The organism is Flavobacterium psychrophilum DSM 3660 = ATCC 49418 (assembly GCF_002217405.1).
GTDB lineage: Bacteria > Bacteroidota > Bacteroidia > Flavobacteriales > Flavobacteriaceae > Flavobacterium > Flavobacterium psychrophilum.
In genome coordinates this window covers 57,672-172,209 of sequence record NZ_MUHE01000030.1, presented here as the reverse complement: position 1 = coordinate 172,209, position 114,538 = coordinate 57,672, and the positions used below count along the sequence as shown (strand labels likewise).

Sequence of the window (114,538 nt, the reverse complement as noted above, 5' to 3'; positions counted from 1 at the left end):
TAATTACACCCAACGGGTTATACAAACTAATTTTTAGCTCAAAAGTTTGTGTTTTTTTATTATACTAAAACGAAACATCCTACTTAAAATTTATAAAACGATATCGCTATGTGGTTAAAGAATAAAAAATAGGAATTATAGAGAACGATTATTTTAAACTGTTTTTATTTCTAAAGTTGTAAATTTACAATCGAAAATAATCGAAAAACTACCATGAAAATAAAAGAAATTCTTTCCCTCCTTGAAGAAATCGCACCCCTCGCCTACGCAGAAGATTTTGACAATGTAGGCTTGCTTGTTGGAGATTCGAACAACCAAGCAACAGGCGTTTTAGTTTGCCACGACGCACTAGAAATAGTCATCGATGAGGCTATTGCTAAAAAATGCAATCTTATAGTTTGCTTTCATCCTATTTTATTTTCAGGATTAAAAAAAATTACAGGCAAAAATTATGTAGAGCGAGCTGTTATAAAAGCCATAAAAAACGACATCGCCATTTATGCAGTTCACACCGCTTTAGACAACCATCAGCAAGGTGTAAACAAAATTATTTGTAACACTTTAGGAATAAAAGACACCCAGGTTTTAATACCAAAACAAAATTTTATACAAAAATTAGTTACTTATACCATTCCAGAAAACGCAGATACAATACGCACCGCCATGCAACAAGCAGGCGCAGGCGCAATAGGAAATTATAACAATTGTAGTTTCAATTCCGAAGGCTTTAGCACCTATCAAGGCAACGAAAACAGCAATCCATTAGTAGGAAATAAAGGAGAACTAACAAAAACCAACGAAATAAAAATAGAAGTAATTTTCGAAAAACATTTGCAAAACAAAATCCTAACCGCCTTATTTGCGACTCATATATATGAAGAAGTAGCTTACGAAATTTACAATTTACAAAATTCGCATCAAAACATAGGCTTAGGAATGGTTGGCGAATTAGAAACCGAAATGACTGAGAAAGACTTTCTAGGATTCGTAAAAACTAAAATGCAGTGCGGTGGCATTCGTCACAGCACATTTCTCAATAAAAAAATAAAAAAAGTAGCCGTTTTAGGCGGAGCAGGAAGTTTTGCAATTAAAAACGCAATTATGGCTGGAGCCGATGCTTTTTTGACCGCCGATTTAAAATACCACCAGTTTTACGAAGCTGAAAACCAGTTACTTTTAGCCGACATTGGCCATTTTGAAAGCGAACGATACACAAAAAACTATATATTTGATTATCTTACGAAAAAAAACATTAATTTTGCACCCGATTCGGCTTTTGGTGGAATCATTTTATCAGAAGAAAATACAAATCCAGTTAAGTACTTATAAATATGGCAGCTACAAAAGAATTGAACGTTGAAGAGAAGTTAAGAGCGTTATACGATTTACAGTTAATCGACACTCGTATTGACGAAATTAGAAATGTAAGAGGCGAATTACCACTAGAAGTGGAAGATTTAGAAGATGAAGTAGCAGGATTAAGCACTCGTTTAGAAAAACTAAAAGTTGATTTAGAGTCTATGGACGAAAAAATCAAAGAAAAGAAAAATGCTATTGATGAGCACAAAGAATCGATAAAAAAATACACAAAACAACAAGATAGCGTTCGCAACAACAGAGAATTTAACTCTTTAACAAAAGAAGTAGAATACCAAGAATTAGAAATTCAACTCTCTGAGAAGCACATCAAAGAAATGAAAGCTTCTATCGAGCACAAAAAAGAAGTGTACAATCAATCTAAAGAAAGATTAGAAGCAAAATCTAATCACCTGAAACACAAAAAATCAGAACTAGAGGCAATCATGTCCGAAACTGAAAAAGAAGAAACATTCCTATCGCAACAATCATTAGAATACGAAGCAAAAATTGAAGAACGTTTGCTAATCGCTTACAAAAGAATTCGATCTAGCGTAAGAAACGGTCTAGCAGTAGTTTCTATAGAAAGAGGCGCATCAGCAGGATCATTCTTTACCATTCCACCACAAATTCAAATGGAAATCGCTTCACGCAAAAAAGTAATCACAGACGAACACAGTGGAAGAATTTTAGTAGACAGCACACTAGCCGAAGAAGAAAGAGAAAAAATGGAGCGATTATTCGCCAAAATGTAATACATTAAGCCTTCTAAACGAAGGCTTTTTTTATGAAAAAAAAACTAACACTTATACTCACAAAATCTATCGGATTTTACATCAACCTACTAAGCTACACCATGCCAAACAAGGCATTAGCAATAGCTTACAAACATTTTAGCCAACCCCGAAAAGGCAAATTATCGCCAGACAACCTACCACAAATCCTACAAGAAGCCACAAAAAAAACCATTAGCCACGACCAACATCATTTTCAAACCTACACCTGGCAAGGCAACGAAAATAAAATACTATTAATTCACGGTTGGCAAAGCAATGCCGCACGCTGGGAAAAACTAATCCGGCTACTCCTAAAATCAGGAAGCACCATCATAGCCATAGATGCACCAGCACACGGACTAAGTAGCGGCAAAGAATTCAACATTCCCACATACGCACAATTCATCAACACAATCTCTAAAACAACCCAACCCAAATTCATCATCGGACACTCAATGGGGGCATTCGCCTGCGCCTACTATCAGTACAATTACCCACAAAACCATCTCGAAAAAATGATACTATTAGGCTCCCCATCAGATTTCAATGTTTTAATACAAAACTACACCAACCTATTAGGACTAAACACCACAATGAGCCAACTCATAAAAACCTACATCCAACAACGATTTAACATAAACACTAACCAATTTACAAGCCAAAAATTCTTAAAAAACACCACCATTCCAGGCATCATCGCCCATGACATTCACGATGAAGTCATCGCTTTTACCGAAGCAAAAAAAATTGCCACCGCTTGGAAAAACGCACAATTCATAACAACCCAAAAACTAGGCCACAGCATGCACGACAACAAATTAAACCAAACCATTTATCAATTTCTATTTGAAGCGTAATCATTCAGGTATTTCTAGCAATCTAATTTCCTGCTCTCGCTACAATCTTGCCAAGAAAAATGGCAAGGATTTTCACTCCATCAGGGCTATATTAGCAAACCAATCGCATATTTGCAATACAAGATTCGGTATTCGCAGTACAAACTTTATTTTAAAAACCAACCCTAAATAAAGAACAAGAAATCTTGAAAGAAAAAAGAAAAAAACTCACCCAAGAAATCCTTATCTTTGCAAAATGGAAGAAAACTTAACCCGCATTAACAAATTTCTATCAGAAACAGGCCATTGTTCCCGCCGTGAAGCCGACAAATTGCTAGACGAAGGCCGTATTACAATAAACGGTATTGTTCCAGAAATGGGAACAAAAGTCTCACATCACGACGAAGTACGAGTTGACGGAAAATTAGTTCGAGAAAAAACCGAAAAACCAGTATATCTAGCCTTCAACAAACCAGTAGGAATAGAATGCACGACAAACTTAGACGTACGCTACAATATTGTCGATTTTATCAATTATCCCAAACGAATTTTCCCAATAGGACGATTAGACAAAGCCAGCGAAGGACTAATTTTTATGACTAACGATGGTGATATTGTAAACAAAATCCTGCGAGCCAGAAACAACCACGAAAAAGAATATACCGTAACAGTAAACAAGCTAATTACCGACAGATTCATTCAAAAAATGAGCAACGGCATCCCCATTTTAGATACCGTTACTAAAAAATGCAAAGTCGAACAAATAAGCAAAACCACTTTCAAAATCGTATTAACACAAGGCTTAAACCGACAAATTCGTCGCATGTGCGAATATTTAGGTTACGAAGTAACATCGCTAAAAAGAATTCGAATCATCAATATCTCGTTAGATATTCCCGTGGGTCGTTACCGAGATTTGACCGATGCCGAAATCACAGAACTAAACAACCTTATCGAACCGTCTAGCAAAACCGAAGAAGCCAGTTTCCCTAAAGTAGAAGCACCAAAAAGAAGAATCGAGTTTATAAAACGGGATGATTTGAGGTTTAAAAAATAAATGTAATTATCAGACAAATTCACAAGTTGGCAGTAATTTTAGCGGAAACGTAGCAATTAATATTAAATTTTAAATCTTGGATCTTTTAAACTCAATATTTCATTTTTTCACCGATAAGACAAAAAAACTACCGCACAAAGTAATTTTATTCTTAATTGCTGTTATTCTAGTTATTCTACTAGATAACTTACTAAGCTTCAGCTTCTCTTATAACAATGGAAACAAAATTGAACAAATAGAGGGTATAAATAAAATTATAAAGGATACCACGCTATCCGATGCAGAAAAAAAGAAATTATTTATTTTAAGAGAAAATATTGTTAATCATTTAACATGGAAGGATAAAGCTTTTGATTTTCTTACAAGCATTGAATTCAAAAATGACATAGAATCTGAAAAACCTATCATAAAACCAATTGGAAAACCAGCAACAAAACCAATTATTGCTTCAATTAAACTAAAAACGAGAGATTATTTTTGGCATTTTATTTCCTCTAGTTGGCTTTTTATAGTACTTATGGTGATTCTTCCATTTATTGGACTTTTGGATAAGAAAACAAAATTTTGGGAATCGATTGGAATCATTATTATAGTTGAACCTTTTCTGTATGGAATTTGTTGGGTATACGCGAAAATGTTTTCTTTTATCCCAATAATTCTTGATAATCCAATTTATAATTATATTCTAAATGCTGCACTATGTTTGACTAGCATCCTAGTATTTTCTTTATTGAAAAAAAAGACTAAATAAAAAAACTCCCGCCAACACTTGCTAAAACTTATGGCTAATTTTTCGGTAAATTGTTCGTTTACTTTTCATAACTTCGCTTGGGCGGTTATGGAAAAAAAGCTTTCCATAAGCCGCCACAAGCTCTAGCAAGGAAACGTTAGCGGCAAGTGTAACAGAACTTTATATTAAAACAATGACTTCAAGATATATTTATTTTATTAGTAAGAGCTCAACTGTTATCTACAAACTATGTATCGGGAAAGGTACAGCTAAAGAAAGATTAAGAGAATGTGAAGTTGAAATTAATATCATGTTGCATGCGTCAGTTCCTGAAAAACTTTTACCATTAAAAGAAAAAATTAAAAATAATTTATTTTATTCAGGATTTAGAAATTCTAGTGAAATAGGTACGGCTTCGTTGGCTAAATCTTTATATGGGAAACGAAACTCAACAGCTTCAAAATTTATTAAAGACATATATGATTTACATGAAGAAGTAAAATCATTTATTAAATATCCCGAACAATAGCTCCAAACACCAGCCGCTAACAGCGGTGCTTGTTGCACAACTAAAAATAAGATCCAAAATCAACTTTTTTGTGCGTTTTAATTTTAATTACTACTGTAAATCAATTAGTTAAAAACAACTAATAATGATAATTTTGTAATCAAATTCGAAACTACAAGTTGTGCAACAGCCACAGCGGTTTGGCGCAGTGGCGAAAAAAGTGCTAAATTCACGTTTATCTTTCGCAAGAAATCTTATCTTTAACAGAAAATATGCAGTTACGAAGTTCACAACCTCGCCAAGCGGTAAAACATTCCTAATTTTTAAAACCAATCCCCACATTATACAATTCGGTTTTACAACTTTCTAAAGTTTCTGAGCAAACTGACGAAAAATTCTCATTATCTGCCCAAGGACGAATCGCTAGTTTTACCGAAACATCAGTAAGCGCAATCACATCGATTGATGGTTTTGAGTCTTTTAGTATCTTATCATTGGCATCTAAAACACGTTAAATAATTTCCCGTTTTGGGAACTTTTTATTATCTTTGTTTAAAATTATATCACTTGAGGGTAATTGCAAAAAAAATATTACGAGATTTTTGGGAATCCCATGCCGATTGTGAGCAACAATTGAAGGCTTGGTTTCAAGAGGCAAATAAGGCGGAATGGAAAAATCCAAATGAAATAAAGCAAGAATATCCAAGTGCAAGTATTTTGAATGGCAATCGAATTGTTTTCAATATAAAAGGAAACAATTATAGATTGATAGTCAAAATAAATTATGATTATCAAATGATTTGGATTCGATTCATTGGAACGCATTCAGAATATGACAAAATTAACGCAACCGAAATTTAACAGCTATGGAAATTAAACCTATAAAAACAGAGAAAGATTACAATCAAGCTCTTGAAAGACTTGATATGATTTTTGATGCAAAAAATGGTACGCCAGAAGGAGATGAACTTGAAGTGCTTGGGATTTTGATAGACCAATACGAAAACGAACACTTCCCTATTGATTTACCAGACCCAATAGAAGCAATAAAATTCAGAATGGAACAAATGGGTTATAATCAGAATGATTTGGCAAATATTGTAGGTCTAAAAAGTCGTGCGAGCGAAATTCTAAATCGCAAAAGAAAATTATCTCTTGAAATGATTAGAAAATTACACGAATTCTTACATATTCCGACTGATGTTCTAATTCAAACGTATAAATAATCAGGACTGCCTTACTAAGCATTTACTAATTTTTAAAAAAAATCCCCGCAAGATGCAATTCGGTTTTACAACTTTCTAAAGTTTCTGAGCAAACAGAAGAAAAATTCTCATTATCTGCCCAAGGACGAATCGATAATTTTACCGAAACATCAGTAAGCGCAATCACATCGATTGATGGTTTTGGGTCTTTTAGTATTTTATCATTGGCATCTAAAACACCTTGAATAATTTCTTTTACTTTTTTTAAATCGGCATCATACGACACTGAAATTTGTAAATCGGCACGACGTGTTCCTTCCAGTGAATGATTGATAATGTTTCCGTTAGACAAACTCCCATTGGGCACAAATATCGTTTGGTTATTTCCTGTAATTAATTTGGTTACAAAGATCTGAATTTCTAGAACCGTTCCCGAAACACCTTGCGCTTCTATAGAATCTCCAACTTCAAATGGTTTAAACAATATAATAAGAATTCCGCCGGCAAAATTAGACAACGAACCTTGCAATGATAATCCAATTGCCAAACCCGCAGCACCTATAATAGCCACAAAAGAAGCCGTTTCTATCCCTAATTTAGAGATAAAAGTGACAAAAAGTAAAACCCGTAAAACCCAAACCAGAAGATCTATTAAGAATTTAGAAAGTGTAGGCTCGAATGCTTTTTTTCGTGCTTCATTACTAACAACTCTCTTAAAAAAACCAATTAGATAATGACCTACAAAAAGTATAAAAAAAGCAATAATTAGCTTGGGTGAATACTCAATTAGTATATTCCCGTTTTTTTCTATGTAGGCTACGATACTATTTATTGTAATTAACATTTGCTGTTTTTAAATTTAAAAAGAGATCATAAAAACTATTTTATCCCAACAAACACGCCCCTATTTTCAGAGCGCATTTCTCACCATCTATAGCTGCCGAAATAATTCCGCCAGCATAACCTGCTCCTTCACCACAAGGATACAACCCTTTTATTTGCAAATGTTCTAAAGTTATTTCGTCTCTAGGAATTCGAACTGGCGATGATGTTCTAGATTCTGGCGCATGCAAAATGGCTTCATTAGTCAAATAACCCTTCATCGATTTTCCGAATTCCGAAAAGCCTTCACGCAATATTTGCGATAAAAAACCTGGAAAAACCTGACCCATTTCTACCGAAGTGGTTCCTGGCACATAAGAGGTTTTCGGGATTTCTTTAGATACTTTGTTTTGTGTAAAATCGATCATTCGTTGTGCTGGAACTTTTTGAGTTTCTCCAGCCAAATGCCATGCTTTTTGCTCGATACTTTTTTGAAATTCCATTCCAGCCAAAGCGCCAAATTTATCAAAAGGTTTAAAATCTTCTAACTTCAATTCGATAACAATTCCAGAATTTGCTGTCACTTGATCTCGTTTTGACGGCGACCAACCATTGGTTACAACCTCACCCGGACTGGTAGCACAAGGCGCAATTACCCCACCGGGACACATACAAAAAGAATACATACCCCGACCATTTACCTGTTTTACAATAGAATATGGTGCTGGCGGCAAATGTTCGCCTCGATAATCACAAGAATACTGAATCTGATCTATCAAACTTTGTGGATGTTCGGCACGAACACCCAATGCAAAAGGTTTTGCCTCGATAAAGATTTTCTTCTTATCTAATAATTCGAAAATATCACGAGCCGAATGTCCTGTGGCTAATATAATTTTATTAGAAACAATTGTATCTCCGTTTTGAATGACAACGCCTTGTACTTCATTATTTTTAACTAAAATATCCGTGACACGGGTTTCGAAAAGGACTTTTCCGCCCATTTCGATAATTTTTTCTCGAATATCCTGAATAATTTGTGGTAATTTATTGGTTCCTATGTGCGGATGTGCTTCTACCAAAATATCTGGTGTGGCACCAAATGCGACTAACAACTTCAAAATCCTATCTATATCGCCACGTTTTTTAGAACGAGTGTATAGTTTTCCGTCAGAATAAGTTCCTGCGCCACCTTCTCCAAAACAATAATTAGAGTCTTCATTTACAAGATGATCTACATTGATGGCTTTTAGGTCTCGGCGTCGACCACGAACATCTTTTCCTCGTTCTATAAGAATGGGTTTTAAACCCAATTCTATCAATTGTAATGCAGCAAAAAGACCTGCTGGCCCCGCTCCTACTACAATTACTTCTTGCGAGTTTGAAACCTCTTTATATTCTGGAAGCACAATTTTTTGTTCGACAAAATTTTCTCCCTGAAGGAAAATATTTACTTTCAAATTTATTTTTATGGCTTTCTGACGTGCATCGATAGAACGTTTTAAAATTGAAACATGCTGAACATCTTTTGCAGAAACTTTTATTTGTTTCGATAAATAGTCTTTTAGCAAATTTTCATTTGCAGCAATTTCGGGAGTAACTTGAAGTAAAAGTTCTTTTGGCATTTTTTATTCTAAAAATTTTACGGAAATAGTTTGTAAATATCGTTTATCTTGGCAAACCTTCCTAATTTAATAGTTGCTCCATCAAAATAAAATCCAAGTCTGTATTTGTCTATTTTCATTCTGTATGCTTCTGTCTGACCTTTCATTTTTATTATGTTTGAAATACCTTCAATATTTTCGGAATTTTCGAACAATACAATGACTTGAATCAGATCGTTTTTTAGAATCGAATCTTTAATTTTACATAAATCTTTAAAAAAAGGGTTACTAAATTTAACTATCACGATTGCAAGGTTTTGACAATTTCTTCTCTTGAAACAAATTCTGTTCTATCTACTTCTTGCATTAACATTAACAATCCCAAATCTTCTTTTTCTTCATTGGTAAGTTTATCGAAGCGTTCTTTTTCTTTGTTTTTAACATAAGTACACACCGCATTTTCTATTAATGCTTTGACGCTCAAATGCTCAAAAACAGAAAGCATTTTCAATTTAGTTAATGTAGTTTGATCTAAATCAATTAATTTTTTCATCAGATATATATTTTATACAAACATATATAATATATACTTTATATACAATTTCTAATACCGGAAAACTTTGTAACTTTGCGTTTTATAAACTTTATAATATGTCTAGACAAATAAAACTAATTTGGGATTTTCGTGGCCCAGCGGCAACAAAAACTGCCGAACACCACGAAATTCACCTTAAAGAATATATTGTTATCGAAAAATTTCCTTTAAATATTACAGGTTTTGAAGTAATAAACGATATGCATGCCATTGCTTTTATGGTTGTTACCGATGAGAATATGATTGCCATTCGAGATGCTTTGAAACCGCATCGCGGAGAGGTTTATTTAGTCTAATCTCATAAAGCTGTGCATCGGCAATAAAATAGATAAAAAATTAAATTTATATTTTATGGTAAAGAAATTTTTAATGTTATTTTAAACATAAAATGTACCAAAAACAATGATGTAAAACAAAATTTATATATTAATGTAACTAGAAAAGCTACAAACCAAAATGATATTGGAATTGCGGGAGTTAATATTTATCTTGAACGTGGGAAATCTGGAAATTTTATTAGCCCTAATTATAGTGTTTAGGAAACTTTAACAACAAATGCAAACAAAATTATAGTTGTTTGACAAAAATGACACTTATACATACAAGATATGTTGCGCAATTGCTTCGGGTGATACTATTTCTGGTGATAATTGTAAAGCATTATTAATAGCCAAACAGTACCAAATAATATTAATTTCAAATTATCACAGTAAAAAATAGATCCTAAAAAAACGAAAAAATTATAATAAATATTTTCTAGAACGCACAACGGCGGTTTTTAAGAAATTAGGATTTTAGGGTTTAATTTAAAGTTAGTTTTGCTTTTTTAATTTGGGTGTTTAATTAGAAGTTTTGGTCTTACAAACCATTCAAGATCAAATCGGTAAAAGCTTGAAAGCCATAAGCTCTAAAAGAACAATTGTTTTACTTTATGACTTTCAATATTTAACTTTTCAACTTTATGGTTAATTCGCTACTTCGCTAATAAACTTAATTCGCATTAATCGCAGCTCATTAATATCGTAATCGCCATCAAATTCTTTGAGTGCATCTTCGATATCATCGGATTCTGATTCCATAAAATAATCGTGAATTTCTTCTTGCTGATCGTCGTCTAGCATTTCATCTATCCAATATTTTATGTTTAGTTTGGTACCCGAATTTACAATTTGCTCCATTTCTTTAAGCAAAGTATTCATATCTAAACCTTTTGCTTTGGCAATATCTTTGAGCGATAATTTTCTGTCTATATTCTGAATAATATAGAGTTTGTTCACTGAATTTGCACCAGTAGATTTGACAACCAAGTCGTCTGGACGCATAACTTCATTATCTTCTACGTAAGAAGAAATAAGTTCTATAAAATCTTTTCCGTATTTTTTAGCTTTTCCTTCTCCTACTCCGTGTACATTACTTAATTCGTCTAAAGTAATAGGATATTTAAGTGCCATATCCTCGAGCGATGGGTCTTGAAAAACTACAAATGGTGGAACTCCTAGTTTTTTAGCTACTTTTTTACGCAAATCACGCAGCATAGACATTAGAACTTCGTCTGCCGTTCCTGATACTTTTGATGCCGAAACAATGGCTTCGTCTTCGGTTTCGCTATACTCGTGATCTTCGGACATCATAAAGGATTGTGGGTTTTTTATAAAATCTAACCCCTTTTCTGTTACTTTAATAATACCGTAAGTTTCTATATCTTTTGACAATAACCCGCCGACCAAAGCCAATCTTAGAACAGCCATCCAGTAACGTTCGTCGAATGCTTTTCCGCAGCCAAAAAGTTTTTGAGCATCTGTTTTATGCGCCTTAATCATGGCATTCATTCGTCCCATAAGCGTATATACAATTTCTTTCGATTTGTATATGTGCTTGGTATCTCGTATAACTTCTATGAGTTTTACGACTTGATCTTTGGCTTCAACTTGTGCTTTTGGATTGCGCATATTGTCATCCATATCGCAACCGTCGCCTGTTTCTGAGTCAAATTCTTCTCCAAAATAATGCAATAAGAATTTACGTCTTGACATCGAAGTTTCTGCATAAGCGACCACTTCTTGCAACAATGCAAAACCAACTTCTTGTTCAGCAACTGGTTTACCAGACATGAATTTTTCTAGCTTTTCGACATCTTTATAGGAATAATAAGCCAAACAATGTCCTTCGCCTCCATCACGACCGGCACGACCTGTTTCTTGATAATAACTTTCTAGGGATTTTGGAATATCATGGTGTATTACAAAACGAACATCTGGTTTGTCTATTCCCATACCAAAAGCGATTGTTGCCACAACCACATCTACATCTTCCATAAGAAACATATCTTGGTGTTTGGCTCTGGTTTTTGCATCTAAACCTGCATGATAAGGCACTGCCGAGATTCCGTTTACTTGCAAAACTTGGGCAATGGCTTCTACTTTTTTACGGCTTAGACAATATATAATTCCAGATTTCCCTTTGTGTTGCTTGATAAAACGAATAATATCAGATTCGACATTCTTCGTTTTTGTGCGTACTTCGTAATATAAATTTGGTCGATTAAATGATGCTTTAAATGTATTGGCATTAGCCATATCTAAATTTTTCAGAATATCTTCCTGTACTTTTGGCGTTGCGGTGGCTGTTAGTCCTATAATTGGAACATCGCCAAGTAATTTTATAATGTTTTTTAAATTCCTGTATTCTGGCCTAAAATCATGTCCCCATTCTGAGATACAATGGGCTTCGTCTATGGCTACAAATGATATTTTTTCTTTTTGAAGAAAAGTGACATATTCTTCTTTTGTAAGAGATTCTGGCGCAACATACAACAGTTTAGTTAGCCCAGAGGATATGTCTTTTTTTACTTGAGCAATTTCGGTTTTTGTTAGAGAAGAGTTAAGAACATGTGCAATTCCTGCCTCAGAAGACAAACTTCTTATGGCATCTACTTGGTTTTTCATCAAAGCAATAAGTGGCGAAACAACGATTGCTGTTCCTCCCTGCATTAATGCGGGCAATTGGTAACATAACGATTTACCGCCACCAGTAGGCATAATTACAAACGAATTATGCTTGGCCACAATGCTTTTTATTACCTGCTCTTGTAAACCCTTAAATTGGTTAAAACCAAAATATTTTTTTAATTCCTTGTGAATATCAATTTCGTGTGAATTCATCCTTTAGTAATAGTATTTTATATAAATTTGCGGGAACATAAAGATACAAATTTCTTTTACATACACAAATTTAAAATATTCTGTTTTGATATCAAAAGAAAACATACTGGCTTCGGCAAAAAAAACGATGCTTTCCGAAAGCCTATCAATCACTAAACTAGTAGATTACCTTACAGATGATTTTGCAAAAGCTGTAGAAATCATATACCAATCTAAAGGAAGATTAGTCGTTACTGGAATAGGAAAAAGCGCTATTATTGCTCAAAAAATGGTAGCAACATACAATTCGACCGGAACACCAAGCGTATTTTTGCATGCTGCCGAAGCAATTCATGGCGATTTAGGCATGGTTCAACCAGGGGATATAGTTATTTGTATTTCAAAAAGTGGTAATAGTCCTGAAATAAAAGCTTTAATTCCTATTTTGAAGCGTTTTGGCAACATCCTAATTGCAATTACTGGAAACATGACTTCGTTTTTAGCAAAAGAATCTAATTTTGTTTTAAATACTACGGTCGATGCCGAATCTTGTCCTATAAACCTTGCTCCTACAAATAGTACTACTGCACAGCTTGTTATGGGCGATGCGCTTGGCGTTTGCTTAATGGAGATGAAAAACTTCAAAAGTGAAGATTTTGCAAAATACCATCCAGGTGGCGCTTTGGGTAAAAAATTATTACTCCGTGTGAGCGATATGCTAGATATGAGCCATAAGCCAACGGTTTCTCCAGATTCATCTATTAAAAATGTGATTTTCGAAATTTCAGAAAAACGTTTGGGCGTTACTGCCGTGGTAGAAAACAAGAAAATTATTGGAATTATTACCGATGGGGATATAAGAAGAATGCTAAATAATAATGATACTTTTTCGCATCTTACTGCCAAAGATATTATGACTAAAAACCCAAAAACCATACAATATTCTGCAATGGTTGTTGATGCTTTTAATATTTTAGAAGATTTTGCCATCACACAATTAGTCGTAGAAAACCAAGGAGAATATACTGGGGTTTTACATTTACACGACATTTTAAAAGAAGGGATAGTATAATGACAAAGAAAAACCTGAGCGAAATGTCTTTTCTAGACCATCTTGAAGAACTAAGATGGCTATTAGTGCGCAGTACAATTGCTATAATAATTATGGCTTTTATTACTTACTTTATAAGTGATTACTTATTCGACACCATTATATTTGGACCAACAAGGGCTACTTTTTTTACTTATCGCTTTTTTTGTGATTTATCTCACTATCTAGGCTTTGCAGACAGTATTTGCATTACCGAATTGCCGTTTATCATACAAAATACAGAAATGGAAGGACAAGTAAATATATTTGTCTGGATGTGCCTTTTGGCTGGATTTATTTTAAGTTTTCCTTATATATTATGGGAAATATGGAAGTTTATTAGTCCTGCATTGTATGAAAAAGAAAGAAAAAACGCCAAATTATTTATATTTGTTTCTTCTTTATTATTCTTTATAGGGGTACTTTTTGGATATTTTGTAGTTATCCCAATGTCTGTTAATTTCGTAGCCACATTTACCGTGAGTGATATTGTAAAAAATCAATTTACTTTAGATTCTTATATAGGAATGGTAAAAACATCTGTTTTAGCCAGCGGCTTATTTTTTGAACTACCAATCATTATTTATTTCTTAACAAAATTAGGTTTAGTTTCTCCAACTTTTTTAAGAACATACAGAAAATATGCCATCATAATTGTACTCATCGTAGCGGCTATCGTTACACCACCAGATGTAGTAAGCCAAACAATTGTAGCCATACCGATGCTACTAATTTTTGAAATAAGTGTCATCATATCATCAATAGTATACAAACGAAAACAAAAACATGAGCAACTTAGTAACTGAATTTAACGATTATCGTTCTAAAATGAACGAAAAATTATTAGCTGACAACAATAAAGTCATCAAAAGAATTTTTAATCTCGATACCAATACTTATGCTGAAGGCGCACTCGATGTTCGCACAAAAGAGCTTTTGGGATTAGTAGCATCGGCAGTTTTGCGATGCGATGACTGCATTAAATACCATCTCGAAACAGCCTACAAATTAGGGGTTACCAAAGAAGAAATGATGGAAACCATGAGTGTTGCCACTTTAGTAGGCGGAACCATCGTAATTCCTCATTTGCGCCGTGCCTACGAATTTTGGGAAGCATTAGAAGAAACTAAATAATTGTTAATGTGTTGATTTGGTTATTTGTTTATTCGTTAATTTACCGAATAAACAAATAACCAAATCAACAAATAACCATAAAGAATGATATTAAGAGCAGAAAATTTAGTAAAAACCTATAAAGGAAGAAGTGTTGTAAAAGGTATTTCGGTAGAAGTTAACCAAGGAGAAATCGTAGGTTTATTAGGACCCAATGGAGCTGGAAAAACCACTTCTTTTTATATGGTTGTAGGCTTAGTAAAACCAAATTCTGGAAATATTTATCTAGACGACATGAATATTACTAGCTTCCCTATGTACAAACGTGCACAAAATGGTATTGGATATTTAGCACAAGAAGCTTCTGTTTTCAGAAAATTAAGTATTGAAGATAACATTTTAAGTGTTTTGCAACTCACCAAACTATCTAAAGCAGCGCAAGAAGCTAAGATGGAATCGCTAATTGATGAATTTAGCCTACAACACATTCGCACCAATCGTGGCGATTTGCTATCTGGTGGCGAACGCCGTCGTACTGAAATTGCACGTTGTTTAGCAACCGACCCTAAATTTATCCTCTTAGACGAGCCTTTTGCAGGAGTAGATCCTGTTGCAGTAGAAGACATTCAGAGAATTGTAGCCAAACTTAAAAATAAAAATATCGGAATTCTAATTACCGACCACAACGTACAAGAAACACTTGCCATTACCGATAAAACGTATTTGATGTTTGAAGGTAGAATACTAAAAGCCGGAGTTCCCGAAGAATTAGTAGAAGACGAAATGGTAAGAAGAGTATATTTAGGCCAAAACTTTGAGTTAAGAAGAAAGAAATTAGAGTTTTAACAAAACGGCAAATGCAATTAATTTTTCAATCAGTGAAAACCTGTAAAAACATATTAAATTCGTGGCTAATTTCTCTTCTTGGCATTGTAACAAAAACACATATAAGACAAAATTTGTCTTAGCAACAATTCCTTCAAACCTAACAAAATTAGGTTATAAATACTTATTATATACTTTTTAAACAAAAAACATTTAGCCTTTGTGCGAAACATATCCTCTAGAAAATTATCTGTTTGAAACAAACCTAGTAGAAGAACAAACCCTAAAAAATTCTTATTTGATTTGTTCAATAAAATAATTAATTTATAGATAAACGAATTCTAAAATAGATTTTTTGATGAAAAAGTTTCAACAGATAAAATTGAAAGTTATTTTAATGATGAAAAAATAGTTTTTTTTTTGAATACCGAAAAAATTTCATAAGAAAAAGAGTTCTCGAAAGAAATCTTAAAATTATAGAAGAAGCATCAAATAGAATTATAAAATATGATAGTCTATTTGAAACAAAAACAAGTCATGCAAAAGCAACTATTGAATTACGAAATTAGCAACTCTAGCTTATGATAATGCTTATAACGAAACTAAAAACCGAAATAAACAATTTGCTTTACCATAATTAATGTATCAATAATTCCTTTAAATTTACCGAATTTCCGTTGTAAATATTCACATCGACACAACCTTTTATTCCTTTTACTTTTCCGTTTTCGGTTACTTGCCACATAGACCAGTCAGAACTAATTTCTTTATAAAAAGCAGTGTAATTGGCTATCCAAAAAGGATAATCTGAAAAATCTTCTTTTAGAAAATCGTTATAATAACTCTCACTACTGTAAATAATTGGTTTTACACCATAATGTTCTTCAACCACATCGAGCCAACGTTGCAAACCAACTTTTAGCCGTTCGATAGATTGTGCTCTAGGTAGCTTCTCTATATCTAAAACTGGAGGAAAATCTCCTTTGCGAAGTCTTACATTTTTAATAAAATTATTAGCTTGCTCGATCGAATTTTCGTTGGGACGATAATAATGGTAAGCACCACAAATAAATTTGTTCTCTTTAGCCTTTTCCCAGTATTTTTTAAATTTATAATCTCGCCTATCATTACCCACAGTGGCTCGAACAAAAACAAATTCGATAGGAAAACCACCATTTATCTCTTTTAGATGATCCCAATTTATTTTGTCTTGGTACTCGGAAATATCGATACCAAAAGATTTTTCGATATGGGCATCTAATACTTTATCGAGAGATGCTGTCCTGGTTTCTAAAATAATTTTATCCGTTTTAAAACCTAAATAATACGCCAAAATATTTCGCTGACTGTATAAAAAAAGCAATAAAAAGGCAATAAAAAAGCATCCGTAAAACGTATTGCTGCTAGAGAATGATTTTTGTTTTTTAGACTTTACTGATTTCCGTACAGCCATTAATCTCTTATTTTTTATTAATCAAATTATTCACAACCGAAAGCAAGACATAAAAAACAATAACCATAGCAATTCCTAAATACCTAAAAACCAGCAATAATAACACAGAAGAAGCCAAGAATAAAATTTGCAAGGCGTTTTTCTTAAAAGTAAAATCTTTAATTTTTAATGAGAATAAGGGAATTTCTGCGTTCATAATATAAGCACTTGCCACAGAAATGGCAATGAGAACCCAATGATTTTGAAGCGCATTAGTAATAAATTCGTTGTTTGAATCTAACAAAACCAAAGGCAGGCTTAAAATAAACAAAGCATTGGCGGGGGTTGGCAATCCTATAAATGAATCTGTTTGGCGGGTATCTATATTAAAATTTGCCAAACGATAACAAGAACCCAAAGTAATTATAAACCCTAAATAAGGCAAAATCGTATATCCGTAAATTTGGTTCTGAGAACTAGCGAGTAAACAAAACATTACAAAACCAGGTACAACCCCACTAGTTACCATATCTGCAAGAGAATCTAATTGCAATCCTAAAGGGCTAGAAACTTTAAATAATCGGGCAAAAAAGCCGTCAAAAAAATCTAAGAAGATACCCAACGAAACAAAAAAGAATGCCATTTCAAAATTCATATCAACGGCAAATACCAAAGCGATACAGCCACAAAAAAGATTTAATAAAGTAATAATATTAGGAATGTGTTTTTTTATATTCATCATTGAAAAAATTTAATTATCTATGCCGCAAATTTAGCACAATAAGTTTATACATCGATGCGTTTATTATATCAGATTTTTATTTAATCTTTGTACAAATTAATTTTCCTTTGAAAAAATTTATACTTTTTATATTTTTAATCATATTTAGCTTTACAAAAGCGCAAACGATTCGCAAATATTCGAACGAATTCATGAATATTGGTGTAGATGCTCGTGCTTTTGGTATGGCAAATTCTATGGTGGCACATACCAGCGATGTAAACTCTGGCTACTGGAACCCCACAGGTTTGCTAAAAATTAAAGACAGCGAAGCTGCTTTGATGCACGCAAATTACTTTGCCAATATTGCACAATATGATTATGCCGCTTACGCAAAAAAAATAGATGACCGTAGTGCTTGGGGTGCATCTATATTACGTTTTGGGGTTGATAACATTTTAAACACAACCGAACTAATTGATGCTAGTGGAAACATAGATTACAACAGAATTAGCTTATTTTCGGCAGCAGATTATGGTTTTACCTTTTCTTATGCCCGAAAATTGCCTGTACAAGGTTTTCAATATGGTGCAAATGCAAAAGTAATTCGCAGAATTATTGGAAATTTTGCCAGCTCATGGGGATTTGGTTTCGATTTAGGACTGCAATTCGAGAAAAACAATTGGCAAATAGGACTTATGGTTCGAGACATTACCACTACTTACAATATTTGGAATATTAATGAAAAGGAGTTTAAAAAAATAAAAAACGCACAAACAATAAACCCACTTCAAAATCAGGATTTGCCAGAAAGCACAGAAATTACTATACCTAAAGTACAGTTTGGTGTAGCTAAAAAATACGAATTTCATAACGAAACAAGTTTATTAGCATCGGCAAATTTGAATATGCAATTTCAACAAACAAACGATATAATTGCTACCCGTTTTGCGAGTATCGATCCTGCTTTGGGGTTCGAATATGGGTACAACAACTTGGCTTTCCTGAGGGCTGGATTTGGTAATTTTCAGAAAATACAACAAATAGACGGAAGCAAAAAAATAGGATTTCAGCCCAATTTTGGGGTCGGATTTCAGTATAAAGGGATTGCTATCGATTATGCACTGACTGATTTAGCAAACCAAAGTGCCGCCTTGTATTCGAATGTGTTTTCGCTGAAAGTTGATTTAAGTATTTTTAGATAAATTTATTTCGATGACAAAAAAAATACTACTCCTATTATCTCTTATACAATTTTCGATAAGTTATTGTCAGCAATTGACTATTTCTGAAAGCACTAAAGTTAGTATTATCACCGTAGGAGTTGCAGACGAAGTGCATTCTTTATATGGTCATACTGCCTTGAGAATTCAAGATTACAAATCAAATTTCGATTTGGTTTACAATTACGGAATGTTCGATTTTGCTACCGAAAATTTCGTAGCAAAATTTGCAAAAGGAAATTTACAATATTATGCCGCAGCTTACCCTTATGCAGATTTCGAATACAATTACAGAGAAGACAATCGTTCTATTTACGAGCAAGTTTTAAACTTCTCTTTTTTAGAAAAACAAAGTCTATTTAACAAATTAAACGCTTCTCTTTTACCCGAAAACACCTTTTATACCTACAAATTTATCGATAGAAATTGTACGACAAAAGTAATAGATATTGTAAATGAAGTTTTAGAAAACAAACCAATTGCTAAAAAAAATAGAAATCATACTACTTATAGAGAAGTATTATTTCCTTATGCCAAGAATCATTTTTATGAGCAATTGGGGATCAATATAATTTTCGGACAAAAAGCAGACAACCAAGCTACCACTATTTTTCTTCCGTTAGATTTATTTGATAATTTAAAAACCATTTCATACAAGAACGAACCGCTAGTCTCTGAAACAAATACTATTTTTGAAGCCAATAGAACCACGCCTGTTTCTTATTTAGACAGCATTTATTCATTAATAATTATTTTATTACTTTTCGTGGTTTTAAACAAAAAAGCAACGAATATTATTTATTTTTCTGTTTTAGGACTAATAGGATTATTATTTTCTTTTATGAGTATTTATTCTTTTCACAAAGAATTATTTTGGAATTACAATATTCTTTTACTTAATCCGTTATTCTTATTTCTTGTGTTTTTTATCATTAAAAACAACACAAAATGGATTAAAAAAACGAGCTTACTCTGCTTGTTATGCTTAGGAAGTTATTGTATTTATATGTTTGGTAAAATTCATTTTATAATTGTTTTACCAATCATAATTGCAACGTTTGTATTACTTTTAAGAATGAAAATTAAAAAATAAAATTATACTTTTTTAATCTAATCGTAGCAATGCTTTGCAACCGAAGTTAGTGTTTTTAATTTAATGCTATTAATTATAGCTTTTGCCCTATTGCAAATCCCGCATTGGTGGTTGCGTAGTTTTTATTTCCTATTAATTAGCCAAGGTGTTAATATTAATGAAATTAGCCCTGCAGAAAACACTGTTACTATTAGACTTCCGTATTGTTTTAGGGTAAGTCCGCTTAAAAACCTTGCTACAATAATTATCAAAGTTAGCCCTAGTAATATTGTCCAATATCTGAAATTTATGCTTTCGGATTCTACTTTGTTTGTTGGCAATTTGTAAATAGTAAAAGTAACCACAAGTCCTCCTAGTAAAGTTGAAGAATGTTGCAATATTTTCGAGATTGGAATTTGACTGCCAAGAAAGCCTACTGAGTTTTGTAGCGCTGGGATTTTCTGCACGAAATAACCGTTGTAGTGAGTAAAACTATCCCAAAAAATATGAGAAGCTGCTCCTATTAAAATAGAAATCATTACCACTAGCCCTTTTTCTTTGAAATATCTGTTCCAATTAAACTGCTTAAAAATTGAAAATCTTGATTTTAAAAATTTTGGCAAGTTGTCAAATAAGCTATCACGAACTACATTGTGAAATATAAATGCGAGTAACAGACCAAGCAACAAGTCGAAGCAAAAAAGTCCGCCTATGGTATGGCTGTAATTACTTTTAATTCTCATTCTCAAAAAATATTCGAAGTCAGGTGTTAAACTACCTATTATAAGTCCTGTTAATGAGAACCATTGTCTTGGCAAATACCGTAATGGTAATATGATTGCTGGATGTGAAAATGTAAATGGCATTTTTTTGTCTGTGTTTTTTTTTTGTGTCGTCTTTGCAATCACCGCCTACTGTTTTGAGGCTTGCAGAAGCGGCTGATTAATGATTTTGGCTTCAATCCCAAACGCAAAATACGGCAAGGAATAAAATGTGTACAAAACCCTTTTTAAATTTAACCTTAAACCCGCCATGTTACCAAACGCTTGTTAGTCGCTATTTTTTAGTTTATCGTTAAACCATTTAATTACAACTTCATTTAATTCATTTTCTTTTCCTGTAAATGAATGGTCTGTTTCAAATTTTCTTAATTCAAAATTATATTTTATTTTGGTTAACTTTTCTGCTATTTCATCTGCTTGTTTTGGATTAACTCTTTCATCGTTTTTCCCACACAAGATTAGTAAACTACTTTTTTTATTCAATTTATCTGCCCAAAATACGACGGAACGATTCTTTAATGCTATCTCTTTGTTGTTAAAATAATTTGGTACACATTGTGCAATTACTTGAGTTTCCATTTCTGGTCTGTCTTTTATTAACTCAAATAAATTTGTTGGACTATTTCCAATAATTGCACTTTTTATTTTGTCTGATTTTCCCAATGCAAGATAAGTCATTATTCCGCCTCTTGACCAGCCAAACATTCCAATATTGTTAGAATTGGCTTTTTCAACTTCTTTGATAGTTTCTGTTAAATTCAAAACGTCGTTAATTTCAGAACCACCAAATTCATCTTTTTCTCTAAAATCACTTCCAATTATTACATAACCTTCTGCTGCTAATTTTGATGTAAATAGTATCATTGTACCTACATTTAATCTTCCAAACGCTCTATTTCCACCTCGATTAAAAATTACAACTGGGTATTTACCCTGTTTTTTTGGTTCTAACAATATTCCGTTAACTTCTAATTCATCACTTTGATATTTAATGAAATAAAAATTTAATTTGTTTAAGTATTTATATTCCTCTCTTAAAGAGTCATTTATAGCTATTTTTCCCCAAATAGGCGTTTTAGACAAGTCTACAATTGTTCTTGAAATTATTTTGCCATTCTGCGAATAAATATTACCTAGATATAAAAAGAAGAAGATTAAATATGTTTTTTTCATTAAATTGTTTGCCTTTTATGTTTCTTCTTACTTGTCCTTTTTTTTTAAGTTCTTTTATACTATTGCCCTTTATAAAAGAGTACGGTACTTATTGTTTTTACCATAATATTCAGATCAAGGTAAATGCTTCGGTGCTTAATATAATACAAATCATATTGTAGTTTTATCAAACTATCAGCAATAGTTTCTCCGTACGAATAATTTACTTGTGCCCAGCCTGTAACTCCTGGTTTCAGGACATGACGGGTTTCATAAAAGGGCATAATTTGAGCAATTTCTTTCACAAAAAAAGGTCTTTCTGGTCTTGGCCCAATGACCGACATATCGCCTTTAATCACGTTTATAAACTGAGGCACCTCATCTATCCTAGTCTTTCTTAAAAATTTACCAAAGGGGGTTATCCTAGAATCGTTTGCCGTAGCGAAAACAGCTCCAGAAGATTCGGCATTAATAATCATAGAACGAAATTTGTAAATTTTAAATATTTTTCCGTTTTTACCTACTCTGTCTTGTGTATAAAACAATGGTCCCCGATTGCCTAAGAGATTGCCTAATAAGACAAAAGGCAACATTGAAAGACCTATTAAAAGCCCAAAAACTGAAGTTAAAACACTTAAAACCCTTACTATAATTAGGTATAACTTGTTATGATTACTTCTTGAAAAGGGAAAGTATTTATAAAAATCTCGAGCTAAATATTGCACAGGAATTCGTTGGGTTATGCTTTCGTAAACTTGGGTATATTCTCGTATTACAAAACCATTTTCGAGCAATTTCATAAGTTTACTATACAATTCGACTGTAATACCTTCTGTTTTTTGTGATGCAATAACAATTTCTGAAATTCCTTTTTTTATAATAAAATCTTCAATAGTATCTAGATTAATAAGGGTTAGATAATTACTATCAAATTCTTTTAAATCTTTTGTGTCAGAATTTATATAACCTTCTATTTTATAATGAGGATCTACGCTTTGCAAGCCCTTAACTAGTTCTTCTAATTCTGATTTATTACAAATTAAAATTGCTTTTTTACCAAATCTTGTTGAGGCAAAAAATCGCACATAAATTATTCGCCAAAGAAATAATGAGACTAAAATAGAACTAAAAAAAAGTAGTATTTGAAAACGATTCTCTGGGAGTGCTGGAGTAATAATTGGTGTTAGTAAATACAATAATACTGTCGAAAAGGTTACTAACAAAATACTTTTTGTAATTTGAAACTGGTTGCTTGCCACTTGCAGATTATACATCTCAAAAACAGAACCAAAAAACAAAAGATATACCGATAAAATAATAGTCCAATAGAAATTGGTTTCTGAGATTTTAAAATAATAAAAATCGAAAACAATTCCTAGCAAATCTAATAAACCCAAAACTGAAACTACATCAAAGAACCGAAGAAGAATTTTTCTTTCAGACATTTCGAAATGTATTTTAGTTTTAACATTCATCATAGCAGGTTTTTACAAATATCTAAAAATATATCTATTTTTATTCGATATTTTCATTTAGTTTTTTTTGGTCTTCAATACTGTAAATATGCAATAATGACAAGGCATATACAAATGCTGGAGCTGCTAAACGCATCGCGGCATGGTTTATTGTTAATATCCAAAAAGCGAAGAACGAAAGCAAATAAATATGACGCCTATTGTTTGTGTATAAAACCAATGGCGTAACAAACAAAATTACAATACCTAAAGCACCTAAAGAGCCATGTTCTGCTAACATTCTAGAAATTTCATTGTGAGAAGCTATTGATTCTCCTGTAGATTCCAACCTGTTTTCTCGCCCTTTTCCTACGCCTATTCCAAATATTGGATTGGCCAAAAACATATCAAATTCACTTCCAATAATCTCTTCTCGACCAGAAAGTAGTGTGCTTTTTACCCTACCTGATGCGTCTTCATTAGCATAGCGTTTTGCGATCAAACCATTTGTTTGACTCGAACTATAACTCCAGATTATTAAAAAAGCAACAAACGAAAAAACGACCATCCAAAGCAACTTTATTTTTGCTGCTCTTTGGGTTACAAAAAACAAAATTAACAAAAGTAATGCGATCATTACTGCACTAGAAAGCATTCCTCCTCTCGAAAAAGTAATTATTCCTCGAAAAGCCATGATTAACAACAATGTCGTATTTAATACAATAATTTGTTTGTTTTTTGAATGAAACACTAATCGACTAAACATGATAAAAACACCCAAACCAACTATGGTAGATACTTGATTGGGACCAAACCCTCCTGAGGTTTCAAAATTAGATTGGGTACTTGTTATTATTTTTTTAACACTGGGGGTATATAAAAACATATAGGTTACGGTTGTAATAATTGGACAAAGCATACAAAATAGTATATTGTCTAATTCTTTTAAAGTAATTTTTCGCTGGTAACAATACAACGCAGAAATACCCAAACACACAGGTCCAGAGATATTAAATGCTATCGATTTTTGAATATCGGTATCTAATTTAAGTGTTACTGTTGCCAATAAAACCCCAGGAAGAAGAAGTATTAAAAAAATCCAATAGAGAAAAGAATTTTTAGAAAACCCAGAAAAATAAATCCCCATAAGCATAAATAAAATAACCGAATATTTACCTATCTCATAAGACAAAGACCCTCCTGTCATTCTCAAAATCACTTCGCTACCTACTATATAAGCACAAAAATACAAGACTTGGTTTTTAGTATTCTGGGTTTTTAAAATGGTAAGCAGTCCTACAGACAATATGGCCAATCCGTATGGAATAGATAATTTTGAAGCCATATAAATTAAAATACCCAACCCAATATGGAGCAATATAATGGTCGTATAGCTTAAGTTCTTACTTTTCATTAATACTATTGTATATAATAATTAGATTTGCAATAATTGTTTCTTTACTAAAATTTGACACTACTAAATTATTTAATTCTTCTGATAAATAACCCCTCAAGTTAAAATCATCTTTTAAGTTTCCCAATTGCAATACTAATTCTTGCAAATGCATCGGATTAAATAACAATCCTGTTTTCTTATGAAGAATCACTTCCGAACAAAATCCTACATTGGAAGAAATTACAGGAAGTTTTGCCAATCCGTATTCTAGCAATGCAACTGGAAATCCCTCGTAAGTAGAACATAAAACGCCGATAGTTGCTTGCGATAGGATGTTAGCGATGTCTGATTTTGCACCATACAAAAAAACAGATTCGGCAATACCTAACGCCTTGGCTAACTTAGTAATTTTTTGCGAATATTCGTCTTGGTAATTTTCGCCTACAAAATGCAGCGACCAATCCTCTTTTTTTAAGCTTAAGACCGCAAATGCTTTAAGCAACACCTGATGGTTTTTAGGATTTTTTAAATTAGCCAAACAAATTATCCGTTTTCCTGTTTCTCCTTCTAATTTTGTGGTTTCAAAATTAAAAGATTCTAAACTGGCGAAATTGGGAAAATAAGAGGTGTTTTTGATTCCCTTTTTATGAAACCATTTTTCAATTTGCTTGTTTACAACCAAAACCTTATTAAAGAAAAACAAACTTACAAACAGTGGTATATTCTTAAAAAACGATTGGTTAGATCGGTCTCCGTTATGCTCGTGGAAAACGATTTTTATGTGATAACATGTCATTTTCAACAAAAAAGCAGTAAAAAAAGAAGTGCCATGTGCGTGAATAATATCGATCTTATTTTCAATAACAATGTTTTTTAAGCTTCGTATGGCATCAAAATCAACTGTTTTTGTTTTATTTATAAAAAAAAACGGAACGTTATTGCCCAATTGTTTTTTCAGAATCCCATCCTTGCGAGTCACGACAATACCACTAAATTCAATTTTATCGGCTAAGGCATTAGCGTAATTTACTGCCATACGCTCTGCTCCGCCAGCATTTAATGAATCTATGATTTGTAAAACCCTCATGCGTGTAAAAGTAATTTGATTTCTTGTTCAAACTTGTCTAGAGTATATTCTCTGGACCATTCTATTGCGTTTAAAGACATTTTTTGAAACCTTTGTTCTTGTTGAATTAAATCCTGAATGTCTTTAGCATCATTTTCTAAATCGACTGCTAACAAGACACCTCTATTCCCAAAATCGAGCATAAAAGGAACGCAGGAAATAGCTGTTGCTAGCGGTACACAACCCCAAAACATCCCTTCGGCAATTACTTTAGGCCAACCTTCACTTTGGGAAGCAAGCAGTACAAAATGACTTTCTTGATAGTTTTTTTGTACGACTTCGGAATTTTGGTTTCCGTTAAGAATGACACTTTGAGATAATTTTTTGTTTAAAATATAGGCTTCTAACGTTTTTCGCTCCTCACCTTCCCCAAAAATAGATAATTGCACAGAAAATCCTTTTTTTTGTAATTCCTCTACCAGTTGAATAGCGTATAAAGGTCTTTTACCCGAAGACAATGTTCCTACAAATACCATTTTGACAATTCCTTTTAGGCTTCTAGGCAAAACAGATTGCTTGTCACTCTCCTTATAACTTGCGGTAAAAAAAGGTTTGATGTTTTTTGTACTGCCTTCCCACGTGCCATAAACCAAAACTTGCATTTTACGAGTTAAAAAGGTATTACTCAGAATGTATTTTTGCAAACGATAACTTAATGGTTGCTTTGCTTTTGGATCCCAATTGCCCGCATATTTTGCTGTTTTAATTTTGTGAGGAAAAAATATTTGAACTACTGCACCTAACAAACCTACATTTCCTGGACAGCGCAAATGAATGTGGTCTGCCCAAAACATAGCTCTAAAAATGATGTAGCAATTATATATTATTTGAAAAAAAGCTTTAAAAGTACCACCGATAGTTGTAATGTTAAAATCAGAAAGCAAAAAATTTTTACTGACTGAAAAAGGAATTTCAGAAATAAGCAATCCCTTTTCGTTTTTCCATTCTGGACAACAAAAAGCAACCTCATCAGCATACTTAGCCCAAACAGCCATTTCTTTAACATAAGGACTGTAAGCAAACCTCTGATCATGCTTTTTAATTATAGGGGCATTAGAAATAACTACTAGTTTCATATATACCCTTTAGAACTTTTATTGGAGATCTTAACCGCAGGAACACCCAGTACTACTGCGTTTTCCGTAACATGATGAGTAACTAATGAACAAGCACCAATTAGAACATTATTGCCGATAGTAATTTTTCCTGCTACAACCGAATTTACACCAATATACACATTATTACCAATAACGGGGACACCTCTTTTATCTTCTAATCCTGAAATCCCAATAGTTACCCCTTGCGAAATATTACAATTATTGCCCATAATGACATTGGCATTGATAATAATGCCTCCAAAATGTCCTATGTAAAAAGAATGCCCTATTCTTACCGAAGCAGGAATAGAAATTCCAGTAGTGATTTCGATTGTTTTCTGCCAACACAAACACAACAATAATAAGAGTTGTCTAAGTATTGGAAGGTGAAAATTAGTATAAATAACATAGGCTATTCTGTGCTGTAAAACAGCCCAAAAACCTTGTGTAAAAAAAAGAATAGTAATAAAATTTCCGCCATACTTTTTAAACTTTTTATAATCCGAAATAACAAGACGTATCGTATTCATAAACCTTATTTTTTTTCCATTTTCATTGTAATATGCATACAACGGAATAAAGCACTATTAGAAACTGCCGAATTTTCCCAATCTTGTTGGTGCCATTTTTTTCCTATTGCTTGTTTTTTAGCATCCGAAAGTGGTAGGATATTAACCAGATAAACCCATTTCGATTTTCCTAAAATCCCTCTTCTTTCAAGAATATTAAAGGCTGCTTTATATTTATATACTGTTTTTTTGGTAAAAGGCCATTCCCATGCGGCATCAGATTGAAAAGGTCTGTATAAAACCCGAACCAACTTTACTGGCCAACTGGTTTCTAGCGGGTCATAACTAATAATATTAGCCTTTTTAGCCATAATTTCGTTTAGCCTATTAATCAGAATATCGGTATTCGGAAAATGATGCAAGACACCATAAGCATATACTAAATCGAAATCTCTTTCTGTAAAATCATCCGATAAAAAATCGACAGCCAAGGCTTTTGCATTGGGAAAAGGCTTTAATCTTTCGTTTAATTTGGCAATAGCCACATCGCTTAAATCGATCCCTATATATTCTTTTGCTTGTTCAGCAAGATACAACGAAAGATAATTGCCTTCAAAACAACCTAGATCCAATACTTTTTTAGTAGCCAGATCGTCAAACCATACTTTGTGTAAATTATAAGCCTGATCATGAACTCCTATGTTTTTTCTAATCTTATTTAGAACGCCTCCTCTAAATTTAGACCAAAGTTTAGTGATATAATTTTGCTTTACATTGTTATAAAATGCGGCTTGCTTTTTGTTGGTTTCTAATATTTCTTGGGTTGTTTTCATCTTATCTTGGCTTATTAAAAAATAAACTGAACCATCCTACGGTTCGACCAAGCGCTTCGGTAAATGCTTCTTTGTGCTTAGCCGTTGTAAATGTATTACTAAATCTGATGAGAGTTAACACGATTGTGATACAATTCCATTTCCATTGGTGTATAAATTTGGGGTTAGGATTTTTTACCCGCCAAACATACCAGCCGTTTCGCACCACCATTTTTCCATAAGTATATTTATTAGGTCTTCCCGCTTCGTTATGGTAATGGTTCAATTTTGCAGCCGTATTTAAGTATAACGGTCCTGTTTTAGAAACCCTTATGGTAAAATCGGCATCTTCATACAAACCATACCCTTCAAAATAAGTAGAGAATTGTAGTTTTTCAAATACTTTTTTCTTAAAAGACGAAACACCACCCATGAGTTGCTCTACGGGATATATTTTACCTGACGGTGGCAAAAATCCTACACTGCGACCATGCGAATAATTTGAGGAATACCCCGGTGGCTGATCGCTATCTAATTTTAATAATTTTCGCAATATAAAACGGGTACCGTCTTTTATTTTCCAGCCATCGTAATAAAATTCTTTTAGATTGGGCGTGTAATTTTCCCCTACAAAGGTAAATTTGCTTTCGTTTACAATATAGCCGCCAACCCCAAGTGCTTTGGGATATAAGGCATAGGTTTGCATGATTTCTTCAAAATAATTAGCCGTTAAAACCGTATCATCATCTAAAAAACAAACCACATCGGTAGCATTATTTACCTTAGTAATTCCAAAATTTCTTTGTTTGGTAAGCCCGCGATCTTTATCATCGACCAAAAAATAGTGAAGGTTTGAAAACAAATTTTCTTGAAGCATTTTTCTGGTGTCATGATTTTTAGAACCATCAACAATCAGGATTTCATCAGGATATAAAGACTGCGCACGAACCGATTGCAACAATTGCAATAAAGGTGCGGGACGCATATAAGTACAAACTATTAATGTAAATTTCATTTTTTATTAATTAAATATTGTGCCCAAAAAATACTGGCATTCCATTTTTTTTTCATCTGTTTAACAAAACGAAAGGGATTCTTACTTTGTTGGTGTTTATAAAACTTGGCAAACAAAACTGTTTTATAACCCCGCAACTGCTCTTTAGTATTATACTGTAGCCTATACAACATTATGGTTGGCGATGGTTTAGGCAAAACCAAATCGGCATCCCAGTCAAAGACATGTTTGGTTCTAAAGCCGCCAACCGGTGCTTTTAGGTGTGTTATTTCTGGTGAATCTAGGTAAATAACATCGGTTCCTTTGTTGCGCAACTGCATGCCAAAATCGGCATCTTCGCCAAAACCAAACTCATACCGTAAATCGAAATTGATGCCTTCTAATTCGGTTTTTTTAACCACACTGCAACCCGAACCAAAAGTATTCCATTGCACTGGCATTTTAAATTCTTTTTTTTCGCCCGCTCTTAAACAAGAAATGGTATAAGCCTTTTCGCCTATACACGCTATTTTTTGAAAAACTTCCTCAAAGAAAGAATCTTGAAAACGAATATCATCGTCGGCTAGGAATATCCATTCGCTTTTTATTTCTTTCAAACCCAAGTTTCGGGCATTACAAGCCCCTGACCGATGGGTAAAAATATGCTTGATGGCAAAAGGCCAATTTTCATCTTGTAAATAATCCAATTCAGATGTGCTTCCTACTAGAGGATTTTGCTCTATGATAATAACATTTTTAGGCAAAATAGTCTGTTTGGACAAATCTTTTAGCACGTCGTATAAAAAAGGTTTCCGGCCAATGGTAGGAATTAAAACATCTATGTCTTTTAAAACCGGGCTGACGGGCTTAGGAACTGCTGTATTGTCTTCAGAAAACGAGCCTTTTATTTCTCTTTTTTTATAAAACACGGTATTTAAAAAAGGGATGATGTAAATTTTCCTTTCGTAAAGACAGTAATTAAAAAACAGCATCAATACCCAACGGAATTTATAATGTTGTTTTACAAATTGAAACACTTTTTTTATTGAAGGCATACTTTGTACGGAAGGAACAAAAGCACTATCCAACAATAACAATCGAGGTTCCGAATAACAAAAAACACCCAATGGTTGCGAAAGTTTAGCTAAAGAGGTCAGAAAATAATCGAAATCATTACTTACAAAATCCTTGGCGTTCAAACGCTTAATCAAATCAGATGGTATGACCCCTACAAAACTGCTCATCATCCAAGTGGGATAAGTAACCTGTTTGTTTACGGCAACAAATAATTTCTCATCGACATAACCAATACCATTGTGCAAATAATTATACTTTGGATGGTAGGAAATAATTTTATTTTGAAAATTAAATAGTTCTGGTATAGAAGATGCGTTTAAATATTTCTTGGCATCAATATGACACCAAACTATGATTTGATGAGCAAACAAATAAGACAAATCGCAAATACATTGCGCCATGTTTTTACTTGTAACCGCTATTTTTTGCTGCAGATCCTCGTGATATATTTCGAGAATTTCTTGCTTATTATAATAAATTATAATCATGATATTGTACTGTAAAAATCTATATTTTTAGATAGCAGAACCTCATTACTAAAATGTTTTTTTACTTTATCTCTTGCATTACTGCCTAATTTTTGTGCTAAAATAGGATCAGACAAAAGCATATTAATAGCATTAGCCCATGATTGATGCGCTGTTGGATAAATTAAAAAACCTTCAATCCCGTTTGTCATCAACTCGTTTGCCCAGCCAATATTTGAGGCTACAATGGGTTTTTCTAACGCCATGGCTTCTAACCAAGAAACAGGCAAAGCTTCAGCATAGGATGGAAAAATACAAACTTGGGCATTTTGTATTATACTTCTTATTTCATGGTAGGGTTTTCTACCCAAATAGGTAACGTTCGCTAATGCTTTGGGAGAAAACATTTCTTGCATTAATGCCCAAGTAGATTTAGACCCAGTCGAGATATCGGAAGTATCGCTTCCTACGAGTAATAATTTTGCAGATGGATTTGTTTTAACTACTTCATTAAAAATATACGGAATCTCTAAACATCCTTTTTTTCGTATTAAAGTTCCGAAGTACAAAATCGTATTTGGGGTAATTGATTCCTCTTTTTTTGTAAAATTTTCCAGGGCAATACCATTGGGAATAATGGTTATTTTTTGGGTTAAACCGAATAATTTTCGGGTATAATTTGCCGTAAATTCACTTACCGATAGTAAAGCATTGGCTTTTTGCAAGGCCCTTCTTTCTAAAAATCGATTTTTAAATTTGCTGGGTCTTTTTTCGATAGCACAAAAATAAGTGTCACTCCCATTCATTCTAATCACAATGGGGCATTTTTTGGGTTTAATAAAAGACGTTATACCGGTCCAATCTGGTGCTTCAACTACGGCTATGATACCTTTGGCATACAAATCGTCAATTAATATTCTTATTTTTCTTTGGGTTAAAAAAAGAGACAAACCTTTTACCTTAATGTTTTTAATTTTATAAACAGCCACGCCATTGTCCTCAAAAAAATCGTCTTGATCCTGACCATATACTAATACCGAAGGAGTATAACCTGCTTGGGCTAATCCAGAAGCTAAATTTTTGATACTCGTTGCAATACCTCCAAAACCTTTTGTTTTTGGGTGGGGATATTCTGAGGTTAAAAATGCTATTTTCATGTTATTTTTGAAGATTATGAATATAAAAATTGGACAAATCTTTTGCAATAATGGTCATTTTAGAACCCATTACAGTACAACCGTCGGGAATATCATCGGTAACAACCGTATTAGCGCCAATAGTAACTTTGTTTCCAATGACTATATCCCCAAAAACACAAGCCCCTGGCCCTATAAAAACATTGTCGCCAATTTTTGGAACGCCCACTTTACCGTAATTGCTAATGCCAATGGTAATACCTTGCGAAATGTTACAGTTATTACCTATAATTGTATCGCCATGAATGACTATATTACCAAAATGACCTATATAAAAACCAGATCCTATTTGGGTTCTATAAGAAATATCGAAGCCGTATTTTACTTTTAATTTACGAAGCCAAAGAAAGAAAATATAAAACAAGAGCCTGTTTTTTTTTCTAAAATATTGTGTTAATCTAAAAATGGTGATGAATTTTAATCCTGGGTTTGGCATTATAAAAAAAACTTTACAGAGTACGAAAAAAGAAACCGAATCTATTCCGTAGCGTTTGTAGTCTGATAGTAGGAGTTGTTTAATCATTTTTATTTTGAATAATTTTTGTGATGGCATTCCAGATTCTTTCCGAGGCTTCTTGAGGCGGGTGTTGGTTAATTTTTTCGAACCATTTTTGTGCCCAAGGAACTGTTGCAGCTGTTGCTAATGTTTGTTCTAATTTTGCAGCAATTTCTTGCTTAGTATTGAGCCAAACCACTGCGTTTTTATGAGGCATAGATCGGAAATGCACAAATTTATATATTTTTTTTACGGACCAATTTTTATCCTTTGGTTTTGGAATATCATAATTAATATAGGCGCAGGGTTTTTTATGGGCAACATAATCAAAAACCATCGAAGAACCCAAATTGACAACCATTTCTGTGTGATAAATGGTATTCATTTGTAAAGTTACATCGTTATTAGTAGGCAAAATGGTACTCCAGTCTGCCCCTATTTTTTTCCATTGCGGGGTAACAGGGACAATAATATCCTTGTATTTTTTGATAACCGCATCATAACGGTCTGAAAAATCGACGGGGCAACGGCGAAATAAAATCCCAATGGCATTTCCTTTGGCATTCAATGCTGCAACAGCTTGTGCCACATCATCTAAATAAGTAGCATCATCAGGACTGGTGGTTACATCGTCGCCAGAATAACAAATATATTTTTTAGCAAGATCAAGACCGTGATTTTTAAAAAAAGTGGTTCTGGGTAATAACCTACTGGCATCGAAATGGGATTCGAATTGGGGGGTTCCTGTTATAAAAATTTGTTCGTCTTTTATATCTGGATAGTACTGTAGTAATTCTAATTTCATGTGGTTACTCCACACAAAATAGTAATCTGGTTCTACAACCAGTGTGGCTTTAGGCAAATTGTCCCACGAAAAAATAAAGGTAGCGGTAGGTATTCCTAAATCCTGCGCTGCTAGTAATGGTGCAATAGAGGAAATATGCCGCTGGTTGGTGCAAAAAACCATAGCAGGTTGCTCGGCAAGGAGTGTTTGTATGGCTTGTTTATAAGCATCTGTTTTACGCTCTTCGCTTTTCATCTTTCTTCGTAAAAACCGTAATCCTTTTGAGGAACTATTGCTAAAAGCTAGGGTTCTTATGGTTACACTTTTTGCGATTGCCTTTATATTACGATACGAGAAAGGAAAACGATAAGTATTATACACAGTATCTTTTTCTTTGTGTATGTTACAATTTAGCTCTGCTTGTGTTTTTGCGTTTTTATAAATCTCGGTGAGTGGATTGTTTTTGGTTTTATTTATTTTAATTTCCTCGAAACCCAGATTTGCTAATAGAAAAGGTGTGCTGTTCCAAAAAACAACCTTCATTTGTTTTTTTCTGCCTATGTCATAAAAATTGGAATAGGCAAAATTTCGCAAGCCTATACCGTCAGGCAATAATATAAATACTTTGGGCTTAATTCTATTATTTATAGCGTTTTGCGTTAGGGATTGAAGTGGAAATCCTTTTTGAGGCTTTTTTTGCCTCAAAAAGATTGTAACGTAAAGCCCGACCCTTGTGGTAACGCCCAAATAATGAGATTTAAAAAAGCTGTTTATGGTAGTATTTAGTGATCCTTTGTTGTTGGCCATTATATATCGTTAAATTGTTTTTGGTAATTTATTTGCCAAATGTCATTTTTTTCTAGAGATGCTAAGAATAATTTTGCGCTATTTCCTTGTCCGAAATCATTTTTAGAAGGCTGTACCTTGTGAGAATCGATGCTAGACAATGCTTCTTGGATATGCAACTTGTTGTAATCTACATTGATAATATGAGTATGAGCTGCTCTGTTTTGTTGGCGGGTTCCTATATTAATAATAGGTAATCCGTAATAAGGTGCTTCTCGAATTCCGGCACTACTGTTTCCTATAATAAATTGAGCGTTTTTTAGTAGGGTTAAAAAATATTCGAAACGCAAGGAAGGGAATACTCTAAAACGCTTGTTGTTTTTTAGTTTTTCGTAGGCTTGTATAATGGCATGACTTCCTAGATCGTTGTTGGGAAAAACTACTACGTAATTGTGGGTATCTGCTAGCAAAACATGAACAAAATCGTTGGCATATTGTGCTATATATTTGGCTTCTGTTGTTACGGGATGAAACATGACCACGGCATAATCATTGAAGGTAATTTCGTAATATTTTTTGGCGGTTTGTAAATCGGGCAAACTTTTTGAAAACATGATATCTACATCGGGCGAACCAATGATAAAGATAGATTCGTGTAGTTCTCCCATTTGAAGTAATCTTTTTTTGGCTTGGTCATTAGATACGAAATGTATGTGACTCATTTTGCTGGTAGCATGACGTATTAATTCATCGATTGTTCCTGAAACTTCGCCTCCTTCTATGTGGGACACTAAAATATTGTTTAAGGAACCTACAATTGCCCCCGCTAATGCTTCTACTCTATCGCCATGTATGACAATCATGTCTGGTTGGCAATCTTTTACATAGGCGGATAATCCTGTGATGGTTTTGGCCAAAGTTAAATCCATCGTGGTTTCGTGGGTATGGTTTTGAAAAGTATGAATGTTGCGAAAACCGCAACGTTGTACTTCTAAAAAAGTATAGCCATATTCTTCTTGAAGGTGCATCCCTGTTACAAAAATATAGGGTTCGAAGTTGGGATGGGCTTCTAAGATTTGAATTAAGGATTTTATTTTACCAAAATCGGCACGAGTTCCTGTTAGAAATAGAATTTTTTTGTTCACTTTGTTATTTGTATTTTGCCTTAAATGAATCTATAATTTCCGCTACTTAACATCGCTCCAAGTTAGCTGCGTATCGTCATTTATAGCCTGAGTAGCTACTTTTCCTAAAATAGTATTGAAATGTTTGGCCAAAATTTTTCCTGTGCCTGGGCGTTTTACCCAAATGTTTTCTTTGGTAAAAACGTCGCCTTTTTTTATGGGCTTTATGGTGCAAACTGTTGCAAAAGCAAAGTCGATGGTTACTTGTTCTTCATGGGCAGGTTTTTTAGTACCGCCACGCATTAAGGCTATTTCGGCCGAATTGACGATTAGTTCGGCGCAAGCCTTTTCGTTCATGCTGCAAATAATGTCTGGGCCTGTGCGTTGCATGTGATCGGTAAAGTGTCGTTCTAAAATACTGGCACCCAAAGCCACTGCACCCAAACAAGCATTATTATTTAAGGTGTGATCTGATAATCCGAAAACTTTATCTGGAAATGCTTCGTGCATGGCTTGCATGGCTCCAAAACGAACCAAATGAATGGGGGTTGGATATAAATTAGTGGTGTGTAATAAGGCTACTGGAATATTGTGTTTGTCGAAAATAGCCACGGCTTTGGCAATACTCTCTATGGTATTCATACCCGTACTTAAAATGACGGGTTTGCCAAAAGTAGCAATATGTTCTAGTAATGGATAATTATTGCATTCGCCCGAGCCAATTTTATAGGCTGGAATATCAAATTTTTTTAGTCTTTCGGCAGCTGCACGAGAAAATGGCGTAGAGATAAAAATCATGCCTAAACTTTCTACGTAGTTTTTTAATTCTAATTCGTCAGCCTCGTTTAGGGCACAACGTTCCATGATTTCATAAATAGAAACCGTGGCATTGCCAGGAATTACTTTCTTGGCGGCCCCACACATTTCATCGGATACGATATGGGTTTGGTGCTTGACAACCTCAGCGCCTGCACGATGGGCAGCAGCAACCATTTCCTTGGCTACTTGTAAGGATCCTTCGTGATTAATACCTATTTCGGCAATTACTAAAGGGGGAAAATTGGCTCCTATTTTTCTTCCTGCAATTTCTATATATGGATTCATTTAAATTAGTGAATGGTAGTTAATAAAAAGTTTCTTTTTTGAACAGATATTCGGCATAATCAAAATCTTCCTGCGTATCGATATCTACTTTGGCAAAAATATGATTTACTTCGAGAGGAAATGCTTGATTAGAAATAATAATATCATTTCTAATTAAACTTGCTTTAGTAATATAAAGCAACCCATTTTCATAAAATAAAGGTTCTAAATCCTGACTACGTTGTCCTATTTTGTAATTAAACGGTTGGAATTTTTCTTGAACAATTTTACCCAATTTGTTCTGATTTCTGGATACGGTAAACAAACTGTCTGAATCCGAATTTAAATAGATTTGAAAAGCTTCTGCTAATAAACTTAGTGGACGCAAAGGGTTGGTTGGCTGCAATAAAATGACGTTTTCGACATCGTTAGGCAAAGATGCGATAACATGCTTAAGCGCAGAAACCGTTGGCTCGAAATCGCCTGAAATTTCGGCAGGCCTATCAATTACTTGGGCACCAAATTGTAAGGCAATATTTTTAATTTCTAAATTATCGGTAGTTACATAGATATCCTTGATAAACGAAAATTGTTGCGCATATTTTATGCTATGCGCTAGCAAAGGAATACCGCCAAGTAAGCGGGTATTTTTGCCTGGTAGCCGTTTAGAATTTCCTCTGGCCGGAATAATGACAATGGTTTTATTTTTCATGAGTAGGATTCCAATATATTTTGGCCTCTGGCAAATTACAATAGGCTGAATATTCTTTTTTGGTTAATCGGTTACTGGTTTTAAAAATGACCGCACTATGCAGGAACAAATCGAAAGTCGCTTGCACCATAGCAACAGTAGCTTTTAAATTCCCTTTAAAGGTATGATTTTTTAATTGTTGCCAAACAGAGGAAGCCATATTCCTTGGAATTTTTGAAATGGGATAAAATATAAAATAATTATACCAACCGGCTCTTAGAGAACGACGGCGGCGAATTTGATAATCGTTGTTGTTTTTTCTGGCCGCAACATCTACCCGATGGTGTACTAAAATTTGTGGTACATACTGTATAGTCCACCCTTTTTTAAGCAATTGGAAACTAGCAAAATTTTCTTCGCCATAAAACTCGAACCATTCCGGATAATTAGGAATATCTTTCCAGGCTTTGAGATTCCAAACATGACCACATCCCACAAATCCGTTAACTCTTTCTACAAGTTCTTTGGCATCAAAAGTAAAAGGTTCCTCTTTTCCCCAAAAAATACGACAAGCAATAACTGCGCAATTTTTATTGGAATTGAAATGATTTTTAATAATTTCTAAACAATTTTCAGTTAAAATATTAGAATCATCATCTAACGAAATGGCATATTTTCCCTCACAATGGTTTAGTAAATAGTTCCGATTATAAATATATCCTTTGCTGTTAATATTAGTGTGTAACTGAATATTTGGATAATTGTTTTTTAAATATACCGAAGTACCATCTGCAGAACCATCATCATAAACCACACAAGTTACATCGCTTCTTTCTAGCAAATGGGTGATTTTTTGAAGGGTAATTTTTAAATCCTCCAATCTGTTTTTTGTGGTTATTAAAATGGAAAATATAATCATTTAAGCTTTGTTTGGTTATGCAAAATAACATCTAATGCTGTCTTAAAACACTCGTCCGAAAAGAATTGTTTTGTACTAGCCTCATGCCTATCATGGGAAGTTAAGACTGCGTATAATTTTGCCTTCGTATCTTCTAAATCATTCATATCTGCTAAAAAAGGATAATTTGGAAAATGCTTTTTTAGCTCACTTCTTTCGGGCGACGAAATAAACACTTTTTTATTTAATGCAAATAAAAACGGTACTTTTCCGCCTAATATATTACTATAATAAGGGCCGTTTTCTAGAACAATAGTAATATCGCTTTCGTGTATTTGCTCGTTGGCTGAATTTGAAAAATTAAGTGTCTCTAGAACCCAAATATTATTGTAACCCGTAACGAGTTGTTTTAATTTTTCTAAACCATCACCTTTTACCCGCAATACCATTTCGACCTCATTTTTTATCCAATCATATTGGTTCATCAATTGTATAAAAGCGGCTACTAATGTGAAAATATCTCTTCCAAACATTAAAGCACCATGGTACGAAATTTGAATTTTTCTTTCTTTTTTACGCACCATATTCTTATCTGACAAATCGAAACCAGCAAAGGCAAACTGGTGTGGTAAGGTATAAAAACACTTATTGGAAGCGTATAAATATTGCAAATCTTTAGCCATATAATAAGCCGATGCGCAACAGGTTTTAGCTTGGGCTACAATTTGTATCATTTTTTGTAGCCTCACTAATTCTAGATTTGTAACTCTTAACGACAAACCTTTGTACCAAGAATACGGATAAGGATCATGAAAATTTACAACGGCATGCTTCAAAATGGGTAAGTTATGCATGGCCAGTAGCGTTTCGTGATTTAAACCCGCGCTTCTAACCATAATGTGATCATACAACGTATAATCTATTTTTTTTATCTCCTTTGCAAATTGGTTGTGTATGTAATTTTCGGCATACAAAACCTGAAACAGTCTGCTGGTTAGTCTGTTTATCCATTTTACAGCAAAAGGAATCTTAATATTTATTGTCTTTTTTAGGATCGAATTTACTGGTAAAATTTCTAAATGATCTTCTTGGTTAGAGGTACACAGATAAAGCACATCGATATGCGCTTCAGGATAAACAATTCTGAGTTTTGATAAGAAAGACCGTTCAATAATGCCTTGACTGGTACCTGTAATATGTAAATCTTGTGTAATAATTAAAAAACGCATACTATATTTTTTTTACGACAGTAATAAATATTCGGTTTATAAATGCAATATATCTGGAAATTTTGAGGTTTAAAAAACACAACTTGGTGTACAGCAGCCAATGTTTGGTGTTTTTTTTGTTGTTAAAAAAAGTGTTTTCTAAGGTGTTTAATAAAACAAAAATCTGATATTTATTGAAATGTTTTTTACCAATCGTTAGCAAATAATAATAAAACTGAAAAGTAGCCTCATTTTTTAAAACCACATCATCAGTTTTTGAAGTTATATTAATACCGCTTAGTCTAAATTTTAACAATGCCTCATTAATGGTATAAATGTTTTTAAACTCAGAAAATTCTAATACCCCCAAAAGATCAGAAAACCAAGCCAAAGGTAAATTTTTAAATCTAACTTTAAGAACCATTTCTCTCTTAAAAATGTATTCGCTCAAGGTACTTCTGGTGCCTCCTTTTAGTTTTCTGAATAAAAAATCTATAGCCGATTCTAATTTAGGATGTTGTACAATGGTAGACAATGGAATGTTGTTTTCATCTATTACTTGCGAAGCATATCTAACAACGGCCACATTCAAACTATTAACTTCCTTTATATGGTTATAAAATGCTTCAATATAATTTTCGCTTATCGTATCGTCATCGCACAATAGCATGAGCCATTGCTCCTTTTTTGCTAAATCTACGCAACGATGCCATTGGTTTACGAGCGATGTACCACCCAAATTTTCTTGAAACTCATGGTATTCGAAATCGAAATCGCCTTGGTATTTTGATAACAGTTCCCACGGATTGTCTAAACTGGCATCATTACCAATATAAACTTTAAAATTCTTATTGGTTTGACTGGCTAAAGAATCTAGGGTTTCTTTAAAAAAATTAATTTTATAATAGGGGATTACAATGGCAAGATCATTTTTCATCTTTAAAAAACTTGATTATTCCTAATAATTTTAATTTTACTGCTATCTTTTTTACAAAAAAAGCCGTTCTATAGGTTTTGCTTTTTTTTATTTCACTTAATTTGAATGCGTTTGCATTAGCTCTCACATAATATCGTTCTGCTTGATGCAGTAGTAACTTTTTATGATTATCAGAACCAATATATTTCTCAAAAATTTCTAAAGCTTTAAAATGATCTTCTTTTAATGAAAACGATTGTGTTCTACTTGAATTATGTTTTCGGTAGTAACTCAAAACCGTGTCTAAAACCAATACTTTTGGTTTTTTTTGAAACAAGCGCAACCAAACCAACCAATCTTCTTGTGCGGTAAGGTCACCATTAAATTCAATTCCTTCAAATAAGGATTTTTTAATAATAGCACTATGAATTGGAATTATTATTTTTTCTCCCCAATACAATAATAAATCATTAAAATTTAATAATTGGGTTTTAATTTTTATAGGATACAAGGTGTTTTGAATTGTGTCTTGAAAATAATTAGTCGTATTAAAAACGATACTTAAACTGGCATTTTCCTGAAAACCAGCAATAGCTTGCTGGAGTTTTTCTGGATGAATTAAATCGTCGCCATCTAAAAACAAAACGTACTCGCCTTTTGCTTGTTGGAGTCCTAAATTTCTGGCATGACTCACGCCTTTATTTTCAGAATTTATACAGGAAAAGCGATTGTCTTTTGCTAAAGTTCTTGCTAAAATAAGCACAGAACCATCGGTACTACCATCATTTACCAAAATACATTCCCAATTAGCGTACGTTTGATTAACCACAGCCTGTACTGTTTCGCTCAGGAATTGCTCCTGATTGTAAACAGGAATAATGATAGAAACTAAACTCATTTTTTCTCTATATTATAAATTAGAATAAATGCTAAACCATTTTTCTTTGATCACTTTTTGGCTGTAATTTTTAGCAACAAACTTATAACAATTATTACTCATTTCGTAAATAACTGCCCTGTTTTCATTTAAAAATAATAGTTTTTTTACTACTTTTTCAATTTCAAATTCATCAAATAAAAAGCCCGTTACGTTGTCTTTTATAGTATATTTTACACCGCCAGAGTTGTAAGCAATTACTGGAAGACCGCAAGCTTGGGCTTCAAGTGTTGCTAAACCTTGTGTTTCCCTTCTGCCGTTTGGTAAAGGAACCGCTGCAAAAAGATATAAATCGGATTTTAAATACATTTCTTTTATTTCTGATTCTGATTTTTCTCCAACAAGTTTAATACTTTCAGCCAAATTATATTTCCGAATTATTTGTTCTAAATTATTTCTCTCTGCCCCTTCTCCAACAATATCTAAATGAACATTAATACCTTTTTCAAGAATTTGATTTACTATTTGAATAAGATATTTCTGCCCTTTAACTGGATCTAATCTTCCAACATTAATTAATTTTAAAATTGATTTTGATTTTTGCACTCGATCTAATACATTAAAAAAGTTTGTATCGACCCCAACTGGAATGATTTTTAATTTTTCGGGCGGACAATTTAATTTTTTAATTTTATCAGCTAAATAAGGTGTGTTTGCTGTTATTATATTGGCACTTTCAAAAAGCAAATCATAATAACCATTATTGGGAATAAAGCCTTGCATTGGAAAAAAAGCATCATGACCATGAAAAGTAGTAATTACTTTAGCTTTAAAATTACATTTTGCTTTTAGAACATCTATTGGGAATTTATTGTTACCATATTGAATGTGGAAGATAGTGTTTGAATCATCGAATTGTTTGTAAAAAATCCAATAAAAAATCCAACTAAAACTTTTCTCTTTTTGAAATTTATAAAAATTAAGCATGTTTTTTAAATGGCTTAAATTTGAAATAAATAAATAAAAAATTTTAAAACATTTAATTATTTTATTTTTAGGAATTTTTACATCTTCTAAAACAATGAACTCATTTAATTTATATTTTAGAAGTAAGTCTTCGTGAAGGCTTTGCTCGAAATCTAAGGCTTTATTTACCAAAATAACCACCGCATAATTAAGCTGAATTGCTGTAATTATTTGTGCAATAATAAAAGTTTCGGATACGTGAGGAAACTCACTAATCTTAAAAACAATTTTCTTTTTATTATTTTGGTTTTCTTTAATTTTCATGGTATGATTTAAGCAATTAGATGACCAAATTTTATTTTTTTAATACTAAAAATTAGGAAAAAACTTAGCAAAAAACAAGTTAATGAAACGATTAAAATGCCAATTACAGGACTTATAAAACTGCCTCCTATTCCTAATAATCCAAAAATATTAAGCACCAGAGGATGAACAAGATAAATCCCAAAACTACACTCATTTAATTTAGAAATAATAGGTTTAAGGTTATCATTTATAGTTTCAATAGTGTTGAAAAGCAGAAAAACACCCATAGATACTAGTAATGTATTTATACATAAATACTCATAGAAATAATCATAAAAAACGCCATTTTTTTGGGTCATATAATAAGATCCTAAAATGGTAATTGCTAATCCCACAAATAGTAATGAGTAAGAAATTAGTTTTCTTTGCATTCCATAGTTTTTCAAATAATAACCTAAAATAAAATATCCCAAATACCCCGAGAAGTAGGCTAAATTTATTTTTGGAAAATAAATAGCTATACCAGGAATGGTTAGAAAAAGGGTTATTACCCAAATAATTAAAAAATATAAAATCTCTTTGTTTTCAGAAAATTTAAGCCATTTTTGAATAATTGGCGTAATTAGATACACGCCAATTAGTGCATATACAAACCATAAATGATATTTACTTCCATAAAAAACATCTCTTATAATTTTAGAAATACTGAATGTTTCCTGTGTAAAAACATACCTATTGGTTACACTATAAAATAAAGACCAAAATAAAAATGGTGGTAGTATTTTACCCAATCTGTTTTTTAAGAAATCTTTTATTTCAGAATCTCTACCCAATAATAGAGCGCCACTAATCATAAAAAAAACAGGAACGGCATACCTGCTCATACTATCATAAATATTGGCAACATTCCAATCGAAATTTGAAATCTTTCCAAATTTCATAACGAGCGGTGCAGCAACATGAATAATGATTACAGATAAGGTGGCTAAAATTCTTAGAAGTGAAATCCCGTAATGAGTTGGTACTGTTTTACTTATTTTCATAATCAAAAATGTTATTTAAAATTTTAATTTTTCTTTAATTTTTAATTTAAAAACGAAAAACAAATCGGGAAATGACAATTTAGTTAAAGCTGTAATTCGCCATTTTTTATCAATTTTACAAAAGTTGGAATGAAAATAAATTTTATAAATTAAACTAGTTTTATATTTTTTGATGACTTTATTAAAATCAGACTGATTGTATATTTTTAGTTTTTTATTTTGTTCTTGTACTATGCTAAACCATGCTAAAAAAAGACTAAATTCTTCGATGGTGAAATATTCTTTTTGCAAAAACATTTTTTCAAAAAAACTGTCTTGAAACTTTTCTTGATTGTAATTTAATTTTTTAAAAAAGACTAATTTAATTGGGATATCACCTTTTCTTTGAATATGATTGTATTTATTAGACACTTGATTTTCGTGCGTTCTATAATGATACAATACTTCTTGAATGTTATATAATTTTCCTTTCCAAATTACTCTAGACCAAAAATCGTAATCTTCTACATGCTTTTTTTCCTCATTAAAACATTCGTCTTTAACCCAAGCCCTATCTATCATCACAGCACCTAAAGACATAGAACAATGCGCCATCATGTGAACCAAAATTTGTTCATGATTTTCTTTATGCTTTATTATTTTGTTCTCTTTGCCAAAGGCTTGTAACCAACTACCGCAAACTTTAATTGTAGGATTGTTTTCTAAAACATGCAGTTGTTTTTCAAATCGCATGAAGTCTGAGATATCGTCGCCATCCATTCTGGCTATATATTTTCCTTTTGCGGCTTTAAAACCAATATTTAAGCTATCTATTAATCCTTTGTTTTCAGATTTTGTAAGAATTTTAATTCTTTGGTCGTTAAATGATTTAATAATTTCGATAGTTTTATCTGTAGAACAATCATCTATAACAATAATTTCAAAGTCTTGTATCGTTTGATTTAAAATACTATCTATTGCCTCATCAATATAAGGAGCTACGTTATAAACAGGTAAAACAACAGAAATTAGCATAAATTATAAATTCTAAGATATTCCTGCTCTAAAACTTGAATATACAAATCGATATTTCTGTCTTTTTTTGTCTGTTTAAATTGATTTTCAGATAAAACAATTGCTTTTTCTTTATCATTTAATATTTCTAAAGTATAATTCACAAACTCATTTAAGTTTTTAAAATGAGGATAAATGGTATTGACAATATTATTTGGTTTTGGATGAAAATCCCAACATAATAAAGGCAATCCTGTAGTACAAATATCTATACCTGCATACCCTGCTGGTCTGTCATTATTATAACCTTGAAACCACGATAAGGAAAGATTTTCTTTAAAAACGGTTTCTACAATATTATCTTGATGTCCTCTAAAAAAGACTTTTTCTTTAATATTTAGTCTTTCAATAATACCGATTATTCCTTCCGTTTTTGGATCTCCGTTTCCGTATATGTGCAATTCGCAATTTGGCATTTTATCTAATAATAAATGAAAAGCATATAGAAATGGATCTAATGGCTTATACCTGTCTAATCTGGTAAAAATACCAATTTTTTTTATGGGTTCGTGGTTAAATTTCCATTGGTTATTTAAGTTATTCATTTTTAAAACTAACGGAATAAAAGTGTGATTATAGTCTTTAAATAAATTTAACTCATACAGTAATTCTTCCTTTTTAAATGGAGAACAAAAGTTATAATGATTAGAAAAATCAAACGATTTGTATATCGTATCATCCTGAAATCTTGCAGACATGATATGTATTAGGCTTTTGTTTTGAATGTTTTTAGGAATGCTTTGAATGTAAGTGTACTCCCCCATCCAATGTATGACATCGAAAGAATTTAAAAAAGCAACTAAGTCAGAGTTCGGTTTCTTTGGTTTGGTAATTTTAAGTTTTCTGTATAAATAACCTTCTAATCGATCAATAAAAGTCTTTTTTTTATCTAAAAATTTATCCTTAAATACAATTGGAGTGCCTAATTCTAGGTGTTTTTTGTCGTAATAGCGTTCTTTCCAATTGTGTGAGATTTCGTTTTCTAATTCTAAACAAAAAATAGTTGTTTGAATCTTTTTTTTGTTTAATGCGGTATCTATTTCATAAGCAAATCGCTCGGCACCGGCACGGCATAAGCTTCCAACTACAAATAAAACTTTTACTTTACTCATGTATAATTGTATTACAAATCATAATTACCTGCTCCTCTGTGAGTTCGAAAAACAAGGGCAAACGCAGTAATCTATCGGTATAGTAATCAGACCATTTTAGTGCTGGAACTTCGTTTGTTTTCGAATAATAATCGCTAGAATGTAAGCTGATATAATGAAAAACAGCATGAATATTATTGTTCTTTAATTTGTTTATCAAATCTGTTCTTTCATCGATAGAATTACAAATTAAATAAAATAGGTGTCCATTATTTGAAGCATAATCAGGAACAATTGGCAACTTTATTTTAGCTTCCTTTTCAAATGATTTTAACGTGTTATAATAGGTGTTCCAAATTGCTTTGCGTTTCTCTTGTATGAGTTCTAAATTTTCTAATTGCGCCCATAAAAAAGCGGCAATCACCTCTGAAGGCAAAAATGAAGAACCTGTATCTACCCAGCCGTATTTATTAATTTCACCTCTAAAAAAAGAAGCACGATTGGTTCCTTTTTCCCAAATAACTTCTGCTCTAGCAATATATTTATCGTCGTTAATGGCTAACATTCCTCCTTCGCCAGAAATTACATTTTTTGTTTCGTGAAATGAAAAGGCGGCTAAATGACCAATACTCCCTAAGGGTTTGCCTTTATAAAAGGAATCGATTGCTTGAGCGGCATCTTCGATAACTACTAAATTATACTGGTGGGCTAACTGCATGATTTTATCCATATCAGCTGCAATTCCTGCATAATGTACCACTACAATTGCTTTTGTTTTAGGTGTAATTAAGTGTTCTATCTTATTTGCATCTATATTAGGATTATTATCCTGCGAATCGGCAAAAATTATCTTAGCCCCTTGACGAACAAAAGCCAATGCAGAAGACACAAAAGTATAAGATGGCACAATAATTTCGTCATCTTGGTTACAATTTATAAGCATGGCACACATTTCTAGCGCATCTGTACAGGAGGTAGTTAGCAAACACTTCTTGAATTTGTATTTGTCTTCAAAAAATTGTTGGCATTTTTGGGTAAAATTTCCATTACCTGATAATTTTCCAGATTGAACAGCTTGCTCAATATAAATAGTTTCCTTACCCGTTAAAAAAGGTTTGTTAAATGGTATCATTATCGTATAAATTTTGCTGGATTACCTACATATAATCCGTTTTTTTTTATGGATTGTATTACAACTGCTCCGCCACCTATTTGGGTTTGTTTTGCGATATTAATGTTATCAATAATGGTAGCATTAATACCTAAAAAACAAAGTTCTCCTATTGTTACAAAACCAGCTACGGCTATTCTTGGTGATAAAAAAGAATGATTTCCAATAACTGTATCGTGTGCTATAGTACAATTTAAATTTAAGATTGTATTGGCTTTTATAATTACATTTGCATCAAGAACACAGCAAGGATAAATAAAACAGCCCTCTTCTATAACTGAAGTTGGATCTACCCAACAAGAAGAGTGTATGATTTTTCCGAAAGGAATTTTGCCTAAAAAAAAATCATATAATTCTTTTTTAACCTCTAAATGTTTGTAACCAATTCCTATGATAAGTTCCTCTAGAAAACCTTGTTTGTATAATTTTTCGACCTCAGTAGTTTTTCCAATAATTGGATAACCGTTTTTTTCTTTTTCGGTGGCAAAATCATCAATAAAAACAACTTTATCATAATGTTTATCAGCAATTGCATAATGAGCCATTTGCAATCCCAAAGTACCTGAACCAATTATTGCTAGTGTTTTCATTGTGTTAGTATTTTAAAAAACTACGAGCGTTTTTTCCTTCATTAAAAATTAAATCGAGTATAGAAACCCCGTGTTCGAAAGGAAGGTTTGGTTGCTTATATTCTTTATAATCTGCGTAATTCATCCATTCTAAAATAATATTTTTTTCTTTAAAAAGGCTTTCATCTATATAATCTCTTGCCGAAGGTCCAGATAAATAATTTGTAGCGTTTGTTTGCCTACACAAATCTACCAATCGTTCTGTTTTTCCTGCTATCAAATTATAGTCTGAAGATACGCTAATTTTTGTTTTAATATCTAAAAAATCACAGATGCCTTTTATGAAAATTTGATTTATTTCGGATAATTTATCTTTGCTTTGGGCTTGTTTATACAACCCGAAAATAATATCTTTAGTTTCATTAAAACATTTTGCTTTGGCATAATTAGTTTGTAATGTTGCTTGGTGTTTTTTAAACCATTTTTTATCAAAAATTAGGGTTTCATTAATTTTTTGCGAGATACTAGTTACTTTTACGGGAATGGTTATCCATTCGATACCATTTTTAGTTTTTATTTTATTTCTATTTCTCCAATCATTCTTAGTATATTGCATTTCGTCATAAATAATAAATTCATCGACAGATGCAATTAAGTCGAAGTAACCTTTCCATGGAATATAATTGGATTGTAAAATTGCGATTTTTTTCATTTATTATTTCCAAGTTAAAGTTGGTCTTATAAATCCATTTACTTTTCCTAAATAGCCTTCTTCACGTTTGGCATCCTTAATTTCGAAGGACAAAATTTCATCTTTCATAAAAAGTAAACCCATTGCTTTTGTGTGTACATATAATAAGATTTGATAGGTATCATCATTTAGTAAATTTCCTGGAATTTGGCAGGTAACTGTTGTGTTTTTATGATTTGGGCATGAAATAACACGACCGCTTCCAAAAAGGATTTCTCCTCGGGTTGTTTTTAAATCAAAACCGATAGAAATTTCTGGATTATTAGTTAAGTTAAGCAGTTCAAAAGTAATTTCAATGTCAGATGACAAATCGATAATATCGTCTGTGTTGTTACTTGAAGCATTATTTACACTGGCACTTAAAATTTTTATAGCGTTATTACCAATGGCTTCTTCTATGTTTGAAAAACGAATTTTTCTATTAGTGTTTGAATTTTCTATTAAATAATTTTTAATCAATTTAGACGGATTTCCAGAATCAATTAAACGACCATTTTTTAATGTTATTGCGGTATTACAAAGTGCTTCAACGGCTGCCATATTATGACTTACAAACAAGACTGTTCTTCCTTCGCCTTTGCTCACCTGGTTCATTTTGCCTAGACATTTTTTTTGAAAATCGGCATCGCCAACGGCTAAGACTTCGTCGATAATTAAAATTTCAGATTCTAAATGTGCGGCTACGGCAAAAGCCAATCGAACATACATCCCAGAGGAATAGCGTTTTACAGGTGTATCGATATATCTTTCGACTCCTGAAAAAGCAATAATTTCGTCTAATTTTCTAGCTATTTCATGTTTGCGCATTCCTAAAATAGCGCCGTTCAAGAAAATATTTTCCCGCCCCGTTAGTTCTGGATGAAATCCTGTTCCTACCTCTAATAATGAAGCAATACGTCCTTTGGTATAAATTTTTCCGGTTGTAGGCTGTGTTACTTGGCTTAATATTTTTAAAAGAGTACTCTTTCCTGCGCCATTTCTTCCAATAATACCTACAGAATCTCCCTGATTAATTTCGAAATTAATATCTTGTAACGACCATACATAATCACTTTCGCCTTTGGTTGCACGATTATTTGCTTGACCAATTTTTAAAAAAGGATCTTCTTTTCCTCGTATGTTATGCCACCAACGCTTTATATCGTCTTTTAGTGTTCCAGTACCTACCAAACCTAGTCGGTACTGTTTGGATATATCTTCTGCTTTTATTATTGTTTTACTCATGTTTTTTTTTACTAAATACCTACACCGTGTCCATAAATGTTTTTTGCACTTTGTTAAATACTATAACTCCGAAGGCTAAAATAACTACAGAGAAACAAGTTGGGAAAAGTAATGCTGTAAAATCAAATTTTCCAACGCCTAAATACGCATAGCGCATATAATCGAACAAGCTACTTAATGGATTTAAATGGGTAATCCATTGATAATTTTTAGGTATAGAAGAACTCGGATAAATAACCGGTGTAGCATACATAAACAGTTGAACGCCAAAGGATATTAACTGGTTTAAATCTTTGTATTTTGTTGTCATTGCCGATAAGATTAACCCCGTTCCCATAGAAATAACAGCCATAAGAAAGACAACAAGAGGTGTACACAAGATCCAGAGATTAGGTAAAATTTGACCTTGGTAATAAAAATAAGAAACAAATACTAGAAACAAAACAAACTGAACCCCAAATTTCATTAAATTAGAGATTACAATAGTGAGTGGCATGATTAATCTAGGGAAATAAACTTTTCCAAAAATCCCTGCATTGGCATTAAAAACGCCAGCTACTGAGGTTAAACAAGTTGAAAAATAATTCCATAAGATAATTCCTGCCATATAAAAAACTACTTTTGGCGCACCATCTGTAGATAATTGGGCTACATTTCCAAAAATAATAGTAAACGTAATAGTGGTTAATATAGGTTGTATAAAAAACCAAAGCGGGCCCAAAATGGTTTGTTTATAAACTGTTACAAAATCACGACGCACAAACAAGATTAACAAATCGCGATAATGCCAGAGTTCCTTCAGTCTCAAATCAAAAAGAGCTGTCTGAGATTGTATTACCGAATCCCACGCTTCTGCTGTTTCTTTATATTCTTTCATCAATCAAAATACTAAATTCATATTCAAAAAAAGCATATTTAAAAGTAAAATACCCAGTCAAATATAACAAAGTTTAACCAACTGAAAAGAAATTGAAGCCATAATCTTTAATATTTTTACTCGATTGTAAAACCACGGTAAAATATTCCTTAACAACTCATTGAATGCAAATTAACTCTTTTATTTTTATTTTTAACTCGATAGCAACATAGTATTTGTGAATTTAATAAAAGATGAGGAAAATGTATAACATAGCTTTGTGCCAAGAATTGGGTTGTCTAACGCTTTTTTTATCTCTGTTTGGTTATATACCTATCGGTCACTAGTAACAATAATAGTTTTGCCACAGATTTAAAAGATTTTTGCAGATTTTTGCAGTAAATTTTGAATCTACATTTCATTAATCTGTGAAAATATTTTAAATCTGTGGCAAAAAAAAATGGCCTTTTGAGTTTTAATTTACTGGAATAAAAAAACACAATTTGCCACTGTTTGTAGCTTGTGCTATGTTATACTTTCGGCCACGAATTAGATAAATTAAGACAACTTTTTTAAGCTGCGCAAATAGGAACTTAGTTAATCAATATAAAACTTAGCGGTAGTTGTTTTATCACCAATTTTAATTTGAGCGACATAAAACCCTTTAGCCAAGGCATTTGATAAGACAATATCATTTTTACCCTCCTGCATAAAAAATACTTTCTCAACCAGAACTTGACCAGTCATCGCTGAAATTATTAGTGAGGCATTTGAGGCTATAAGACTATTAATTGATATATTCATGCTATTATTATTGTCAATAAACATTACAAACCCATCATTTGAATCAAATATCTTTGTAGAAAGATTATTTTTAAATGTTAATTTTAAATAAGGAACTTGATTAGAATATCTACCTGTAGTGCTAGGAACTGTATTAAAATTACTGTAAAGACTCGCTCTCTCACTAGCAGATTCGACCAAGAACAGAGGTTTAGTACCGCAACTAACCCCCCCTAAAACACCATTATTACTATTCTCGAAATAAATAAGTAAATTTTTTGTGCCAGTATAATTAAAAGGCGTGCTTAAATTTATTGTATGCCATACAGGCCCACCAGCATAGCCACCTCTAGACCAAGTAATATCGCCCTCAAAAACCTTGGTAAACGAAGACAAATCTGGCTTAGTATTGCTTGCAAAAGAGCTGTAATTTACTTCGGCTATATATATTTTTTGATTACTAGCCGTAAGAAAGTTACAGGCATAAGAAGTACAATCTACTGCAAAACTGATGCTTTTAATTAAGCCTGTCTGATTTATTGAACTCGAATTGTAAATCATACCTGCCCAACTTTTGTATCCTGCAAACCCATCATAATTAGCAGGAACAGAACTTGAAATTGAAGTGCCACAAATTGGAATACCCATAACGTTTACTTCTGTTTGAGAAAAAGCATTAAAAAAATTAAGAGATAAAATTAAAAAATAAATATTTTTCATGGTATAAGGTTTAAATAATTAATCATGCAAATATATTATTTATTTTTATTTAATCTAAATTAATATTACATTCGCAAAAAAATAGAACGATTTTGTTATTATTTATTTTTTCAATAAGATATAATTAAAAAATAAATAATAACATTTTATTGGTTTTTAGGAACCAGTTAGCGTAAAGCTTTTATTCGCTAAAGAAGCAAGTTTTTACAAATCGTGTTTACAAATAATCATTTCGCATTAAACATTTATACGCCATAAAGAGCAATAGAGATGTTTCAAAAAAGGATTTAATATATCCTGAATTTAGGTCAAAAAACATAATTTAAAGAACAAACTAGGTATTAACTAAGCCATGAAAAAAGACTATAAGTAGATAATTAGATAGCAAATAACAAGATTATTATTATTTTCTAATAAGAATACAATTAACTATTTACACATATTGCTGAGTTAAACTTTCTGTTGAAAAAAATCATAAAAAAAACAACATATTAAAAATAAAAAACTAAAAACCAGACACATAAACCACCAAAGACCAACTGGCTTACCACATATAATATTGCACTAAATGCAATATTCAATTTTAAATTTAAATATTATGATTAAAGTAAAATTTTTTATTTCTGTTTTTCTATTTGCAGGTATGTTATCCTCCTGTTCAAAAAACGAACTTGAAGTCGTTTATAATTCAAAAAAAATCCAAGCATCCGATCCGATACCGATACCTACGCCAATACCCACGCCAACACCAACACCAACACCAATACCAACACCAATACCGTCAGGAAGTATATTGGGTCTTTGGAAAGGAACTTTTTACAGCGAAAAATCATGCTATTCAAACATGAAAATGGAGCTTAATGTTTTAAGCTATACACAAACGACAAGCCAAGTAACGGCAGATTTAAAAATTATTCATGAAAATGACTCTGACAACCCTTGGTTAACAAATTATATGGAAGCCAGATATACTTGTACTGGTACATTTGCAAATAACAAATTAACAATAATTCCCGGAAATGCTTATTTGAATTTGCATGATTCACAGTGTCGATTTTGTGAAAATCAAACTTTTGAAATGACTTTAACTAGTCCTATTAAATTAACTGGAAGCTTATTATCTAGTTCATGCACAAACATATTATCGGGTCAAAACACAATAAACTTACAAAAATGAAAAAAGTACTACTATTTTTATGCCTAATTATGATTCATAGCTCTTTTTCGCAAGACAGAATCTATATAGCTGCCGAATTAGAAGGAGGATTTTTAATAACTCATTACAAATCGCAATCACCATCTTTGAGTTCGATAGTAAATGAAGAAGAAAAAAACCACAACATAAAAATTTCTGCTTCGGTTATTCTTGAATGGGATAATAAAATGTCTTTTGAGGCTGGTATTGCTCAAAATATGAGACAATGGAATATTTTAGGAAAAAAACCAAACTCAACTCTTGAAGTTAAACAAACACAATATTACCCTTCGGTCTTTGTTGGTGGCTATTATGACATTCCTTTCAATGCTAGTAACACTAATTTACGGTTTTATATTGGATCTAAATTATCTGCTGATTTTTTGAACTATAACAGTTTAAACAAAACAGATGGTACAGATTTAGACAATGTTAATTCTGTAACCGAAGAGTCTAATAAATTTGCGTTTAATGTAATACCAGAAATAGGGATTAAAGGTAGGTTTAAAAATGGCAACATTTGGTTATTTGGTATAAAATACTGCCGTCCACTAAGCAAAAACATATTAAACGGATATATAAAACACAATTTAAACAAGGTTACCCAAGAGCAAATTGACTATCACTCTACAGGACAAATTTTTGCACTTTCCTTTAAATATGGTTTTTCTATTTAGAGTCAACCAAATAATTAACCACTACATAAGTTCATTATTTATTCTGAAAAACCATTTACAACACCACACACACAATTTGCCACTGTTCGTAGCTTGTACTATGGTGCACTTTCGGCCACGAATTACAAAAATTAACACCATTTTTTAAGCCCCGTAAATAAAAATTAGTGATAATTTTTGTAATTTTTGCCACCTCCTTTTTTTAACCACTTGGTATTGTTTGCGGACAGTGAAAAACAATTTCCTTAATTACCGTGTATGATGATAGGAAACTGCAGTATAAAAAAAGAGATGCCTTTTATACATAAAACTTAGATAACAAACCGTAAAAATCGCCAAAAAAAAAACGCATCTAACATATTATTAATAATATTAACAACTTATTTTTAAACAAACAACAAATATACCCTTAAAAAACACTACTTTTGTGAGAATAGTTTTTCAAATAAATTATCATGCTTTTTTTAAAAAAAAATAAAACCATACTCAAGGATTTAATTCCTGATAATCATATCGACATCCATTCGCACTTGCTACCAGGAATCGATGATGGCGCACAAACCTTCGATGAAACCTTATTTTTAATTGATAGTTTAAAAAACATGGGGGTTTCCAGCTTTATAACAACACCCCATATTTTTAGTGGCTTTTGGGACAACACCAAGGATAAAATACAAGCCCTTGAGTTAGAAACGAATTTAAATCTGAACAATAAAGTACCCCTTAAGGCTGCTGCCGAATACTTAATGAACGATCATTTTGTCTCCTTGATTAAAAAAGGAGAAATTCTAACCCTAAAGGACAATTATGTTTTGGTCGAAATGTCTTATTTAAACCCACCGATACAGCTTTACGATATTCTTTTCGATTTGCAATTAGGGGGATACATCCCTGTTTTAGCACACCCTGAGCGATACACTTTTTACCACAATGATTTCAACCAATACCAAAAATTAAAAAATGCGGGTTGCTTATTTCAAATCAATCTATTATCTACCGTTGGGTATTATGGTGAATCTGTTGCGCAAACGGCCGAAAAATTATTAAAAAAAGGCCTAATAGATTTTGTAGGGTCTGATGTACACCACAAAAAACATATTGCCTCTTTCGACAAAATAGTTACAATAAAAGATTTGCAACCCCTTAAAGAGGCCTTTGCAAACAATCAGTTATTTAAATAAAAGAGAGGTAATTAAATTACCTCTCTTTTATTTATTATTTACTTCGAGAAAAGAATGAAAAATTAAACATTTTCTCATACCAAGACTGTTTTGGTGCATCTTTATAATATCCGTAACCATACCCTGCAACATTGTTTGTGTCATTAAGCAACACACACATATTAGGCAATTTATTTTCTACATACAAAGCTTCTGGTTTTTTCAAGAATGATTTATCCAGATAATTAGCACGCACTACATACACAAAAGCATCAGCGTTTTTAGCTATAAGCAAAGTATCTGTAACCAAAGTTACTGGAGCAGTATCTACAACGATATAATCATACTCTAATTTTAATTTTTCGAACATAGAATCGAGCTTTTTGCCCATTAATAATTCTGCCGGATTAGGCGGAATGACACCTGCTGGAAGAATATCGAAACTCTCGTAACCCTTTTGATTTACTATAAAATCTTTAATATCTGAATCTCTGGCTGACAAATAATTTGTAAGTCCTCTAGAAGGTAATTTTACGTATTCGTCTAGTTTAGGGTTTCTAATATCCATACCTATAAGCAATACCTTTTTTCCTGAGATAGCAATAGTTGCCGCAAGATTAATGGCTATAAATGTCTTTCCTTCTCCAGACAAGGTAGAGGTCAAAAATATAGTTTTTGCGTTATTATCATTTTCTATATTACTTAAAACAAATTCTAAATTAGTTCTAACAATACGTATAGCCTCCGATGAGCTTGTTCTACTACCAGCCTGCATGATTTGGTTATTCTCATCAGAATGTGGTACATCTCCTATAAAAGGAATAGAGAGATTATTATCTAAATCATGACGGGTTTTTACTTTGGTATCCAATAAATCTAATATATAGATGATTGAAAAAGGAATAAAAAATCCTAAGATTAAAGAAAATAAATAAATAAAGCTTTTTTTAGGTGATATAGGCGAATCTGAAGAATAGGCGTAATCGACAACTCTAGAAATTGGTGCAGTGGCTGCTAAGGTAATGGCTGTTTCTTCTCGCTTTTTAAACAAATACAAATACAATTCTTCCTTAATTTGTTGTTGTCTAAAAATACCTCTAAACTCTCTTTCTTGCCTAGGAATTTTAGAAATTCGCCCTTCAACTATATTCCCCTGATTAATAATGGCGTTATTTTTTACAACCAAAGAGGATTTTAATCTATTCAAACTTTCTGAGATACTAGATTTTAACAAATCTATTTTATCATTAACCCTAATAACGACAGGGTTTTCTGAAGTCGAGCTTTTAAGTACTCGATTTCTTTCTATAACTAAGTTATTATATTCTGCAATTAGTGCCGATGAATTATTATCATCGGGAACAATATTAGCAGGTATAATGTCTTCATTGTTGTTTTTTCTAATAAAATCTATCATGATTCCAACAACCTTAAGTTGTGTGGCTACAATAATTTCTTCTTTAGTCGATTCGCTAGAATTTTTAAGATTCAATTCAGCTTCGGTAGAAAGATCGGTTATTTGATTTTGATTTTTATATTTCTCTACATCCTTCTCTACACCATCTAGTTCTCCCGTAATAATAGCCAATCTCTCGTTTATAAATTTAGCCGTTTTTTCGGAAATTGAATTTTTATCAATTATCGCATCATTATTATAAATAGCAACCAATTGATTTAAAAAATCTTCAGCCTTTTCTTTAATCGGATCTGTAAACGAAATTTCTAAAACATTTGTAGATTTAGTTATTGTTCCTACATTTAATTTAGCTTTAAACTTATTCGTGGCCTTTTTTAAGGATTCTAAATGTACAACTACTTTAGAATTCAAATTTTTAAGATACTTAGGTTTTATGTTAACAACATAAGGCCCCAATTCTTTTGAATATATTAACTGACCGAAATTAAAATTCCCTACACTATTATTATCTGCGTTAAACAATTCGAATTTTTTAGGAGATAAAACCTTAACAATTAAAGTAGTATCTTTTTCAAAGAATTTTTCGGTTTTTTGTTTAAAATCAATCGCAATGAGGTTTTCTTTATATACTTCGGAAGATTTAATGCGTCCCTCTAAAACATACGAAAGGTAAAATTTACCTGCTTTGATTGTTTTTTCTATGAGAGATCTAGATTTCAAAACCTCCATTTCGTCATCAATATCTTTTTTTGCTCCAGAAAACCCTCCCAAGTCTTGAAAAGCTGAAAGTTCTGATAACATCCCGCCAGATTCATCTCCTTTAATTAATAAGGTTGTTTGCGATTTGTATTCAGGAATTGAATATCGTAAATATAACTTTGCGCCTATAAAAAACAAAGTAATACTTAATAAAAACCACTTCCAATGAGACAAATAATTAAACACTAAATCTTTAATATTTAGCGTATTCTCTTCATTATTATTTACAGTATTAAACATGTAGAAATTTATTTTTTATTAATTATAAATATTGACGTCACGATCGATGCTAATAATGAGGCAATAGCAATCCAAATTGGTCCGTTTTGAGTAAATCCTGTTGCTGTTCTCGATTTGGCTTTATTAGGCTCTACATATATTAAATCATTTTGAGATAAGTAATAATATGGGGAGTGAATAAAATCGGCTTTTGTAATATCTACTCTATTAAATGTTTTTTTATTGTTTATTTCTCTAACCAAAATAATGTTGTCTCTTTTTCCGAAAATTGTTAAATCTCCTGCCAAACTCAATGCTTCTGGCAACGTAACACGCTCACTAGCAATAGTAAAACTACCAGGTCTTGTAACTTCTCCTTGCACAGTTACTTTAAAATTAACGATCCGCACATTTACAATGGCATCATTTATATATTTTTTTAGCTTGCTTTTAATAACCGCAATGACTTCTGATTTTGTTTGCCCTCCAGTTTTTATTTCTCCTAAAACGGGAAACTGAATTAGTCCATTGGTGTCTACTAAATACAATTGCTGTTGTCTTTGGGCTAGATTTGTTTGACCAATGGCTGCGGGGGTTAAAATTGTTTCAAGATTAAATGGTACGGCAGCTTCTGGATCAGGTGTAGAAACTACTATCATAAGCAAATCGTCTGGTTGAATTTTAGATTCAAAATGATTGGTTACTTCCTGAGTAGCCACTTGATCTAGGTTCTGATAATATGCGATTTGTTTTTTATTAACACAAGAGGTTACTAGTAGTAAGTTTAGCCCTAATAAAAAAAATAGTAATAAATTTCTGTTCTTCATTGTTTTAATTTAACGTTCTAAATACGCTTTCGTTCTTAAAAGCGTATTATTTTATTTAATTATCCAGCATCTCGAAAGTAGAGTTCATACTTTTAAATTCTGGAATTAGCATTTTCATTTTTGTAACTATCAAGTTATTATCATAAGCATTAGAAGCTTTAATAATTTCTAAAATAGCGGTTTGAACCTCATGGTACACCTCTATTTGCTCTTGTGCCACCATTATTTTTTCGTGGTGCGTTGGGAGTGTTTTCGAGTTATCATTTAGCAATTCTTCGTATAATTTTTCGCCTGGTCGCAATCCTACAATTTTAATCTTTATATCCTTATCTGGTACGAAACCGGCCAAACGGATCATTTTTGTAGCTAAATCATATATTCGTACTGGTTTACCCATGTCAAAAATATAAATCTCGCCCCCTTGCCCCATAGCACCTGCTTCTAGAACTAACTGGCAGGCTTCTGGAATGGTCATAAAATAACGAATTATATCTTTGTGCGTGATTGTTATTGGACCTCCTTCGGCAATTTGTTTAGAAAAAAGTGGCACCACAGAACCATTAGACCCTAGTACATTTCCAAAGCGGGTAGTAATAAACTTTGTAGTATAAGAAGGATTATTTTTATTCTCAAAATACAAAGATTGCACATATTTCTCGGCAATTCGCTTGCTGGCTCCCATTACGTTGCTAGGATTTACAGCTTTATCGGTAGAAACCATTACAAATTTTTCTACGTTATATTTTAAGGACAAATCTGCAAGATTTTTGGTTCCCATTACATTTACAAATATGGCTTGCGAAGGGTTTTCTTCCATAAGTGGCACATGTTTGTAAGCCGCAGCATGGTACACCAAACTTGGTCTGTACTGGTCGAATATTCGTTCTAAACCGACTAAGTTTCTTACATCAGCAACAAGCGACACTAGTTTGGTTTTTAAATTTAGCTTCTGAATTTCTAAAGTTAATTCATGTAAAGGCGTTTCTGCTTGGTCTAGAACGATTAAAATATCAGGAGAAAAACAAATAATTTGCCTTACAATTTCGCTCCCAATAGAACCTGCAGCTCCAGTAATTAAAATTACTTTCCCTTTTATTTGCGAAGATATTAATTTATTATCTAAAACTATTGGTTTGCGTTCTAATAAGTCTTCTATTTGAAAACTCTTTATTTTTTTGGCTATTTCTTCCTGATTTTCCCAATCGGATATCAAAGGAACTGTATATACTTTTATATTAAATTCTAAACATTCATCTACAATTGCTATTTGCTCTTCTTTTGTAAGTGCTTTGTCGGCAATGATTAATGCTGTTGCGTGCATAGAACGCATGAGCACAGGTATGCGTTTTTTTTGATTTAAAATAGGCAAGTCTAAAATCCTTTTGGTTGAGTTCGAATTGTGCTTGTCTATAAATCCCAACAACTTAAACCGCATTGGGATTTCGGAAATTAGCGCATTAGACACAGAGATAGCATTAGCATCTGATCCGTAAACAATAGCACGAACTAACTTTGTACTACCAACCCCTTTGAGGTAGGATTCAAAAAATTGTTTAACTAATACCCTGTACAAAAATAGCAAACAAAAAGAGATAATCACATTTACAACTAGTGCCGTGTTAAGAAACAAATCATCATTAAAATAAACTGAAAAAAGAAAATTAAAAACAACTAAAACCAAAAAGGTAAAAAATTGTGAAAAAAGAATCTTGATTGCATCTATAAATGAGGAGTGCCTAATAATTCCTGAATAAGTTCTAAACCACCAAAAAAAGAAAATATTTGTTACAAAAAACAAAACAAACTTACATCCTTCATTATGAGAGGCAAAATATTGCAAGCCTATTCCTTTAAACAAATAAAAGGTTAAGAAACCCGCCATCGAAATAACACCAATATCAATAAATAATATAATCCATCTAGGCAAATAACCTAAATTTCGAATAGTAAAATTTGACTTTGAACTATACCTATAAATCTGTTGTAACGCAGATTGTATTATTTTTTTTTTTTCTATTTCCAAGCTAACTTCACTTTAAAACACATTGTCTTATGACCACCTTCAATTAATAAACTTTTGTTTTTTTGGGCGAATATTTAAAAAAAATCCCGTGCCTTATTAAAACAATTTAAATACATATTTATCAATATCTATAAAAATTCTTTCGTTTTTTTGACAAATAAACAAATTAAACCTCTTGTGCTGGTATATTTATTAAAACCACAATTTATAAAACAGAAAACAACACACTATGTATGGAGGTTTATCTTTTATAAAGTGCTGCAAATTAGTAAAAAAATATCTTAATTTCGGCAAATATTCTCTTTTTTTCTTCGTTTGTTAAATTTGAACCCGACGGCAAACACAATCCGTTTGCAAACAATTGTTCTGAAACTTGGGTGCCATAATAAGGATAAGACTCGAAAACAGGTTGCAAGTGCATAGGTTTCCACAAAGGACGACTTTCTATATTTGCTTTTTCTAGTGCCAATCGCAAATCTTCACGCGTTTTTCCGTTTGTCTTGTCTGGATTTATAACAATGGCACTTAACCAATGGTTAGAATAATAATCAGGATTGGGTTCCGTAAGCACAGTAACCCCATCGATAGTGGCAAAAAAACCTACGTACAATTGATGCATATCGCGTCTAAAACCAACATGCTGGTCTAGCACCTGCATTTGCCCACGACCTATGCCTGCACAAATATTACTCATTCTGTAATTATATCCTACTTCACTATGCTGATAATGTGGTGCATTATCACGGGCTTGTGTTGCTAAGAAAACGGCTTTGTCTTTAGTTGCTTTATTTCTAGCCAATAAAGCACCACCTCCTGAAGTGGTTATGATTTTATTTCCATTAAATGACAAAACACTAATATCGCCAAAAGTACCACATTTTTGTCCTTTGTAAGAACTTCCTAAAGCTTCGGCACTGTCTTCAAGTACTGGAATGTCATATTTTTGGGAAATAGCTTTTACATCATCTATTTTATAGGGCATTCCGTAGAGATGAACAGATATTATGGCTTTGGGTTTTTTACCTTTCGAAATGCTGTCTTTAATAGCCTCTTCGAGTGCTATTGGACACATATTCCAAGTATCTAATTCGCTATCTATAAAAATAGGGGTAGCACCCAAATACATAATAGGATTTGCCGATGCCGAGAAGGTCATGCTTTGACAAATAACTTCATCCTGAGGTTTTACCCCCAATAGAATTAGTCCCAAATGCAAGGCAGCTGTTCCTGAACTCAGTGCTGCAACGTGAGATTCTTGTGCTATATATTTTTCTAAATCTGCTTCGAAACCAGTTACATTAGGCCCTCCTGTGGTAATTTCATTATTTACAAAAGCCTGCTTTATAAATTTTTTTTCTAAACCGCATAGGTGAGATGTAGAGAGAAAAACTCTTTCCTTAATCATTTATTTACAATTAGCTTAATTAGAAAATGAATAATTCTATCCTTTTTTATTTATCAAATAAAATTTGACATTGTACAATAAAACTAATGGAATTATCAATAATAAAAACAAATAAAAATCATTAACTCTCCTAAAAAAAAAGATAACAACGGCAGACATTCCCAACTGTATTACCGCATACAAAAAAGCGACCAATCTATGATCTAAGCCATAATCATTACATAATACTTGATAAAAATGTAATCGATGAGCAAGAAATATATTTTGTCTCAAACAAAGACGATGCAAAATTGTACAAACAGAATCTACCCCATAAACTACTAAAAACAGAAGCCATACATATGATTTAGTTTCAATAATAAGTACTAAAATCAGATAAATAACCCAAAACGCAACAGCAATACTACCTACATCACCAGCAAAACACTTAGCTCTTTTCCTAAAATTAAAAATCAAGAAAACTATACAAGCGATAATTGGGTAAACAATAAAATTATTATCTACAAAATTAACTAAACATTCATTTACAAAAAGTAACGAACCTAGAACCACGACAGAATACAAGCCCGTAATTCCATTGATTCCATCCAAAAAATTATAGGCATTTATTATCCCTACTGCAAAAACATAAACCAACACAACACCATATAATGGAAAGAACTCGTAAACATGTACAAAATAAAAAATAATTGACATTGCAAGTAACTGAGCAATAATCCTAACTTTATTAGGTAAACTTTTAATATCATCCCAAAAACTAACACCACTTACTATCGTGATACCTACAAAAAAAGAGCTCTTACTATAAGAATTTTGGACTAAATACAATAAGGATGCAAACCAAAAAACAACACCGCCCCCACGAAGCGTTATTTCTTTATGAGCACTACGTTCATTAGGCTTATCTACAATATTAAAGTAATTAGCTACTTTAAAATAAGTCATTAAAATTACTAATAGCGATACAAAAACTATACTATATTCCATTATCATTTATTATTACAACACTAATACGTGCAGGTTTTAATTTTAAAATTCTTACGATATTGAGCATCATCAATCCTTGATTGAGTGAATTTCTTGATGGTTTATTATTTATATTCCTTTCACAATGGTTTCACTTTGAAACATCCTCCACACCTTGACAGTTCTTATTTAGCAATAAAACTTGCAATTGTCTTTATCAAACCTTCTTTTGCGGATGTTGGTAACTTATCTACACCAATAGCTTTTTTTATTTTATCATTGGAAACACAATAATTCTCAGTGAGTTTTTTTACATTTTCAGTATTCAAAGGTAAATGTAATAAATCTCCTATTTTACAAAAAAAGCGAATAAAATTTTCAGGTATTTTAATTAAGTGAGGTTTTCTATTTAACACCCTTGCTATAATTTCGACTACCTCATTAGTAGACAAAACCTCATCATCAGCAAAGTTATATATCCCTGAAGATATTTCCTTTTTTTCTAATATTTCACCAATCATAAAATTAAGATTATCTATACTAAGAAATGATCTTTTATTTAAAAAAGAAGCTAATGGATAAGGGAATCCTTTTCTGACTACACTATATAATAAATTAAGATTCCCTTTATTTCCTTTGCCATGAATCATACAAGGACGTACAATGATTATTTTTTTATCATCCTTAGGTAATTTAGATAATATATACTCTTCCGCCTTTAGTTTAGAAATTCCGTAAGGTGTTTTAGGATTGGGTGTAAAACTCTCATCCAAAAAACCACCGACATTATCCGCAGCAGCTTTAACACTACTGAAATAAATAAAATACTCCAAATTACTTTCCAAAAAAAAATCATATAATTCTACGGTAAGTTGGGTATTTACATTAAAATACTGCCTTTCCTCTGAAGTGTTTTTGGTGTCATGCGCTTTTCCTGCTAAATGAATTATAGCTTTTCCGTTGAAATCAATTTCATTTTTCCAAAGATTATTACGTAACGATAAAGGTTGAATTTTAAAATAATGATTCTGCAAATATTGGGATAAATTTAGCCCCACAAATCCTGAAGCTCCAGTAATGATAATTTTTTCACACATGTTTTTCTTTAATTTTTATACTGCTTTAATATTGAATAGTATTATTATTTTCATCTTAATACCAAGTATTGATATACACACATAAAGCAACAGAATTAAGAATATTAATTCAATATTTATCAATTTGATAGCTTTATTCACTCTTATATTAATCCTATTTTGTTATTTGAAGAGCGGAAATCATAGCTGAAATACAAATTAACGACATCTATATACAAATTCAGATAACTCGGAGGAACATTTTTAGCAATATACCAAGTACGAGGCATTACAAATAACTATTTAAAATTAGTAGATCCATATTCCAAACACGAAATATATAAATACCTGGAAACTTAATTTTTGTTCAAAAAGAATTGAATAGTACATTATTCACGTCTCAAAAGGATTTCCCTATAACACAATCTAAAATACATTAAGTTTTATAAAGGATTATCAAAATAATACCTTTTAATACTGGGAGATTTTAATTCAACTCATTTAAAGTCTACACCCCCTAACCGCATGAAAGAAAATTTTTAAAACCAAACAAGTTGATTTCGCCACTTACCCTATTAAGCTAATACCGAATTTCAATGAAGGCAAAACTACACAACATTTACCTATCAGCAACATATTAGCGCTACTACTTTAGAATAAATGATGTCTGTGGGTCAATAAAAATTCTATCATTTTTAAAAATATTACCTGGTCACTTTTCGTCATCTTTGTTGAACCCAAACCATTCGACTTTCATTTAAGAATCATAATTTACTTTAAAACAACACTTTAAGAATTTACAAGTAATTAAAATTCCATAAATAAAACAAGCAGTAATCACATAGATATATTTAAGAATAAACAAGAGGTTATTCTATATAACTCAGTCATAAAAAAGTAACATTTTTTTGATTAGCCACAGAAGAACCTCAAAAAACGTATTGATGTTTACAAAAAAAATTGCTGTCGCAAAATAAAATCTACGACTATCGTCTGTTATTACCACTTAGAATAATCTCATTTTTGATCTTGAAGCGATTTTAACACCTTTCGGTTTATTTTTATTCTTTCAGAATCAAAAAACCAACCCCATTTATTAAAAAACATGAACGCTGATTTCAAGTAAACTTTGAACAACCTAGCACTTCTGTTTGCTCCTGATTCGTAACCGTGATAAACACTAGTTAATGGGAAATAGATAGTTTTATATTCTTGATGTATCCGACGGGACAAATCCCAATCTTCAAAATACATAAAAAATTTATCATCGTACATACCAACTTTTTTAACTGCATCAATATTTAATAATGTAAAACAACCCGATAATATGGGAGGATTATAAATTGTATTTTTTAACACGAATCTCAATTCATAACGATCAATAAAGTTAGCATATATCTTCTTAGGAAACTTAATTTTTCTAAATAAAACACTAAATGGCGAAGGAAGCAATTTAGGGAGATTTTGTACCGTTCCGTCAAAATTGAGCACTTGAGGCATCATCATTCCAATATTTTCGTCTTTTTCTGCAAAGTTAAGCATATTAGAAATAACATCTTCAGTATAATATATATCAGGATTGACTATAACATGAAATTGAACCTGGTCTTTTATCGATTCTTTTAAAGCAATGTTATGCGCTGCTCCAAAACCTATGTTGGCATTATTGAAAACATAAACAATTCTAGAATCAATATTCTGAAGAACATTAAGTCTATTTGTTGGAGAATTATCTATCAGGTAAAGCTTGACATCTTGTTGAGTAGACAGAACACAACATATAGCTTTAGTAATTTCTTCGGTTGAATTATCATACAATACTATGCTAGAATTTACTCTCATTTTATCTTAAAAATTTAACTATTACAATTCTCCTAAAATACTTAAGCCAAGAAAAAAAATATAAGAAAAAAAAACCAAACACATTAATCACACTCAATCGATATCCTAAAATCACATTCAACCGATCTCCGATAGCCATTTGTTTCAAATTAGAAGACAATCCTATATGTCCAAAATGAGGCTTATTACCTCCTGTGACAACCAAGCTTTCATTTAGCAAAAAACAGTCATAACCCGAGGACGCAATTCTAATCCAGTAATTTGCATCTTCACAATGGTTTTGATTTTCGTCAAAATAACCCACTGTATCAATAATATTTTTTTGAAACAAAACGGTTGGAGTAGCAAAAAAATTTTTCAACAATAACATTTTAGGGGTAATCAAAGTAATTTTTGAAAAAGTATACCAAAGAAATTTAGTGAATTTTTCATTATTCCTAGTACAACCAATAAATGAAATGTGATGATTATTTTGAATGACTTTAATTTGCGAAGATAATTTCTGAGGCAACCAAATATCATCAGAATCTAAAAAAGCAATCCAATCTCCAGAAGCCATTTTCATAGCATCATTTCTTGCTTTCGAAACCCCTTCATTTACTTTACTAACGAGCTTTATATTTAAATCTGGATGAGCATTGATAAAGTCACTTACAATATCCTCTGAACCATCACTACTACCATCGTTAATCACAATGATTTCAAAAGGAAGAAAATCTTGAACTAAAATGGAACCTAAAGCCTGTAGAATTGTTTCTTGGGAATTATACATAGGTATAACAACAGATATTTTCATAATGGGTAAAATTAATTTGTAACTTCCCAGTAAAATTGATAAGGAATATATTGATAGATAGATAAATCATCAGAAACAGGGATAATATTTTTAATCATAAATAAAAATGAAATTAAACTCACTAAAACTAGTCTATTCCCAAAAACTATCGCCTTTTCGATATAATAATTTTGTTTAATATAAATTATAAACACAAAAAGAAATAAGTATTGAAAACGTAGTCCCGCCCACGTGAATTTTGCCATAACAAATGAAAGCAGCTCGAATAGTAAAAAAACGTATATAATTTTGGATATTTTACTTTTATCAACATATTTATTATACAGAAAATGAATAATAAAGTATAAAAATAATGGGGCTGATCCAGAAGCTATTGATGGTGAATAGATTTCACCATACGCATCTTCTTTTTGAACAAGATATTTCAATTCCGAATCAAATAGATGTGTTAAAACTGGAAGAAAAGCAACACCTAGAACAGATATTATAAATAATTTACGCCTTTTTATTCTGTCCAATAAAAAAACTAAAATTATCAACAATCCCGAATATTGCACAGAAATAGAACAGAAAGCCAAAGCAATAAAAAATTTAAATTTTCCTTTGTATAAATAATCAATTGCATTTACCGCTAAAGCAAAACTTAAGCCGTACCTAAGACCATTCATAGTCATATCTACATAAAAAATAGGAAAAACCAACAAGGAAAAAAAGACAATAAGCTGTTTACTTTGCGAAAATGATTTACAAAGTAAGACCGTTGTTAAAAGAATAACAAAGCCAACAGCAATTTGTTTATTTGGAGCCCAACAAGTAATATATTGTGCTAAAATTTGAAAACCTGGTTCAAAATTAAAACTCGACACATCATATTTGATCAAATCGTCAAAAAAAGCCAAATAAAAAAAAGTATCCGTACCGATATTACCTTTTAAAACTGCAATAAGCAATGCCGGTAAAATAAAAAACAGCAATAACCAAAAACCAGAAACTTTTAACCTTTGCTCATTGTTATAATTAATAGCCAAAAATGTCGTAAACAAGTATGATGTAATATAAAAAACCATTTATTTTATGTTATTTCTATAAATAGCCAACACCTCACTAAAATCCCGAACATTATCCTGAGCAAAAACGGCTTTTCTTCTTAATTTACCTTGCACAACATGTATGATTTTTTTTATAACTGTTTCAGACAACGCTTTAAAAAAATTAAATTTAAAAATTATTATAGATGTTTGAAGACTTATTCTTATTTTTTCATTCTCTTCTCTAATTAAATCAGGAATGAATTTATTATTATTAATCCATCCTTGTACTAATAATTTATAAACATTAAAATCATTTAACAATATCGTTTGTTTAAGCTCTTCTAAAGCTGTCAATCCAGATTCTGCCCAAATGGTGTTAACGCTATAATATTTGGGAACCAAATTATTCCAAACATAAACACCTCTATTTTTAAGATGTGGTATATTGGCAATAGAACCCGAATGCTTACCCGTAAAGTTATCCGCAGTAGTACTAGAAGGACAAACACCTGCCACAGTGAGAGGTTCATCAACGACATAATGATTTTTAACCAAACAAGACATTACTACACAAGAATATATATCAGGACTTAAACCACCATAATAATGACCCGTTTTAGATTTCACCTCATCCATTAATGCTTTTCGGACAATACCATGGTAAGTTTTTGGAAGTGGATAAAGCAAATAAAGCTGTAACCCATTCTTTAACAGTTTAACTAAATGTTTTTTAACGTCTATTTTGGTAATCCTACCAGTACTATAAGGCAAAATTAAATGACCATTTGGATAAATAGTCCTTGATTTAGGCCAATAATACGTAACTGTTTCTTTGGAACAGATAGAATCTATATCATTTTCTTTTGCCCACTTAGCCATTTCGATTGCTTTAGGCAAAATAATATCATCATCACCTATCAAAATTAGATATTCACCAGTAGTTAATTCGACGGCTCTATTGAAATTTTCGATTGAAGAAACTCCTCCGCTGTCATATCTATATTTAACCTGAGTAGAATTTAGTTTTTCCACAAACTCTTTTACAAGCGTAGTTTCACTATTATCCGCTATTGCTATTTCAATATTTGTAGCTTTATAGCTTAAAATAGATTGAATTGCAGCAATACAGTATTTCTCTCTATCCTTAGTAGCAATAGCTATACTTAACAAAGGTTTATTCATTTTAGAAAAGATATTTTTTATTTAATTTATTATAAATTAAAACATTAACAATTAAAGACAGCAAAGATATTAAACTTATATCAATTAAAAACCAATATTTCCCTATTAAATTTAAGGTTAGATAATATACTAGTACCGCAATAAAAATTGTCACGAAAAGAGGAATAGCGATGTCATGTTTCAGCCATTTAATCAATTCATTTGGCAAAAATCTATTTAAGACAGAAACACTAATAATAAAAAAAGAAAGAATATTAACAATCAACCAAGGAAAAGTAGCCCCAACCATTCCGTATTCCTTTATACTATAGATTATCAATGGAACAACCAGTAGCAAACTAAGAACACCCGTTATGATATTTGTCTTAGTATGACCATTTGCTAAGGCAATATAATACGGCATTAATTGCAAACAAAGAAAAAAGCTACCTACAATTAAAATTTTCACAGTAAGATTAATTGCTACAGCAATACTAGAATCCCCAGTCCATAATTTAACAATTGGTATAGAATACAGAAAGATGCAAACCATTATAGGCGCAGCTATCAATGTGATAATGAATGAAAATTTATGAAAATTATTCGTTTTTTTTTCAATATTATTAGTTGAAACCAATAAAGAGAACATAGGAAAAACAGCAACAATAATTGGCATTACAACTAAAACAGGAATTTGAGCAATCGTAGTAGCTAAAGAATAAAAACCAAAAGATTTCAAATCAAGCAATTTGCTTGTAGCCAATTTATCAATTTGAATATTGATTGCAGAAACAAAAGCAATTCCCATCATACCAAGTGCATAACTCCATGTCTTTCTAAGCATCTCTTTTGAAAATACTGCCGTCATTTCAGTTTTCAAACATTTGGAAATCAGAACTTTCAAAACAACTAAAAAAGCCAAATTACACACAATCTGCCATACGAAATAAACTTCTAAGCTAGGATATGAAGACAACGGAATAACCACAACTCCAGATCTAAAAAGACTCCATACCATTCTGACTTTATTTGTTAAAACTTGTTTCTGAAGCCCCATCAAGCCTCCTTCATAAAGCGTAGAGAATAATTGCAACCCGACACCAACCCCTATAAACTTAATAAAACGTGATATTTCATGCCTTGAAAATTCAGTTGAATTTAAGAAATTACACGAAATATAATCCGAAAGCACATAAACCAAAATCATCACGAACAAAGAAATACCGAGATAAATCCTCTCGAAAGTAAAAACCAAATCCGATTTGTTTTGCAAAGAAATATCGTTGGCTAATTCTCGATTTAAAGTTGCCGTTAGTCCAGCATCAGCGAAAGCCAGCAAGCCTAGAATAACAGCATAAAAATTAATAACAGCATAAGATTGTACACCTAGAATATCAATATAGAAGCGTATAAAAATAAATATAGAAACAAAACTCCATAATTTACCTAGATAATTCGCTATTATATTTTTATTTACTATATCCATATTAAAAATTTCTACACTCATAGTTTAAATATTCGACATTATCATTTAAATTAAACAACATGACATTAATACCGTTTAATTTCTCATTCAATATAATTTTATCAACTAACACCCAATGATATTTAGCATAAAAACCAATCAATTCATTTTTACACAATAATATCCCATACAGCTTTTTCTCTTCCATAAAAGCATTCACCTCTTGCAGTAACTCTTGCCCTAAACCCTTGCCTTTTTCTTTAGAACAAATATTTCCTATCCCTAGAAAAGCTGTCTTTTTATCATTTATAACCTCCTCTACTTGCACAAGATTCTTATAAGCCAAGAGACAGCCTTTATCAAACATCATAACATGGATATCATCTTTTTTGAGATTTTCATCAATACGAATTTTATTTAACAACCCTTGCTTTTGTAAGGCCATTAACCCAGCATCATACAGAGTAGAAAACAATTGAAAGCCGATACCAAAACCTATTAATTTTATGAAATAGGAAATTTGAATTATAGAATATCCATTAGACTGTAAGAAATTTGAAGCGATATAATTGGAACATAAAAAAACACCCACAATTACAACTACACAAATAACAAAATACATTTTCTCAAAGGTAGACAATAAGTCTGACTTGTGTTTTTTAGTACTTTCTTTGGCTAATTCTCTAGTTAAAGTAGCTGTTAATCCCGAATCGGCAAATGCTAACAGCCCTAAAATTACAGTATAAAAACTAATAATTGCATAAGCTTGAATACCGAGTGTATCAATATATAGTCGGATAAACAAAATTATGGATACAAAACCCCAAAGTTTACATGCATAGTTAGTAAGAATGTTTTTATTTACTGTATTCATAAAGGCAAAAATCTTGCTTTATTATTGTACAAAAACTTGTATATTTCTCGTTCAGAAATTATATTGGTTTTATTAAAAGTTTTATCAGATAGATAAAATACACTTTTTGATTTATCCGATTGCTTAGCTTCAAGTGTTGTAAATAAAACTTGCTCGCTATTCTTTAAATTAGACAAAATCAGTGTGTCGTTTGAGGTATTTAGTTTGTAGCTTACATTGTTTATAGTTACATATTCTTCTAACCACAATCTTAGCATCTCAAATTTTTCGTTTAAAGTTTTAGACAAATAAAAATTAGCCTTTTCCATTAACTTTGCTGGATTTCCAGCATAGACACTATCAGGAAGAGTGTCTTTTGTTAGTACCGAGTTAATAAGTGCAGTTGATCTTTTTCTTAAGTTTAATCCCGAACCTACAACACAACTTCCAACTAACCAAACATCATCTTCAATTTTGGTTTTTCTTTTAGCGAATAAAGTACAACCTTCTATTTGTTCTCCACTAGCAACGTGCGTCCAAATTTGAGAATACATACCAACACGAACACCATTTCCTATTTCTAACCCTCCTGCTCCATCTAAAATAGTATTTTGTCCGAACCAGCAGTTGTGCCCAATAAGTATGTGGTCTTCCGCCATCAAAAGCATATCGTTGTGAAAAACATTCCAGTCACCAATTTTTAATTCTCCCGAAATAAAAATTCGAGTATTATCATTTATGACATTATTATCACCAATAATTACATTAGTATTAGGTGTTTTACCTACAACTTCAATAATAACATTTTTTCCTATTCTATTATACTTTCCTAATACTACATTAGGATGTATTTTTGCCGTGCTATCTATTTGATTTGTTTCCATTTGATTAAATCCACCAACCGCAAGGTATTGCTAAAAACAAATTCATAAATTCATTAACACCTTTCAGTTTTTCGTTATTGTTAAATACTGAATATATATTGTTGTTAATATGCACACCTGTTGCATACCAACCTTCATCTCTAAATTTTTGTAAGGTCTCCATTTTGTTTTCACACAAAACACCATATACCCAATAATTTGGATTGGAATTTTTATTAATTTCTAAAGGGACTATATTCCTTTCAGTGGCAATTTTTGATTGCCATAGTTGTGCGTTTTTTTGTTGAATAGCAAGTAATCCTTCAATATCTTTCATTTGTTGCACACCTATGTAAGAATTGATTTCGCTCATTAAAGCACCATATCCTTCTAATTTTATATCACAATTTGCACTAATTTCCCCAAAGGAATTTCTGAATATGGTTCTATCAATACCATAGTCTCTAATTCTACTGGCTTTTTCAAAAAGATCTTGGTCTTTAAAGGTAATTGCTGCACCATCAATAGTATTTGGTAATCGAACGGTTTGGAAAGAAAATACGGTAATATCTGTACCAATATTCCCCATTTTATTGCCTTTAAATTCAGAACCAAAAGCTTCAATACAGTCATCAATAACTAGTAAGCCAAATTCTTTGGCAATTTCTGAAATTGCGTCAATTTCGCCAAGGTAACCACAATAATGGTTATGAAAAATGGCTTTTGTTTTTGATGTTATTTTTTTTCGAACATCTTCTGGGTCAACACTCCCTGTTTTAGGATTAACGTCTGCCCAAACTATCTTTAAATTTTTAATTACAAATGGCTGATTAGAAGCCAAACAACTTACAGGAGAAGCTATAACCTCATCGCCAGGTTGTAAATCTAATGTAGACAAAACAATTAGCATGGCATGGTTGTAAGAACTTACCGTTATTGTTTTTTCGTTTCCTGAATACTCTTTTAGACTTTGTTCAAATAATTTTCCGAATTTTCCGAATGCAAGATTCCCAGAATAGAGTATATTTTCTATTTCAGGCATAATTCCTTCGGGCATATAGGGTTTAAAAATTGGAATCATTACCAACCCGATTTAATTAATGCAATCATTTTATCACAATCTGCTTTAGTAACCCACCATCCACAAGGAATGTGGACCATTTTCTCATAAAAGGTATTTAAGTTTGGCAATTCAATATTAAAATCGTTTAAATAGGTATGCGAATCATTCCTTTTATGTAATTCAGACGCCATAATACCATTGTCTGCCATTTTTTTTATGAACGCTTCTCTGTTTTTAACTTTTAATGTATAAAGCCAGTAAGAAGGTTCTGTATTTGGATAATATTGAATTAATTCAACACCTTCTATATTTTTTAAATGTTCGTCAAGATATTTTCCGTTGGTAATGTGTTTTTGAATTAGCTCTTCAATATTCTCTAATTGAACTAATCCTACAGTTGCATTCACATTATTCATGTGGTATTTATAACCTTGCATTGAAATATTATTATCCATTCTGGAACGTTTTTTATCTAATCCAAACCAGCGAATAAGCTTTGCTTTTTCGTATAAATCTTTATCTTGAATTTGCAAAGCACCACCATCAATTGTAGTTAAATGCTTGATTGCTTGAAAGGAGAATACTGTAAAAGGAAAATGATTTCCCACCTTTTTACCATCATATTTCGACCCTAATGCGTGCGCAGCATCTTGAATAACAGGAATATTATATTTTTCTGAAATTTCTTTAATACGTTTTACGTCTACGGGTATTCCAGCATAATCAACAACTAGTATGGCTTTTGTTTTAGTGTTAATAGCTTTCTCAATAGCGTCCGCAGAAACATTTCCTGTTTCAATATCAACATCGGCATATCTAATTTTTGCACCCGCTTGTTTAATTGAAGTATTGGTTGGCTCGGCAGTTAACGCTGTACTAATCACTTCATCTCCAGACTGTACTCCTGCTAAAATTAAAGCAATATGTAAGGCTGCAGTCCCAGAATTAAGAGAAAGCGTATGACCACCTCCTATATATTTTTCAAATTCTCTTTCAAATTGCTCAACAATTTCTCCTTGAGCTACATAACCGCTGTATAGAACTTGTTCTAATCTTGGCATCAAAATTTCTTTTGCGGGTATGGAAGTTTGTACTAATGGTAACATATTGTTATATTTTATTATGAGATGCCAATTCGCCTTGAACGTAATCTAATGTTAGCAATAATTTTTTCAACTCTTCTACAGTTAATCTATCCGTATTGTCCGAATTATATTCGGCGTCGATTAATTTTGGCCCATCTTCTTGTACGTATTTGGTGTAATTCAAATCTCTAAAATCAGCAGGTACACGATAAAAACCACCTAAATCATCTGCTTTAGACATTTCTTCTTTAGAACACAATGTTTCATACATTTTTTCGGCATGACGCTCTCCAATAATGTTTATTTGATTATTGGCATTGAACAACTCTTTTAAAGCTTGGGCTAAATCAGCAATCGTAGATGCTGGTGATTTTTGCACAAAAATATCACCTGGATTACCGTTTTTAAAAGCAAACATGACCAAACCTACTGAATCATCTAATGACATCATAAAACGGGTCATCATCGGATTGGTAATAGTAAGTGGTTTTCCTTCTTTGATTTGTTTGATAAAAAGAGGAATGATTGATCCTCTGGAGCACATTACATTTCCATATCGAGTAGCTGTATAAATGGCATTGATTCCTTTAACCCTATGATCTCTTGCTTTTGAAACGAGCATTTTTTCCATCATGGCTTTAGAAATCCCCATGGTATTAATAGGATAAACCGCTTTATCAGTACTTAAAACCACGACTCTTTCTATGTTATTTCTGGCGGCTGATTCCAAAACATTTTCAGCACCCAGAATATTGGTTTGTACCGCTTGCATTGGATAAAACTCACAAGACGGCACTTGTTTCAAAGCCGCAGCATGAAACACAAAATTCACACCCATCATCGCATTATTAATACTGTCAAAATCACGAATATCGCCGATAACAAAGTTTAATTTATCATTTTTATACTCGACACGCATGTCTTCTTGCTTCTTCTCATCACGGCTAAAAATTCGAATTTCTTTCAATTCTGAATCTAAAAACCCCTTCAACATCGCGTTCCCAAATGAACCTGTTCCTCCAGTAATTAAAAGGACTTTATCTTTAAACATATTATTCTCTTTTATTAGTTTCTAATTTTTCTCAAATAATCCGCATAACTGCTTTTTCCTAAATTGGTTGCTGTAGCGGCAAATTGTTCTTTAGTTATAAAGCCTTTTCTGTAGGCAACTTCTTCTATACAGGCTATTTTAAGTCCTGTTCTTTTTTCTACCGCTTTTACAAATTCCGTAGCTTCGGTGAGTGATTCGTGTGTTCCTGTATCAAGCCAAGCAAATCCTCGTCCCATGAGTTGCAAATTGAGCTTTTTATCTTCTAAATATTCTTGATTTACGGTGGTAATCTCTAGTTCTCCTCGGTGCGATGGTTTTACCTTTTTAGCAATTTGAACTACCGAATTGGGGTAAAAATACAACCCTATTACAGCAAAATTAGATTTTGGTTCTAATGGCTTTTCTTCGATACTTAAAACCTTTCCGTTTTCGTCAAATTCAGCGACACCGTAACGTTCTGGATCATCTACATAATAACCAAAAACAGTAGCTTCTTTTTTCTCTGTTACAATTTCAACTGCATTATTTAATAAATTTTGCAATCCTGCTCCGTAAAAAATATTATCTCCCAGAACCAAACAAACATCATCGTCACCTATAAAATCTTCACCGAGAATAAATGCTTGCGCTAATCCGTCTGGAGAAGGTTGTTCTACATACGAAAGTGTTAATCCTATTTGACTGCCATCGCCAAACAAACGTCTGAAATTGGGCAAATCTTGTGGCGTAGAAATGATTAAAATTTCTTTTATCCCTGCTAACATTAGTACTGATAGCGGATAATAAATCATAGGTTTATCATAAATGGGCAACAATTGTTTAGACACTACTTGTGTTAAAGGGTGCAATCTTGTGCCTGATCCTCCTGCTAGTATTATTCCTTTCATTTGTAAAATTTAGATTTTAGATTTTGTATTTTAGATTAAAACAAATCTAAAATCATAGCTCTAAAAAATTAGTTGTATTGTTTCTTATAGTAGTTGGCGTATTCTCCAGAGGTTACATTATCTAACCAATTGGTGTTGGCTAAATACCAATCGATGGTTTGTTCTAATCCTTCTTCAAAAGTTACCGTAGGTTTCCAACCCAAGGCTTTGTTTATCTTAGAGGCATCAATCGCATAACGTAAATCGTGGCCCGGGCGGTCTTTTACGTAGGTGATTAATTTTGATGATTCTCCTTCCGAACGGCCTAACTTTTCGTCCATTACTTTGCAAAGCAACTTCACTAAATCGATATTTTTCCATTCGTTGAAACCTCCAATATTGTAGGTTTCATGGTTGTTTCCTTCGTGAAAAACCAAATCGATAGCAATAGCATGGTCTTTTACAAAAAGCCAATCACGGGTATAATTACCATCGCCATATACTGGCAAGGGTTTGTTATTGATAATGTTATTTATAAACAGAGGAATTAATTTTTCTGGAAAATGATAAGGGCCGTAATTATTAGAGCAATTGGTTAAAACATAGGGCAAACCATACGTTTCGCCATACGCTCTTACAAAATGGTCTGAACTTGCTTTTGATGCTGAATAAGGCGAATTAGGATCGTAGGCAGTCGTTTCTGTAAACAAACCTTCGGCACCTAGCGAACCATAAACCTCATCGGTAGAAATATGGTAAAAACGTTTGCCTTCCATATTCTCTTTCCAAATATTTTTGGCTGCATTTAGCAAATTCATTGTACCAATTACGTTTGTTTTTACAAAAGACAACGGATCTTCGATAGATCGATCTACGTGAGATTCGGCTGCAAGATGCAAAACGCCTTCAAAGTTATGTTTGGCAAATAATTCGTTTATAAAATGTTCATCAACAATATCGCCTTTTACAAAAGTATAATTCGATTCTTTTTCAATATCTTTTATATTCTCTAAATTTCCTGCATAAGTTAAAGCATCTAAATTATAAATATGGTAATTTGGATAATTTTGTACAAATCGTCTCACCACGTGCGAACCTATAAATCCAGCGCCTCCTGTAATTAATATATTTTTCATTTTTTTTATAAATTTGAGCTTCCTACTGCAATGTATGTAAATCCTATTGTTTCCATTTGTTTCTTATCTAGAAGATTTCTCCCATCGAAAACAAACGCTGGCTTGAGCATATTATTGTATATTTTTTTCCAATCGTAAGTAATAAATTCGTCCCATTCAGTTAAAATGGCAATAGCATGAGATTCATGACAAGCCTCGTATGGGTTTTCATTTACTTGTATTAATTTGATTTGATTTTCATCTAAATTAATTAAATCTTCTTTTACTTGTTTTTTGGAAACTTTCGGGTCATAAACAGCAATATTTGCTTGTTCTGCAATTAGGTTTTGTGCTATATTGATGGCTGCAGATTCCCTTGTATCATTAGTGTCTTTCTTGAAAGCCCAACCCAAAAGTGTGATTTTTTTTCCCGAAACGGTGTTGTACAATGTTTGTACAATATTTGCAGAAAATCTATTTTTTTGATGGTCATTCATAATAACCACTTGCTCCCAATAATTTGCAACTTCATGCAAACCGTAAGATTTTGCAATGTAAACTAGGTTAAGAATATCTTTTTGAAAACAAGAACCTCCAAAACCTACTGATGCTTTTAGGAATTTCGATCCAATTCTGGCATCCATTCCAATAGCTTTTGCAACTTCCGAAACATCGGCACCTGTTTTTTCGCACAATTCTGAAATTGCGTTTATTGATGAAACCCTTTGTGCCAAAAAGGCATTAGCGGTTAGTTTAGACAATTCTGAGGACCATACATTTGTGGTTAATATTTTTTCTGAAGCAACCCAATTCGAATAAATCTCGACCAATGATTGAATTGCCTCTGTGTCTTCTCCCCCTATAAGTACTCGGTCAGGATTGTGCAAATCTTGTATGGCAGTACCTTCGGCTAGAAATTCTGGGTTAGATAATATCTTAAACTGAACGCCATTTCCGGTATGATCTAATATATTCTTGATGGCTTCGGCGGTACGAACTGGTAAAGTCGATTTTTCGACAACGATTTTGTCTTGTGTAGAAATACGGGCAATTTGGCGAGCACACAACTCGATATATTTTAAATCGGCGGCCATTCCTTTTCCTGTACCGTAATTTTTAGTTGGCGTATTGACTGAGATGAAAATCATTTGAGCTTCATCAATTGCTTTGTCAACTTCGGTCGAAAAAAATAAATTTCTACCACGGGCTTCGGCAACCACAGCATCTAAACCTGGTTCGTAAACGGGTAAGTTTTCTAAATTAGTATCATTCCAAGCGGCTATTCTAGATTCGTTTAGATCGACAACTGTAACTTTTATATTCGGACATTTTTGTGCAATCACAGCCATTGTGGGACCTCCCACATAACCAGCTCCGATACAACAAATAGAATTTATTTTCATTTAAGGTAAATTATATTAAAGTTTTACAAAATTAAAGTTTTCCATCGACATGATTGCCTAAAATTCCTTTAACATCATATAAAATTGATTTTTCTTTTTGCAAAGATTTAAAATCTAAAGATAAAAACTCTTGGTGCGCAACGCCTAAAACTACGGCATCAAATTTAATTGATGGCAATTCTTTTGCTGTTTGCAAATTATATTCATGCAGAACATCGGCAGGATTTACCCATGGATCATATATAGTAACATGTATGCCATATTCTTTGAGTGCCGAAATTACATCGACAATTTTTGTGTTTCTTACATCAGGGCAATTTTCTTTAAATGCTATACCTAACATAAGCAACTCGGCATTATTGACACCTATTTCTCTCTTGCTCATGAGTTTTACTACTTGCGAAGCCACGTATTCTCCCATACTATCATTGAGTCGTCTTCCTGCCAAAATTATTTCTGGATGGTAACCCATTTGTTGTGCTTTTTGGGCCAAATAATACGGATCGACACCTATACAATGCCCCCCAACCAACCCTGGTTTGAATGGCAAAAAGTTCCATTTTGTGCCAGCAGCGGCTAAAACATCTTGGGTATCTATTCCTAGAACATTAAATATTTTTGCCAATTCGTTTACAAAAGCAATGTTAATATCTCTTTGTGAATTTTCAATCACTTTAGCTGCTTCGGCAACTCGAATGGTGGGCGCTAAATGTGTTCCTGCTGTGATGACAGATTTATATAATTCATTTACTTTCTCGCCTATTTCTGGTGTAGATCCTGAGGTTACTTTGAGTATTTTATCGACAGTGTGTTCTTTATCTCCGGGATTAATACGTTCTGGCGAATAACCCGCAAAGAAATCGATATTAAATTTTAATCCGCTTGTTTTTTCTAGAACTGGCACACATTCTTCTTCGGTAACTCCTGGATATACGGTAGATTCATAGATTACAATATCTCCTTTTTTTAAAACCTGACCAACTGTTTCGCTCGATTTGTAAAGTGGTGTTAAGTCTGGTTTGTTGTTTTTATCTACTGGCGTTGGTACGGTAACTATATAATGGTTGCAATCTTTTATATCGTCTATGTTAGTAGAACAAAACAAACCTTCTGTGTTTGTGTTTTCAGTTTTTAAAACAGATTGAAGCAACTCTTGACTAACTTCTAAAGTGCTATCTAAACCAGAATGTAGCTCAGAGACTCTTTTTGTATTAATATCGAAACCTACTACGTCGTATTTTGTAGCAAATAATCTTGCTAATGGTAAACCTACATATCCTAATCCTATTACTGCTATTTTCATTATAATTAATCTATTTTAAATGCTCCCAATACCACTTTACAGATTGTTTCAAACCTTCTTGCATAGAGAATTTTGGGTTGTAGCCTAGCAGTTTTTTTGCTTTATCTATACTTGCCAACGAATGCGGAATGTCTCCTGCACGATTTGGCCCGTAAATTATGTTTACATTTGCAATTTTAGGGTCAAATTGAGACAATTCGAATTGCAGTTTTTTTACCAAATCGTTTAATGTGGTGCTATCGCCAAAAGCTGTATTGTAAACTGTGTTTACAGCTTCTGGATTTTGAGTAAACATTGCCAATTCGTTCATTTGAATTACATTGTCTATATAGGTAAAATCGCGCGAATAATTTCCGTCTCCGTTTATCACTGGATTTTCATAATTTATAAACTGTTGCACAAATTTAGGAATTACTGCGGCATAAGCACCTTTGGGATCTTGTTTTCTTCCAAAAACGTTAAAATATCTTAATCCTATGGTTTCTATTGCGTAAGTTTTACTAAAAATGTCGGCATACAATTCGTTTATATACTTTGTAATAGCGTAGGGCGAAAGTGGTTTTCCTATAACGTTTTCTACTTTAGGCAACGATTCAGAATCTCCGTAAGTCGATGAACTTGCAGCGTATATAAATCGTTTTACCTTTGCCTCTTTTGCAGCAGACAACATGTTTAGAAATCCAGAAACATTAACCTCGTTAGTTGTAATTGGATCTGAAATAGATCTTGGAACAGAGCCTAACGCTGCTTGATGCAATACATAATCGACACCTATTAAAGCTTTCTGACAATCTGAAAGATTGCGAATATCTCCTTCTATTAAACTATAATTTTTATTAGCCAGCAAATGCTCGATATTATAACGATGCCCCGTTACAAAATTATCTAAACAAACGACTTCATGCCCTTTATCAAGAAAATATTCAGACAAATTAGAGCCTATAAATCCTGCTCCACCTGTTATAAGTATTTTAAATTTTGATTGTTGCATCCGTTATTTTTTTAAAGTTTTTTTTATCCAACTTACAAATACATTGTCTGGCTTTTCTTTTTCATGATAACCATCTGCATAAGTGCCGTAACCATAGCCATAACCATAGTCGTAGCCGTATTTTGCTTTGTTTTCGAAACCATTAAAAACAATGCTTATATTATTTAGTTCGCCTCGTTTGTGTTTGTTATTTACCAAGGTTAACATGTCTTTTTTAGTTACATTTTGTCTTACAATATATAATGTAGCATCACAATAAGGTGTTAATTCTAAAGCATCTGAAACCAATCCTACTGGTGGGGTATCTAAAATTATATAATCATATTTTTTCTTAAGTTCTTCTAACATTTCTTTCATACTTTCTCCCATAATTAATTCGGCAGGGTTTGGCGGAACTGGTCCTGATGGTATGAAGTCTAAAAAAGGAATTGGTGTTTTTTGGGTAATTTCTTCGAGTGTTTTTTGTCCAATTAAATAATTTACAGCACCAATCGTGTTTTCTAAATGAAAATCTTCAAAAATTTTAGGTTTTCTTAAATCTAGCCCAACAATTACTGTTTTCTTTTCGCTTAACGCAAAAACTGTTGCTATATTTATGGAACAAAAAGTTTTTCCTTCGCCACTTATAGAAGAGGTAAGCATTAATGTTTTTGATCCTGTTTGTTGTTGTTTTTTGTATAAAAATTGTAACGATGATCTTACGGCTCTGAAACTTTCGGCAAGTCCTGATTTTGGTTTTTCGAATACTGCTAAATTATTTTTGGTATTCTTCTTACCTACCACACCTAGAATAGGAATCTTAGTTAGTTTGGCTATATCGTCGGTATTTTTAATGGTATTATCTATTATGGTAACGCCAAAAACCATAATTAGTGGAATTAGCAGTCCTAAGAATAAAGCCAAAACATAATTGACATTTGTTTTTGGCCCTAACAAACCACCACCTGTGTCTTTTGCTGGATCTATAACCTGAATATCTGATAGGTTTGCGGCTCTTATAATATCGGCTTCACTTCTTTTTTCAAGAAATGAGTTATATACATTTTTATTTAAATCGTATTTTCTATTAATTTTTACAAGTGCTTGTTGTTGCTCTGGTAAGTTTTTAATTGTATTTTCTGCTGAGTTAAGTTTTTCATTGACTGTATTTAAATCATATTGGATAGCTGTTTTTGCAGAAGAAATATTTTCTAACAGCACTCTTTTTAGAGCATCCATTTGAATGTCGAAATCTTTAAATTTCTTATCATTTTTAACCGCATAAGACATTTCTGCACGCTCGGCCGAGAGGGCGGTTAGTTTGGATACATTTAACACTATATTAGGATCATCTATTCCTGCTACTGATGGGGCTGGAAGCTTAGAATAATCGACACTATTTACTAAATATGATTTTAGTGAATTATAGTAAGCATTTTTTCTGTTTATTAGGTCTTTTTCGAGGTCTAAATCGGTTATTTTGTCGGCATATTTTTCGCCTCCTTGTTCGACTTCAAATATATTTTTCCCTTTACTAAAATCTTTCAACTCGTTTTCGGTGTCTTTTAGCTGGGTTTCCATTGCAACAAGTGTGCTGTCTATAAATCGAATTGTATTGGTGGTAAACTGATTTTTGGCTTCTAATTGTCTGTTCATTAAAACAGCAATTGTGCCATTTAGGTAATCGACCATTCGGGCTTTATTTGTGCCTTGTAAATCGAGTCCTATGATTGCTCCACCTTTGGCATCGGCATTAATTTCTAAGTTTTTATACCTCTCGACAACGCCATTAAAATTGGCAAATCGGACTATATGACTAGAACTTTCATAATAACCGGGGTTATCTGTTAGCTCTAGTTTCCAATGTAAAAAGGGCAATGAAACTTGTTCTCCTATTTTGTAACGTTTCTTAAATAATCCGACCTGAACATTTGTATTGCTTGGCTTCTCTGTTGTATAATTCATCAGAGGAACGCTTGGTTCTTGAAAATTTATAGAGATTTCGTATTGGCTTGAACTTACAAATTTTATAGTAATAGGTTGTTCTGTAAGTTGCGGCAGGTTTTTATTAATATTTACATAAAAAGGAACTTCTCCGTAAGCGTCTTCTATATTGTATTTTCCTTGGCGTAAATATTCTATATAGTATTTTAATTCTTTTACAACCATTTCGTTATGAGAACGAGATTTTATGGTTGTAACTATTGTTTGCACCTGATCTGATGTTCCTCCCCAATTGAAAACCAAATTTGTATTTGCCGTAAAAAAAGGATTGTTTTCTTCCTTATAGGCGATAGTTGTAGAAACCCCGTATATTTTTTCTTTTCTTACATTTACTTGATATGCAATGGTAAAAGCTATTATTAAACTTACCAAAAACCAACTCCAATGTCCTAATATTTTTATAAAAAAGCCTTTGAAATCGAAATTATTTTGTGTTTCAAAAAACGAAAAATCTTTAGTATCAAGCATTTGTGTGATTTATTTTTTTATCAATAAAAAGGTAGTAAACAACACTGTAAACACTGAGAAAATAGCTGTAAACGACTGTAAGCCTGTAGTACCAGTTCCCCAAGACTTCTGTTTAAGTGGCTTAATATATATATAGTCATTAGGCTGTACGTAATAGTATGGTGATTTCATTGCGTCTATATTTGTTAAATCTATACTGTGTATTTCGGTTCCGTGCGGGTATTGTCTAACAACCATAACCTCTTTTCGATTGCCTGTTATTGTAATATCGCCAGAGTTTGCAATTGCTTCTAGAATGGTAACTTTATCTTGAAAAAGTGTTCTTGTTCCTGGGCTAGCAATTTCTCCATTTACGGTATAGCGCATTCCTGCTAACTTTACCGTTACAAAAATATCTGCCGCCTTATTAAAATAATCTGCTAATAATTGCTTTTCTATTTTTAGCCTAATTTCATCTAATGTTAACCCCAACACGTTTACTTCTCCTAGAACTGGCACTCGAATAGCGCCATGGTCATTTACAGAAAAACCGTCAAAATAAAGCCCATCGGCAGAGTTTGATTGAATTTCTCCAGCAGAAGTATAAAACATTTCGACCAGTTTCTGATCTAGCGCTTTTATCCTAACGCTTAAAACATCATTTACTTGCGCTCGATAAGGTTTTAGAACCACTGGCGTAATAACTGTTTCTTGGTTTGAATTGTTTTTATTTTGAAGATATAACAAATCTTTATTTGGGATACATGAAGTAAACAAAAAAAGGACTACAAATGTGCAAAAAGCATATATTTTATTCATCTCTAACAACAATTTTGGAAACAAATATAGTTTTTCATTTGGTAAAATAAAACCCTATATACTTTTTAATTCAATTAATTATTTTTAAAAGAATTCTCGAAAGGAATTCTGTTTAAAATACTTCGTCCAAGAGTTACTTCATCTGCATATTCTAACTCATCTCCCACTGATATTCCACGAGCAATAGATGAGGTAATTATCTCACAATCTTTTATTTGCTTATAAATATAAAAATTAGTTGTATCGCCTTCCATTGTTGAACTTAGTGCAAAAATTATCTCCGAAACACTTCCTGATTTTACTTTTTCTACTAAGGACGATATGTTTAACTGACTTGGACCAACACCATCTATGGGTGAAATTTTTCCACCAAGAACGTGATAAACACCTCGAAACTGACCTGTATTTTCAATTGCCATTACATCACGAACATCTTCTACAACACAAACAATTTGATGGTTTCTATTCTTATTTGAACAAATTTCGCATACTGCAACATCGGAAATATTGTGGCAATTTTCACAAAATATAATTCCCTCACGCATAGTAAGTAAAGATTGTGCCAAAAAATCTGTTCGATCTTTGGGTTGTTTTAGTAAATACAATACTAACCGTAAAGCCGTTCGTTTTCCAATTCCTGGTAATTGAGCCATTTCGTTTACCGCTTTTTCTAATAGTTTTGATGAAAATTCCATGAGACAAATTTAGTTAATTTGAGAAGAAATTGAAGACTACTTCAAATAAACGATTAAACAAATAAACGATTAAACAAAAAATTGTATTTTGCGACAAATAAATCTTACTTCATGACTCCATTTGCCATCTTATCACTTATTGTAATTTACTTCGGAATTTTATTTGTAATCTCGCATATTGTGAGCAAAAAAGACAATGGAAATGATGCTTTTTTTAAAGCCAATAAAAATTCTAAATGGTATCTTGTTGCTTTCGGAATGATAGGAACAGCACTCTCTGGGGTAACTTTTATTTCCGTTCCTGGCGAAGTTGGAAATCCTGATTTACAATTCAAATATTTTCAGTTTGTATTAGGAAACGCCATTGGTTTTATTATTATCGCAAAAGTACTACTTCCGTTATATTACAGGATGAATCTGACTTCGATTTACGGATATATCGAACAACGATTGGGTGTGGTAAGTTATAAAACCGCCGCCACTATTTTCCTAATAAGCCGTACAATTGGCTCTTCTTTTAGATTGTATCTTGTTGTTATCGTTTTGCAACGTTATGTTTTCGATTATTATGGCATTCCGTTTACATTTACCGTATTAATATCGCTATTATTAATCTTTGCTTACACGTATCGTGGCGGATTAAAAACGATTATTATTACCGATACTTTACAAACATTTTTCTTAGTTTTATCAGTATTTTTAACGATATTCTTTATTTGCAGAAGTTTAGATTTAAGCTTTTTTACCGCTTTTGAAGAGGTAAAAAACAGCCATTACTCTAAAATATTTTTCTTTGATGATTACAACAAAGGCAATTATTTCTGGAAACAAATTCTAGGCGGAATTTTTGTAACTATTGCCATGGTTGGCTTAGACCAAGATTTAATGCAAAAGAATTTGAGCTGCAAAAACATTGAAGAAGCACAAAAAAACATGTTCACTTTTACAGGAATTTTTGTTATTATTAATATATTTTTCTTGAGTGTTGGAGCCTTACTTTATATGTTTGCCGAGAAAAACGCAATACAAGTCCCTATGGTAGATGGTATTGCCCGAACCGATTTTTTGTTTCCTGAAATTGCACTAAAATCTTTGGGGCTAATTCCTGCTGTTGTTTTCTTATTAGGACTCACAGCTGCCACTTTTGCCACAACAGATTCTGCACTAACAGCACTAACCACTTCCTTTTGTGTCGATTTTTTAGGTATGGATAAAACCGAAAATCTAAACAAACCTAACATTGTAAGAACACGACATTTAGTTCATATTGGATTTTCGGGATTAATGTTTTTAGTTATTGTAATTTTCAATTCGGTAAATGATGCTTCGGTAGTAAAAATGATTTTTAAAATTGCTTCTTATACTTACGGCCCTCTTTTAGGATTGTATAGTTTCGGATTGTTTGTAAAATCGAAAACAGTACATGACAAATTGGTGCCTTTTATTTGTTTAATTTCGCCAGCTATTTGTTTTTTAATTTCTATTTACTCTAAAGAACTTCTGGGCGATTATGTTTTTGACAACGAACTAATTATCGTAAACGGATTAATCACTTTTGTTGGATTACTATTAATTAGCAAACCTGCAACTAAAGAAACTAGATTTTAAATTTAAACACTAAAAATCACCCCTAAGTCTAGCCCTAACAGCAGTAAAAATCCTTTTCCTTTTTAAAGAAAAAAGAAAAAGGATTTTTATTAATGTTTATTTTAATCAGAGTTTATCGCACCCCGCTTGCAACGGATAACAGGAAATAGCTCCCAAAAAAAATTAATACTGATTTGTAGCTAACAAAACCAAGGTACAAGCCTCTTCTACTTTAATCCCGTTTGCTTTTAGCAACTGATAAAATTCAGGATTCTCTGTACCCGGATTGAAAATAACACGTTTGGGTTTAGTTTCTAATATGTAGTTGTAATAATCACGCTGACGTGTTGGGTTTAAATATAATGTTACCGTATGAATACTAGCTAACGGAATATTTTTTGTCCTAATATTTATCCCTGCCACTTCGCCAGTATTTTGACCAATGGCAATTACCGAATGTCCTTTTTCTACTAACATGGTTACTGCCTTAAATGCGTATCTTTCTGGTTTTGTTGAAGCACCAAGTACCAATGTTTTTTTATTGCTCATTATTATGTGTGTTTTTTATACAAAAGTACTCAAAATTGTGGCTTTCCCTAAAATTATATATCTTTATACAATATTGATGTTTTGGTAATCACCGAAAAGTTATAAACATTTACTTTTATACAAAAAAAATGGAATTATTTATTTACTTATTCTTCGCCTTATTTTCTGTACTAAATCCAATAGGAACCATTCCTATTTTTGTTGGACTTACACAACATGATGACAAAAAAGAACGTTCTAGAATATCTCTCTGGACATCTATAAATGTTTGTGTTATATTAATTATTTCTTTTTTTGTAGGTCAGTACATCCTTTCCTTTTTTGGGATTACGATAAATGCGCTACGAATTACTGGCGGAATTATAATTGCGAGTTCTGGTTTTTCCTTACTTTCTGGAAAATTTAGCAAAAAAAGAGGTATTGGCAAAAAAGTTAAATCTGATGTAGAAAACAGAAATGACATTGCACTTACACCACTTGCCATGCCAATGCTTGCGGGACCTGGATCTATGTCGCTACTTATTGCTTTCTACCAAGAGCATCACACGAGCAATGAGATGATTATATCATCGGGAGCAATTATAGTTGTTTCGTTAAGTATTTATTTGGTTTTAAGAAGTGCGCATTACCTTTCTAAAATACTAGGTGCTTCTGGAATTGTAGCTATCTCTAGAATTGTAGGTTTTTTAACTATTGCTATTGGGGTACAATATATAATTAGCTCTATTTTAAGTATTGTGAGAGGCATTTAAATAATTTCAAATTACGAATTACGAGAAATTATAATTCGTAATTTGAAATTCGTAATTAATTTACTCTTTTGGCAAGAAAATTTCTGCCATCATACAACGTGCGCTTCCGCCGCCACAAGCTTCTATGGTGTCTAGGCTTGAGCTTAGTATTGTAATGTGTTCCTCTAGTTGTGCGATTTGTTTTTTTGTTAAACTTTTGTGTGCCGATGCGCTCATAATCAAGTAACGACGTTCGTCTGCCCCTTGTATTTCGAGCATATTTCCTGCAAAATTGTTCATTTGATCTTCTGTGATTAGAACAATTTCCTTTCCGTCAGATTTCAGACTATCGAGAACCATTTTTCGTTCTTTTTTATCATCGATACAATCTGCACAAATAACTGCAAAAGTATCGGCAACACACATCATAACATTGGTATGATAAATTAGTTTTCGTTCGTTCTCTACTGTTTGAAAAGCTTCGAAGATAACTGGTGTATATTCGAAATCTTCACAAAACTCTATAAATAATTCTTCGTCTGCACGAGGCGAAAGTGCGCAATAGGCTTTGTCGTTTTCTCTATCTAAAACAATACTTCCTGTTCCTTCTAGAAAAAAACCATCTTCTTCTGCCGAGGAATAATCCATAATTTCATTAACCAGAAAACCTTTGTCTTCTAGAATATCTAAAATTTCTTCACGGCGTTCTAATCTTCTGTTTTCGGCAAACATAGGATATAGAGCTACATCGCCACTTTCGTGAAAAGAAATCCAATTGTTAGGAAAAATAGAATCTGGTGTACTTGGTTCTAGCGTGTCATCGACCACAGTGACATCGACACCAACCATTCGTAATTTATTTACGAAAGTATCAAATTCTTCTTGTGCTTTGGCATTTACTGTTTCTGGCGAGAGTCCATCTATTACTTTTTGATAATAATTATTTACGGCCGTTTGTTCGTTCATACGAAACGCTACTGGGCGAATCATGAGTATGGAGTTTGTAGTTTGTTTCATTTCTTTTGTTGTATGTTATAAGTTCTGGGTTGTAAGTTTTTGAGTATGGTAAAATTTATAGTTTCTAATTCTCATCGAGATATTTAATAAAGTTATAAATTTTGGCGCTCAATTCGTGGTTCTTACTAATAAACTCGTGATTATTTTGAATAATTTCTGGATACAATTTAGATGTTTTTCGATATGAAATATTATTTCTAGACAACTAGCCTAAGAATAGGCAAGAAATTTTATAAGATCTGCTTTATATCTTTTTCTTTCATAACCTTCAACGATATTAGTTGGAACCGAATCTGAAGACCTTCTTAATTGACTTCCCAATTTGTACATTTCGTGTTTTGGTAGTTTTAAAGGATAAGAATGGCATTTATAAAACAAATCTAAACCTAAATTATAGACATCCAAATCCTTATAGGTTTTCATTTTTTTGTTGTAGGTTATAAGTTGTTTCAAGTTCAGGTTTTTATATTTCACTAAAAATACTAAAGCCGTTATATGTTTTTTTTTATAAATGTTGTATTGTATAATTATATGTTCATTTTTACTCGACACAAAACTTACAACCTACAACCCTAAGCTAATCTCTAATTAAGGGCAATGTTGAGCAACGCAACAATCCTTCTTGTTTGGCAATTTCGGCATACGGAATTTCTTCGACAGTAAATCCGTTATCACGAAGCCAAGTGTTTAATCTTGTGAAATTTTTCTCAGAAACTACAACATCTGGTGCAATAGAAAAGACGTTTGAATTCATATTATACATCTCGTCTCTAGTGATATGAAATAGGTTTTCTTTGCCAAAAAGGTTTACTAAGAACATATAATCTGCTTCTTCACGGAAGCCACTTTTGTAAATAATTCCTTTGCCGTTTCCTACTGGCTGAAAACAACAATCTAAATGCAAAGCATTATCATGGGCTTCTATTTTAGATTTTACAAGGTCGAATTCTTTGACTATTTTATTTGGGAATAATTTTTTAATATAATTTACCCCTTCCATATTGGTACGTGCCGTAATGTAATCTTTGTAGTCTGAACCTTTATAAGTTCCTATAAAAATATACTCATTATGCAACATAACATCGCCTCCTTCTATATGTACTTCTTCTGGCGGGCGAACCACTTTTGCTGGATTTATTTGATCTATTACATACTGAATAGCATCTAATTCTCTTTCTCTATCAGGCAAAATATTGGCTTTTATAAAAACATCATCTATCACAAAACCAATATCCCGAGTGAATATTTGGTTGTAATTTGATATTGTTTCTGGTCGATATACTTTGACATCATACTTCTGAAAGACTTTGTTAAAAGCTTCCATTTCGTTTGTCATATCTTCTTCAACAGGATAGGTTCCTGCCAAAATGTGTTCTAGAGATTTGGGGTCGTAGGCTTCATGAGCAGTTGGTGTTGGTCCATTATTTACTGCAGATCCTAATACGACTGCTCTTAATCTAGAAGATTCGTTTTTTACGTTTAATTGTAGCATAAATTAGCTTTTGGCTTGTAAGCAAATATAAAAATAGCTTCCCGATTATGAGAAGCTTTTTGTTTAATTTATAAAGAAATTATCGCTTTTCTACGGCAACAAAATCTCGTAAGGGATGTCCTGTATAAACTTGACGTGGACGACCAATAGGCTCTTTGTTTTCACGCATTTCTTTCCATTGTGCTATCCAGCCTGGCAAACGACCTATGGCGAATAATACGGTAAACATATCTGTAGGAATTCCTAATGCTCTGTATATAATTCCTGAGTAGAAATCGACATTTGGGTATAATTTTCTTGACACAAAATACTCATCTACTAAGGCTGATTCTTCTAGTTTTTTTGCGATTTGAAGGATTGGATCATCTACCCCTAAAGTTCTTAAAACTTCGTCGGCTGCTTTTTTGATGATTTTTGCTCTTGGATCGAAGTTTTTGTAAACTCTATGTCCGAATCCCATGAGGCGAAATTCGTCGTTTTTGTCTTTGGCTTTTGCTAAATATTTTTCGGCATCTCCTCCGTTTTTTTGAATTTCTTCGAGCATTTCTAATACTGCTTGGTTTGCACCTCCATGAAGTGGCCCCCAAAGTGCTGAAACCCCTGCTGAGATTGATGCAAACAATCCTGCATGAGATGAGCCTACCATTCTTACTGTTGATGTAGAACAGTTTTGCTCGTGGTCTGCATGAAGTATAAATAACTTATCTAAAGCAGCGACAATAACTGGGTTTGCTGCATAAGGGCTTGTAGGTAATCTAAACATTAATTGCATAAAATTTTCTACATATCCTATTGTATTGTCGTAGTAGTTTAGCGGATACCCCATGCTTTTTCTAAATGTCCAAGTGGCAAGAACTAGAAATTTACCCATAGTTTTACAAACAGCCTCATACATTTCTTTTTCGTTTTCTACATTAACCACTTTTGGGTTAAATGCTGTTAAGGCACTTGTTAGCGAAGACAAAACACCCATTGGGTGTGCTGTTTTAGGAAAACCATCGATGATGTTTTTCATTTCTTCGTTTACTAATGTGTATTTACGAATATTGTTTTCAAAACGTTCTAATTCTGCTTTTGTAGGTAATTCCCCAAAAATAACTAGGTAGGAAACTTCAAGAAAATCTGCTTTATCAGCTAGATCTTCTATTGAATATCCTCTGTAACGTAGAATTCCTTCTTCGCCGTCTAGGAATGTTATTTCTGATTTACAAACTCCTGAGTTTTTGTAACCTGGATCCATGGTTATGGCACCTGTTAAATCTCTTAGCTTGCTAATATCTATGGCGACTTCGTTTTCGCTTCCTGTTATTGTAGGAAATTCATACTTTTTGCCATCAATTTCTATTGTTGCTGTATTTGACATAATATATTATGGGAGTTTATCTAATTATAATTTAACAAAGCTATGAAATTACTTATTAATTAAAAAAGAATTCAGGTAAGGTTTTAGTTAAATAATTGATAAAAACGATTTTATTTTGAATTTAATGGTTTGAGGAAAGTGCTTATTGAAATAAATTAGTTTTTTTTTGAACTTTGCAAGTTTTATAGGTTGATTTTAGTTTTTTTGTTGAGACTAAAAACTATATCTTTTTATCCTTTTTATTATTGAATTTACCGCAATGAGAAGTTGTATCGAGTTATTGAGATTCTCGTTGCTAGCAATAATAATATACCTACCGAATATTAGAGTGTTTTTGAATAATGAATGTTGCTGTTTTAGCCCCGATTGAAGCGGAAAGCTACGAAGCGAAAAAAACTAATTTTTCTTGCAACAACAGAGCGACCAAAGGAAGCTCCTGTTGTTGTTTAGAAAAATAGTTTTTTGAGTGAGTACTTGTAGCGTAAAGCGGGATTGGCTCCTAATTACAATGTTTTTATTTTTTGAATGCTTTTGCGCCTGGAAAATAAGCTACATCGTTTAATTCTTCTTCAATACGCAGTAATTGGTTGTATTTTGACATACGGTCTGAGCGTGATGCGGAACCTGTTTTTATTTGTCCGCAGTTTAGTGCTACGGCTAAATCTGCAATGGTGTGGTCTTCTGTTTCGCCTGAACGGTGTGACATTACTGAGGTATAGCCTGCATTGTGTGCCATATTTACGGCTGCAATAGTTTCGGTTAAGGTACCTATTTGGTTTACTTTTACTAGGATTGAATTGGCTATTCCTTCTGAAATTCCGCGTGACAAACGGGTTACATTGGTTACAAATAAATCGTCTCCGACGAGTTGTGTTTTGTGTCCGATTTTTTCGGTTAGGTATTTCCAACCCGCCCAATCGTCTTCTTGCATTCCGTCTTCGATAGAAATAATTGGGTATTTTGAAGCCAATTCGGCTAGATAGTCTGCTTGTTCTTCTGAGGTTCTTATTTTTCCTGTTGTGCCTTCGAACTTTGTATAGTCGTATTTTCCGTTGACATAAAATTCTGATGCGGCACAGTCTAGTGCAATCATGATGTCATCGCCAAAAGTATATCCTGCGCTTTGAACTGCTTTTTTGATAGTCTCTAAAGCATCTTCTGTTCCCCCAGCTAAGTTAGGTGCAAAACCGCCTTCGTCTCCTACTGCTGTTGATAGGCCTCGGTCGTGTAATACTTTTTTTAGATGGTGAAAAATTTCGGTCCCCATTTGCATGGCTTGTGTAAAAGAGGCTGCTTTTACTGGTATTATCATAAATTCCTGAAATGCTATTGGTGCATCGGAATGGGAACCGCCGTTGATGATATTCATCATAGGAACGGGTAATGTGTTTGCAGAAACGCCTCCAATGTATCTGTATAATGGCAATCCTAATTCGTTTGCTGCGGCTTTTGCTGCGGCTAGTGAAACCCCTAGAATGGCATTTGCGCCTAGGTTTGATTTGTTTGGTGTTCCGTCTAGATCGATCATGATTTTGTCGATTAGATTTTGTTCGAAAACAGAGGTTCCAAGTAATTCTGATGCTATTATTGTGTTTACATTTTCTACAGCTTTTAGGACTCCTTTTCCAAGATAAGCTTTGCCTCCATCACGCAATTCCATCGCTTCGTGTTCGCCTGTTGATGCTCCTGAAGGTACTGCTGCACGTCCTAAAACTCCGTTTTCGGTTACTACATCGACTTCGATTGTTGGATTTCCTCTTGAATCGAAAATTTGTCTTGCGTGAATTTTGATAATTATGCTCATTATAGTTTTAGATTTATGATTTTAGACTTTAGATTTATTACAAATATAATTTAGTTTTTTGAAAGTTTTATATTTTCAATAAATTCATCAAATAAATAACTAGAGTCGTGTGGGCCAGGACTTGCTTCTGGGTGGTATTGCACTGAAAAACAGTTTTTGCTTTTCATTCGCATACCTGCAACGGTACCGTCGTTTATGTGTAAATGGGTGATTTCTAAGTCAGGATGATTGTCTAATGCTTCTTTATTGACAGCAAATCCGTGATTTTGCGAGGTGATTTCTCCTTTTCCTGTTATTAGATTTTTAACTGGATGATTTATTCCTCTATGTCCGTTGAACATTTTATAAGTAGACACTCCATTGGCCAAGGCAATGACTTGGTGCCCCAAACAGATTCCGAAGAGTGGATTGTTGTTTGCGATAATTTCTTTTGCAACCGAAATGGCACTTTCTAGAGGGTCTGGATCGCCAGGTCCGTTAGACAAGAAATAACCATCTGGATTGAATTCCTTTAAATCTTGATATTTCGCATTGTATGGAAAGACTTTGATATAACAATCTCTTTTGGCAAGATTACGAAGTATATTGGTTTTTATTCCTAAATCTAGAGCTGATATTTTATATTTTGCATTTTCATTTCCATAAAAATACGGTGTTTTTGTAGATACTTTTGATGCTAGCTCTAATCCTTTCATGTCTGGAATTTGAGCCAATTGCTTTTTAAGTTCTTCTATTGATGTTCCGTCGGTTGATATGACTGAGTTCATGGCTCCGTTGTCACGAATGTAACTTACGAGTGCACGAGTATCTACATCAGAAATACAAACTAAGTTTTGTTTTTTGAAATAATCAAATAGATTACTTTCTGAATCTGGACGGGAATGAAAATTGGAAAAGTTTTTGCAAACTAATCCTGAAATCATAATTTTATCTGATTCTACTTCAGCTGCATTTACGCCATAGTTTCCTATGTGTGCATTGGTGGCTACCATTATTTGTCCGAAATAAGACGGGTCGGTAAATATTTCTTGGTATCCTGTTGTTCCTGTATTAAAACATACTTCGCCGAATGTGGTGCCGCTTATTCCGATAGATTTACCGTGAAAGATTGTTCCGTCACTTAGTAATAATATTGCGGCTTGTTTTGTTGTGTGTTGCATTGTTATATTTAGTTGTGGTGCAAAAATAAAGTTTTTTTCTTAATTAAACCATAAAAGATATCTAAGGAAATACAAGTATTCGAATAATTTACTAGCTAGCCCTGATGGAAGTGGAAATCCTTTATACACTAAACAGGTTTTTAAAAACCTATTTAGTGTATAAAGATTGTAACGACAGCAGGAATATGGTTTGCTGGTAAAGTCCCGAGCCTTTCGCTCCTCTTCTTATTAGATTTAGTGCTATAAAAAAAAAGGATAAACTAGTAAAAGTTTATCCTTAATATTTATGAACTGAATGTCATATTATTCTGCACTATCAGTAGTTTCTTCAGTTGTGTTAGCTGGAGCTTCGGTAGTTGGTTCAGCTTTTTTAGCTTTTCCACCACGACGGCTTTTAGTTTTCACTTCTTCTTTTTTACCACCGTTGTATAGTTCGTTGAAATCTACTAATTCGATCATCGCCATATCTGCGTTATCTCCTAAACGATTACCTAATTTGATAATACGTGTGTATCCTCCTGGACGATCACCTACTTTAGCTGCTACGTCTCTGAACAAGTCAGTTACTGCATATTTGCTACGTAAGTAAGCGAAACATATACGACGATTGTGGGTTGTATCGTCTTTAGATTTTGTGATAAGCGGCTCAACAAATTGTTTAAGCGCTTTTGCTTTAGCGACAGTAGTGTTAATACGTTTGTGCTCGATTAGAGAACAAGCCATATTGGCAAGCATTGCTGCTCTGTGCCCTTTTTGTCTGCTTAAGTGGTTGAATTTTTTTCCGTGTCTCATGACCTGTTTTTTTTAAACCTTCATCTTGCTACAATCCTCTTTGGAGAGCAAAATATGAAGTAATTTATTCTTTATCTAATTTGTATTTTGCTAAATCCATTCCGAAGGTTAAATTTTTAATAGCGACTAGTTCGTCTAGTTCTGTTAAAGATTTTTTACCAAAATTACGAAATTTCATTAAGTCATTTTTGTTGAATGATACTAAGTCACCTAATGTATCAACTTCAGCTGCTTTTAAGCAATTTAATGCTCTTACAGAAAGATCCATATCTACAAGCTTAGTTTTAAGCAGTTGTCTCATATGTAATGACTCTTCGTCATAAGATTCTGTTTGGGCTATTTCATCAGCTTCAAGTGTAATTCTTTCGTCAGAGAACAACATGAAATGGTGAATTAATACTTTTGCAGCTTCAGTAAGGGCATCTTTTGGATTAATAGATCCGTCAGTTTTTATTTCAAAAACTAATTTTTCGTAATCTGTTTTTTGCTCTACACGGAAGTTTTCAATTGCATATTTCACATTCTTTACTGGTGTAAAGATAGAATCGGTAAAAATAGTACCAATTGCAGCATTTTGTTTTTTGTTTTCTTCAGCTGGAACATATCCTCTACCTTTTTCGATAGTCATTTCCATGTTAAAGTTCACTTTACTGTCCAAGTTACAAATCACCAATTCTGGGTTTAATACTTGAAAACCAGAAATATATTTTTGGAAATCACCAGCAGTAATTTGATTTTTTCCTGAGATTGCAATGGTAACAGATTCGTTATCTATGTCTTCTATTTGACGTTTGAAACGCACTTGTTTAAGACTAAGAATAATTTCTGTAACATCTTCAACAACTCCAGGAATAGTTGAGAATTCGTGATCTACACCTTCTATACGGATAGATGTGATTGCGTAACCTTCTAAAGCAGAAAGTAAAACTCTTCTAAGTGCGTTACCAACTGTTAATCCGTAACCAGGTTCTAAAGGTCTGAATTCAAACTTACCTTCAAAATCGGTTGAATCGATCATGATAACTTTATCGGGCTTCTGAAAATTAAATAATGCCATAAATTATAAGACTGATGTCAATTATTATTTGTTGTACAATTCGACGATTAGTTGTTCTTTAATGTTTTCTGGGATTTGCAATCTTGCAGGAACAGAAACAAAAGTTCCTTCCATTTGTGCAGTATTCCAAGTAATCCACTCATAAACATGACTTGAATTAGATAAAGAACGGTCGATAGCTTCTAATGATTTAGATTTTTCACGAACAGCAACTTTGTCACCAGGTTTTAAATGGTATGAAGGTACATTGACAAGTTCACCGTTTACGGTCACGTGTCTGTGAGAAACGATTTGCCTTGCTGCTCTTCTAGTTGGAGCAATACCCATTCTGTAAACGACGTTATCTAAACGTGCTTCACATAATTGCAAAAGGATTTCACCTGTTACACCTTTTGAAGCTGCCGCTTTTTTAAATAAACCTCTGAACTGTTTTTCTAAAATTCCGTAAGAATATTTAGCTTTTTGTTTTTCCATTAACTGGATCGCAAATTCAGATTTTTTTCCTCTTTTTTTAGCCATCCCGTGTTGTCCGGGTGGGTAATTTCTTTTTTCGAATGATTTATCATCTCCGAAAATAGCTTCGCCAAATTTACGAGCTATTCTTGTACTTGGACCAGTATATCTTGCCATTTCTAAAAATTTAATTAAGATAGAGATTATGAATTCAGGTCATATCCTTCGATAATCTAAAATTCTACCTATTATACTTACTATTATAAAATTATACTCTACGTCTTTTTGGAGGACGACACCCGTTGTGAGGAAGTGGGGTAACATCGATAATCTCTGTTACTTCAATTCCAGCATTGTGTAAAGATCTGATGGCAGACTCACGTCCGTTTCCTGGTCCTTTTACATATACTTTCACTTTTTTCATACCAGCTTCCATCGCTACTTTAGAACAATCTTCAGCAGCCATTTGAGCAGCATACGGAGTGTTCTTTTTAGAACCTCTAAAGCCCATTTTACCAGCTGACGACCAAGAAACAACTTCTCCTTTTTTGTTTGTCAAAGAAATGATGATGTTGTTAAAAGTTGCACTAATATGAGCTTCGCCTATTGACTCTACTATAACTTTACGTTTTTTTGTACTTGCCTTAGCCATACTACTTATTATTTAGTTGCTTTTTTCTTGTTCGCAACAGTTTTTCTTTTACCTTTTCTAGTTCTAGAATTGTTCTTAGTTCTTTGACCTCTTAATGGAAGCCCAGATCTATGACGAATTCCTCTGTAACACCCAATATCCATTAAACGTTTAATATTTAATGAAACTTCTGAACGCAATTCCCCTTCTATTTTATAAAAAGAGACTGCCTCACGGATACCACCGATTTCGTCATCATTCCAATCTTGTACTTTTTTGTCTTGACTAACTTGAGCTTTTTCTAAAACCTCAATAGCTCTGCTTCTACCTACTCCGAAGATATAAGTTAATGCAATAACACCTCTCTTATTTTTGGGAATATCTACCCCTGCTATTCTTGCCATAATTATCCTTGTCTTTGTTTAAATCTAGGATTCTTTTTGTTAATAACGTACAATCTCCCTTTTCTACGTACAATTTTGCACTCGGGACTTCTCTTTTTTACTGATGCTCTTACTTTCATTTTTTAGTATCTATAAGTAATTCTTGCTTTTGACAAATCGTAAGGACTCATTTCAAGTTTCACTTTATCACCAGGTAATAATTTGATGTAATGCATGCGCATTTTTCCTGAAATGTGAGCAATAACGATATGCCCATTTTCTAATTCAACACGGAACATCGCATTTGATAACGCTTCGATGATAGCTCCGTCTTGTTCTATTGCTGATTGTTTTGCCATATTAAGCTATTGCTTTTCTGTTTTTACCACTTTTCATTAAACCGTCATAATGTTTGTTTAACAAATATGAATTGATTTGCTGAACTGTGTCTATTACAACACCAACCATAATTAATAGCGATGTACCTCCGAAGAAATGTGCCCATTGTGTCTGAACACCCATTAAACTTACAACAATAGCTGGGAACACAGCAAGTAGCGCAAGACATAATGACCCTGGAAAGGTAATCAAAGACATAATATGATCTAAGAAATCTGCAGTTTCCACACCTGGCTTAACACCCGGTATAAACCCACCACTTCTTTTTAAATCATCTGCCATTTTATTAGTTGGAACTGTAATTGCGGTGTAAAAGTAGGTAAAAATAACGATTAATAATGCAAATAATAAATTATACTCCCAACCAAATACATTTTGAAATCTTGAAGCTATTGATTGTGCCGTTTCAGATTTTGATAATCCTGCAACAGCAGCTGGTATAAACATGATTGCTTGAGCAAAAATGATTGGCATAACCCCTGAAGCATTTAGCTTTAACGGAATAAATTGTCTGTCTCCACCTAGCAAATCTTGTTCTAAATCTCCTGTTACTGAACGACGAGCGTACTGAACAGGTATCTTACGAACAGCCATAACTATTAAAATACAACCAATAATTACCAACAACCAAAGAATAATTTCAAGAACAATTAACATTATTCCTCCTGTATTATTTGTTGTTACAGATGAAAATTCCTGAATAAATGCTTGAGGCATTCTAGCAAGAATCCCTGCCATAATCAACAACGATATACCGTTACCTATCCCTTTATCAGTTATTTTTTCACCTAACCACATTGCGAAAATTGTTCCTGTAGCTAATATTATTACAGAAGAAAAAATAAATGCTGGAGAATTACCTAACAAAAATGCGTCTTGCGGCAAAGTTCGGTAGAGGTTATAAATATAACCCGGCCCCTGAACTAATGTAATACCAATAGTTAACCATCTTGTTATTTGATTCATCTTTTTCCTACCACTTTCTCCTTCTTTTTGTAGTTTTTGCAGATAAGGAATTGCAATTCCCATAAGCTGCACTACAATTGAAGCAGAAATATAAGGCATTATTCCTAATGCAAAGATAGAGGCATGGGAAAAAGCACCACCAGTAAACACATCGATCAACCAACCAATACCTTTATCTGTTTGGTTTGTTAAATTTTGCAATTTAGTTATATCTATTCCTGGCAAAGGAACTTGGTTACCAAAACGATAAACCAACAGAAATCCTAATGTAATTAGGATTCTGTTTTTTAGTTCCTCAATTTTCCAAACGCTTAAAAACGATTCAATAAGTTTTTTCATCGTTTAGAAAATTACAATTCTATAGCTTCCCCACCAGCAGCTTCAATAGCGGCTTTTGCAGTAGCAGTAAATTTATGTGCGCTAACTTTTAATTTTGCTTTAAGCTCACCTCTACCTAAAATTTTAACAACTTCAGTTTTAGTAGCCAAACGGCTTGTAATAAATACCGCCATATCGACAGTATCGGTAACAATACCATTATCAACAAGTAATTGAAGATTATCAAGATTAACTCCTTGATATTCAATTCTGTTGATATTTGTGAAACCAAACTTAGGAACACGTCTTTGAAGTGGCATTTGCCCTCCTTCAAAACCAATCTTTTTAGAATACCCAGAACGAGATTTTGCTCCTTTGTGACCTCTTGCAGAAGTACCACCTTTTCCAGAACCTTCTCCTCTACCTAATCTTTTGTTTTGATTATGTGTTGAACCTTCAGCTGGTTGTAAATTACTTAAATTCATAACAGTGTTTGGTTATTTAGCTTCTTCTACAGAAACTAAGTGTTTAACTTTGTTTATCATCCCAAGGATAGTTGGATTTGAATCATGCTCTACAACTTGACCCATTTTACGTAGACCTAAAGCTTCTAATCCTCTTTTTTGATCAAGGGGACAGTTGATTTTACTTCTAACTTGTTTTACTAATAATTTAGCCATAATTTCCTTGAATTAACCTTTAAATACTTTCTCTAATGAAATCCCTCTTTGTCTAGACACCGTATAAGCACTTCTCATTTGCAATAATGCATCGAAAGTTGCTTTTACCACGTTGTGTGGATTAGAAGATCCTTGAGATTTTGATAATACATCGTGAATACCCACAGATTCAAGGACCGAACGAACGGCACCACCTGCAATTACTCCAGTACCATGGGAAGCTGGCATCAAATTTACTCTAGCTCCACCAAATTTACCTTTTTGCTCATGAGGAACTGATTTTCCACTCAAAGGAATTTTTACTAAATTTTTCTTAGCATCTTCTACTGCTTTCGCAATTGCTTCAGAAACATCTTTAGATTTTCCTAATCCATGTCCTACCACTCCGTTCTCGTCTCCCACTACTACAATTGCAGAAAAACCAAAAGCTCTTCCTCCTTTTGTAACTTTAGTCACACGATTTACACTTACCAAACGATCTTTTAATTCAAGACCGCTAGGTTTTACTAACTCTACGTTTTTGTATTTATGATACATAATTTCTTAGAATTTTAATCCGGCTGCTCTCGCACCTTCTGCTAATGATTTGACACGACCGTGGTATAAATAACCACCTCTATCGAAAGTAACTGTATCAATACCTGCTTTTAATGCTGTTTCACCTATTAGTTTCCCAACGGCAATTGCAACTTCAATTTTAGTACCTGTATTCACACCTTTTTCACGTGATGATGCAGTAGCCAGTGTTACACCGTTTACATCGTCAATCAATTGAGCGTAAATTTCTTTGTTACTTCTGAATACAGATAAACGAGGTCTTGCAGCAGTTCCGCTAACAATTTTTCTAATTCTGTACTGTATTCTCTGTCTTCTATCAGATTTTGTTAATGACATAATCTTAATTTTTAAGCTGATTTACCTGCTTTTCTTCTTAATACTTCACCTACGAATTTAACACCTTTTCCTTTGTATGGTTCTGGTTTGCGGAAACCTCTGATTTTCGCAGCCACTTGACCTAAAAGTTGTTTATCGAATGAAGTTAATTTTACAATTGGGTTTTTACCTTTTTCAGATATTGTTTCTAAAGTAACTTCAGATGCAATTTCTAAAACGATGTTGTGAGAAAATCCTAAAGCTAAATCAAGTTTTTGACCTTGATTAGACGCTCTATATCCTACTCCAACAAGCTCTAACTCTTTTGTAAAACCAGTAGATACACCAGCAACCATGTTATTGATTAAAGCTCTATACAATCCGTGTTGAGCTCTTTCTTGTTTGCTATCAGCAGCTCTTTCTACAATAACTTGACCTTCTTCAACCTTTACAGTTACATTGTTGGTATAGTTTTGCGTAAGTTGCCCTAATTTCCCTTTTACAGTAACGATAGAGTTATTTACTTCTACAGTTACTCCTGCTGGAATTGCAATTGGATTTTTACCTATTCTTGACATTTCTAGTAGTCTATTATTAGTATACGTAACAAATTACTTCTCCACCAACATTGAGTTGCTTAGCTAACTTACCAGTCATAAGACCTTTTGAAGTTGAAACGATAGCAATTCCTAATCCGTTAAGGATTCTTGGTATTGTAGAAGAACCTGAATACTTACGTAAACCTGGTTTACTAATTCTTTGGATATCTCTAATTACTGACTCTTTAGTAACTTTATCGTACTTTAGAGCGATTTTGATTGAACCCTGAACAGCGTTGTCTTCAAACTTGTAACTTAAGATATATCCTTGATCGAATAAAATCTTTGTGATCTCTTTCTTCATGTTAGATGCTGGAATCTCAACCACTTTGTGGTTTGCCTTCGCTGCATTTCTAACTCTCGTAAGATAATCTGCAATTGGATCTGTATACATTATGTATCAATTTGCGGTTATGGTTTTCAACTGACACTCATCAAATGAACCTTTAACCAGTTTATACTTGTTTAATCAAAATCTCAAATCACGAATTTGTTTAATTTAAATTCGTGATTTGAAATTATAATTGAATTTTACCAAGAAGCTTTTTTAACTCCAGGTATCAATCCGTTATTTGCCATTTCACGAAATGTAACACGTGAAATACCGAATTGACGCATATAACCTCTTGGCCTTCCTGTTAGTTTGCAACGATTGTGCATACGAACTGGTGAAGCATTCTTCGGTAATTTCTGCAAACCTACGAAATCTCCAGCTTCTTTCAAAGCTTTTCTTTTCTCAGCATATTTAGCTACCGTATTTTCTCTTTTTACCTCACGGGCTTTCATTGATTCTTTAGCCATGTCTTAGTTCTTTTTAAATGGTAATCCCAATTCAGTTAATAATGACTTTGCCTCTTTGTCTGTGGTAGCAGATGTTACGAAAGTAATATCCATACCTGAGATTTTATTTACTTTATCAATATCAATTTCCGGAAAAATTATTTGTTCTAAAACACCAAGATTATAATTTCCTCTTCCGTCGAAACCCGTAGCTTTAATACCACTAAAATCTCTTACACGTGGCAAAGATGAAGTTACTAATCTATCTAAGAATTCATACATTCTTTCTCCACGAAGTGTTACTTTTGCACCAATTGGCATTCCTTTTCTCAATTTGAAAGACGCAACGTCCTTTTTAGAGATAGTAGCTACCGCTTTTTGTCCAGTAATTTTCGTTAACTCTTCTACAGCATAATCGATCAATTTCTTGTCTGATACTGCTGCACCAACTCCTTTACTAATCACGATTTTTTCAAGTTTTGGAACTTGCATTACGTTTTTGTAACCGAATTCTTCCGTAAGAGCAGAGATAACTCTACTCTTATATTCTTCTTTTAGTCTAGGTATATAAGCCATTACTATAGTACTTGATTAGATTTTTTTGAAAATCTTACTTTCTTATCTCCTTCAACTCTAATTCCTACTCTTGTAGCTTCCTTAGTTTTAGGATCTATTAGAGAAACGTTAGATATTTGAATAGGAGCTTCTTTCTTAACGATACCACCTTGAGGGCTTTTTGCACTTGGTTTAGTATGTTTCGAAACCATGTTTACACCTTCAACTATCGCCTTATTTTTCTCACGATCTACCTTTACAACTTTACCTTCAGCACCTTTATGGTCTCCAGCAATAACTCTAACGATATCTCCTGTTTTTATTTTTAACTTTATCATCTTAATAAATAATTAAAGCACCTCTGGTGCTAATGATACAATTTTCATGAATTGTTTTTCACGAAGCTCTCTTGCTACAGGACCAAAAACGCGAGTTCCTCTCATTTCTCCAGCAGCATTTAACAACACGCAAGCGTTATCGTCGAATCTGATGTAAGAACCATCGGCTCTTCTCACTTCTTTTTTAGTACGTACAACAACTGCAGTTGAAACAGACCCTTTTTTAACGCTTCCGTTAGGGGCTGTATCTTTGATTGAAACTACAATTTTATCTCCAACAGATGCATACCTTCTTTTGGTACCACCTAATACACGGATTGTCAAAACTTCTTTTGCTCCTGTGTTATCTGCGACTCTTAGTCTTGATTCTTGTTGTACCATAATTATTTAGCTCTTTCAATGATTTCAACTAATCTCCAACATTTAGATTTTGATAAAGGTCTTGTTTCCATGATCTTTACTGTATCTCCAACGTTACAGTCATTTGTTTCGTCGTGTGCTACAAATTTCTTTGTTTTTAACACGAACTTACCATATAATGGGTGTTTTACTCTAGTTACTTGTGCAACAACAATAGATTTATCCATTTTGTCTGAAGTAACCACACCAATTCTTTCTTTTCTTAAATTTCTTTTATCTTCCATCTTTCGCAGAATACAAATTATAGTAGCTCTCTTTTGCTAATTTCAGTGGCAATTCTTGCAACTGAACGTCTTAAACTTCTTATTTGAAGTGGGTTCTCGATTGGCGAAATTGCATGAGCGATTTTTATATCGCTATACGTTTTCTTTAACTGAACTAATTTAGCTTGTAACTCAGCAGCAGATAGATTTTTAATTTCTAATTGTTTCATAATTATATTTATTATGCTTCGAAATCTCTAGCAACGACGAATTTAGTTTTACATGGAAGTTTTTGCGCTGCAAGACGTAACGCCTCTTTTGCAACTGACAAAGGCACTCCTCCAACTTCAAACATAATTCTTCCTGGTTTAACAACAGCAGCCCAGTATTCAACTGCACCTTTACCTTTACCCATACGTACTTCAAGAGGCTTCTTTGTTATTGGTTTGTCTGGGAATATTTTGATCCATAATTGACCTTCTCTTTTCATAAAACGAGTTGCAGCAATACGTGCAGCTTCGATTTGACGTGATGTTAAAAACATTCCATCTTCATGAACAGATTTAATTCCAAACATTCCATTTGAAAGTTCATGTCCTCTTTGAGAATTTCCTTTCATTTTACCTTTCTGTACCTTACGGTATTTTGTTCTTTTAGGCTGTAACATTTTTCTTTAAATTTTTAAATTTACTTTCTTTTACGAGCGTCTGGTTTTCCACCTTTGTTAAAAGGTTTTCTATCTCCCCTAGGAGAATCTCCACCTTTTCCACCACCTTGACCAGCTTGTTTTTTGTCCATGCCTGCAAGTGGAGAAAGATCTCTTTTTCCATAAACTTCACCTTTCATGATCCACACTTTGATACCCATTCTACCGTAAGTAGTATGCGCTTCAGCCAAAGCGTAATCAATATCGGCTCTGAAAGTTGATAAAGGAACTCTTCCTTCTTTGAAACCTTCCGAACGTGCCATTTCAGCACCATTCAAACGACCAGAAATCAAAACTTTAATTCCTTCTGCATTCATACGCATAGAGGCTGCGATTGCCATTTTGATTGCTCTTCTGTACGAAATACGGCTTTCAATTTGACGACAAATGCTAGTAGCAACTAAAAATGCGTCTAGTTCAGGTCTTTTTATTTCAAAGATGTTGATTTGAACCTCTTTGTCAGTAACTTTCTTAAGTTCCTCTTTCAACTTGTCTACCTCTTGGCCACCTTTTCCGATAATAATACCAGGTCTAGCAGTAGTGATAGTAACGGTTACAAGCTTCAAAGTTCTCTCGATGATTACTTTTGATACACTAGCTTTTGATAAACGAGCGTGGATATACTTTCTGATTTTGTAGTCTTCAGCGATTTTATCACCGTAGTCATTACCACCATACCAGTTAGAGTCCCATCCTCTGATGATACCAAGTCTATTTCCAATTGGATTTGTCTTTTGTCCCATCTTAATTAATTGCTTGTGTGTTATTAATAGATTCCAACACGATTGTTACGTGGTTAGAACGTTTTCTAATTCTATGTGCTCTACCTTGCGGAGCTGGACGAAGTCTTTTCAACATCATTCCACCATCAACAGTGATAGTTTTTATAAATAAGCCTGCTTCTTCCATATTAGCTTCAGGGTTTTTTGCTTGCCAGTTAGCAATTACAGATAAAACCAATTTTTCTAATTTTCTTGAAGCTTCTTTAGAGCTAAATCTTAATATATTAAGTGCTCTATCCACTTTCTGACCTCTTACCAAGTCCGCAACTAAGCGCATTTTTCTAGGTGAAGTAGGGCAGTTATTTAACTTTGCGAAAGCAATAGACTTATTAGCCTCTTTTCTCGCGTCTGCTGTTTCTCTTTTACGAACTCCCATTGCTTCTTATTTTTTACCTTTATTTTTTGCTCCAGCGTGACCTCTAAATGATCTTGTTGGTGAAAATTCTCCCAATTTGTGACCTACCATATTTTCAGTAACATAAACCGGTACGAATTGACGACCGTTGTGAACTGCAATAGTTTGACCTACAAAATCTGGAGTAATCATAGATGCTCGAGACCAAGTCTTTACAACACCTTTGTTTCCACCTGCAATATTCTCTTGAACTTTCTTGTCTAATTTATAGTGTACGAAAGGTCCTTTTTTTAATGAACGTGCCATATCTTATTATTTCTTTCTACGTTCTACAATATACTTGTTACTTGGGTTTTTCTTAGAACGAGTTCTATAACCTTTAGCTGGGATACCATTTCTAGAACGTGGGTGACCTCCTGAAGAACGTCCTTCACCACCACCCATTGGGTGATCGACAGGGTTCATTGCAACTGGTCTTGTTCTTGGTCTTCTACCTAACCATCTAGTTCTACCCGCTTTTCCAGATACAATTAATTGATGATCAGAGTTCGATACAGCTCCAATAGTTGCTGAACAAGTAAGCAAGATTAATCTTGTTTCACCTGAAGGCATTTTAATTGTTGCGTATTTCCCATCTCTTGCCATTAACTGAGCAAATGTTCCAGCTGAACGAGCAATAACAGCTCCTTGACCTGGACGTAACTCGATACAAGATATTACAGTTCCTAATGGAATTTTACTTAATGGCAATGTATTTCCAATTTCTGGCGCTGAACCTTCTCCTGAAACTACTTTTTGACCAACTTGCAATCCGTTTTGAGCAATAATATATGTTTTCTCTCCATCAGCGTAAGCTAACAAAGCGATAAATGCAGTTCTGTTTGGATCGTACTCGATAGATTTTACTGAAGCTGGAATTCCATCTTTAGTTCTCTTAAAATCGATAATACGATAACGCTGCTTGTGACCACCACCCGTATAACGCATGGTCATCTTTCCTTGACTATTTCTACCGCCTGAGTTTTTTATCGGTGCGATCAATGAACGCTCCGGCTTATCAGTTGTAATGGCGTCAAAACCATTCACAACTCTAAAACGCTGACCCGGGGTAATAGGTTTTAATTTTCTTACTGACATCTTATTCTATTAGATATTGTTGTAAAAATCGATTGTTTCTCCTTCTTGCACTTGAACAATTGCTTTTTTATAAGCATTTGTTTTTCCAGTAATCAATCCACTTTTTGTGTATTTAGTCGATCTATCCGGACGCACATTCATTGTATTTACATCAACAACTTTAACACCATAAGCAGCCTCAACAGCTTTCTTAATTTGCACTTTGTTTGCTTTTTTATCTACAACGAAGCCAAAACGGTTGAATACTTCACCTGCTTTGGTCATTTTTTCTGTTACGATAGGTTTAATTATGATACTCATGGCCTATTATTTACTTAAATTTTCTTCAATTCCTTCTAAAGATCCTTCTAAAAGAACTAAATTATTTGCGTTTAATATCGCATAAGTACTTAATTCTGAGTTAGTTAACGCGTTAGTCGCTTTTAAATTACGTGACGACAAATATACATTTTTATTTGAATCACCCAATACGAATAAAGATTTTTTATCTTCTAACCCTAACGCTTTCAAAACATTAATGAAATTTTTAGTATTTGGAGCCTCGAATACAAAATCTTCAACTACTATAATATTTGCTTCTTGTGCTTTGATTGAGAAAGCCGATCTTCTAGCCAAACGTTTTACAGTTTTATTCAATTTAAATGAATAACTTCTTGGACGCGGACCAAAAACTCTACCTCCACCTTTAAACAATGGATTCTTTGCACTACCCGCACGAGCAGTTCCAGTTCCTTTTTGTTTTTTTATCTTACGAGTACTTCCAGCAACTTCAGCTCTTTCTTTAGCTTTATGAGTTCCTTGTCTTTGATTTGCTAAGTATTGCTTAACATCAAGATATACTGCGTGCTTATTAGGCTCGATTGCGAAAACTGAATCAGATAGTTGAACTTTTCTGCCAGTTTCTTTTCCGTTGATATTTAAAACTTTTACTTCCATTACTTCTGAATGATTACGTAAGAGTTGTTACATCCAGGAATACATCCTTTAATAACAAGTAGATTCTTTTCAGCAACTACTTTTAAAACTCTTAGATTTTGTACTTTTACATTATCTCCACCCATTCTACCAGCCATTCGCATTCCTTTGAATACTCTAGATGGATAAGAAGAAGCTCCTACAGACCCTGGCGCTCTTAAACGGTTGTGTTGTCCGTGAGTTGCTTGTCCTACACCACCAAAACCGTGACGTTTAACTACACCCTGAAAACCTTTCCCTTTAGACACACCTTGTATATCTACAAACTCTCCTTCAGAGAACAAATCTACAGAGATAACATCTCCTAATTTGTGCTCACTTACAAAATCTTGAAATTCAACGACTTTTTTCTTAGCAACAGTTCCAGCTTTTTTAAAGTGACCTAAGTCAGCTTTAGTAGAATGTTTCTCGTTCTTGTCATCGAAACCAAGTTGTAAGGCCTCATACCCGTCAACACCAATGGTTCTGACTTGGGTAACTACGCATGGTCCTGCTTCAATAACAGTACAAGGAATATTCTTCCCGTTCTCGTCAAAGATGCTAGTCATGCCAATTTTTCTTCCGATTAACCCAGACATATTTAATTAATTATAATTACTACTTATTATTTTTTGAGTGTGCAAAAGTAGGGATTAAGTTTTGATTATCAAAACTTAATCCCTAAATACTTTTTTAGCTAACTAATTATACTTTTATCTCTACTTCAACCCCGCTTGGCAACTCTAATTTCATTAGAGCGTCAATTGTTTTTGATGAAGAAGAATAAATGTCGATTAATCTCTTATATGACATCACTTCAAATTGTTCTCTCGCTTTTTTGTTAACGTGTGGAGAACGTAATACAGTGAAAAGTTTTTTGTGAGTAGGTAACGGAATTGGACCAGTTACAACAGCACCTGTACTTTTTACAGTTTTTACAATCTTTTCAGCAGACTTATCTACTAACATATGATCGTAAGATTTCAATTTTATTCTGATTTTTTGACTCATTTTCTTAAGAATTAGGCGTTACCTTTTGCTTTTTTAATTACCGCTTCTGAAATATTAGAAGGTGTTTCTGCATAGTGTGAAAACTCCATAGTTGAAGTTGCTCTACCAGATGACAATGTTCTTAATGTAGTTACATAACCAAACATTTCTGATAAAGGCACATCAGCCTTAATTGTTTTAGCACCATTTCTGTCACCCATGTCATTTACTTGACCTCTACGACGGTTGATATCACCTACGATATCTCCCATGTTTTCTTCAGGAGTAATGACTTCCATTTTCATGATTGGTTCAAGAACAATTGCACCAGCAGCTTTAGCTACTTCTCTATAACCCATTCTAGCTGCAAGTTCGAAAGAAAGTGCATCTGAATCGACTGGGTGAAAAGATCCGTCTAATAAAGTTACTTTCAAACTATCTACTTGGTATCCTGCAAGAGGACCAGTTTTCATAGCTTCACGGAAACCTTTTTCTACAGATGGAATATATTCTTTAGGAACGTTTCCACCTTTTACTGCGTTAATAAATTGCAATCCAACAGCTGGCTTACCATCTACTTCGTCTGCAGGCTCTAATTTAAATACGATATCACCGAATTTACCACGACCTCCAGATTGTTTTTTGTAAGTTTCTCTGTGTTGTGCAGATTTTGTAAACGCTTCTTTGTATTCAACTTGAGGCTCACCTTGGTTTACTTCAACTTTAAATTCACGTTTCATTCTATCAACAAGGATATCTAAGTGAAGCTCACCCATACCTGATATAATAGTTTGCCCCGAAGCTTCGTCAGTTCTTACTGTAAATGTAGGATCCTCTTCAGCTAATTTAGCTAAAGCCATACCCATTTTATCTACGTCAGCTTTTGTTTTTGGTTCGATAGCGATACCAATTACTGGTGCTGGAAATTTCATTGACTCAAGAATAATTGGGTGTTTTTCATCACACAATGTATCTCCAGTTTTAATATCTTTAAATCCAACTGCTGCTCCAATATCACCTGCTTCAATATATTCGATTGGGTTTTGTTTGTTAGCGTGCATTTGGTAGATACGAGAAATTCTTTCTTTGTTTCCTGAACGAGTGTTCAAAACATAAGAACCTGCATCTAAACGTCCTGAATAAGCACGGAAGAAAGCCAAACGACCTACAAAAGGATCGGTAGCAATTTTAAATGCTAAAGCAGCGAATGGCTCTTTTACATCTGGCTTACGCAAAATTTTAGTTTGATCTTCTTCTAACAAATCAGCATCATCAGGATGAATTCCTTCAATACCTTCTTTATCCATTGGAGATGGCAAATATTTACATACTGCATCTAACATGAATTGAACTCCTTTGTTTTTGAAAGAAGATCCAGCAATCATAGGAATGATTGCCATATCCATTACAGCTGCTCTTAAAGCCACGTTGATTTCGTTTTCGGTAATTGAAGATTCATCTTCCATGAATTTTTCAAGCAAATTCTCATCATAAGAAGCTACTGCTTCGATAAGAATTCCTCTGTATTCTTTAACTTCAGCAAGCATGTCCTCAGGAATAGGCACAACCTCGTAAGTTGCTCCCATACCTGCATCATCCCAAACAATAGCTTGGTTACGCACTAAATCTACAACTCCTTTGAAATCATTTTCTTCACCAATTGGCAAAGTGATTGCAACTGCGTTAGATTTTAGCATGTCTCTTACTTGTTGACAAACCATCAAAAAGTTAGAACCTTGTCTGTCCATTTTATTAACGAATCCAATACGTGGCACACGATATTGATCTGCTAATCTCCAGTTAGTTTCTGATTGAGGCTCAACACCATCTACGGCAGAAAATAAGAAAACTAGACCATCTAGTACACGCAAAGAACGGTTTACTTCAACTGTAAAGTCAACGTGTCCTGGGGTATCGATAATATTAAAGTGGTAAGGCAATGTTTCAGGTAACATTTTTCCTTGAGTAGTTGGAAAATTCCATTCGCAAGTAGTTGCAGCAGAAGTAATTGTAATACCTCTTTCTTGCTCTTGCGCCATCCAGTCCATTGTTGCAGCACCATCGTGTACTTCACCAATTTTGTGTGATTTTCCTGTATAAAATAAGATACGCTCTGTTGTTGTTGTTTTACCAGCATCAATATGAGCAGCGATTCCTATGTTTCTTGTATATTTAAGTTCTCTAGCCATTTCTTAAGAATTAAAATCTAAAGTGAGAGAAAGCTTTGTTAGCTTCTGCCATTTTATGTGTATCCATTCTCTTTTTTACCGCAGCACCTTCTTCTTTAGCCGCAGCTAAAACTTCTGAAGCTAACTTTTGAGCCATAGATTTTTCATTTCTTCTTCTTGAATAAAGAATCATCCATTTCATCGCCATAGAAATTTTTCTATCTGGACGAATTTGCATAGGAATTTGGAAGGTTGCTCCACCTACTCTACGACTACGTACTTCTACGTGAGGCATAACGTTTGTTAGTGCATCTTTCCAGATATCTACTGACGATTTTTCTTGGTCTTGTTTCTTAGCTTCTACGATATCCATTGCATCATAAAACACTTTGAAAGCTGTTGATTTCTTACCATCCCACATTAAGTTGTTCACAAAACGCGTTACCAGTTGGTCATTGAACCTTGGATCTGGTAAAAGTGGTCTTTTCTTTGCCGCTCTTTTTCTCATTTCTTTTTCTTAAAAGTTTTTAAAAATTACTTTTTAGCCTCTTTTGGGCGTTTTGCTCCGTACTTAGATCTTCTTTGTGTTCTTCCTGCTACACCTGATGTATCAAGCGCACCACGAACAATGTGATACCTAACTCCTGGCAAATCTTTTACCCTTCCACCTCTGACTAATACTATCGAGTGCTCTTGAAGATTGTGTCCTTCTCCTGGGATGTAAGCATTTACTTCGTTTCCATTTGTTAAACGTACACGCGCTACTTTACGCATTGCAGAGTTTGGTTTTTTTGGAGTCGTAGTGTAAACACGCGTACAAACACCTCTTCTTTGAGGACAAGAATCTAGGGCAACCGATTTAGACTTCTTAGTCATCTTGGTTCTTCCTATTCTTACTAATTGTTGAATTGTTGGCATAATTAAATACTAAAAATTACTTGTTTATAAAATTCCCGCTTTTTACGGGGTTGCAAATGTATGACTTTTTTTTGAGGAAACAAATCATAATTCATTAATTTTCAATGTTATTTTATGCTATCGATGATTAGTAGGCTAAGTTTGAAAAATAGTGGTGGTTTGAAAAAGTGTGGTGCGAATTATACAAATTAAGACGGATTTGAGTTTATTGGCGATAAAAATTTCGTGTTGATTTATGTATTTCGTGATTTAAATAATTTAATTTTGAAGGCTAAAGTGTGAAGGATTTTTTATTTTAAGTTACTATTGAACTTTGAATAACTATTTTTGATTGCTGGCACATGCCCCTGCGTGAGGGATTGAAGTGAAAATCCTTTTTTGAGGCTTTTCGCCGATGAAAAAGATTGTAACGGAAAGCCCGACCCGAGGAGGAACGACGAAGGGGCACGCCCTAAAAAAACTAAACTATTATAATTTTGAAATTTATTTTTTCTTTTCTTGTTGTATTTATTTGTCAGAATGCGTTGGCACAGTTTTCTTATTTGCAAATTAAGGGGGCTGGTGATAGTGAGTGTAGCATAATCGATTCGATAGGTTATAGTAAGAAACATGCCAATACAAAATCTGTTGTTGAACAAGCGAATTTATTTGCCGATAAATTATTGAAAAATGGCTATTTGACGGCCAAACATGAGGGAGTGATTACAGTAAATGATTCTACTTTTTTGTTTAATTATACCCTTGGCGTGAGAAATAAATTTATACATATATATATAGGTAAAGATTTTGAGTTGCTGAATTTAAAAAGTGACCTGCTGAAAATACCGATTGCGGAAACGGAAAGTTTTATGAATACTGCTTTGCGCTTCTTGGAAAAAAAAGGGTATTCGCTGGCAAGATTGCAGCTTACCGACTTTAAAACGGATAGCAATGAACTTTTTGCAAATTTGAGTTTGGGTGCTGAAAAAATTAGAACGCTTGATGATATTGTAATTAATGGGTATGATAAATTTCCTGCGGGACATAAAAAACAAATAAAAAGGCTGTACCGAAATAAGGTTTTTAATCAGGAGAATTTAAAGAAAGTGTATAATGATTTTGGTAAATTTAGATTTGTGAGTCAGCCTAAATATCCCGAAATTTTGTTTACCAAAGATTCGACTAAAGTGTATGTGTATCTAGAAAAAGCGAAACCAAACACTTTTGATGGGTATATTGGTTTTACTAACAACGAACAGAAAAAACTAATTGTAAATGGTTATCTTGACTTACAATTAGAAAATATTATGAATGGTGGCGAAAAAATTTCGCTTTATTGGAAAAGTGATGGAAGAAATCAGAAAACCTTTAATGGCGCGATAGAAATTCCTTATGTTTTTAAAAGTCCTTTGGGCATAAAAGCACAATTGAATATTTTTAAACAAGATAGTTTGTTTCAGAATACACAAACAGCTATAGATTTGGGTTATTATTTTAATTATAATACAAAGGCTTTTTTGGGGTATCAGAGTGCTGAGTCTAGCGACATTCAAAACACTAATAGCGCAACATTAAGAGATTTTAAAAATGCTTTTATTACGACGCATCTAGATTTTTCTGTTTATAATCCCGACGATTATTTGTTTCCGGATAAAACGAAAATTTATTTTAAAATAGGGATAGGAAAAAGGGATTTAGAAATTAGGAGTAATAGTCAGTTTTTTAGTACTTTAAATCTGAGTCATAATTTTTATTTGAATAAGAAAAACATAGTTAATATTAGGAGTTTGAATTATTATTTAAACAGTGATTCGTATGTCATTAATGAACTGCAACGGTTTGGCGGTATTAATTCGATACGTGGTTTTAGCGAAAATAGCTTACAAGGCAACGCTCTGTCTTTGGTTTTGACAGAATACCGATATATTGCTAACTCGAACATTTATATTCATTCGATTATCGATTACGGCTATTACCAAGATAAATCTTCAAACATATCGAAGACCTTGGTAGGACTGGGTTTCGGATTGGGTTTGCTTACAAAAAACGGTCTTTTTAATTTAATATATGCAAATGGAAGTACGAAAGAGCAAGCTATCAAATTACCGAACTCTATTGTTCATGTCAGTTTTAAGGCTAAATTTTAACATTTAAAATGAAAATAATTAACTAAAAATTAGGATTAATTGTGTTTTTTGCTGAATTTTGCGCAAAATAAACTAAAACACATAAATATGAAATTAAAGTTAAACCGATTTTTAGTGCTGCTATTTGCATTAATATCTCAATTAGCATTAGCGCAAGAAAAGAATGCGACTGGTGTAGTTACTGACGCAAGCGGACTCCCACTACCAGGGGTTAATGTGGTAGTAAAAGGAACTACCAGAGGAGCATCAACAAGTTTTGATGGTACTTTCAAAATCCAGGCCCAACAAGGCGAAATACTTGTCTTTTCATTTATGGGTATGAATACCGTAGAAAGACCAGCAACTAAAGGTATGGCAGTAAAACTAAATGATGAGTCTACAAAATTAGCTGATGTAGTTGTAACAGCATTAGGTATAAAAAGAGAAAAAAAATCTCTTGGCTATGCTACGCAAGAAGTAAAAGGAGATGACCTTAACAAGGTAAACTCTGGTAACGTAGCAAACTCTATTTCTGGTAAAGTAGCCGGTATAGAAATTAGACGTTCTGGAAACATTGGCGGATCTACAAGTGTAATTATTCGCGGGTCAAAATCTATTACAGGAAATAACCAAGCGTTATGGGTAGTAGATGGAGTTCCAGTAAGTAATGACAACACAAACAGTAGAGAAGTTGCGAAAGGAAATAGCGGATACGACACAGGTAACCCTGCTGCCGACATTAGTCCAGATGACATTGAGAGCATTAACGTTCTTAAAGGAGCTGCAGCATCTGCATTATATGGTTCTAGAGCATCTGCGGGTGTTATAATCGTAACCACAAAAAAAGGGTCTAAAAATAACAAAGGACTAGGAATTACCATAAGCTCTGGAATTACTACAGGATATGTAAATAACCAAACCCTTCCAGAATACCAAACAGAATATGGTGGTGGTTACGGTGGTACTTCATTTGGAGGGGCCTCAGTTCAAATACCAGCAGGTAGTGGCGGTTTCAACAAAAGAGTTATCACAAAATGGGATGCCTCATTTGGAGCACCTTTTGACCCAAACTTAAATGTTTTCCAATGGAATTCATTCTCTCCAGAATTACCAACTTATGGTAAAGCTACTCCGTGGGTAGCTGGAAAAAATAA

General features: G+C 33.0%; 123 protein-coding genes (1 of these 123 running past the window's edge). 22 read left to right on the top strand and 101 right to left on the bottom strand.

Annotated elements, in window-relative coordinates; translation table 11 throughout:
* Positions 1 to 213 precede the first annotated feature (213 nt).
* From B0A57_RS09075 to B0A57_RS09050, 6 genes are all read left to right on the top strand, one after another.
* On the top strand, positions 214 to 1,329 hold the full coding sequence (locus tag B0A57_RS09075) for a Nif3-like dinuclear metal center hexameric protein (RefSeq protein WP_011963351.1): 1,116 nt from the start codon (positions 214 to 216) through the stop codon (positions 1,327 to 1,329).
* Between the two features lie 2 nt (positions 1,330 to 1,331).
* Positions 1,332 to 2,111, top strand: a complete 780-nt coding sequence (locus B0A57_RS09070; protein WP_011963352.1) for a zinc ribbon domain-containing protein — start codon at positions 1,332 to 1,334, stop codon at positions 2,109 to 2,111.
* Positions 2,112 to 2,143: 32 nt separating this feature from the next.
* On the top strand, positions 2,144 to 2,989 hold the full coding sequence (locus tag B0A57_RS09065; protein ID WP_034099181.1) for an alpha/beta hydrolase: 846 nt from the start codon (positions 2,144 to 2,146) through the stop codon (positions 2,987 to 2,989).
* A gap of 235 nt (positions 2,990 to 3,224) precedes the next feature.
* A complete protein-coding gene (gene rluF / locus B0A57_RS09060; protein WP_011963354.1) occupies positions 3,225 to 4,025 on the top strand; it encodes a 23S rRNA pseudouridine(2604) synthase RluF in 801 nt (266 codons plus the stop codon).
* A 76-nt stretch (positions 4,026 to 4,101) separates the two neighbouring features.
* Complete coding sequence (locus B0A57_RS09055) at positions 4,102 to 4,776, top strand: hypothetical protein (protein ID WP_038466162.1); 675 nt, start codon at positions 4,102 to 4,104, stop codon at positions 4,774 to 4,776.
* A gap of 172 nt (positions 4,777 to 4,948) precedes the next feature.
* A complete protein-coding gene (locus B0A57_RS09050) occupies positions 4,949 to 5,284 on the top strand; it encodes a hypothetical protein (RefSeq protein ID WP_038466159.1) in 336 nt (111 codons plus the stop codon).
* A 295-nt stretch (positions 5,285 to 5,579) separates the two neighbouring features.
* Here the strand turns inward: B0A57_RS09050 and B0A57_RS09045 are convergent, their stop codons facing one another.
* A complete protein-coding gene (locus B0A57_RS09045; RefSeq protein WP_162180628.1) occupies positions 5,580 to 5,720 on the bottom strand; it encodes a hypothetical protein in 141 nt (46 codons plus the stop codon).
* Positions 5,721 to 5,830: 110 nt separating this feature from the next.
* Here B0A57_RS09045 and B0A57_RS09040 point away from each other — a divergent pair, with 110 nt between their 5' ends.
* Both B0A57_RS09040 and B0A57_RS09035 read left to right on the top strand, forming a co-directional pair.
* Positions 5,831 to 6,124 carry a type II toxin-antitoxin system HigB family toxin gene (locus tag B0A57_RS09040; RefSeq protein WP_011963358.1) on the top strand — a complete coding sequence of 98 codons (294 nt, stop codon included), beginning with the start codon at positions 5,831 to 5,833 and terminating at the stop codon, positions 6,122 to 6,124.
* 5 nt (positions 6,125 to 6,129) lie between these two features.
* Positions 6,130 to 6,489, top strand: coding sequence for a helix-turn-helix domain-containing protein (locus B0A57_RS09035; protein WP_011963359.1), 360 nt, complete (start codon positions 6,130 to 6,132; stop codon positions 6,487 to 6,489).
* 25 nt (positions 6,490 to 6,514) lie between these two features.
* On the opposite strand, the gene B0A57_RS09030 is transcribed toward B0A57_RS09035, so the two are convergent.
* From B0A57_RS09030 to B0A57_RS09015, 4 genes are read right to left on the bottom strand one after another with little or no spacing between them, the layout of a single operon-like run.
* The gene (locus tag B0A57_RS09030; RefSeq protein ID WP_034099194.1) at positions 6,515 to 7,312 is read right to left on the bottom strand and encodes a mechanosensitive ion channel family protein; all 798 of its coding nucleotides are present in this window, start codon (positions 7,310 to 7,312) and stop codon (positions 6,515 to 6,517) included.
* A gap of 40 nt (positions 7,313 to 7,352) precedes the next feature.
* Positions 7,353 to 8,915, bottom strand: a complete 1,563-nt coding sequence (locus tag B0A57_RS09025) for an NAD(P)/FAD-dependent oxidoreductase (RefSeq protein WP_034099196.1) — start codon at positions 8,913 to 8,915, stop codon at positions 7,353 to 7,355.
* 17 nt (positions 8,916 to 8,932) lie between these two features.
* Complete coding sequence (locus B0A57_RS09020; protein WP_011963362.1) at positions 8,933 to 9,199, bottom strand: hypothetical protein; 267 nt, start codon at positions 9,197 to 9,199, stop codon at positions 8,933 to 8,935.
* Positions 9,196 to 9,447 carry a hypothetical protein gene (locus B0A57_RS09015; protein ID WP_011963363.1) on the bottom strand — a complete coding sequence of 84 codons (252 nt, stop codon included), beginning with the start codon at positions 9,445 to 9,447 and terminating at the stop codon, positions 9,196 to 9,198. Before B0A57_RS09015 ends, B0A57_RS09020 begins: the two co-directional genes overlap by 4 nt.
* 98 nt (positions 9,448 to 9,545) lie before the next feature.
* On the opposite strand from B0A57_RS09015, the gene B0A57_RS09010 reads away from it, so the two are divergent.
* The gene (locus B0A57_RS09010) at positions 9,546 to 9,785 is read left to right on the top strand and encodes a hypothetical protein (protein ID WP_011963364.1); all 240 of its coding nucleotides are present in this window, start codon (positions 9,546 to 9,548) and stop codon (positions 9,783 to 9,785) included.
* Between the two features lie 669 nt (positions 9,786 to 10,454).
* On the opposite strand, the gene recQ is transcribed toward B0A57_RS09010, so the two are convergent.
* Entirely contained in the window at positions 10,455 to 12,650 is a 2,196-nt protein-coding gene (recQ, locus tag B0A57_RS09005; protein WP_011963365.1) for a DNA helicase RecQ, read from the bottom strand.
* A gap of 85 nt (positions 12,651 to 12,735) precedes the next feature.
* Between recQ and B0A57_RS09000 the strand changes: the two genes are divergently transcribed.
* From B0A57_RS09000 to lptB, 4 genes are all read left to right on the top strand, one after another.
* The gene (locus B0A57_RS09000) at positions 12,736 to 13,701 is read left to right on the top strand and encodes a KpsF/GutQ family sugar-phosphate isomerase (protein WP_034099197.1); all 966 of its coding nucleotides are present in this window, start codon (positions 12,736 to 12,738) and stop codon (positions 13,699 to 13,701) included.
* Positions 13,701 to 14,525 (top strand): twin-arginine translocase subunit TatC, encoded by an 825-nt coding sequence (gene tatC / locus B0A57_RS08995; protein WP_011963367.1) that lies wholly within the window; start codon positions 13,701 to 13,703, stop codon positions 14,523 to 14,525. The genes B0A57_RS09000 and tatC overlap by 1 nt, the downstream gene beginning before the upstream one ends.
* Positions 14,506 to 14,853: a carboxymuconolactone decarboxylase family protein gene (locus tag B0A57_RS08990; RefSeq protein WP_011963368.1), complete on the top strand. Its 348-nt coding sequence runs from the start codon at positions 14,506 to 14,508 to the stop codon at positions 14,851 to 14,853. The genes tatC and B0A57_RS08990 overlap by 20 nt, the downstream gene beginning before the upstream one ends.
* Positions 14,854 to 14,937: 84 nt before the next feature.
* Positions 14,938 to 15,678: an LPS export ABC transporter ATP-binding protein gene (gene lptB / locus B0A57_RS08985; RefSeq protein WP_011963369.1), complete on the top strand. Its 741-nt coding sequence runs from the start codon at positions 14,938 to 14,940 to the stop codon at positions 15,676 to 15,678.
* A 616-nt stretch (positions 15,679 to 16,294) separates the two neighbouring features.
* Here the strand turns inward: lptB and B0A57_RS08980 are convergent.
* Both B0A57_RS08980 and B0A57_RS08975 read right to left on the bottom strand, forming a co-directional pair.
* On the bottom strand, positions 16,295 to 17,110 hold the full coding sequence (locus tag B0A57_RS08980; protein WP_011963370.1) for a glycoside hydrolase family 25 protein: 816 nt from the start codon (positions 17,108 to 17,110) through the stop codon (positions 16,295 to 16,297).
* Between the two features lie 7 nt (positions 17,111 to 17,117).
* Entirely contained in the window at positions 17,118 to 17,828 is a 711-nt protein-coding gene (locus B0A57_RS08975; RefSeq protein ID WP_034099200.1) for a CDP-alcohol phosphatidyltransferase family protein, read from the bottom strand.
* Between the two features lie 110 nt (positions 17,829 to 17,938).
* On the opposite strand from B0A57_RS08975, the gene B0A57_RS08970 reads away from it, so the two are divergent.
* Both B0A57_RS08970 and B0A57_RS08965 read left to right on the top strand, forming a co-directional pair.
* Positions 17,939 to 19,015: a putative type IX sorting system protein PorV2 gene (locus B0A57_RS08970; protein ID WP_011963372.1), complete on the top strand. Its 1,077-nt coding sequence runs from the start codon at positions 17,939 to 17,941 to the stop codon at positions 19,013 to 19,015.
* Positions 19,016 to 19,025: 10 nt separating this feature from the next.
* Positions 19,026 to 20,126 carry a lipoprotein N-acyltransferase Lnb domain-containing protein gene (locus tag B0A57_RS08965; RefSeq protein WP_034099204.1) on the top strand — a complete coding sequence of 367 codons (1,101 nt, stop codon included), beginning with the start codon at positions 19,026 to 19,028 and terminating at the stop codon, positions 20,124 to 20,126.
* Between the two features lie 122 nt (positions 20,127 to 20,248).
* Here the strand turns inward: B0A57_RS08965 and B0A57_RS08960 are convergent, their stop codons facing one another.
* From B0A57_RS08960 to B0A57_RS08815, 30 genes are all read right to left on the bottom strand, one after another.
* Positions 20,249 to 20,971 carry a DUF4184 family protein gene (locus B0A57_RS08960; protein WP_011963374.1) on the bottom strand — a complete coding sequence of 241 codons (723 nt, stop codon included), beginning with the start codon at positions 20,969 to 20,971 and terminating at the stop codon, positions 20,249 to 20,251.
* Positions 20,972 to 21,154: 183 nt separating this feature from the next.
* Complete coding sequence (locus B0A57_RS08955) at positions 21,155 to 22,060, bottom strand: alpha/beta hydrolase family protein (RefSeq protein ID WP_011963375.1); 906 nt, start codon at positions 22,058 to 22,060, stop codon at positions 21,155 to 21,157.
* Positions 22,061 to 22,119: 59 nt separating this feature from the next.
* On the bottom strand, positions 22,120 to 23,514 hold the full coding sequence (locus B0A57_RS08950) for an exopolysaccharide biosynthesis polyprenyl glycosylphosphotransferase (protein WP_011963376.1): 1,395 nt from the start codon (positions 23,512 to 23,514) through the stop codon (positions 22,120 to 22,122).
* A gap of 40 nt (positions 23,515 to 23,554) precedes the next feature.
* Positions 23,555 to 24,907, bottom strand: a complete 1,353-nt coding sequence (locus B0A57_RS08945) for an O-antigen ligase family protein (protein ID WP_034099206.1) — start codon at positions 24,905 to 24,907, stop codon at positions 23,555 to 23,557.
* Positions 24,897 to 25,976 (bottom strand): glycosyltransferase, encoded by a 1,080-nt coding sequence (locus B0A57_RS08940; protein WP_034099208.1) that lies wholly within the window; start codon positions 25,974 to 25,976, stop codon positions 24,897 to 24,899. Before B0A57_RS08940 ends, B0A57_RS08945 begins: the two co-directional genes overlap by 11 nt.
* Positions 25,973 to 27,091: a glycosyltransferase gene (locus tag B0A57_RS08935; protein WP_034099210.1), complete on the bottom strand. Its 1,119-nt coding sequence runs from the start codon at positions 27,089 to 27,091 to the stop codon at positions 25,973 to 25,975. The genes B0A57_RS08940 and B0A57_RS08935 overlap by 4 nt, the downstream gene beginning before the upstream one ends.
* Positions 27,088 to 27,642 carry a serine O-acetyltransferase gene (locus B0A57_RS08930; protein ID WP_034099252.1) on the bottom strand — a complete coding sequence of 185 codons (555 nt, stop codon included), beginning with the start codon at positions 27,640 to 27,642 and terminating at the stop codon, positions 27,088 to 27,090. Before B0A57_RS08930 ends, B0A57_RS08935 begins: the two co-directional genes overlap by 4 nt.
* A 5-nt stretch (positions 27,643 to 27,647) precedes the next feature.
* Positions 27,648 to 28,454 carry a class I SAM-dependent methyltransferase gene (locus B0A57_RS08925; protein ID WP_011963381.1) on the bottom strand — a complete coding sequence of 269 codons (807 nt, stop codon included), beginning with the start codon at positions 28,452 to 28,454 and terminating at the stop codon, positions 27,648 to 27,650.
* A gap of 1 nt (position 28,455) precedes the next feature.
* Positions 28,456 to 29,448, bottom strand: coding sequence for a glycosyltransferase family 2 protein (locus B0A57_RS08920; RefSeq protein WP_034099211.1), 993 nt, complete (start codon positions 29,446 to 29,448; stop codon positions 28,456 to 28,458).
* Positions 29,445 to 30,992: a glycosyltransferase family 2 protein gene (locus tag B0A57_RS08915; RefSeq protein WP_038466154.1), complete on the bottom strand. Its 1,548-nt coding sequence runs from the start codon at positions 30,990 to 30,992 to the stop codon at positions 29,445 to 29,447. Before B0A57_RS08915 ends, B0A57_RS08920 begins: the two co-directional genes overlap by 4 nt.
* Positions 30,989 to 32,128: a glycosyltransferase family 4 protein gene (locus B0A57_RS08910; RefSeq protein WP_038466151.1), complete on the bottom strand. Its 1,140-nt coding sequence runs from the start codon at positions 32,126 to 32,128 to the stop codon at positions 30,989 to 30,991. The genes B0A57_RS08915 and B0A57_RS08910 overlap by 4 nt, the downstream gene beginning before the upstream one ends.
* Position 32,129: 1 nt before the next feature.
* Complete coding sequence (locus B0A57_RS08905; protein WP_038467124.1) at positions 32,130 to 32,690, bottom strand: serine O-acetyltransferase; 561 nt, start codon at positions 32,688 to 32,690, stop codon at positions 32,130 to 32,132.
* The gene (locus B0A57_RS08900) at positions 32,683 to 33,990 is read right to left on the bottom strand and encodes a UDP-glycosyltransferase (RefSeq protein WP_316930243.1); all 1,308 of its coding nucleotides are present in this window, start codon (positions 33,988 to 33,990) and stop codon (positions 32,683 to 32,685) included. The genes B0A57_RS08905 and B0A57_RS08900 overlap by 8 nt, the downstream gene beginning before the upstream one ends.
* 263 nt (positions 33,991 to 34,253) lie before the next feature.
* Positions 34,254 to 35,378: a UDP-N-acetylglucosamine 2-epimerase gene (gene neuC / locus B0A57_RS08895; RefSeq protein ID WP_011963387.1), complete on the bottom strand. Its 1,125-nt coding sequence runs from the start codon at positions 35,376 to 35,378 to the stop codon at positions 34,254 to 34,256.
* A gap of 42 nt (positions 35,379 to 35,420) precedes the next feature.
* Complete coding sequence (locus tag B0A57_RS08890; protein ID WP_038466148.1) at positions 35,421 to 36,461, bottom strand: N-acetylneuraminate synthase family protein; 1,041 nt, start codon at positions 36,459 to 36,461, stop codon at positions 35,421 to 35,423.
* Positions 36,462 to 36,480: 19 nt separating this feature from the next.
* Positions 36,481 to 37,152, bottom strand: coding sequence for an acylneuraminate cytidylyltransferase family protein (locus B0A57_RS08885; protein ID WP_034099217.1), 672 nt, complete (start codon positions 37,150 to 37,152; stop codon positions 36,481 to 36,483).
* The gene (locus B0A57_RS08880; RefSeq protein ID WP_038466145.1) at positions 37,142 to 38,050 is read right to left on the bottom strand and encodes a glycosyltransferase family 2 protein; all 909 of its coding nucleotides are present in this window, start codon (positions 38,048 to 38,050) and stop codon (positions 37,142 to 37,144) included. The genes B0A57_RS08885 and B0A57_RS08880 overlap by 11 nt, the downstream gene beginning before the upstream one ends.
* Positions 38,047 to 39,258, bottom strand: a complete 1,212-nt coding sequence (locus B0A57_RS08875) for a hypothetical protein (RefSeq protein ID WP_011963391.1) — start codon at positions 39,256 to 39,258, stop codon at positions 38,047 to 38,049. Before B0A57_RS08875 ends, B0A57_RS08880 begins: the two co-directional genes overlap by 4 nt.
* 1 nt (position 39,259) lies before the next feature.
* Positions 39,260 to 40,174: a glycosyltransferase family 2 protein gene (locus B0A57_RS08870; protein ID WP_038466142.1), complete on the bottom strand. Its 915-nt coding sequence runs from the start codon at positions 40,172 to 40,174 to the stop codon at positions 39,260 to 39,262.
* Positions 40,164 to 41,051, bottom strand: a complete 888-nt coding sequence (locus tag B0A57_RS08865) for a glycosyltransferase family 2 protein (protein WP_038466139.1) — start codon at positions 41,049 to 41,051, stop codon at positions 40,164 to 40,166. Before B0A57_RS08865 ends, B0A57_RS08870 begins: the two co-directional genes overlap by 11 nt.
* A gap of 12 nt (positions 41,052 to 41,063) precedes the next feature.
* Positions 41,064 to 42,320 (bottom strand): glycosyltransferase family 4 protein, encoded by a 1,257-nt coding sequence (locus tag B0A57_RS08860; RefSeq protein WP_038466136.1) that lies wholly within the window; start codon positions 42,318 to 42,320, stop codon positions 41,064 to 41,066.
* Positions 42,321 to 42,328: 8 nt separating this feature from the next.
* Positions 42,329 to 43,345, bottom strand: a complete 1,017-nt coding sequence (locus B0A57_RS08855; protein ID WP_034099229.1) for an acyltransferase — start codon at positions 43,343 to 43,345, stop codon at positions 42,329 to 42,331.
* Positions 43,346 to 43,360: 15 nt separating this feature from the next.
* Positions 43,361 to 44,359, bottom strand: a complete 999-nt coding sequence (locus tag B0A57_RS08850) for a glycosyltransferase family 2 protein (protein ID WP_052079079.1) — start codon at positions 44,357 to 44,359, stop codon at positions 43,361 to 43,363.
* Positions 44,353 to 45,510, bottom strand: a complete 1,158-nt coding sequence (locus B0A57_RS08845; protein WP_034099231.1) for a glycosyltransferase — start codon at positions 45,508 to 45,510, stop codon at positions 44,353 to 44,355. Before B0A57_RS08845 ends, B0A57_RS08850 begins: the two co-directional genes overlap by 7 nt.
* Entirely contained in the window at positions 45,503 to 46,621 is a 1,119-nt protein-coding gene (rffA, locus tag B0A57_RS08840) for a dTDP-4-amino-4,6-dideoxygalactose transaminase (protein WP_034099233.1), read from the bottom strand. Before rffA ends, B0A57_RS08845 begins: the two co-directional genes overlap by 8 nt.
* A complete protein-coding gene (locus B0A57_RS08835) occupies positions 46,621 to 47,250 on the bottom strand; it encodes an acetyltransferase (protein ID WP_011963399.1) in 630 nt (209 codons plus the stop codon). Before B0A57_RS08835 ends, rffA begins: the two co-directional genes overlap by 1 nt.
* A gap of 4 nt (positions 47,251 to 47,254) precedes the next feature.
* Positions 47,255 to 47,941, bottom strand: a complete 687-nt coding sequence (locus B0A57_RS08830; RefSeq protein ID WP_011963400.1) for a WbqC family protein — start codon at positions 47,939 to 47,941, stop codon at positions 47,255 to 47,257.
* Positions 47,942 to 47,944: 3 nt separating this feature from the next.
* Positions 47,945 to 49,204: an ABC transporter ATP-binding protein gene (locus tag B0A57_RS08825; protein WP_034099235.1), complete on the bottom strand. Its 1,260-nt coding sequence runs from the start codon at positions 49,202 to 49,204 to the stop codon at positions 47,945 to 47,947.
* 19 nt (positions 49,205 to 49,223) lie between these two features.
* Complete coding sequence (locus B0A57_RS08820) at positions 49,224 to 50,081, bottom strand: ABC transporter permease (RefSeq protein WP_034099237.1); 858 nt, start codon at positions 50,079 to 50,081, stop codon at positions 49,224 to 49,226.
* A 576-nt stretch (positions 50,082 to 50,657) separates the two neighbouring features.
* Entirely contained in the window at positions 50,658 to 51,563 is a 906-nt protein-coding gene (locus tag B0A57_RS08815) for a T9SS type A sorting domain-containing protein (RefSeq protein ID WP_034099239.1), read from the bottom strand.
* A gap of 598 nt (positions 51,564 to 52,161) precedes the next feature.
* Here B0A57_RS08815 and B0A57_RS08810 point away from each other — a divergent pair.
* The 3 genes from B0A57_RS08810 to B0A57_RS08800 all read left to right on the top strand — a co-directional run bounded on the left by B0A57_RS08810 (position 52,162) and on the right by B0A57_RS08800 (position 54,616).
* Positions 52,162 to 52,740: a hypothetical protein gene (locus tag B0A57_RS08810; RefSeq protein ID WP_162472651.1), complete on the top strand. Its 579-nt coding sequence runs from the start codon at positions 52,162 to 52,164 to the stop codon at positions 52,738 to 52,740.
* On the top strand, positions 52,737 to 53,435 hold the full coding sequence (locus B0A57_RS08805) for a porin family protein (protein WP_038466130.1): 699 nt from the start codon (positions 52,737 to 52,739) through the stop codon (positions 53,433 to 53,435). The genes B0A57_RS08810 and B0A57_RS08805 overlap by 4 nt, the downstream gene beginning before the upstream one ends.
* Positions 53,436 to 53,890: 455 nt before the next feature.
* The gene (locus B0A57_RS08800; RefSeq protein ID WP_034099244.1) at positions 53,891 to 54,616 is read left to right on the top strand and encodes a tyrosine-protein phosphatase; all 726 of its coding nucleotides are present in this window, start codon (positions 53,891 to 53,893) and stop codon (positions 54,614 to 54,616) included.
* 34 nt (positions 54,617 to 54,650) lie between these two features.
* Here the strand turns inward: B0A57_RS08800 and B0A57_RS08795 are convergent, their stop codons facing one another.
* The 24 genes from B0A57_RS08795 to recR form a co-directional block, all read right to left on the bottom strand.
* Entirely contained in the window at positions 54,651 to 57,011 is a 2,361-nt protein-coding gene (locus B0A57_RS08795; RefSeq protein ID WP_034099246.1) for a GumC family protein, read from the bottom strand.
* 8 nt (positions 57,012 to 57,019) lie between these two features.
* A complete protein-coding gene (locus tag B0A57_RS08790; protein ID WP_011963408.1) occupies positions 57,020 to 57,817 on the bottom strand; it encodes a polysaccharide biosynthesis/export family protein in 798 nt (265 codons plus the stop codon).
* 55 nt (positions 57,818 to 57,872) lie between these two features.
* Entirely contained in the window at positions 57,873 to 59,840 is a 1,968-nt protein-coding gene (locus B0A57_RS08785) for a polysaccharide biosynthesis protein (RefSeq protein ID WP_034101283.1), read from the bottom strand.
* Positions 59,841 to 60,105: 265 nt separating this feature from the next.
* Positions 60,106 to 61,245, bottom strand: a complete 1,140-nt coding sequence (locus B0A57_RS08780) for a DegT/DnrJ/EryC1/StrS family aminotransferase (RefSeq protein WP_038466125.1) — start codon at positions 61,243 to 61,245, stop codon at positions 60,106 to 60,108.
* Between the two features lie 36 nt (positions 61,246 to 61,281).
* Positions 61,282 to 62,232, bottom strand: a complete 951-nt coding sequence (locus B0A57_RS08775; RefSeq protein WP_038466122.1) for an MraY family glycosyltransferase — start codon at positions 62,230 to 62,232, stop codon at positions 61,282 to 61,284.
* 164 nt (positions 62,233 to 62,396) lie between these two features.
* Positions 62,397 to 63,308 carry an NAD-dependent epimerase/dehydratase family protein gene (locus B0A57_RS08770; protein WP_038466119.1) on the bottom strand — a complete coding sequence of 304 codons (912 nt, stop codon included), beginning with the start codon at positions 63,306 to 63,308 and terminating at the stop codon, positions 62,397 to 62,399.
* Between the two features lie 996 nt (positions 63,309 to 64,304).
* On the bottom strand, positions 64,305 to 65,129 hold the full coding sequence (locus tag B0A57_RS08765) for a glycosyltransferase (protein ID WP_038466116.1): 825 nt from the start codon (positions 65,127 to 65,129) through the stop codon (positions 64,305 to 64,307).
* Position 65,130: 1 nt separating this feature from the next.
* A complete protein-coding gene (locus B0A57_RS08760) occupies positions 65,131 to 65,925 on the bottom strand; it encodes a glycosyltransferase family 2 protein (protein WP_038466113.1) in 795 nt (264 codons plus the stop codon).
* A gap of 11 nt (positions 65,926 to 65,936) precedes the next feature.
* Positions 65,937 to 66,992 carry an EpsG family protein gene (locus tag B0A57_RS08755; protein WP_038466110.1) on the bottom strand — a complete coding sequence of 352 codons (1,056 nt, stop codon included), beginning with the start codon at positions 66,990 to 66,992 and terminating at the stop codon, positions 65,937 to 65,939.
* On the bottom strand, positions 66,993 to 68,138 hold the full coding sequence (locus B0A57_RS08750) for a glycosyltransferase family 2 protein (protein ID WP_038466107.1): 1,146 nt from the start codon (positions 68,136 to 68,138) through the stop codon (positions 66,993 to 66,995).
* A 1-nt stretch (position 68,139) separates the two neighbouring features.
* Positions 68,140 to 69,624 (bottom strand): lipopolysaccharide biosynthesis protein, encoded by a 1,485-nt coding sequence (locus B0A57_RS08745; RefSeq protein WP_202819391.1) that lies wholly within the window; start codon positions 69,622 to 69,624, stop codon positions 68,140 to 68,142.
* A complete protein-coding gene (locus B0A57_RS08740) occupies positions 69,605 to 70,456 on the bottom strand; it encodes a lipopolysaccharide biosynthesis protein (protein WP_038466103.1) in 852 nt (283 codons plus the stop codon). The genes B0A57_RS08745 and B0A57_RS08740 overlap by 20 nt, the downstream gene beginning before the upstream one ends.
* Entirely contained in the window at positions 70,453 to 71,319 is an 867-nt protein-coding gene (locus tag B0A57_RS08735; RefSeq protein WP_038466100.1) for a hypothetical protein, read from the bottom strand. Before B0A57_RS08735 ends, B0A57_RS08740 begins: the two co-directional genes overlap by 4 nt.
* 4 nt (positions 71,320 to 71,323) lie before the next feature.
* On the bottom strand, positions 71,324 to 72,379 hold the full coding sequence (locus B0A57_RS08730; RefSeq protein WP_038466097.1) for a DegT/DnrJ/EryC1/StrS family aminotransferase: 1,056 nt from the start codon (positions 72,377 to 72,379) through the stop codon (positions 71,324 to 71,326).
* The gene (locus B0A57_RS08725) at positions 72,379 to 73,467 is read right to left on the bottom strand and encodes a DegT/DnrJ/EryC1/StrS family aminotransferase (RefSeq protein WP_038466094.1); all 1,089 of its coding nucleotides are present in this window, start codon (positions 73,465 to 73,467) and stop codon (positions 72,379 to 72,381) included. Before B0A57_RS08725 ends, B0A57_RS08730 begins: the two co-directional genes overlap by 1 nt.
* A 4-nt stretch (positions 73,468 to 73,471) precedes the next feature.
* Positions 73,472 to 74,497, bottom strand: coding sequence for a polysaccharide biosynthesis protein (locus tag B0A57_RS08720; protein WP_038466091.1), 1,026 nt, complete (start codon positions 74,495 to 74,497; stop codon positions 73,472 to 73,474).
* Between the two features lie 14 nt (positions 74,498 to 74,511).
* Positions 74,512 to 75,384 carry a glucose-1-phosphate thymidylyltransferase RfbA gene (gene rfbA / locus B0A57_RS08715; protein ID WP_038466088.1) on the bottom strand — a complete coding sequence of 291 codons (873 nt, stop codon included), beginning with the start codon at positions 75,382 to 75,384 and terminating at the stop codon, positions 74,512 to 74,514.
* Positions 75,385 to 75,452: 68 nt separating this feature from the next.
* Complete coding sequence (gene rfbB, locus B0A57_RS08710) at positions 75,453 to 76,499, bottom strand: dTDP-glucose 4,6-dehydratase (RefSeq protein ID WP_011963426.1); 1,047 nt, start codon at positions 76,497 to 76,499, stop codon at positions 75,453 to 75,455.
* Between the two features lie 5 nt (positions 76,500 to 76,504).
* Positions 76,505 to 77,881: a nucleotide sugar dehydrogenase gene (locus B0A57_RS08705; RefSeq protein ID WP_011963427.1), complete on the bottom strand. Its 1,377-nt coding sequence runs from the start codon at positions 77,879 to 77,881 to the stop codon at positions 76,505 to 76,507.
* Positions 77,882 to 77,912: 31 nt separating this feature from the next.
* A complete protein-coding gene (locus B0A57_RS08700; protein ID WP_011963428.1) occupies positions 77,913 to 79,184 on the bottom strand; it encodes a nucleotide sugar dehydrogenase in 1,272 nt (423 codons plus the stop codon).
* 10 nt (positions 79,185 to 79,194) lie between these two features.
* A complete protein-coding gene (locus tag B0A57_RS08695; RefSeq protein WP_011963429.1) occupies positions 79,195 to 80,175 on the bottom strand; it encodes an SDR family oxidoreductase in 981 nt (326 codons plus the stop codon).
* A 3-nt stretch (positions 80,176 to 80,178) separates the two neighbouring features.
* Complete coding sequence (locus B0A57_RS08690; RefSeq protein WP_034101289.1) at positions 80,179 to 82,626, bottom strand: polysaccharide biosynthesis tyrosine autokinase; 2,448 nt, start codon at positions 82,624 to 82,626, stop codon at positions 80,179 to 80,181.
* Positions 82,627 to 82,635: 9 nt separating this feature from the next.
* Complete coding sequence (locus tag B0A57_RS08685) at positions 82,636 to 83,424, bottom strand: polysaccharide biosynthesis/export family protein (protein WP_011963431.1); 789 nt, start codon at positions 83,422 to 83,424, stop codon at positions 82,636 to 82,638.
* Between the two features lie 74 nt (positions 83,425 to 83,498).
* Positions 83,499 to 84,119, bottom strand: a complete 621-nt coding sequence (gene recR, locus B0A57_RS08680) for a recombination mediator RecR (protein ID WP_011963432.1) — start codon at positions 84,117 to 84,119, stop codon at positions 83,499 to 83,501.
* A gap of 111 nt (positions 84,120 to 84,230) precedes the next feature.
* Between recR and B0A57_RS08675 the strand changes: the two genes are divergently transcribed.
* Complete coding sequence (locus tag B0A57_RS08675) at positions 84,231 to 85,727, top strand: sodium:solute symporter (protein WP_034099262.1); 1,497 nt, start codon at positions 84,231 to 84,233, stop codon at positions 85,725 to 85,727.
* A gap of 162 nt (positions 85,728 to 85,889) precedes the next feature.
* Here the strand turns inward: B0A57_RS08675 and B0A57_RS08670 are convergent, their stop codons facing one another.
* Positions 85,890 to 86,255: a CoA-binding protein gene (locus B0A57_RS08670; protein ID WP_011963434.1), complete on the bottom strand. Its 366-nt coding sequence runs from the start codon at positions 86,253 to 86,255 to the stop codon at positions 85,890 to 85,892.
* A 128-nt stretch (positions 86,256 to 86,383) separates the two neighbouring features.
* On the opposite strand from B0A57_RS08670, the gene B0A57_RS08665 reads away from it, so the two are divergent.
* Positions 86,384 to 87,007, top strand: coding sequence for a MarC family NAAT transporter (locus B0A57_RS08665; RefSeq protein ID WP_011963435.1), 624 nt, complete (start codon positions 86,384 to 86,386; stop codon positions 87,005 to 87,007).
* A 60-nt stretch (positions 87,008 to 87,067) separates the two neighbouring features.
* On the opposite strand, the gene ctlX is transcribed toward B0A57_RS08665, so the two are convergent.
* The 38 genes from ctlX to rpsL form a co-directional block, all read right to left on the bottom strand.
* On the bottom strand, positions 87,068 to 88,003 hold the full coding sequence (gene ctlX, locus B0A57_RS08660; protein WP_011963436.1) for a citrulline utilization hydrolase CtlX: 936 nt from the start codon (positions 88,001 to 88,003) through the stop codon (positions 87,068 to 87,070).
* A 210-nt stretch (positions 88,004 to 88,213) separates the two neighbouring features.
* A complete protein-coding gene (locus B0A57_RS12320; RefSeq protein WP_227032596.1) occupies positions 88,214 to 88,456 on the bottom strand; it encodes a four helix bundle protein in 243 nt (80 codons plus the stop codon).
* A gap of 124 nt (positions 88,457 to 88,580) precedes the next feature.
* Entirely contained in the window at positions 88,581 to 89,495 is a 915-nt protein-coding gene (locus tag B0A57_RS08650) for a dimethylarginine dimethylaminohydrolase family protein (protein ID WP_034099267.1), read from the bottom strand.
* 79 nt (positions 89,496 to 89,574) lie between these two features.
* Complete coding sequence (locus B0A57_RS08645; protein WP_011963440.1) at positions 89,575 to 90,858, bottom strand: citrate synthase; 1,284 nt, start codon at positions 90,856 to 90,858, stop codon at positions 89,575 to 89,577.
* Between the two features lie 514 nt (positions 90,859 to 91,372).
* Positions 91,373 to 92,662, bottom strand: coding sequence for a phosphopyruvate hydratase (gene eno / locus B0A57_RS08640; RefSeq protein ID WP_011963441.1), 1,290 nt, complete (start codon positions 92,660 to 92,662; stop codon positions 91,373 to 91,375).
* 50 nt (positions 92,663 to 92,712) lie between these two features.
* On the bottom strand, positions 92,713 to 93,822 hold the full coding sequence (carA, locus tag B0A57_RS08635) for a glutamine-hydrolyzing carbamoyl-phosphate synthase small subunit (RefSeq protein ID WP_038466081.1): 1,110 nt from the start codon (positions 93,820 to 93,822) through the stop codon (positions 92,713 to 92,715).
* A gap of 303 nt (positions 93,823 to 94,125) precedes the next feature.
* On the bottom strand, positions 94,126 to 94,614 hold the full coding sequence (gene rplQ / locus B0A57_RS08630) for a 50S ribosomal protein L17 (RefSeq protein ID WP_011963444.1): 489 nt from the start codon (positions 94,612 to 94,614) through the stop codon (positions 94,126 to 94,128).
* Between the two features lie 64 nt (positions 94,615 to 94,678).
* A complete protein-coding gene (locus tag B0A57_RS08625) occupies positions 94,679 to 95,671 on the bottom strand; it encodes a DNA-directed RNA polymerase subunit alpha (RefSeq protein ID WP_011963445.1) in 993 nt (330 codons plus the stop codon).
* Between the two features lie 24 nt (positions 95,672 to 95,695).
* Positions 95,696 to 96,301 (bottom strand): 30S ribosomal protein S4, encoded by a 606-nt coding sequence (gene rpsD / locus B0A57_RS08620; RefSeq protein WP_011963446.1) that lies wholly within the window; start codon positions 96,299 to 96,301, stop codon positions 95,696 to 95,698.
* A 91-nt stretch (positions 96,302 to 96,392) separates the two neighbouring features.
* A complete protein-coding gene (gene rpsK, locus B0A57_RS08615) occupies positions 96,393 to 96,776 on the bottom strand; it encodes a 30S ribosomal protein S11 (RefSeq protein WP_011963447.1) in 384 nt (127 codons plus the stop codon).
* An 8-nt stretch (positions 96,777 to 96,784) separates the two neighbouring features.
* Complete coding sequence (rpsM, locus tag B0A57_RS08610; protein WP_011963448.1) at positions 96,785 to 97,159, bottom strand: 30S ribosomal protein S13; 375 nt, start codon at positions 97,157 to 97,159, stop codon at positions 96,785 to 96,787.
* A gap of 2 nt (positions 97,160 to 97,161) precedes the next feature.
* Positions 97,162 to 97,278 carry a type B 50S ribosomal protein L36 gene (ykgO, locus tag B0A57_RS08605; RefSeq protein ID WP_008992256.1) on the bottom strand — a complete coding sequence of 39 codons (117 nt, stop codon included), beginning with the start codon at positions 97,276 to 97,278 and terminating at the stop codon, positions 97,162 to 97,164.
* 3 nt (positions 97,279 to 97,281) lie between these two features.
* Positions 97,282 to 97,497: a translation initiation factor IF-1 gene (infA, locus tag B0A57_RS08600; protein WP_011963449.1), complete on the bottom strand. Its 216-nt coding sequence runs from the start codon at positions 97,495 to 97,497 to the stop codon at positions 97,282 to 97,284.
* Between the two features lies 1 nt (position 97,498).
* A complete protein-coding gene (gene secY, locus B0A57_RS08595; protein ID WP_011963450.1) occupies positions 97,499 to 98,842 on the bottom strand; it encodes a preprotein translocase subunit SecY in 1,344 nt (447 codons plus the stop codon).
* Positions 98,843 to 98,853: 11 nt separating this feature from the next.
* Positions 98,854 to 99,306 (bottom strand): 50S ribosomal protein L15, encoded by a 453-nt coding sequence (gene rplO, locus B0A57_RS08590; protein WP_011963451.1) that lies wholly within the window; start codon positions 99,304 to 99,306, stop codon positions 98,854 to 98,856.
* 12 nt (positions 99,307 to 99,318) lie between these two features.
* Positions 99,319 to 99,501 (bottom strand): 50S ribosomal protein L30, encoded by a 183-nt coding sequence (gene rpmD / locus B0A57_RS08585; RefSeq protein ID WP_011963452.1) that lies wholly within the window; start codon positions 99,499 to 99,501, stop codon positions 99,319 to 99,321.
* A 12-nt stretch (positions 99,502 to 99,513) separates the two neighbouring features.
* A complete protein-coding gene (rpsE, locus tag B0A57_RS08580; RefSeq protein ID WP_011963453.1) occupies positions 99,514 to 100,038 on the bottom strand; it encodes a 30S ribosomal protein S5 in 525 nt (174 codons plus the stop codon).
* A gap of 6 nt (positions 100,039 to 100,044) precedes the next feature.
* Positions 100,045 to 100,395, bottom strand: a complete 351-nt coding sequence (rplR, locus tag B0A57_RS08575; RefSeq protein ID WP_011963454.1) for a 50S ribosomal protein L18 — start codon at positions 100,393 to 100,395, stop codon at positions 100,045 to 100,047.
* Positions 100,396 to 100,406: 11 nt separating this feature from the next.
* Positions 100,407 to 100,952, bottom strand: coding sequence for a 50S ribosomal protein L6 (rplF, locus tag B0A57_RS08570; RefSeq protein WP_011963455.1), 546 nt, complete (start codon positions 100,950 to 100,952; stop codon positions 100,407 to 100,409).
* 16 nt (positions 100,953 to 100,968) lie between these two features.
* Entirely contained in the window at positions 100,969 to 101,367 is a 399-nt protein-coding gene (gene rpsH / locus B0A57_RS08565) for a 30S ribosomal protein S8 (protein WP_011963456.1), read from the bottom strand.
* Between the two features lie 137 nt (positions 101,368 to 101,504).
* The gene (gene rpsN / locus B0A57_RS08560; protein ID WP_011963457.1) at positions 101,505 to 101,774 is read right to left on the bottom strand and encodes a 30S ribosomal protein S14; all 270 of its coding nucleotides are present in this window, start codon (positions 101,772 to 101,774) and stop codon (positions 101,505 to 101,507) included.
* A gap of 3 nt (positions 101,775 to 101,777) precedes the next feature.
* Positions 101,778 to 102,329: a 50S ribosomal protein L5 gene (gene rplE, locus B0A57_RS08555; protein WP_011963458.1), complete on the bottom strand. Its 552-nt coding sequence runs from the start codon at positions 102,327 to 102,329 to the stop codon at positions 101,778 to 101,780.
* A 2-nt stretch (positions 102,330 to 102,331) separates the two neighbouring features.
* A complete protein-coding gene (gene rplX, locus B0A57_RS08550; RefSeq protein ID WP_011963459.1) occupies positions 102,332 to 102,646 on the bottom strand; it encodes a 50S ribosomal protein L24 in 315 nt (104 codons plus the stop codon).
* Between the two features lie 12 nt (positions 102,647 to 102,658).
* Positions 102,659 to 103,027, bottom strand: a complete 369-nt coding sequence (rplN, locus tag B0A57_RS08545) for a 50S ribosomal protein L14 (protein WP_011963460.1) — start codon at positions 103,025 to 103,027, stop codon at positions 102,659 to 102,661.
* A 2-nt stretch (positions 103,028 to 103,029) separates the two neighbouring features.
* Positions 103,030 to 103,290: a 30S ribosomal protein S17 gene (gene rpsQ / locus B0A57_RS08540; protein ID WP_011963461.1), complete on the bottom strand. Its 261-nt coding sequence runs from the start codon at positions 103,288 to 103,290 to the stop codon at positions 103,030 to 103,032.
* Between the two features lie 17 nt (positions 103,291 to 103,307).
* The gene (gene rpmC / locus B0A57_RS08535) at positions 103,308 to 103,499 is read right to left on the bottom strand and encodes a 50S ribosomal protein L29 (protein ID WP_011963462.1); all 192 of its coding nucleotides are present in this window, start codon (positions 103,497 to 103,499) and stop codon (positions 103,308 to 103,310) included.
* An 11-nt stretch (positions 103,500 to 103,510) separates the two neighbouring features.
* Complete coding sequence (rplP, locus tag B0A57_RS08530; RefSeq protein WP_011963463.1) at positions 103,511 to 103,936, bottom strand: 50S ribosomal protein L16; 426 nt, start codon at positions 103,934 to 103,936, stop codon at positions 103,511 to 103,513.
* Between the two features lie 20 nt (positions 103,937 to 103,956).
* Positions 103,957 to 104,718, bottom strand: a complete 762-nt coding sequence (rpsC, locus tag B0A57_RS08525) for a 30S ribosomal protein S3 (protein WP_011963464.1) — start codon at positions 104,716 to 104,718, stop codon at positions 103,957 to 103,959.
* 1 nt (position 104,719) lies between these two features.
* Positions 104,720 to 105,133, bottom strand: coding sequence for a 50S ribosomal protein L22 (gene rplV / locus B0A57_RS08520; protein ID WP_034099280.1), 414 nt, complete (start codon positions 105,131 to 105,133; stop codon positions 104,720 to 104,722).
* Positions 105,134 to 105,139: 6 nt separating this feature from the next.
* Entirely contained in the window at positions 105,140 to 105,418 is a 279-nt protein-coding gene (gene rpsS, locus B0A57_RS08515; RefSeq protein WP_007136562.1) for a 30S ribosomal protein S19, read from the bottom strand.
* A 6-nt stretch (positions 105,419 to 105,424) separates the two neighbouring features.
* Entirely contained in the window at positions 105,425 to 106,249 is an 825-nt protein-coding gene (rplB, locus tag B0A57_RS08510; RefSeq protein WP_011963466.1) for a 50S ribosomal protein L2, read from the bottom strand.
* A 9-nt stretch (positions 106,250 to 106,258) separates the two neighbouring features.
* Complete coding sequence (gene rplW, locus B0A57_RS08505) at positions 106,259 to 106,549, bottom strand: 50S ribosomal protein L23 (RefSeq protein WP_011963467.1); 291 nt, start codon at positions 106,547 to 106,549, stop codon at positions 106,259 to 106,261.
* A gap of 6 nt (positions 106,550 to 106,555) precedes the next feature.
* Complete coding sequence (gene rplD / locus B0A57_RS08500; RefSeq protein WP_034099283.1) at positions 106,556 to 107,185, bottom strand: 50S ribosomal protein L4; 630 nt, start codon at positions 107,183 to 107,185, stop codon at positions 106,556 to 106,558.
* Complete coding sequence (rplC, locus tag B0A57_RS08495) at positions 107,185 to 107,802, bottom strand: 50S ribosomal protein L3 (protein WP_011963469.1); 618 nt, start codon at positions 107,800 to 107,802, stop codon at positions 107,185 to 107,187. The genes rplD and rplC overlap by 1 nt, the downstream gene beginning before the upstream one ends.
* Positions 107,803 to 107,908: 106 nt before the next feature.
* Positions 107,909 to 108,214 (bottom strand): 30S ribosomal protein S10, encoded by a 306-nt coding sequence (gene rpsJ / locus B0A57_RS08490; RefSeq protein ID WP_011963470.1) that lies wholly within the window; start codon positions 108,212 to 108,214, stop codon positions 107,909 to 107,911.
* Positions 108,215 to 108,225: 11 nt separating this feature from the next.
* The gene (fusA, locus tag B0A57_RS08485) at positions 108,226 to 110,382 is read right to left on the bottom strand and encodes an elongation factor G (protein ID WP_034099285.1); all 2,157 of its coding nucleotides are present in this window, start codon (positions 110,380 to 110,382) and stop codon (positions 108,226 to 108,228) included.
* A gap of 10 nt (positions 110,383 to 110,392) precedes the next feature.
* Entirely contained in the window at positions 110,393 to 110,869 is a 477-nt protein-coding gene (gene rpsG / locus B0A57_RS08480) for a 30S ribosomal protein S7 (RefSeq protein ID WP_011963472.1), read from the bottom strand.
* 26 nt (positions 110,870 to 110,895) lie between these two features.
* Complete coding sequence (rpsL, locus tag B0A57_RS08475; protein WP_011963473.1) at positions 110,896 to 111,279, bottom strand: 30S ribosomal protein S12; 384 nt, start codon at positions 111,277 to 111,279, stop codon at positions 110,896 to 110,898.
* Positions 111,280 to 111,755: 476 nt separating this feature from the next.
* Here rpsL and B0A57_RS08470 point away from each other — a divergent pair, with 476 nt between their 5' ends.
* Both B0A57_RS08470 and B0A57_RS08465 read left to right on the top strand, forming a co-directional pair.
* Positions 111,756 to 113,405, top strand: coding sequence for a BamA/TamA family outer membrane protein (locus tag B0A57_RS08470; RefSeq protein ID WP_034099287.1), 1,650 nt, complete (start codon positions 111,756 to 111,758; stop codon positions 113,403 to 113,405).
* A gap of 87 nt (positions 113,406 to 113,492) precedes the next feature.
* Positions 113,493 to 114,538, top strand: the 5' portion of a protein-coding gene (locus B0A57_RS08465) for a SusC/RagA family TonB-linked outer membrane protein (RefSeq protein WP_011963475.1). It continues 2,164 nt past the right edge of the window; the window shows 1,046 of its 3,210 coding nt (coding positions 1–1,046); it begins with the start codon at positions 113,493 to 113,495; the stop codon falls past the right edge of the window.

What these genes read in the sequence shown, in the direction of transcription:
- B0A57_RS08860 (WP_038466136.1), bottom strand. Translation starts at nt 42,320, where the DNA reads ATGAAAATTAAAGAAAACCAAAATAATAAAAAGAAAATTGTTTTTAAG.
- B0A57_RS08975 (WP_034099200.1), bottom strand. Translation starts at nt 17,828, where the DNA reads ATGAATATAAAAAAACACATTCCTAATATTATTACTTTATTAAATCTT.
- rfbA (WP_038466088.1), bottom strand. Translation starts at nt 75,384, where the DNA reads ATGAAAGGAATAATACTAGCAGGAGGATCAGGCACAAGATTGCACCCT.
- rffA (WP_034099233.1), bottom strand. Translation starts at nt 46,621, where the DNA reads ATGATACCATTTAACAAACCTTTTTTAACGGGTAAGGAAACTATTTAT.
- B0A57_RS08925 (WP_011963381.1), bottom strand. Translation starts at nt 28,454, where the DNA reads ATGAAAACAACCCAAGAAATATTAGAAACCAACAAAAAGCAAGCCGCA.
- B0A57_RS08825 (WP_034099235.1), bottom strand. Translation starts at nt 49,204, where the DNA reads ATGAGTAAAACAATAATAAAAGCAGAAGATATATCCAAACAGTACCGA.
- B0A57_RS08865 (WP_038466139.1), bottom strand. Translation starts at nt 41,051, where the DNA reads ATGAGTTTAGTTTCTATCATTATTCCTGTTTACAATCAGGAGCAATTC.
- rpsC (WP_011963464.1), bottom strand. Translation starts at nt 104,718, where the DNA reads ATGGGACAAAAGACAAATCCAATTGGAAATAGACTTGGTATCATCAGA.
- B0A57_RS09075 (WP_011963351.1), top strand. Translation starts at nt 214, where the DNA reads ATGAAAATAAAAGAAATTCTTTCCCTCCTTGAAGAAATCGCACCCCTC.
- B0A57_RS08920 (WP_034099211.1), bottom strand. Translation starts at nt 29,448, where the DNA reads ATGAAATTTACATTAATAGTTTGTACTTATATGCGTCCCGCACCTTTA.
- B0A57_RS08965 (WP_034099204.1), top strand. Translation starts at nt 19,026, where the DNA reads ATGACAAAAAAAATACTACTCCTATTATCTCTTATACAATTTTCGATA.
- rplX (WP_011963459.1), bottom strand. Translation starts at nt 102,646, where the DNA reads ATGATAAAGTTAAAAATAAAAACAGGAGATATCGTTAGAGTTATTGCT.
- rpsH (WP_011963456.1), bottom strand. Translation starts at nt 101,367, where the DNA reads ATGTATACAGATCCAATTGCAGATTATCTTACGAGAGTTAGAAATGCA.
- B0A57_RS08685 (WP_011963431.1), bottom strand. Translation starts at nt 83,424, where the DNA reads ATGAATAAAATATATGCTTTTTGCACATTTGTAGTCCTTTTTTTGTTT.
- B0A57_RS08625 (WP_011963445.1), bottom strand. Translation starts at nt 95,671, where the DNA reads ATGGCATTATTTAATTTTCAGAAGCCCGATAAAGTTATCATGATCGAT.
- B0A57_RS09070 (WP_011963352.1), top strand. Translation starts at nt 1,332, where the DNA reads ATGGCAGCTACAAAAGAATTGAACGTTGAAGAGAAGTTAAGAGCGTTA.
- B0A57_RS08910 (WP_038466151.1), bottom strand. Translation starts at nt 32,128, where the DNA reads ATGAAAATAGCATTTTTAACCTCAGAATATCCCCACCCAAAAACAAAA.
- rpsE (WP_011963453.1), bottom strand. Translation starts at nt 100,038, where the DNA reads ATGTATCATAAATACAAAAACGTAGAGTTAGTAAAACCTAGCGGTCTT.
- B0A57_RS08700 (WP_011963428.1), bottom strand. Translation starts at nt 79,184, where the DNA reads ATGAAAATAGCAGTAATAGGATTAGGATATGTAGGTTTACCATTAGCA.
- fusA (WP_034099285.1), bottom strand. Translation starts at nt 110,382, where the DNA reads ATGGCTAGAGAACTTAAATATACAAGAAACATAGGAATCGCTGCTCAT.
- B0A57_RS08830 (WP_011963400.1), bottom strand. Translation starts at nt 47,941, where the DNA reads ATGAAAAAAATCGCAATTTTACAATCCAATTATATTCCATGGAAAGGT.
- B0A57_RS09025 (WP_034099196.1), bottom strand. Translation starts at nt 8,915, where the DNA reads ATGCCAAAAGAACTTTTACTTCAAGTTACTCCCGAAATTGCTGCAAAT.
- B0A57_RS08770 (WP_038466119.1), bottom strand. Translation starts at nt 63,308, where the DNA reads ATGTGTGAAAAAATTATCATTACTGGAGCTTCAGGATTTGTGGGGCTA.
- rluF (WP_011963354.1), top strand. Translation starts at nt 3,225, where the DNA reads ATGGAAGAAAACTTAACCCGCATTAACAAATTTCTATCAGAAACAGGC.
- B0A57_RS08850 (WP_052079079.1), bottom strand. Translation starts at nt 44,359, where the DNA reads ATGCTAATTTCTGTTGTTTTACCTGTTTATAACGTAGCTCCTTATATT.
- B0A57_RS08845 (WP_034099231.1), bottom strand. Translation starts at nt 45,510, where the DNA reads ATGAGTAAAGTAAAAGTTTTATTTGTAGTTGGAAGCTTATGCCGTGCC.
- B0A57_RS08815 (WP_034099239.1), bottom strand. Translation starts at nt 51,563, where the DNA reads ATGAAAAATATTTATTTTTTAATTTTATCTCTTAATTTTTTTAATGCT.
- B0A57_RS08790 (WP_011963408.1), bottom strand. Translation starts at nt 57,817, where the DNA reads ATGAAGAACAGAAATTTATTACTATTTTTTTTATTAGGGCTAAACTTA.
- B0A57_RS08915 (WP_038466154.1), bottom strand. Translation starts at nt 30,992, where the DNA reads ATGATTATAATTTATTATAATAAGCAAGAAATTCTCGAAATATATCAC.
- B0A57_RS09030 (WP_034099194.1), bottom strand. Translation starts at nt 7,312, where the DNA reads ATGTTAATTACAATAAATAGTATCGTAGCCTACATAGAAAAAAACGGG.
- rpsK (WP_011963447.1), bottom strand. Translation starts at nt 96,776, where the DNA reads ATGGCTAAGGCAAGTACAAAAAAACGTAAAGTTATAGTAGAGTCAATA.
- rplF (WP_011963455.1), bottom strand. Translation starts at nt 100,952, where the DNA reads ATGTCAAGAATAGGTAAAAATCCAATTGCAATTCCAGCAGGAGTAACT.
- B0A57_RS08695 (WP_011963429.1), bottom strand. Translation starts at nt 80,175, where the DNA reads ATGCAACAATCAAAATTTAAAATACTTATAACAGGTGGAGCAGGATTT.
- B0A57_RS08900 (WP_316930243.1), bottom strand. Translation starts at nt 33,990, where the DNA reads ATGAAGGTTGTTTTTTGGAACAGCACACCTTTTCTATTAGCAAATCTG.
- ctlX (WP_011963436.1), bottom strand. Translation starts at nt 88,003, where the DNA reads ATGAAACAAACTACAAACTCCATACTCATGATTCGCCCAGTAGCGTTT.
- B0A57_RS08810 (WP_162472651.1), top strand. Translation starts at nt 52,162, where the DNA reads ATGATTAAAGTAAAATTTTTTATTTCTGTTTTTCTATTTGCAGGTATG.
- rpmD (WP_011963452.1), bottom strand. Translation starts at nt 99,501, where the DNA reads ATGGCTAAATTATTAGTAAAACAAGTTAGAAGTAAAATCAACTGTCCC.
- B0A57_RS08735 (WP_038466100.1), bottom strand. Translation starts at nt 71,319, where the DNA reads ATGGAAACAAATCAAATAGATAGCACGGCAAAAATACATCCTAATGTA.
- B0A57_RS08650 (WP_034099267.1), bottom strand. Translation starts at nt 89,495, where the DNA reads ATGCTACAATTAAACGTAAAAAACGAATCTTCTAGATTAAGAGCAGTC.
- tatC (WP_011963367.1), top strand. Translation starts at nt 13,701, where the DNA reads ATGACAAAGAAAAACCTGAGCGAAATGTCTTTTCTAGACCATCTTGAA.
- B0A57_RS08805 (WP_038466130.1), top strand. Translation starts at nt 52,737, where the DNA reads ATGAAAAAAGTACTACTATTTTTATGCCTAATTATGATTCATAGCTCT.
- B0A57_RS08875 (WP_011963391.1), bottom strand. Translation starts at nt 39,258, where the DNA reads ATGCGTTTTTTAATTATTACACAAGATTTACATATTACAGGTACCAGT.
- B0A57_RS08765 (WP_038466116.1), bottom strand. Translation starts at nt 65,129, where the DNA reads ATGAGAGTAAATTCTAGCATAGTATTGTATGATAATTCAACCGAAGAA.
- rplC (WP_011963469.1), bottom strand. Translation starts at nt 107,802, where the DNA reads ATGTCTGGGTTAATCGGAAGAAAAATTGGCATGACTAGCATCTTTGAC.
- rplE (WP_011963458.1), bottom strand. Translation starts at nt 102,329, where the DNA reads ATGGCTTATATACCTAGACTAAAAGAAGAATATAAGAGTAGAGTTATC.
- B0A57_RS08705 (WP_011963427.1), bottom strand. Translation starts at nt 77,881, where the DNA reads ATGAAAATAAATTCTATTTGTTGTATCGGAGCTGGTTATGTGGGAGGT.
- rpsM (WP_011963448.1), bottom strand. Translation starts at nt 97,159, where the DNA reads ATGGCAAGAATAGCAGGGGTAGATATTCCCAAAAATAAGAGAGGTGTT.
- rpsJ (WP_011963470.1), bottom strand. Translation starts at nt 108,214, where the DNA reads ATGAGTCAAAAAATCAGAATAAAATTGAAATCTTACGATCATATGTTA.
- B0A57_RS08795 (WP_034099246.1), bottom strand. Translation starts at nt 57,011, where the DNA reads ATGTTTAATACTGTAAATAATAATGAAGAGAATACGCTAAATATTAAA.
- B0A57_RS08955 (WP_011963375.1), bottom strand. Translation starts at nt 22,060, where the DNA reads ATGAAAAAAACATATTTAATCTTCTTCTTTTTATATCTAGGTAATATT.
- B0A57_RS08935 (WP_034099210.1), bottom strand. Translation starts at nt 27,091, where the DNA reads ATGAAACTAGTAGTTATTTCTAATGCCCCTATAATTAAAAAGCATGAT.
- B0A57_RS09010 (WP_011963364.1), top strand. Translation starts at nt 9,546, where the DNA reads ATGTCTAGACAAATAAAACTAATTTGGGATTTTCGTGGCCCAGCGGCA.
- B0A57_RS08645 (WP_011963440.1), bottom strand. Translation starts at nt 90,858, where the DNA reads ATGTCAAATACAGCAACAATAGAAATTGATGGCAAAAAGTATGAATTT.
- B0A57_RS08720 (WP_038466091.1), bottom strand. Translation starts at nt 74,497, where the DNA reads ATGTTTAAAGATAAAGTCCTTTTAATTACTGGAGGAACAGGTTCATTT.
- B0A57_RS08990 (WP_011963368.1), top strand. Translation starts at nt 14,506, where the DNA reads ATGAGCAACTTAGTAACTGAATTTAACGATTATCGTTCTAAAATGAAC.
- rplO (WP_011963451.1), bottom strand. Translation starts at nt 99,306, where the DNA reads ATGAATTTAAGTAATTTACAACCAGCTGAAGGTTCAACACATAATCAA.
- rpsG (WP_011963472.1), bottom strand. Translation starts at nt 110,869, where the DNA reads ATGAGAAAAAGAGCGGCAAAGAAAAGACCACTTTTACCAGATCCAAGG.
- B0A57_RS08745 (WP_202819391.1), bottom strand. Translation starts at nt 69,624, where the DNA reads ATGAGTGTAGAAATTTTTAATATGGATATAGTAAATAAAAATATAATA.
- rpsD (WP_011963446.1), bottom strand. Translation starts at nt 96,301, where the DNA reads ATGGCAAGATATACTGGTCCAAGTACAAGAATAGCTCGTAAATTTGGC.
- B0A57_RS09065 (WP_034099181.1), top strand. Translation starts at nt 2,144, where the DNA reads ATGAAAAAAAAACTAACACTTATACTCACAAAATCTATCGGATTTTAC.
- ykgO (WP_008992256.1), bottom strand. Translation starts at nt 97,278, where the DNA reads ATGAAAGTAAGAGCATCAGTAAAAAAGAGAAGTCCCGAGTGCAAAATT.
- eno (WP_011963441.1), bottom strand. Translation starts at nt 92,662, where the DNA reads ATGAGCATAATTATCAAAATTCACGCAAGACAAATTTTCGATTCAAGA.
- rpsS (WP_007136562.1), bottom strand. Translation starts at nt 105,418, where the DNA reads ATGGCACGTTCATTAAAAAAAGGACCTTTCGTACACTATAAATTAGAC.
- rplV (WP_034099280.1), bottom strand. Translation starts at nt 105,133, where the DNA reads ATGGGAGTTCGTAAAAGAGAAACAGCAGACGCGAGAAAAGAGGCTAAT.
- B0A57_RS08775 (WP_038466122.1), bottom strand. Translation starts at nt 62,232, where the DNA reads ATGGAATATAGTATAGTTTTTGTATCGCTATTAGTAATTTTAATGACT.
- B0A57_RS08675 (WP_034099262.1), top strand. Translation starts at nt 84,231, where the DNA reads ATGACTCCATTTGCCATCTTATCACTTATTGTAATTTACTTCGGAATT.
- B0A57_RS08880 (WP_038466145.1), bottom strand. Translation starts at nt 38,050, where the DNA reads ATGATTATATTTTCCATTTTAATAACCACAAAAAACAGATTGGAGGAT.
- lptB (WP_011963369.1), top strand. Translation starts at nt 14,938, where the DNA reads ATGATATTAAGAGCAGAAAATTTAGTAAAAACCTATAAAGGAAGAAGT.
- B0A57_RS08730 (WP_038466097.1), bottom strand. Translation starts at nt 72,379, where the DNA reads ATGATTCCAATTTTTAAACCCTATATGCCCGAAGGAATTATGCCTGAA.
- B0A57_RS08905 (WP_038467124.1), bottom strand. Translation starts at nt 32,690, where the DNA reads ATGATTAAACAACTCCTACTATCAGACTACAAACGCTACGGAATAGAT.
- B0A57_RS08760 (WP_038466113.1), bottom strand. Translation starts at nt 65,925, where the DNA reads ATGAAAATATCTGTTGTTATACCTATGTATAATTCCCAAGAAACAATT.
- rpmC (WP_011963462.1), bottom strand. Translation starts at nt 103,499, where the DNA reads ATGAAACAATTAGAAATTAAAAATCTATCTGCTGCTGAGTTACAAGCT.
- secY (WP_011963450.1), bottom strand. Translation starts at nt 98,842, where the DNA reads ATGAAAAAACTTATTGAATCGTTTTTAAGCGTTTGGAAAATTGAGGAA.
- B0A57_RS08800 (WP_034099244.1), top strand. Translation starts at nt 53,891, where the DNA reads ATGCTTTTTTTAAAAAAAAATAAAACCATACTCAAGGATTTAATTCCT.
- B0A57_RS09035 (WP_011963359.1), top strand. Translation starts at nt 6,130, where the DNA reads ATGGAAATTAAACCTATAAAAACAGAGAAAGATTACAATCAAGCTCTT.
- B0A57_RS08885 (WP_034099217.1), bottom strand. Translation starts at nt 37,152, where the DNA reads ATGAAAAATAAAACCATTGTCATTATTCCGGCCAGAGGAAATTCTAAA.
- rplB (WP_011963466.1), bottom strand. Translation starts at nt 106,249, where the DNA reads ATGTCAGTAAGAAAATTAAAACCTATTACCCCGGGTCAGCGTTTTAGA.
- B0A57_RS08940 (WP_034099208.1), bottom strand. Translation starts at nt 25,976, where the DNA reads ATGAGGGTTTTACAAATCATAGATTCATTAAATGCTGGCGGAGCAGAG.
- B0A57_RS08780 (WP_038466125.1), bottom strand. Translation starts at nt 61,245, where the DNA reads ATGATTAAGGAAAGAGTTTTTCTCTCTACATCTCACCTATGCGGTTTA.
- B0A57_RS08690 (WP_034101289.1), bottom strand. Translation starts at nt 82,626, where the DNA reads ATGCTTGATACTAAAGATTTTTCGTTTTTTGAAACACAAAATAATTTC.
- recQ (WP_011963365.1), bottom strand. Translation starts at nt 12,650, where the DNA reads ATGAATTCACACGAAATTGATATTCACAAGGAATTAAAAAAATATTTT.
- B0A57_RS08870 (WP_038466142.1), bottom strand. Translation starts at nt 40,174, where the DNA reads ATGAAAAATGATCTTGCCATTGTAATCCCCTATTATAAAATTAATTTT.
- rpsQ (WP_011963461.1), bottom strand. Translation starts at nt 103,290, where the DNA reads ATGGAAGATAAAAGAAATTTAAGAAAAGAAAGAATTGGTGTGGTTACT.
- B0A57_RS08960 (WP_011963374.1), bottom strand. Translation starts at nt 20,971, where the DNA reads ATGCCATTTACATTTTCACATCCAGCAATCATATTACCATTACGGTAT.
- rpsL (WP_011963473.1), bottom strand. Translation starts at nt 111,279, where the DNA reads ATGCCAACAATTCAACAATTAGTAAGAATAGGAAGAACCAAGATGACT.
- rplN (WP_011963460.1), bottom strand. Translation starts at nt 103,027, where the DNA reads ATGGTACAACAAGAATCAAGACTAAGAGTCGCAGATAACACAGGAGCA.
- B0A57_RS08670 (WP_011963434.1), bottom strand. Translation starts at nt 86,255, where the DNA reads ATGAGCAATAAAAAAACATTGGTACTTGGTGCTTCAACAAAACCAGAA.
- rplR (WP_011963454.1), bottom strand. Translation starts at nt 100,395, where the DNA reads ATGTCATTAACAAAATCTGATAGAAGACAGAGAATACAGTACAGAATT.
- B0A57_RS08930 (WP_034099252.1), bottom strand. Translation starts at nt 27,642, where the DNA reads ATGAATACGATACGTCTTGTTATTTCGGATTATAAAAAGTTTAAAAAG.
- rplP (WP_011963463.1), bottom strand. Translation starts at nt 103,936, where the DNA reads ATGTTACAGCCTAAAAGAACAAAATACCGTAAGGTACAGAAAGGTAAA.
- rplQ (WP_011963444.1), bottom strand. Translation starts at nt 94,614, where the DNA reads ATGAGACACGGAAAAAAATTCAACCACTTAAGCAGACAAAAAGGGCAC.
- B0A57_RS08820 (WP_034099237.1), bottom strand. Translation starts at nt 50,081, where the DNA reads ATGAAAGAATATAAAGAAACAGCAGAAGCGTGGGATTCGGTAATACAA.
- carA (WP_038466081.1), bottom strand. Translation starts at nt 93,822, where the DNA reads ATGCAACACACAACAAAACAAGCCGCAATATTATTACTAAGTGACGGA.
- B0A57_RS08950 (WP_011963376.1), bottom strand. Translation starts at nt 23,514, where the DNA reads ATGAATGTTAAAACTAAAATACATTTCGAAATGTCTGAAAGAAAAATT.
- infA (WP_011963449.1), bottom strand. Translation starts at nt 97,497, where the DNA reads ATGGCAAAACAATCAGCAATAGAACAAGACGGAGCTATCATCGAAGCG.
- B0A57_RS08740 (WP_038466103.1), bottom strand. Translation starts at nt 70,456, where the DNA reads ATGAATACAGTAAATAAAAACATTCTTACTAACTATGCATGTAAACTT.
- B0A57_RS08980 (WP_011963370.1), bottom strand. Translation starts at nt 17,110, where the DNA reads ATGGCTGTACGGAAATCAGTAAAGTCTAAAAAACAAAAATCATTCTCT.
- B0A57_RS08855 (WP_034099229.1), bottom strand. Translation starts at nt 43,345, where the DNA reads ATGAAAATAAGTAAAACAGTACCAACTCATTACGGGATTTCACTTCTA.
- B0A57_RS08750 (WP_038466107.1), bottom strand. Translation starts at nt 68,138, where the DNA reads ATGAATAAACCTTTGTTAAGTATAGCTATTGCTACTAAGGATAGAGAG.
- B0A57_RS08725 (WP_038466094.1), bottom strand. Translation starts at nt 73,467, where the DNA reads ATGTTACCATTAGTACAAACTTCCATACCCGCAAAAGAAATTTTGATG.
- B0A57_RS08945 (WP_034099206.1), bottom strand. Translation starts at nt 24,907, where the DNA reads ATGAAAAGTAAGAACTTAAGCTATACGACCATTATATTGCTCCATATT.
- rplD (WP_034099283.1), bottom strand. Translation starts at nt 107,185, where the DNA reads ATGGAAGTAAAAGTTTTAAATATCAACGGAAAAGAAACTGGCAGAAAA.
- B0A57_RS08835 (WP_011963399.1), bottom strand. Translation starts at nt 47,250, where the DNA reads ATGAAAACACTAGCAATAATTGGTTCAGGTACTTTGGGATTGCAAATG.
- rplW (WP_011963467.1), bottom strand. Translation starts at nt 106,549, where the DNA reads ATGAGTATCATAATTAAACCTATCGTAACAGAAAAAATGACCAAAGCA.
- rfbB (WP_011963426.1), bottom strand. Translation starts at nt 76,499, where the DNA reads ATGAAAAATATATTAATTACAGGAGGCGCTGGATTTATAGGTTCGCAC.
- recR (WP_011963432.1), bottom strand. Translation starts at nt 84,119, where the DNA reads ATGGAATTTTCATCAAAACTATTAGAAAAAGCGGTAAACGAAATGGCT.
- B0A57_RS09015 (WP_011963363.1), bottom strand. Translation starts at nt 9,447, where the DNA reads ATGAAAAAATTAATTGATTTAGATCAAACTACATTAACTAAATTGAAA.
- B0A57_RS08890 (WP_038466148.1), bottom strand. Translation starts at nt 36,461, where the DNA reads ATGAATCCATATATAGAAATTGCAGGAAGAAAAATAGGAGCCAATTTT.
- B0A57_RS09050 (WP_038466159.1), top strand. Translation starts at nt 4,949, where the DNA reads ATGACTTCAAGATATATTTATTTTATTAGTAAGAGCTCAACTGTTATC.
- B0A57_RS08755 (WP_038466110.1), bottom strand. Translation starts at nt 66,992, where the DNA reads ATGGTTTTTTATATTACATCATACTTGTTTACGACATTTTTGGCTATT.
- rpsN (WP_011963457.1), bottom strand. Translation starts at nt 101,774, where the DNA reads ATGGCTAAAGAATCAATGAAAGCCCGTGAGGTAAAAAGAGAAAATACG.
- B0A57_RS08665 (WP_011963435.1), top strand. Translation starts at nt 86,384, where the DNA reads ATGGAATTATTTATTTACTTATTCTTCGCCTTATTTTCTGTACTAAAT.